Origin of the sequence: Acidisoma cellulosilyticum (assembly GCF_020621385.1) — a bacterium.
Taxonomy (GTDB): Bacteria; Pseudomonadota; Alphaproteobacteria; order Acetobacterales; family Acetobacteraceae; genus Acidisoma; species Acidisoma cellulosilyticum.
The window spans coordinates 1-113,381 of sequence record NZ_JAESVA010000012.1; the positions used below are offsets into that span (position 1 = coordinate 1).

Sequence of the window (113,381 nt, forward strand, 5' to 3'; positions counted from 1 at the left end):
CCGCGCCGCGGGCCGCCGCGTCCATGGCGTTGAGCACGACGAGGCGGGAATCCTCGACCCAGCAATCGGAATATTCGAAAGCATGGACGAAGTCGGGTTTCAGCGGCTGGCCGGTGACGTCGCGCCGCAGATTGACGCCGCGTGTGGCGGGCAGTTTCTTCCGGCCGCCAATGTAATCGTAAAGGAACAGGCCGAGGCGCAGCAGCCAGCGCGGCCGCAGCTTCTTGTGATAGGGCAGGACGAAGCGCAGCGGCCAGACGATATGCGGCGCGATGCCCCACAGCACCTCGCGCTCCATCAGCGCTTCGCGGACCAGCCGGAATTCGTAATATTCCAGGTAGCGCAACCCGCCATGGATCAGCTTGGTGGAGGCTGAGGACGTGCCGGAGGCAAGGTCGCTCTTCTCGCACAGAAACACCTGCCAGCCGCGCCCGACCGCGTCGCGCGCGATGCCGCAGCCATTGATGCCACCGCCGATCACGGCAAGGTCGTAGATCTCGGCGGGGACCTTAGGCGGGGTCTTTGAGGGCGCGTTTGTTTCCAAATTTAATTCGTTCCATCCCGCGCTCTTGATGGGCGCTTTGGTAACTGAACAGAAACACGAAATTTCCGAATGCGCAAGCGATCAAAATGCGCGCATAGCGAAAATCGCTGTCTATTCTTCCTCCAACTCGCCGCCGGTTTCGATAACCTCGGTACCAAGTCGTTGCAAAAGCTCGGACATTTTCGGCGGAACGCGATCCGTGACCAGCGTATGGATTTCATCCAGGCGCGCGATGCGTACCGGGGCGCGCCGGTTGAATTTGGTCTGGTCCGTCACCAGAACGACCTGGCGCGCGTTTTCGATAATCGCGCGCGAAACCTGCACTTCGCGCACATCGTAGTCCAGCAGCGTGCCGTCCTCGTCGATCGCCGAGGTGCCGATGATGGCGAGATCGACCTTGAACTGGCGAATGATATCGGCGGCCATCTGCCCCACCACGCCGCCATCGGTGGGCCGGATGGTGCCGCCCGCGATCACGACATTGATGGAACTGTTGCGATACAGAAAATTCGCGACATTGATATTGTTGGTGATGACCAGCAGGCCGGTATGGTTCACCAGCGCCTGCGCCACTTCCTCGGTCGTCGTGCCCAGATTGATAAACAGCGAGGAATGATCAGGGATCAGCCTCGCTGCCGCCTCGCCGATGCTGCGCTTGTTTGATTGCGCGACGAGTTTGCGTGCCTCGTAAGCGAGGTTTTCCACTCCGGACGCGACGACCGCGCCGCCATGGGTGCGGGTGATCAGCCGCGCCTCGCCCAGATCGTTCAGGTCACGACGGATCGTCTGCGGCGTGACGCCGAAACGGGCAACGAGATCTTCAACCGAAACCCGTCCTGTCTCGCGCACGAGGGTCACGATTTCCTGTTGGCGGCGCGAGGCCGGACGCAGAATGTCCATGATTCTCAGTCAGATGCGGTGGAGGATAAGCCGAGATTGAAGGCGATGGAGATGCGCAAGGCATCGCCGCGATAGGGCCGCACCTGATGAAACAGCCAGGACGGGAAGATGAACAAAAGCCCCGGTCTTGGCCGGATGGTCTCGCCGGACCCGACCGAAGCCCCGTCTTCCCCGGCGAATTTCAGCGCCGGCGCATACATGCCGGGGCCAGGCCCGCGCGGATCGATCATTTCGAATTCGCCGCCGAGCGACGGGTCATCGGCGCAGCCGCCGTCATCGACGTAATAGGTGCCGGACCAGAAACTGCCGGGATGGTAATGCGCGATATTGCCGTCGCCGGGACCGTTGACATTGGCCCAGGCCTGCACGGTCCAGTTGGGGCGCAGCGGTTGACCCTGGCGATCCGCCGTCATCTGGTTCGCAATGCCACGCGCCGCCGTGATGACCTCGCTCATGCGCGCACCACCCCAGTCGAGGATGTCGCGGTCCGAATGCCATCCGCCCGCGTTCGACGCCTGGACGGAGGGGTGAGACGCACGACGGTCCAGGATGATGCGGCGGAGTTCGGCATTGCGCGCGGGGGCGTCGGGCAGTTCGACGGCCGCGACGGGCGTCGCAAAAAGACCGCGAATGTTGATTTCGACGCGCGCCATTTTCGTTTCTCCCGCGTCAGCCTGTGCGCGCGCCCCTAGCCCCTGTCAAGAGCGAAAGGAACGCGCGTCCCCACACCCGTCCTTCCGGACTGAGCCTGCACCGGCCCAGACTATTCGAATAAGGAACTCAGCCGGCAGAGACGATCAGCCGGCGCGCGGCCTTTTCCCGTCCGATCAGCGGCAGCAGGTCCTTCAGATCTGGCCCGCTTTCCTCGCCCGTCAAAGCCAGTCGCAGCGGGTGATAAAGGCCGCGGCCCTTGCGGCCGGTGGCGGCGCCCAGCGCCTTGGTCCAAAGGCTGGCGGTCGATTTGTCCCAGGGCTCGGCCGGCAGTGCGTCAGCCGCCGCGCGCAGGAAATCGGCGTCCTCGGCCTGGATCGGGGGCGAGATCTCCTCGGCCAGAATTTCCCACCAGACGCGGGCTTCCGACAGCAGGTCCAGATTGCCGCGAATGGAGAGCCAGAAGTCCTCCGTCGCCCCCTGCGGCAGGCGGCTCGCCACATCGGCAAAGCTCTCGCGATGCATCATCTGGCGATTGATGCCGAGCAGCTGGCGCGGATCGAAGATGGCGGCCGAATGCGACATGCGGCCCAGATCGAAGCTTGCCGTCACTTCGTCGCGCGTCAGCGCCACCATGTCATCGGCCGAGCCGAGGCGGGCGAGATAGGCGATGATGGCGTCGGGCTCCAGCCCATCCTTGCGCAGGCTGCGGACGGAGAGGCTGTCGAAACGCTTGGACAGCTTGCCGCCCTCGGCATCCGTCAGCAGCGGCAGATGGGCAAAGCCGATCGTCTCAGGCTTGCCGCCCAGCCCGCGCATCAGGTCGATCTGAATGCCGGTATTGGTGACATGATCCTCGCCCCGGATGATGTGCGTCACGCCGAATTCCAGATCATCGACGACGGAGGTGAAGGTGTACAGAAAGCTGCCATCGGCGCGGATCAGCACCGGGTCGGACAAGCTCGGCAGTTTCACCCGGCGGTCCCCGAAAACGAGGTCCTTCCAGGTCACTTCACCGTTCGAGAGCTTGAAGCGCCAATAGGGGACCTTGCCGTTCGCCTCGGCCGTCGCGCGTTGCTCGGCGGTCAGCGACAGCATCTCACGGTCATAGACCGGCGGCAGGCGGCGCTTCAGGCGCATGGCACGCTTGGCGGCCAATTCCTCCTCGCTTTCGAAACAAGGATAGAGCAGGCCGGCGGCCTTCAGCCTGTCGGCCGCCGCCTCATATTGCGCCATGCGGTCGGACTGGCGCGCATAGTCGTCCCAATGAATGCCGAGCCAGCGCAGATCTTCCTGAATCCCGGCCTCATATTCCGGCTTCGACCGCGCGGTATCGGTATCGTCCATGCGCAGCATCAGCTGCCCGCCGTGACGGCGCGCGAAGAGGTAATTGGCGACGGCGGTGCGCAGATTGCCGACATGCAGGAAGCCCGTGGGGCTGGGCGCAAAGCGGAGGCGAGGGGTGCTGGCGTTCATCCCCACCCCATGCCCCAGCCTCCGGTCTTCGTCAAAGCCTCAGCCGGGTTTCAGACCTGCCGCAACTGCCGGTCTTGCGAATTGTACCGGCGACGACGGCAGCCGACCGCCCCGATCAGCCGCCGTTCTGGTTGCGCCGTTGCAGCAAAAATTCACGGCCGAGCTTCACCCGCGCTTCGCCGTCATAGGCGATGATATCGGCGGTCGCGTAAGTCTCATGCCAATGGTCGGGGATGAAACTGCCGGTGCCGACCACGTCGATCGGCGCATGGGCGTCGGCCATGACGCGGCATTTATCGACGCCGAAGCCGGAGGAGGCGACGATGCGCACGCGATCGAAGCCAGCCTCGTCCAGCGCCTCGCGCATCCGCCAGATGGCCGCCGCCGAGACCCCGGTGCCGACCAGATGGCGCAGCTCGGCGTCCGAACGATAGCGGCGGATGGCGCCGGGGCTGCGACGCTCCAGCACCGCGTAGCTCTCGGCTGGATCGAGACCTTCGAGGAAACGGCCGCCATGGGTATCGAGGCGGAGGGACATCTTGCCGGCCGCCGCAAGGCCCGAGAAACGGTGGCAGACGGCCAGCCCGTCGGTGATCTCGCGGCCGAAATAATCGACCAGCACCGTCAGGTTATCGTCCGGGAATGTCTCGTGATACATCTCGGCCGCCCGCACGGTAGAGCCCGCGTAGCCGATCAGGGCATGGGGCATGGTGCCCAGGCCACGCGCCGCGCCGAAGAAATGCGCCGTCGCGTCATTGGCATTGCCGACGAAGCCCTTCGCCCCCTCGCGCTGCGCCGCGCGGCTGCCGACGGAGGCGCCGTAAGCCATCATCGACTGCATTTCGGTCCCCGCGCAATGTCGCGCTTCCATGGCCAGGAAGGTGACATGGGGCAGGCCGATACACATCTGATAGGCGTGATGCGCGGCGACGCAGACCGAGCCCAGCTTCTGCAGCAGCAGCGTCTCCAGATCGGACAGATGCACGTAGCTGCCGGTGATATACAGCAGCGGCTCGCCGGCCCCGACCCATTCGCCTTCCTCATGCAGGATCTCGAACTGGAAGGTGGTGCTGCGGGCGGCCGCCACCTCCTCCAGCCAGTCCAGCATCAGCTTCGGGGCCGAGATCACCGGCCGCCGAAGAAAGACCGCATAAGTGACGGTCTTATCGCCGAAGCGGCTGACGATCGCCTTGGTCTTGTTGAAATAGGCATCGGTATAGGCGGCAATCGTTTCCGTCTGCACCAGATCCTGCGCCGAGAGCGTATCCATCCCGCCTTGCCTTTTCTTATCGTTATTCGGCGGCGACGGCAGCGGCGGAAGGCAGACGTCTTGCCTTCAATTCCTCTGCCACCAGGAAGGCGAGTTCCAGCGACTGTTCGGCATTCAACCGCGGGTCGCAGAAGGATTCGTAACGGCGGCCCAGGTCCGCCTCGGTCAGGCGATGGGCACCGCCCACGCATTCCGTCACGTCCTGTCCGGTCATCTCGACATGAATGCCGCCCGGCCAGGTCCCTTCCGCCGCATGCGCCTCGAAGAAGCCGCGCACCTCGCCCAGAATGGAATCGAAGCGGCGGGTCTTGCGGCCATGGCTGGTCGAGATCGTGTTGCCATGCATCGGATCGCAGAGCCAAACGACATTGGCCCCGGCCTGATGCACGGCGCGCAGCAGGCGGGGGAATTTGCTTTCCAGCTTCTCCACCCCCATGCGGCTGATCAGGGTCAGACGCCCGGCCTCGTTGGTCGGGTTCAGCGTCTCGATCAGGCGCAGCAGATCCTCAGGCTCGGTCGAGGGCCCGACCTTAAGGCCGATCGGGTTCTTGATGCCGCGCATGAATTCGACATGCGCGCCGTCCAGCTGCCGGGTGCGGTCGCCGATCCACAGGAAATGCGCGGAACAGGCATAGGTATCGCCGGTCGTGGAATCGACCCGCGCCAGCGCTTCCTCGTAAGGCAGCAGCAGCGCCTCATGGCTCGTGTAGAATTCCGTCTCCCGGATCTGGGGCGCGGTTTCCGCCGTCATGCCGCAAGCGCGCATGAAGTTGAGCGTCTCGTCGATACGCGCCGCCAGATCCTGGTAGCGGGCGCCGAGCGGGCTGCGCTCGACGAAGCCGAGATTCCAGCGATGGACGCTGTGCAGATCGGCATAGCCGCCGGTCGCGAAAGCGCGCAGCAGGTTCAGCGTGCCGGCCGACTGGAAATAGCCCGTCTCCATGCGGCCCGGATCGGGGATGCGGGATTCCGGCGTGAAGGCCGGCCCGTTGATGATATCGCCGCGATAGCTCGGCAGCGTCTCATCGCCGACCGTCTCCATCTCAGCACTGCGCGGCTTGGCGTATTGGCCCGCCATGCGACCCATCTTCACCACCGGCACGCTGCTGCCGAAGGTCAGCACAACCGCCATCTGCAGCAGCACCCGGAAGGTGTCGCGGATCACATTGGCGGTGAAATCGTCGTAGCTCTCGGCGCAGTCGCCGCCCTGCAGCACGAAGGAGCGTCCAGCCGCCACTTCTGCCAGCGACGCCTTCAGACGCCGGGCCTCGCCCGCAAAGACCAGAGGAGGGTATCGCCGCAGGCGGCCTTCGACGGCGGCCAGGCGCTCGACATCCGGATAGGCAGGGATCTGCCGCACCGGCTTGTTGCGCCAGCTCGCCGGGGTCCACAGGTCTGCGGCCCGGTTTTCGAGAGGACGGTTATTTCCCGTCTGGCTCATCGGTCTCTTCCTCGTCTTGGCGGCGCCGGATTTCCTTGGCTTAGCGCCGCGCTCTGGTCTTGTGCAGTGCAGTCAAATTCACGGCACGGCCGGCGGTTATCGGCCGAAATGGCGTGAAAAGCTACTCGGCTCTATCTGCGGCGCCCGCAACGCGGGTCCGCGTGCGCATCGTCACGAATTCCTCAGCCGCCGTCGGATGAATGCCGATGGTGCGGTCGAAATCCTGCTTGGTGGCCCCCATGCGCACGGCGATGCCAAGCCCCTGCATGATCTCGGCCGCGTCCTCGCCCAGCATATGGGCGCCGAGCACCTTCTGGGTCTTCTGGTCCACCACCAGCTTCAGCAGCGCCTTTCGGCCGGCCCGTTTCGTCAGCGTATGGCGCATCGGCGTGAAGCGGCTGACATAGATATCCATCGCACCCAGTTGGGCGGCGTCTTCCTCGCTCAATCCCACAGTCGCGAGCGGCGGGTCCGAGAAGACGGCCGTCGGCACATTCTCCAGGCTCGCTTCCCGTGGGTTGCCGCCGAACAGCGTATCGGCCAAGGCATGGCCCTCGGCGATGGCGACGGGGGTGAGGTTGAGCCGATCCGTGACGTCGCCGATCGCATAGATATGCGCGACGTTGGTGCGGCTGCCGTTATCGACCGCGACCGCGCCATACTCGTTCAAGGCTACGCCGGAGGCAGCCAGGTTGAGCCCGGTCAGGTTCGGCACACGCCCCGTGGTCAGCACCACGAAATCTGTCTCGATCTCGGTGCCGTCGGACAAGGTGACGCAGCGGCCCTGGCCCTCGGCGCCCGTCGCCCGGATATGCGTCGGCGAGACGCTCGGGTGCAGATGGATGGCGCCCGCCGCCATCGCTTCCGCCAAGGCTTCGCGCAGATCCTGGTCGAAGCCGCGCAAGGGCAGCGGCTGGCGATAGACCAGATGCACATCGGACCCCAGGCCCGCGAAGATTCCGGCGAATTCCACGGCGCTATAGCCGCCGCCGACGATCACCAGCCTTTTGGGCCGCGTCGGGAGATAGAACAGGTCATCGGTAATACCCGCGAGGTCAGCGCCGGGGATATCGGCCTTATGCGGCGTGCTTCCGGTGGCGATGACGATATTCGCGGCCGTCACGCGTTCCCCGCCGACATCCAAGGTATGAGGGTCGATAAAACTCACATGGGCGTCGAAGGTCTTGGCACCGGCTTTGCCCAGCATCGTCGCGTAGATGCCCTGCAGCCGGTCGATCTCGCGGTCTTTGGCGGCGATGAAAGCCTGCCAGTCGTGCTCGCCCTTGGTGATATCCCAGCCAAAGCCGAGAGCATCCTCGGCCCAGTTGCCGTATTCGGCGGCCTGGACCATCAGTTTCTTGGGCACGCAACCGACATTGACGCAGGTGCCGCCCCAGAAACGTTCCTCGGCGACGCCGACCCGCGCCCCGTGGCTGGCCGAAATGCGGGAGAGGCGCGTGCCACCCGAACCGCCGCCGATGACAAATAGGTCGAAATCATAGGTCAAAGCAGGGCTCCCGCTCGCGTGAGGTTGCCTCTCACATAGGCCGGCGGCAGGGTGCAATCAAACACGGGCTGTCATGCATGACGAAGGCAAGCGGCCGCCCGGCAATGCCTGCCCTTGAACAGGCGCTCTGTAGAAAATTAAACTATCGATCGCGAGTAATTGACAGGGTTGGGGGAGAATTTTACTCTCGTTCTATGGTTCAATTCAGGCCTTACGCATGAGCGGGCAGGGGGCTGCTGCGGGCGAGCGCTGGACGCGGCTCGGCCTCGGCACGCTGTCCGTCGCGATCGGACTGGGCGTGTGGCAGGCGCTCGGCAGCCTGCATCTCATTCCCTCCGGGCTGCTCGCCAGTCCGGCCGAGGTCTGGGCCGCCTTCATCGACATATCCCGCCATGGCTATCGTGGCACCAGTCTGGGCCAGGACGTCATCGCGACACTGCTGCGCGCGGTCGCTGGTTTTGCCGTGGGCACGCTCGTCGGTGTGCCGCTCGGCCTCTGGATGGGGATGAGCCGGCTGACGGCGGCGGCGGCCGATTGGATGGTGCAATTCCTGCGGCCGCTGCCGCCGCTCTCTTTTCTCGTGCTGCTGTCGCTCTGGCTCGGTACCGGCGATACCGCGAAAATCGGCCTGCTGGCGCTGACCGCTTTCCCGATCATCACCAGCGCCACCTATGCCGCCGTCGGCTCGGTGTCGCGGCAGAAGATCCAGGCGGCGCAGTCGCTCGGTGCCAGTTCGGGTCAAATCTTCTGCCATGTCCTGTTGCCGGCGGCCTTGCCCACGATTTCCACGGGCCTGCGCATCGCGCTCGCCGCCGCCTTCTCGACGGTCGTCGCGGCGGAACTCATGGCCGGCAGCGACGGGCTCGGCTGGATGATCTTTTCCGCCAGCCAATATCTGCGCAATGATATCATCCTGCTCGGCATCATTCTGCTGGGCTTGCTCGGCATGGGGCTGAACAGCCTGCTGCTCGGGCTTGATCGCGGTTTGATCCATTGGCGAGGGCGGGAGTGATCGCTTTTCTGAACCGCCGTCCCTGGGTGGTAACGCTCGCGAGCATTGTCCTGGTGCTCGCGGCCTGGGCCGTCGCTACTTATACCGGCGCGGTCTCGGACCTGCTGCTGCCGACGCCGGATGAGCTGTGGGATGGCGCCGCCGATCTCGTGCTCAATGGCTATAAGGGCTACAGCCTCGGCGGCCATATCGGTCTCAGCCTGATGCGCGTGGGGCTTGGCTTCGGTCTCGGCACCATCATCGGCACGCTGCTCGGGCTTGGCATGGGCGTGTCGTCCAAGCTCGATGCGCTGGCTGCGCCCTATATCGAATTCCTGCGTCCGCTGCCGCAACTGGCCTATCTTGTGCTGCTCATCATCTGGTTCGGTATCGGTGAGACACCGAAGATCGTTCTGCTGTTTCTGGCGGCCCTGCCGGTCTCGGCCGTCGCCGCGCGGGACGGGGTGCGCAATGTCTCGCCCCAGCGCGTGCTGGCCGCCCGCTCGCTGGGCGCGAACCGCTGGCAGATCTTCTGCCATGTCGTGCTGCCGTCGGCGCTGGGCGATATCTTCATCGGCGCCCGGCTCTCCATCGGAATTGTCTACGCAACATTGATCGCGGCGGAGATGATTGCGGGCGCCAGCGGCATCGGCTGGCTTATTCTCGATGCCGGGCGCTTCTTGCGCAGCGACTATGTCATTGCCGGCATTCTCATCATCGCGGCCATGGGCATTGCTCTTGACCGTGGGCTTATTTTTGCCCAGCGCCGCATCGTCCATTGGGCAGGAAAATGAAACGCGTGACCCATCATCAGCAGGAGAGACGCATGAGTGACATTTCCGGCATTGGCCGCCGCAAACTCCTCGCCGGCGCGGCAGGTTTGGGGCTCGCCGCCAGCCTGCCCATCGGCCGCGCAAGCGCGGCGGACGCCACCACCATCAATATCGCCTATTTCGTGGAAACGAAGCCGACCGCCATCGCCAAGGCCAAGGGCTGGTTCGAGCAGGAGGCGAATGCCAAGATCAATTGGATCGAGGTCGGCAGCGGCGCGCAGATCAATGCCGGCGTCGTCGGCGGCGGCATCGATATCGGCATCGGCATCGGGTCCTCGCCCTCCGCGTCAGGCATCAGCCAGGGCATTCCGTATAAGGTCATCGGCATGCTGGACAATATCGGACCGGCCGAGGAAATGACGGTCCGCGCCGCCGCCAATATCAAGACCCCGGCCGATTTCAAGGGTAAGAAAATCGCAACCCCCTTCGGCTCGACCTCGCATTTCCGCCTCATCGGTTTTCTCAAGACCAATAACCTCTCGCTCAGCGACGTCACCGTGCTCGATCTGCCGCCCGATCAGATCGTCGCCGCCTGGAAGCGCGGCGATATCGACGGGGCTTATGTCTGGAGCCCGGCCAAGGCTGAGATTCTCGCCGACGGCGGCGAAGTTTACGAGACCTATAAGGAACTCGACGATAAGGGCTATGTGATCGCCGACCTTATCATCGCTCGCAACGGTTTCGCCGCCGCGCATCCCGATGCCGTCACCGGCATCCTGCGCGCCTATGGCAAGGCGCTGTCCTATTGGCAGACCAATCCGGATGATGCGGCGGCGATCGTGGGGCAAGCGACCGGCGTTTCGGCAGCCGTCGCGGCGGCGAATATGAAAGAGTATGATTTCGTGCCGCAAAAGGAACAGCTGACCGCCGCATGGCTCGGCACGCCCGGCAATCCCGGCGCTTTCGCCGCCGAGTTGCAACATACCGCCGAATTCCTGGTCGGACAGAAAAGCATTCGCCGCGCGCTGAAGCTTCCCGCCTATCAGAAGGGCATCGACACCAGCTATCTGGAAAAGGCCGTTGCCTGATCACTTGGGCGTGCCGGCGGCCGGGGGTGATGCGGTTCCCGACACGGGGGCAGCGTCCGGGTTCGTGCGGTTCGATCAGGTCTCCGTCACCTATGGTGCCGGGACCGCTCAGGCGGTGCCGGCGCTAAGCCCGACCGATCTCGGCTTCGCGCAGGGGGACTTCATCTGCATCGTGGGTCCCTCCGGCTGCGGCAAGACGACATTGATGCAGACCCTGGCAGGGTTCCTGAAGCCGACATCCGGCACGGTCAGCGTGGCGGGCGTGGCGGTCACCGGCCCCGGGCCGGATCGCGGCGTCGTCTTCCAGCATGCGGCTTTGTTTCCCTGGAAAACAGTTGCGGCCAATGCCGGATTCGGTCCCGCCATGCGCGGCCTGCCGAAGGCCGAGCGTCAGGCCCGCGTTGAATATTGGCTCAATTCCGTGGGGCTGTGGGAGTTCCGCAACCGCTATCCTTATCAGCTGTCGGGCGGCATGCAGCAGCGCTTGGCGATCGCCCGTGCGCTCGCCAACGAGCCCGACATTCTGTTGATGGATGAGCCGTTCGGCGCACTCGACGCGCTGACGCGCGAAAAGATGCAGGAGGAGCTTCACGCCGTCTGGAAGCGCCGCGGCATGACGGTGCTGTTCATTACCCATAGCGTCGATGAGGCCGTTTATCTCGGCACCGATGTCGTTGTTATGTCGCAACGTCCTGGCCGGATTCTGCAGCGCATCGCGGCACCTTTCGCGCGCCTGGCGGGGGAGCGTGATATTCGCCGTATCAAGGCCGGTGCGGATTTTGTGACGTTACGCGAACAGGTCCTCGCATTGATTTGGGGGGAGGGCGGCGGCTAACCGCCTCGCCCTCTGTTCGCATCAGAAACAAGGAAAGGTTTCATCGATTTACTTTCCTTATCCGTCGCCGGGAGTTGTTATTATGTCTCACAATCCAGATTTGAGCAGCATCGAATCGAAATAGAAACGAAAATCAAAATCGATCGCGATCAAGAAATACAGGGTCTGATCGCAGTGGTTGATGCAATACGTTAAAAAATCATTGACGTGTCGATAGAGATGCGGAAGAAGCCTTGAGCCTTCCAGCGCTGGCTTGCGATTCGTCTTATCTCGATTGATAGAGTCCTGAGTCGTATTTCTGACACCCAAGAGGTTTTGATGTCGAAAGCGTTTATTGCCCAAGTCATACAGGAATCTGCCGACACCACGGGCGTCGCCGCGAACCGCGCCGCGACCGATGTGATGCAGGCGATTATTCGCGAATTGAAGAAAAACGGCCGCTTCACCTTGCCGAGCTTCGGCACCTTCATCGTCCGCAAGACCAAGGCGCGTAAGGGTTTGAACCCCCGCACCGGTGAGGCCATCAAGGTCAAGGCCGGCAAGACCGTGCGCTTCAAGGCTTCCCCTTCGCTCAAAAAGCTCGTCTAATCCGGCCTCCTTGGGGGCTACGGGTTAGAGCTTGTGACGACGAGACCGGCGTTCGATCTTATTTGGACTGGCGGCCGCTTGGCCAGCATGGCGGCTGACCGGCCGGGTCTCGGTGTCATCGAAGACGGCATCATCGCCAGCCGCGATGGCCGGATCGCCTTCGTCGGTTCGGCCGCCGATCTGCCGGCCGGGGCGGAGGCGCGGGAAACCATCGACCTTGACGGGCGATGGGTCACCCCCGGCCTCGTCGATTGCCATACTCATATCGTCTATGCGGATAACCGCGCCGCCGAGTGGGAGATGCGTCTTGCGGGTGCTGCCTATGAGGATATCGCGCGGGCCGGCGGCGGCATCGTCTCCTCCGTCCGGTCCGTGCGGGCGACCACCGAGGCGGCTTTGGTCGATCAGGCCCTTGGCCGGGTCGACCGGCTGATCGCCGAAGGCGTCACGACGCTCGAGTCGAAATCCGGCTATGGTCTCGATCTCGCGCAGGAGATGAAGCTGCTGCGCGCCGGCCGCACCATCGCCGAACGGCGCCGCTTGCGCGTGCTCACCAGTTTTCTCGGCGCCCATGCCTTGCCGCCGGAAGCCAATGGCGACCGCGAGGCCTATATCGACCTTATCTGCACGACCATGCTGCCGGCGATCGCGGCGGCAGGTTTGGCGGATGCCGTCGATGCCTTCTGCGAAAGCATCGCCTTCTCGCCCGATCAGGTCGCGCGGCTGTTCACGCTGGCCCAATCGCTGGGCCTGCCCGTCAAACTCCATGCCGATCAGCTCACCAATGGCGGCGGCGCGGCGCTCGCCGCCCGCTTCGGCGCGCTGTCGGCCGATCACCTGGAATATACGGATGACGCCGGCGCCGCCGCGATGGCGGCTGCGGGCACCGTCGCCGTGCTGCTGCCCGGCGCCTATTACGTGCTGCGGGAGAAGAAAGCGCCGGACGTCGCGGCCTTCCGTCGCCACGGCGTGCCCATGGCCGTTTCGACCGATTGCAACCCCGGCACCTCGCCGCTCGCCTCGCTGCTGCTTACCATGCATATGGCCGCGACCTTGTTCGGCCTGACGGTGCATGAGGCGCTGCTGGGTGCGACGCGGGAAGCAGCGAAGGCCCTGGGCAAATTCGGGGAGATCGGCTCGCTGGAACCAGGCAAGGCCTGTGACCTGGCTATTTGGTCGGTCGGCCATCCGGCCGAGATTTTCCATAATCTCGGCTCCAATCCCCTCTATTCCCGCGTTTTTGCCGGAGAGCCGGGCTGACGGGCTTTGCCTTTTCGTCCGAAACCCGCACATGGGCGCGCGCCATACCGGTGAAAAGACGAGCAGGCTATTGCGGCGATGCGGTTTTCGTCTCAGGGATGTTCCGCTTGCGGATGACAATCTGGTAAGACAAGCTGAGTTCGATTGGGAGCGGCAGTAGGGCAGGCATGGACAACGAACACGAAATTGCCTGGATCGGCTCCGCCCGCGCGATTGTGGAACCGCAGGATGGCAGTCAGCCGGTCCTGGATCTGATCAACGAGGCCCATAAGACGATCTGCCTGAAGATGTTCACCTTCACGGCGGACGATATTGCGGAAGCGCTGATTGCGGCGCAGCAACGCGGTGTGCTGGTTCGCGTCATGCTGAACCCGGCGCGCTCGTCCGGTAGCCGCGCCAATGACGATATGAAAATGCGCCTGCAAAAGGGCGGCGTAACCGTCGCCTGGAGCAGCCCGGCCTTCGCGGTGACGCATGAAAAATCGATGGTCGTCGACAGTCGCGTCGCCATGATCGCGACCTATAATTTTGGCGTCAAGTATTTCACCACGACGCGCGACTACGGCATTGTGACCAAGGATGCGGATGTCATCGCGGAGATGGAGGGCTGTTTCGAGGCCGACTGGTCTCGCAAGCAATTTGTCCAGCAGGACAGAAGCGCGCTGATCTGGAGCAATCGCGGCTCGCGCGCGCTCATGTGCCATTTTATCGATATGGCTGAGCATACGCTGGACGTGCAGCATCCGAAATTCGTCGATGCCGTGGTGCTGGACCGGATCATCCAGGCGAATGAGCGTGGCGTGCGCGTGCGCGTGCTCTGCGGTGGCAAGCACGGCATCAGCACCTGGGATGTTCTGGACACTTTCGCCTCGCTGCGTCTCATGAAGCTGCATGGCGTCAAGATCCGCAAGCAGAAGGGCCTGCGCCTGCATGCGAAGCTGCTGCTGGCGGACGGCAAACACGCCGTCGTCGGCTCGATGAATATCGATCGCAGCGCTTTCGATCTGCGCCGCGAGTTGGGGTGTTTCGTCAACGATCCGCTGGCGGTCGAGGCGCTGGCCCAGGTCTTCATCGATGATTGGCATGAGGCCAAGCACTACGATCCGCCGGACCCGCTGACGGTCGAGCTGATCGACGAGGATGACCATCCGCATGACGCCGAACTCGTCCACGAATGACGTGGCGGAGACGGAGCCGAACAATCCGGTGAGCGACGAGACCTCGGGCGCGGCGCCCGCCGCGCCAGACGAGGCCTCGCCCATCCGCGCCACCGCCTGGGAGATCGTGCGCACCTTCAATGAGATTTCGCTGTCCAGTTTCGGCGGCGGTCTGTCCGCCTGGTCGCGGGAAATGGTCGTCGCGCGGCGGAAATGGATGAATGACGCCGAATTTCTGAGTGCGATGACGATCTGCCGCATCCTGCCCGGCGCCAATCAGGTCAATCTGGCGGTCTTCGTCGGCACCAAGTTGAACGGGTTGCGCGGGGCAGGGGCGGCGCTCGCCGGTCTCATCGCCATGCCGACGCTGTTGCTGGTCGGCATCGCGGCCCTTTATGCGGCCTTCCAGCACTCCCACGCCGTGCAGCATGTGCTCGGCGGTTTCGCGGCGGCGGCCGTCGCCATGACCTTGCAGATGGTCTGGAAGACCGGGCGCACGACGCTCACCTCCATCGTGCCCATCCTGCTATTCGCCTTGACCTTCGTGCTCAACGGCATCCTGCGCTGGCCCTTGTGGTGGACCCTGGCGGTGACGGCCCCGCTCGGCATCGGCTGGGCCTGGCGGCGAGCCCATCGCAAGGCGCAGGCGCGCCCTCCCGGAGCGGCATCATGACCCTGACCCTGGCCCTTCAACTCTGCTCGGTCTTCGGCATTACCTCTCTGCTCGCCTTCGGCGGCGGCAACGCGGTCATTCCGCAATTCGAGCAGCAGACCGTCTCGGTCCATCACTGGCTGACGGCCCAGCAATTCACGGATTCCTTCGCCATCGCGCAGGCCGCGCCGGGTCCGAGCACATTGATCGTCAGCCTGCTCGGCTATCGCGCGGGCGGGGTCTGGGGCGCGCTGATCGCGACGGCCGCCATGGTCGTGCCGACCGGGCTCATCGTCTACGGCCTTGCCAAGGTCTGGGACCGCGGCCATGGCGACAAGCCCTTCCGCCACGCGCTGCAGGACGGGCTGGCGCCGATCACGGTCGGGCTGATCCTGGCCGGCGGCATGGTCGTCGCGCGTCAGGCCGAGAGCCATTGGGTTCAGCTGGCCATGACGGTCGTGGCGACGGTCGTGCTCTGTGCGACCAAGATCAACCCGCTCATCGTCGCCGTCTGCTGCGGCTTCGCGGGGTATGTCTTCAGCGCTTGACCCAGGTCGTCCGCGCAATTGCACTAGTCGTCCCCGGACTCGTTCCGGGGATCTACCCTTGCGTGTAGGCAAGCGGCCGTCTGGGCGCTGCGGCGGGTAGGTGCCCGGCATGAAGCCGGGCATGACGGGGTGGAAACCTCCTCAGCTTTTCACCACCACATGAATATCGCCCTGGCGTTCGCGCACATTGATCGCCACTTCATCGCCCATCCGCTGAATCCGGACCGTCACGCGCGCCTCGCCGATGCGGATATTGTGCAGGATCATCTCGTCTAAAAAGCTCGGCAGTTTCGGCGTGCTGAAGATGACAGAGCGCGCGGCGGGATCGATCGACAGACCGAGCGACGCCTGCAGCAGGGCGGGCAGTGCTGCCGCCGCCCAGGCTTGCGGCGAACAGGCGACCGGATAGAAGGTCGGCCCCTGGTTGCGCCGCCGCGCGAAGCCACAGAACAACTCCGGCAACCGCCGCATGTCGATGTAAAGGGCCGCGTCGAACTGGCCCTCGAAAATCTTCGCGACCGCGTCGGTATGGCCGTAGCGGGCCAGGCCCATGGCGATCAGCGCGTTGTCATGCGGCCAGACCGAGCCATTGTGATAGCCCATCGGGTTGTAGCGCGCTTCCGTGCTGGCCACGGTGCGGATGCCCCAGCCCGAGAAGAAATCGTGGCTCATGAAGCCCTCGGCCATCCGGGCCGCGCGCTCGGGCAGGATCATGCCGGTCATCATCAGATGACCGGGGTTGGATGTGCGGATGCGGCAAGGTTTTTTCGCGCCGTCCAGGGCGATGGCATAGGTGCCGATCTCCTCGCACCAGAAGGCTTCCTCAAAAGCGGCGCGCAGCGTCTCCGCCTGTTTGTCGTGGAAGGTCGCGACCTGCTCATGGCCCAGCCGGCGCCCGATCTCCGCCATCGCGCGATGGGCCGCATAGACATAGCCCTGCACTTCGCAGAGCGCGATCGGCCCTTCGGCAAGGCTGCCGTCGGCATGGAAGACGCTGTCGAAACTGTCCTTCCAGCCCTGGTTCTGCAGCCCGGATCCGGTCGCGCGATAATATTCGACGAAGCCGTCGCCGTCGCGGTCGCCATATTTGGCGATCCATTCCATGGCCGCTTCCAGATGCGGCCAAAGCTGTTGCAGCATGTGCCCGTCATGCGTGCGTTCGAAATAGGCGCCGGCCAGCATGACGAAAAGCGGTGTGCTGTCGACGCTGCCGTAATAGCGGCGGAAGGGCACTTCGCCCAATTCCGCCATCTCGCCGTTGCGCATTTCATGCACGATCTTGCCGGGCTCCGAATCCGCCGCCGCATCGGTCTCGGTCGCCTGCACCTCGGCCAGGAATTTCAGCACGCCGCGCGCAATGGCGGGGTCCAGCCACAGTGCCTGATAGGCGGTGATCAGCGCATCGCGGCCGAAGACGGCGGTGAACCAGGGAATGCCGGCATAGGGGTAAAGCCCGGTCGGCTTTTCGGTGATGAGCATATAAAGGTCGGAAATCGCCCGGCGGATCGCTTCATTGAACAGTTCGTTCGAGCTTTCCATCGCCGCCGCGCGGGCCGAGCGCGTGCGCATCCAGCGCCGTACTTCGACGAAACTGATCAGGTAGTTGGCGCGCACGTCCCGCGCCGCGACGACAGGCTGATCGTTGCAGTCGATTTCGACATAAAGAAGCGTCTGCTGGCCGGGCTGCACCTCCACGTCGAAACTGGCGCGGCCGCCGTCCAGCGTCGTCGGCTGGGGGGAGAAGCGCAGCCGCGTCGTGCGGCGCTTCTCGTCCAGCCCGACATAGCCGAGCGTGACGCTGGCCTCATCCACGTCCGGCGCCTGCCGCGTGCCACGGCGCACGCGGGGCGTGCCGCGCACCTCGAACAGATCCGCGAAGTCGGAATCGAAGGTGAATTCCAGCCGGATCAGTTGCGGCTCATGCGCGAAGCTGCGGATCTGGATGCGTTCGAACAGCGTCGCGTTGATCATGAAACGCACCCGCCGGACATGGACCATGCTGTGATCCAGCACGACGGTCCCGTCACGGGTAAGGTCCGGGTTGGCGAGGTCGCAGATCAGCGCAGTATTGTCCTCGCGCAGCGTGGAGCTCAACAAAACCGGCCGGCCGCCGCCGATGGTTAGGTCAAAGACCGACAGATGGCGGGTATCGCGGTTGTAGAGTCCCTCCGTCCCGCCGTCATAGGGCAGGATATTGCCGGACAGGTCGAAGATGCCGAACATGTCGCCGTTCTTCAGCGTCCGATATTGCCGCTCCTGCAGCGACAGCGTCGCTCCCACGGCATAGGGCGGCTCGACCTGGTCGGCTTTGGGAAGAACAGCGCTCATCATCACTCCATCTCAGTCACGGCCCGACCCGTCGTCCGCACGACGGCCCTGTCGCCCGCGGGCTCGTCCCGCGGGTCTACCCGTCGCGGCGCCATCATGGGTAGGTGCGCGGCATGAAGCCGCGCATGACGTAGTGGGTTCGGGCGAGCTTGCTACCCCTTGAACGAAGACACCTCACGCCAGAGGTCGATGCCGCCCTCCTGCGCATGCACGTCGATCGCCGTCAGTTCCTCGGCCGAGAAGGCAAGATTCTTCACCGCATCCAGCGCATTGTCCAGCTGAGCGACATTGCGCGCGCCGATCAGCGCGGTCGTCACGGCCGGGCTGCGCAGCACCCAGGCAATCGCCATCTGCGCCAGGGACTGGCCGCGCGCCTCGGCAATCGCGTGCAGCGCCCGGACCCGGGTGAGATTCTCCTCGGTGATGAGATCCTTGGAGAATGACCCGCCGGCCGCCGCGCGCGTGCCTTCCTTGACGCCGCCCAGATATTTGTCGGTCAGCAGACCCTGGGCGAGGGGGGAGAAGGCGATGCAGCCGGTGCCGATCTCCTCCAGCGTGTCCAGCAGCCCGTCTTCCACCCAGCGGTTGAGCATGGAGTAGGACGGCTGATGGATCAGCAGCGGCACGCCGCGTTCGCGCAGCAGGGCCTCGGCCTTGCGGGTCAGTTCAGGCCCATAGGACGAAATACCGACGTACAGCGCCTTGCCCTGACGGACCAGCTGGGCCAGCGCGTCCATCGTCTCTTCCAGCGGCGTCTCGAAATCGGGGCGGTGGGAATAGAAGATATCGACGTAGTCCAGCCCCATGCGCTTCAGGCTCTGGTCGCAGCTGGCGACGATATATTTGCGGCTGCCGCCCATGCCGTAAGGGCCGGGCCACATGTCCCAGCCGGCCTTGGAGGAGATGATCAGCTCGTCGCGATAGGGCAGGAAGTCCTTCTTGAGCAGGGTGCCGAAATTCTCCTCCGCCGAACCGTAGGGGGGGCCGTAATTATTGGCGAGGTCGAAATGCGTCACGCCACGGTCGAAGGCGCGGCGCAGGATGGCGCGGCCGTTTTCCAGCACATCCTTGCCGCCGAAATGGTGCCAAAGGCCGAGCGAGATCAGCGGCAGCTGAAGGCCGGACCGGCCGCAACGGCGATAGGGGATGGCCTCATAGCGGCCCGGATCGGCGATATAGGTCATGGCTTTCCTGTCTCTCTCGTCTTGTTGGTCTTGGCCCGAAACCTAGCCCGCACGGGCGGCGCGGCGCTAGGTCGCCCGGTTCATCACTGAGCTGACGGGCGCTCAGCATGATCAAGGGTTCTGCTCCGCCCTCCGGGGCGTGAAACAGGCGACGGCCAACGCGGCCAAGGCGAGGACGGCAGCCAGCACGAAGACGCCGTGCAACGCCTGGTCAAGCCGGGTCGTCGCGGCCGCCAGATGGGCCGGCGACAGCGCGGCGCGCAGTCTCGGATTGACCAATGCCTGCATCAGGTCATGGCCATGCGTGTCGGCCAGGCCGGCATTCAGCACGCCGCCGAAGGCCGCGGCCCCCAGCGCTTGTCCCATCAGCCGGCTGAAGAAGAACAGCGCGATGGACCGCCCCCGCTCATGGGCCGGCACGCTGCCCTGCACGGCAAGGGTAAAGACGATACTGGTCAGGCCCATGCCGATGCCGATGGGAATGACGATCAAGGTCAGCCAGCCCAGGCTGCGGCCATCCGCGATCGGCACCAGGACCGCCATGCCGATCGTCATGGCAATGCCGGCCCCGACCGCGAGGACGCGGTTCGGAACACGGCCCACCACCCGGCCGATCGTCATGCTGGCAATGGTCCAGGACACGCTCAGCACGCCGATGACGATGCCGGCGTCCAGCGCGTCGCGCCCCATCACGCCCTGGATCAGCGGCGGCAGGAAGGCCGTCATGCCGATCAGCAGGGTGCCGGCGAGGAGGGAGGAGAGATTGGCCGTTATCAGCAGCGGCCGGAACATCAGGTGCAGCGGCAGCAGGGGATGGCGCACCTGCCGCTCCCGCAGGCCGAAACCGGCCAGCGCGACAAAGGCGACCGCCAGCAGCAGGACCAGCTGCGCGGTCGGCAAAGCCTCGCACTGGATCAAAGCCGCCATCATCAGGCCCAGTCCGGCGACGAGCAGAACACAGCCCGCCAGATCGATCGGCGCCCGGCTGCGCGTCTGGGCGCTGTCGCGCAGAAAGCGCCAGACCATGGTCATGGTCACAAGTCCGACCGGCAGATTGACCCAGAAGCAGAATTGCCAGCCCAGCGTATGGACGAAAAACGCGCCGAGCATTGGCCCGGCAATGGCCGCGATGCCCCAGACGCCCGAGACATAGCCCATGATGCGCGGCCGATCCTCCGGCGCGCAGACATCGCCGATGATGGTGGTGCCGAGCGGCGCCAGACCACCGCCGCCGATCCCCTGGATCGCTCGGAAGACGATCAGCGTGACCATGCTATGGGCGCAGCCGCATAGCAGCGAACCGACCAGAAACAGACTCGTACTGGCCAGATAGACCGGCTTGCGGCCGAAACTATCGGCGATCCGCCCATACAGCGGCGTCATCACGGCCTGGGCCAGCAGATAGATTCCGAAGGCCCAGGCGAACAGATGAAAGCCGCCCAGCTTGCTGACGATTACCGGCATGGCGGTGCTGATGACGGTGACTTCCACGGCCGCCATGAAGGTCGAGATCAGCATGGCGGCGATGATCAGCCGGGCGTGACGCGGCCGCGCGGCCCTTGGCGCAGCCGGCATCGCCAAAGTCGCGTCACTCATGGCGTTACTCTTGTCCCTGCGGCCCCAAAAATTCGCGGGTCGTGGCGGCGGCCTCCGCAAGTCCGACCCGTTCGACCGCCACACCGGGCGGAAAGGCCGAGAGCAGCCGGGTTGGCGTGCGCCGGTCAAGCAGCACGAAGACACCCCTGTCATCCACCCGGCGGATCAGCCGGCCGAAAGCCTGGCGCAGCCGCAGGCGCGCAATGCGGTCGTCGAATTCCTTGGGCGCGCCGCCCGACAGGTGAATGCGCCGCTCGCGGTGCAGAATATCCGGGCGCGGCCAAGGCACGCGCTCGAACACCACCAGCCGCAGCGCATTGCCCGGCACGTCGACGCCGTCCCGCATGGCGTCCGTGCCGAGCAGGCAGGAATTTTCTTCCGCCCGGAAAATATCGACGAGCGTGGAATTATTCATGGCGTCGATATGCTGGGCATAGAGCGGCAATCCGGCCTGTTCCAAAGCGGGCGCGATGCGCCGATGCACCGAACGCAACCGCCCGATAGCCGTGAACAGGCCCAAGCCGCCGCCGCCGGACGACAGGAACAGCGTGCGATAGGCAGCCGCCAGCGAAGCCGGGTCGCCGGTATCGACGTCGTTGATGACGAAGGCACGCGTGCGCGCGGCATAGTCGAAGGGGCTGGGCAGGCTGGCGCGGATGGCGGGCAGCGCCAGGTGATTGGCACCGACGCGGGCCTCGGCCTCGGTCCAGGCGCGCTCGGGGTCGTCCTCGCCGCCGTCGCGCAGCGTGGCCGAGGTGATGAGCAGCCCATGGGCGGGGGCCGCGAGGGTGGTCGCGAAGGGCAAAGTCGGGTCCAGCCAATGCCGCAGCAATGCCACGTCGCGGACATGCCCCTCAGACCGGTCGAGACGTAAAAACTGGACATGGCCGCGAAAGGTGTCGGAGACCGCTGGCGGCTCGATCAGTTCCGCCAGCATGGCGATCCAGGCTTTCAGCGGTTCCAGCGCGCGGCGGGCGATGGTGCGGCCCATGCCTTCGATGCGCGCGCGGGTCGCCTGGTCCAGCTCATCGGCCTCCTCGTCCAGCCGCGCCAGCAGCCTTGCGCGCAGATTGGTGAGCGGTTCGGCGATGCGCATCAGCGCGCGTTTCAGCGTCTCGGCGGCGCCGACGACGTCTTCGGAGGTCGGGTGCAGATCGCATTCGGCGGCGAAGCCGGCGCGGGCCTCATCCTCCCCGCCGCGACCCGAAAGCCGCGCCAGCACCTGGGTGCGCAGAGCGACGAGGAAGGTTTCGGATGGATTAGCCGCAACCGGCTCGGCGGGCGTTTCGTCGGGCGATGGCGTATCATGGGTGAGTCGAGATCCCCAGCCGGGCGCGGGCAGGCTGCGCGCTGCCATCAGCGCGGCATCCAGTGGCGCCATCAGATCGGCGCGCTCCCCCACCAGATCGCCGATGCGCGACGTCAGACCCTTGCCCCGGCTGCGCATGCCCTCCGCGCCCAGCAGCCAGCGGCGCAGCTCCGCCGCCTCCCGCCCCGAGAGTTCGGCCGAGAAAGCCGCGTCGGCGGCATCGAAGATGTGATGGCCTTCGTCGAAGACGTAGCGGGTCGGCACGTAATTATCGTCCAACCCGCCCCAGGCGGCTTGCGTCAGCACCAGCGCGTGATTGGCGACGACCAGATCGGCCTCCCGCGCCCGGCGGATGCCGTGCTCCACGAAGCAGCGCTTCCAATGGCTGCACGCGGCATACAGACATTCGCCACGGCGGTCGGCGAGGGAGCCCAGCAGCGGGGCGCCGAAGATCTCGATGAACCAGCCGGGCAGATCGCCGCCCAGAATATCGCCGTCGCTGGTCACACTCGCCCAGCGCGCGATCAGGCCGAGCGGAACGGTCAGCGCCGGATTGCTGCCGACCAGAACCGCCGTGACCGCATCCTCCATATTGAGCAGGCAGAGGTAATTCTCGCGGCCCTTGCGCAGCACGACGCGGCGGTGACGCTCCTTCGGGTCAGGGAAAAGCCGTTCGAGTTCGCTCTCCACCTGCCGCTGTAGATGCCGGGTATAGGTGCTGATCCAGACCGGCGCATGGTTGCGCTCGGCCCAAAGGCTGGCTGGGGCGACATAGCCCAGCGTCTTGCCGGTGCCCGTGCCGGCCTCGGCCAGCACGATATTCGGGGCGCCCGCCACCTCGCGCGGTGTGAAAGCGGCCGCGGCGGCCGAGGCGTAATCCGCCTGGCCCTGACGGGTCTCTGCGTCCTCGCCGACCAGGCGCGCCAAGCGCGTGCGGGCCTCGACCGGGGAGACGGGCAGGGAGGAGGGTTCGGGCGGCGGTGCGCCTTCCTCCCATTCCGGCAGGCGGCGCCAGACGCGGAAGGCATTGCCGTCCTTGGCCGGCGGCGGTATGGCGCCGCCCCGGTCGAGCGCCGCCAATACCAGGGGCGCCCACAGCCACCCGGCCTCGCCCATGCGGCGGGCGAGCGCGGGCAGATCGCGTGACGCCGGCAGGCCGGCGTCGCGGGTCAATTCCTCCAACAGCGCGAGGGCGAGATTGGGCAGGCTCGACGCGGCGTTTTCCAGCCCTTGCCCAACCAGGGGAAGGTCAAGCGTCTGGGCCAGGCCGCGCGCCGTCGGCACGGCGGGTTTCGCCGGGCGGACGAAGGCGAAAAGCTCCAGCAGATCATAGGCCGGCATGGCGCGCAGGCCGAGGCGCCGCCAGATGGCGGGCGCATGGATCAGCAGCGGCGGCTCGGAACTGTCCAGCAGCTTGGCCGCCTCCCGACTGTCCAGCTGCAGCACTTCACCATCGGCCGTCAGCACGACCGCGAGGCCGGTGCCGGCAGCAAGCGCAGGCCATTCCGGAAAGGAGACGGAACCCGGTCCGTGGGACACACTCATACCGCAAGCTTCATTGACCGGATACCGCGCCTTTCCTAGTGAGGAACCATCATGAACCAAGTCGTACGCACCGCACCTGCCCCGAAAACCTGGCCCTTCGAGGAAGCGGCCAAAGTCGTCGCTCGCCTGGAAAAATCGGGCAAGGGTGTGGCCCTGTTCGAGACCGGTTACGGCCCCTCCGGCCTGCCCCATATCGGCACCTTCGGCGAAGTCGCCCGCACCAGCTGGGTCCGCCAGGCTTTTACCGCGCTGACGGGCCTGCCGTCGCGCCTGATCGCCTTTTCGGACGATATGGATGGCATGCGCAAGGTGCCCGACAATGTGCCGAACCGGGATATGCTGCGCGCATTCATCGGCAAGCCGCTGACGGATGTGCCCGACCCCTTCGGCACGCATGAGAGCTTCGGCCACCACAATAACGCCCGTCTGCGCGCCTTTCTGGATGGTTTCGGCTTCGAGTACGAGTTCATTTCCGCGACCGAGTCCTATCGCTCCGGCGCTTTCGACCAGGCGCTGCGCGAGGCTTTGCGCAAGCACGAGGAGATCAAGCAGGTCGTGCTGCCGACCCTCGGGCCGGACCGTCGCGCGACCTATTCGCCTATCCTGCCCGTCCATCCCAAGACCGGCATCGTCATGCAGGTGCTGATCGAAAAGGTCGACCCGGATGCCGGCACCGTCGCCTGGCGCGACCCCGAGGACGGCACGTTCTATGAGACGCCGGTGACCGGTGGTGGCGCGAAGATGCAGTGGAAGGCCGATTGGGCCATGCGCTGGGCCGCCCTCGGCGTCGATTACGAGATGGCCGGCAAGGATCATATCGAGGGCATCAAGCTCTCGGGCGAGATCTGCCGAATCCTGGGTGCGGAACCCCCGGCCGGCTTCAATTACGAGCTGTTCCTGGACGACAAGGGCCAGAAGATTTCGAAGTCGAAGGGCAATGGCCTTTCGATCGACGAATGGCTGAAATACGCGCCGGAGGAGAGCCTGGCGCTGTTCATGTTCAACCAGCCGCAGCGCGCCAAGCGCCTGTTCTTCGATGTCATTCCGCGTGCGGTCGATGACTATCTCGCCCATGTCGCCAAGGCCCAGCGGGACGAGGTGGTGGACGAGAGCAACCCGGCCTGGTTCATCGAAGGCGGCGCGGTGCCGGCCTCTGCCGGCAGCCCGATCAGCTTCGGCATGCTGCTGAACCTGGCGAGTGTCGCGAATGCCGAGAACCCGGATATCCTCTGGGGTTTTATTCGTCGCTACGCCCCGGATTTGACGCCCGAGACCTCGCCTTTCCTGGCGAAGCTCGTGGGCTATGCGGTCGCCTATTACCAGGATTTCGTGAAGCCCAAGAAGGCCTTCCGGGAGCCGACCGAGGTCGAGCGCGCGGCGCTTGGGGATCTGGCGGACGTGCTGCGCGGGACGGCGCCCGGCACTTCGGCCGAGGATATCCAGACCCAGGTCTATGAGGTCGGCAAGCGTCATCCCTTCGCTAGCCTGAAGGACTGGTTCGGCTGCCTGTACCAGGTGCTGCTGGGCCAGAGCGAAGGCCCGCGCTTCGGCGGTTTCGTCGCACTTTATGGCGTCGCCGAGACGGTCGCGCTCATCGAAGGCGCGCTCGCGCGCTCCTAACGCATCGCCCGCGCTTCCTGTCGCAGTCGTCCGCGCATCCTGTAACTACTGTCGCCCGCGGCTTCATGCCGCGGGTCTACCCGCTTCGGCGCCACCAGGGCGTCAGGGCGCCACGAGGTGTAGGTCCGCGCAACGCGTGCGCGGATGACGAAAAAGGCGGCAAGACTACTCTTCCCCCGCCAGCTTGCCGAACAGATCGCTCCATCCGGGGTTCAATCCCTCGATCAGATTGATCTTCCAGGCCCGAGGCCAGTGTTTCATGGTCTTTTCGCGCTGGATCGCCCGCAGCATCTCCCCATGGCGCTCGGCATAGACGAGGCGGGTCAAGGCGTAACGGGCCGTGAAACCTGGTGCGGCGGCGACCCTATGCTGTTGCACGCGCTCGGTCAGAAAAGCGGTCACGCCAATATAGAGCGTGCCGTTCGGCCGATTGCTCATGATGTAGACCCAGGCGGTCATGCAAATATGATGCGATGAAGCAACAAAATATACCAGGGCTTCTGGCCATCTCCGTATAAAATCGGTCGTCCGCCCTCTCTCATCGTCATCCGCGCGCTCTTAGGGTCGCCCGCCACTCCTTCAACCGTCATCCGCGTGCTTGTCACGCGGACCTACCCGGTTGGGCGCCCTGACGGCGTTTGGGCGCCTGAGCGGGTAGACCCGCGGCATGAAGCCGCGGGCGACTGTGAGGAAAGCGCGCGGGCGACAATAGGAGGGTCGGGCAACGAGCAGGAGAATGCGCGGATGCCGATCAAACAAGTTGTTTTCGTTCAATCCCCTAGGCTTCTCTTTTACGATTTTGCTAAAAGTCCTAAATCGGTCCTAATTTCTTGCGAATTACTCGCAACTAGACCTTATAAGGGGTGACATGCAGGCAAAATAGGTCAGCATTGCTGTTTGTATTCCCAAAACTCCTTCGCAGAAGCAGAAAATCACGCTAGAGAGGCATCATTCCGCGGTCGCGTTCTTTGCGCCCGCTCTCTGCAGGAGGACAATTCCATGGCCGAGCGCATGCTGAAATTCGTGCACACGCCCCAGAAAATCCCGCAGAAGCGCACAGTCGAGATGCGCGTCCAGGATTTCGACGAAATCTACAACCGCTTCGAGACGAGCCGCGCGGCCGAACAGGCCAGCCGCTGCAGCCAATGCGGCGTGCCCTTCTGCTCCGTCCATTGCCCGCTTGGGAACAATATCCCCGACTGGCTGCGCCTGACGGCGGAAGGCCGCCTGCAGGAAGCCTATGAGGTTTCGGCCGCAACCAACAGCTTCCCCGAGATCTGCGGCCGCATCTGCCCGCAGGATCGGCTCTGCGAAGGCAATTGCGTCATCGAGAAGGGCTTCGAAAGCGTCACCATCGGCGCGGTCGAACGCTATATTACGGATACCGCCTTCGAGAACGGCTGGGTGCAGCCCATCAAGCCGGTCTTCGAACGCACGGAATCGGTCGGCATCGTAGGCGCCGGCCCCGGTGGCCTGGCCGCCGCCGAGAAGCTGCGCCGCCAGGGCTATCAGGTCCATGTCTATGACCGCTACGACCGGCCGGGCGGGCTGATGATCTACGGCATTCCGGGCTTCAAGCTGGAGAAGGAGGTCGTCCTCCGTCGCTGGACTTATCTGGAGGATTGCGGCGTCCAGTTCCATCTCAACTGCGCCATCGGCGACGGCGAGAATGACACGATGTCCTTCGCGGACCTGCGTCAGAAACACGCTGCCGTCATCATCGCGACCGGCGTCTACAAGGCGCGTGATATCGGCGGTCCCGGCGCGGGTCTGGCCGGCATCGTGCCGGCGTTGGACTACCTCACGGCATCCAACAAGCGCGGCCTGGGCGAAGCGGTCGCGGATTTCGACAGCGGCTTGCTCAATGCCGAAGGCAAGCGTGTCGTCGTCATCGGCGGCGGCGACACCGCCATGGACTGCGTGCGCACCGCCGTGCGCCAGGGTGCGACCTCGGTTCAGTGCCTCTATCGCCGCGACCGCGCCAATATGCCGGGCTCGCTGCGCGAGGTGAAGAATGCCGAGGAGGAGGGCGTGGAATTCGTCTGGCTCTCGGCCCCGGAAGCCTTCCTGGGTGACGACCATGTCTCCGGCGTCCGCGCCGTGCGCATGCATCTCGGCCTGCCCGATACCTCCGGCCGTCAGTCGGTCGAGCCGCTGCCCGGCAGCCATTTCAATCTCGACGCCGATCTGGTCATCAAGGCGCTGGGCTTCGACCCCGAGGATATGCCCAAGATGTTCGCGGAAAAGGGGCTGGAGATCAGCCGCTGGGGCACGCTGAAGGTCAATCACCGGACCTTCATGACCTCGGTTCCGGGTGTCTTCGCGGCCGGCGATATCGTGCGTGGCGCCAGCCTCGTCGTCTGGGCGATCAAGGACGGGCATGACGTGGCCGCCCAGGTGCATGAGTTCATCAGCCAGCCTGCGCCCGTCGCGGTCGCGGCCGAATGAGGGGCGATTTTACCGTCATCCGCGCACTCGTTGCGCGGACCTACCCGCGGCGGCGCCCGAACGCCGTTGTGGCGCCCGGACGGGTAGACCCGCGGGACAAGCCCGCGGGCGACAAAAGCAAAAGGACCTGGTCGTTTGCGGCCGTCGCCTTGGCCGGTATCGTCCTGCTCGGCGGAACGCCCGCCCTTGCCGATACCGCCCAGCCGGCGCTGACCACCGAGCAGATGCAACTTGCCATGCAGGTCGTGCAGGCGATCGGCATTCAGCAGGTGGCGGATGCGGCGGTCGGCGGGTTGAAGATCGTGCTGGTGCAAAGCCTGGCGGCCAATAGCAAGCAGCCGCCGGAAAAGGTCGGGCCGATCGTGGATCAGGTGCTGATGCCGGATATCCTGGCGTCGGAACCGCAATTCGTCGCCAGCGTCGCGACGCTCTACGGCCAGGCCTTTACGGTGCCGGAGATGCAGCAGATCCTGGCCTTCTATCAGACGTCGGTCGGGCAGAAGCTGGAAAGCGTGACGCCGGGCCTGACGCAGCAGATGGTCGAAGCCGGCCACGCCTGGATCGGCCAGATCGGCGAACAGGTGCTGAAGCTGGATGCCGATAAGCTCGCAGCCCAAGGGCTGAAAGTCGATTGAGATTGATGCCGCCCTCACGGGGCGGCGCCCGGCCTGCCATCCAGGCCGCTGACGAGGAGAGTGCCATGACCGACGGGATCGAGAGCCAGGCCCAGCCCAGCGAAATGCTGGAGACGGGCGCCGACTTCCTGAACGACTGGGCCCGCAACACGGAAGCCCTGGCGGGGTCCTATGACTTCAGCCAGGAGCATGACGCCTGCGGCGTGGGCATGATCGCGGCACTGGACGGCAAGCGCCGCCGTGACGTGGTGCAGGCGGGTATCGACGCGCTGAAAGCGGTCTGGCATCGCGGCGCGGTCGACGCCGACGGCAAGACCGGTGACGGTGCCGGCATCCATATCGAAATCCCCCAGGATTTCTTCGCCGCCGCGGTGGAACGCAGCGGTGCGCTGCTGCGCCCCGGCCCCATCGCGGTCGGTCAGGTCTTCATGCCGAAGACCGATCTCGGCGCGCAGGAACGCTGCCGCCAGATCGTCGAGACCGAAATCCTCGCCCTCGGGTACGAAATCTATGGCTGGCGCCAGGTGCCCATCAACGTCGCCTGCATCGGTGAGAAGGCGAACGCGACGCGGCCTGAGATCGAGCAGATCATGCTCTGGAACGCCCGTGGCGTGTCCGAGGAGGAGTTCGAGCGCGACCTGTATGTGATCCGCCGCAAGATCGAGAAGCACACGATCGCGGCGCAGATCCCGGACCTGTATTTCTGTTCCTTGTCCTGCCGCTCGATCGTCTACAAGGGCATGTTCCTGGCCGAGAGCCTGACGGAATTTTATCCCGATCTGCTCGACCCGCGCTTCGTGTCCCGCTTCGCGATCTATCATCAGCGCTATTCGACCAATACCTTCCCGACCTGGAAACTGGCCCAGCCCTTCCGGTCGATCGCGCATAATGGCGAGATCAACACGATCAACGGCAATATCAATTGGATGAAGAGCCATGAGACGCGGCTCTCCTCCGATCTGCTCGACGCCTATATGGAAGACATCAAGCCCGTCGTGCAGGCGCAGGGCTCCGACACGGCGTCGATGGACAATGTCTTCGAACTGCTGATCCGCTCGGGCCGCGATGCCGCCATGGTCAAGGCGATGATGATCCCGCCCTCGATCGGCGCGACCGCCTTCATGCCCGAAGCCCATCGCAGCATGATCGAATACTGCAACGCGGTGATGGAGCCCTGGGACGGCCCGGCGGCGGTGACGGCGACGGACGGTCGCTGGCTCATCGCGGGTCTGGACCGCAACGGGTTGCGCCCGCTGCGCTATACGGTGACGAGCCATAACATGCTCGTCGTCGGCTCCGAGACCGGCATGGTGAAATTCGACGAATCGATGATCGTCGAGAAGGGCCGGGTCGGCCCCGGCCAGATGATCGCGGTCGATCTGGAGGAGCCGCGTTTCTACGACAATACCGCCATCATGGACGTGCTGTCCGCGCGTCACCCTTACGGTGACTGGGCGCAGCGCATCGTCAAGATCGACGAGGTGGTCAAGGCCGATGCGATCGAGCCTTGCACGCTCGGCACCGAGGAATTGCGCCGCCGCCAGCTTGCCATCGGCATGACGCTGGAAGAGATGGAAGCGATCCTGCAGCCGATGGTGGAGGACGCGAACGAGGCCACGGGCAGCATGGGTGATGACACACCTATCGCCGTGCTGTCGGACCGCTATCGCGGCCTGCATCATTACTTCCGTCAGAACTTCAGCCAGGTCACCAACCCGCCCATCGACAGCCTGCGCGAAACGCGCGTCATGTCGATCAAGACGCGCCTCGGCAATCTCGGCAATGTGCTGGAGGAGGGCGAGCATCAGTTCGACATCCTGCAGCTCAACAGCCCCATTCTGTCGACCGGCGAATTCACCGCCATGCGGGAGAAGATGGGCTCGGCCGTCGTCGATATCGACGCGACCTTCCCGCTCGCCGATGGTGAGGTCGGGCTGCGCCGTGGTCTGGACCGTATCCGTCAGGAGGCGGAAGACGCCGTCCGCGCGGGTGCCACGCATCTCGTCATCAGCGATGAGGCGATGGGTCCGGGGCGCGTGCCGATCCCGATGATCCTGGCGACGGGGGCGGTGCATACGCATCTCGTTCGCACCAGCTTGCGCACCTTCGCCAGCGTCAATGTGCGCACGGCGGAATGCCTGGACGTGCATTACGCGGCCGTGCTGGTCGGGGTCGGTGCCACCACCGTCAACCCTTACCTTGCGCAGGAATCAATCGCGGACCGTCAGCGTCGCGGGTTGTTCGGCGATATGAGCGTCAAGGTCGCCGTCGGCCGCTACAAGAAGGCGCTCGACAAGGGCCTGCTCAAGATCATGGCGAAGATGGGCATCGGTGTCCTGTCATCCTATCGCGGCGGCTATAATTTTGAGGCCATCGGCCTGTCGCGCGCGCTGGTGGGGGAATTCTTCCCCGGCATGCAGTCGCGCATCTCCGGCATCGGCCTGTCCGGCATCGCGCGGAAGGTGCTGGAACTGCATAAGGTCGCCTGGGCGGAAGGCGTGCTGACCTTGCCTGTCGGCGGCACCTATAAGATGCGCCGTGGCGGGGAGACGCATGCCTTCGACGGCAGCCTCATCCATGTGCTGCAGACCGCCGTCAGCACCGACAGCTACACGATGTTCCGCAAGTACTCGGAAGCCGTCCGTCGCCTGCCCCCCGTCGCTTTGCGCGATCTGCTCGATTTCCGCACCGACGGGCTGACGCCCATTCCGGTGGAAGACGTCGAGAGCATCACGGAAATCCGCAAGCGGCTGATCGCGCCGGGCATCTCGCTCGGGGCCTTGGGGCCGGAGGCGCATGAGACGCTCTCCATCGCCATGAACCGCATCGGCGCGCGGTCGGACAGCGGCGAGGGTGGGGAAGACCCCGAGCGCTCGAAGCCGCGCCCGAATGGTGACAACGCATCCTCGGCCATCAAGCAGATCGCCTCGGGCCGGTTCGGCGTCACCGCGGACTATCTGAACAATTGCCGTGAGATCGAGATCAAGGTCGCCCAGGGCGCCAAGCCCGGCGAAGGCGGCCAGCTGCCCGGTTTCAAGGTGACCGGGCTGATCGCGAAGCTGCGTCATTCGACGCCGGGGGTGATGCTCATCAGCCCGCCGCCGCATCACGATATCTATTCGATCGAGGATCTGGCCCAGCTCATCTACGATCTGAAGCAGATCAACCCGGAAGCCAGCGTCTGCGTGAAGCTGGTCTCGCGCTCAGGCATCGGCACCATCGCTGCCGGCGTCGCCAAGGCCAAGGCGGATGCGATCCTGATCTCGGGTCATTCCGGCGGCACCGGCGCCTCGGCGCTGACCTCGGTGAAATATGCCGGCCTGCCGTGGGAAATGGGCCTGTCGGAAGCGCATCAGGTGCTGATGCTCAACCGTCTGCGTCACCGCGTGAAGCTGCGCACCGATGGCGGGTTGAAGACCGGCCGTGACGTCGTGATGGCCGCCATGCTGGGTGCGGAGGAATTCGGCATTGGCACGGCCAGCCTGGTTGCCATGGGCTGCATCATGGTCCGCCAGTGCCACAGCAATACCTGCCCCGTGGGTGTCTGCACGCAGGATGAGAGCTTGCGCGCCAAGTTCGAAGGCACGCCCGAGAAGGTCATCAACCTCTTCTCCTTCATCGCGGAGGAGGTGCGTGAAATCCTGGCCGGTCTCGGCTTCCGCAAGCTGACCGAGATCATCGGTCGCACCGATCTGCTGCAGCAGGTCAGCCGCGGCAGTTCGCTGCTCGATGATCTGGATCTCAACCCGATCCTGGCCCAGGCCGATCCCGGCCCCTATCCGCGCTATTGCACGCTGGAAGGCCGCAATGAGGTGCCGGAAACGCTGGACGCGCAGATGATCGCCGATGCGGCGCCCTTCTTCGACCGGCGCGAAAAGATGCAACTGCAATACAATATCCGGAACACGCATCGCGCCATCGGCACGAAGTTCTCGGGCGCCATCGTCCGTGCCTTCGGCCAGACCGGCGTGCCGGCCGCCCATGTCAATGTCCGTCTGCGCGGTTCGGCTGGACAGTCGCTGGGCGCCTTCGCGGTGCAGGGGCTGAAGCTTGAAGTCATCGGCGATGCCAATGACTATGTCGGCAAGGGCCTGTCGGGCGGCACCATCGTGGTGCGCACGGCGCCGTCCACCAAGATGCGCAGCAATGCCAATACGATCATCGGCAATACCTGCCTTTACGGGGCGACGGCCGGTCAGCTGTTCGCGGCCGGTCAGGCGGGCGAGCGTTTCGCGGTGCGCAACTCGGGCGCCACGGCCGTGGTCGAAGGCTGCGGCTCGAACGGATGCGAATACATGACCGGCGGCACGGTCGCGATCCTGGGTGATTTCGGCGACAATTTCGGCGCCGGCTTCACCGGGGGCATGGCCTTCATCTATGACCCCGAGACTGCGCTGGAGAGCCGGATCAATCCGGAGACGCTGACATGGCAACGCATCGCCTCCGCCTATTGGGAAAGCCAGCTGCGCGGCTTGATCGAACGTCATGTGGAGGAGACCAGCAGCCGCTACGCCGCCATGCTGCTCCATAACTGGGACCAGACGCTGGCGAGCTTCTGGCAGCTTGTGCCGAAGGATTACGTCAAATACCTGCCGCACGGCCTGACCGACGAGAAGGCGCAGGCCCGCGCCTGATCGGCCGGGTCCGGTTGGCATGACGGTCCTCTCCCCGCCGCCGCCGGGGCCGTCGCGTCAGGCGGCGGTGCCTGCCAAGGGGCAAGCGCATGCGCCTTTGCATGCGGGGCGGGCCGATCCCACCCGGCTGATGATGATGCTTTTCTTCATCGGCGGGATGACGCTTTGCTCCATCTGGGTCATGCGGCCCTTCCTGCCCGCGACCATCTGGGCTGCGACCATCGTGGTCGCGGTCTGGCCGCTCGTGCTCAAGCTGCAGAAGCTGCTCGGCGGCAGCCGGGTGCTGGCCGTCACCATCATGACGATCATCGTCGTCGTGCTCTTCGTGGTGCCCTTCTGGCTCGCCGTGACGACGATCCTCAACCATATCGACGCCCTGGTGGGTCTGGCCCATGCGGCCGTCGCCTTCCGCCTGCCGGCCCCGCCGCACTGGGCGGGCGATATCCCCGTTATCGGCGACAAGGTCCGGGAGGTCTGGGAGAAATTCCAGGGCGAGGGGCTGAGCACGGTTCTGCCCTCGACCACGCCCTATATCGGTTCGGCCGCGCAGTGGATTTTGGGGTCCATCGGCAGTTTCGGCCGGCTGCTGCTGCAATTCATCCTGACCACCGTCATCGTCGCCATCATGAGCACGCATGGCGAGGCCGGGGCCAATCTCGCGACCCAGTTCGGCTATCGTCTGGGCGGCGACCGCGGCGAGCAGATGGTCGTGCTGGCGGGCCGCGCCATCCGCGCCGTGGCGCTGGGCGTCATGCTGACCTCGCTGGCGGATGCCGTGATCGGCGGTATCGGGCTGATGATTGCCGGGGTGCCGCTGGCGACCCTGCTCACCGCCGTCATGTTCATCTTTTGCGTGGCCCAGGTCGGGCCCGGCATTGTCCTGATCCCGGCCGATATCTGGATGTTCGTCTCCGGCCAATATGTGATGGGCGCCGTGCTGCTGGTGGTGACGATCGTCGCCATCGCGGTCGACAATCTGATGCGGCCGCTGCTGATCCGTAAGGAGGCCAATCTGCCGATGCTGCTGGTCCTGGTCGGCGTGCTCGGCGGGCTGGCCGCCTTCGGGCTCATCGGCCTCTTCATCGGTCCGGCGGTGCTCGCCGTCAGCTATACTATGCTGCGCGCCTGGATCGCGGAGGAGGCGCGGCCCGGCGCCCCGGCGCTGCCGCCCGATCCGCTGGCCGTCGCGCCGGACCCGGCGATCGATCCTTAATCTGCGGTGTTGCCGGCGGGCCAATGAAACTGTCGCCCGCGCACGCCTTTAACCGTCGTCCGCGCCCGCCCTTAGCTGTCGTCCGCGCACTTCTTGCGCGGATCAACCCTTTCGGGCGCCCAGACGCCGTGATGGCGCCGGAACGGGTAGACCCGCGGCATGAAGCCGCGGGCGACACTGAGAAGAGAAACCGCGGGCGACAGTGAGACAAAGAAGCTGCGGATAACGAGAAGAGAAACTGCGGGCGACAGTCGGAAAAGATGCGCGGACAGTCAGAAAAGATGCGCGGCTGACGCGGACCGTCAGTCCCCCGCCTTCTTCTCCCGCATCTCGTCGATCGCCTCGGCGCGGCCGGTATTGTCCCAGGCGATATCGGCATCGTCCAGCGCCGGTCCCTGACGTTCGGCCATCAGCAGCTTTTCCAGCGTCATGGCACTCTGGCGCGAGGCGAGCACGAACCCTTCCTCATCGCCGTAGAGCGGCCGCAGCTTGTGGAAGAAGCGCTTGTCCTGGCGCCGGAAGATGGACGCGGCGCGATGGGCCTGATGCGGATGCACGCCAAGCTTGATCAGCGCGGTGCGGCCGAGGGCCAGCGAGCCCTCGAAGGTCTCGCGCTCCACGTCGTCCGCGCCCTGGTCCAGCAGCTCGTACGCCGCGCGACGATCCCAGGCGCGCGCCAGGATGCGCAGCTCCGGAAAGGCATGGCGCGCGCCGGCCACCAGCTCCAGCGCCTTCTCGCGGTCGTCGATGGCGACGATCAGCAGCTTCGCCTTCTCCGCGCCGGCCGCCTGCAATAGATCGATGCGGGAGGCGTCGCCGTATTGCACGCGCTGGCCGAAGCGGCGCAGCAGCTCGATCTGGGTCGTGCTGACGTCGAGCACCGAGGTCTTGAAGCCGTTGCCGCGGATCAGGCGGCCGGCAATCTGCCCGAAACGGCCGTAGCCCGCGATGATGACATCCGGATCGGCATCGAAACTCGGCGCCTCCGGCGTCGGGCCGTCCGTCTTCTCAGGCCGGATCATCAGCCGCTCATGCGCGATGAAGGCCAGCGGCGTGAAGACCATGGACATGGCGACGACCGCGTTGAGCAGCGCGCCGATGTGATGCGGCAGCACATGGGCGGTGACGACGAAGCCGGTCAGCACGAAGGCGAATTCGCCACCCTGGCTCAGCGAGACGCCGACCATCCGCGCGTCCGCCCGTGGCATATGGAACAGCTGCGCCAGCCGCGTCATGGCCTCCGCCTTGATCGCCATCAGCCCGACCGTCAGCCCCAGCACGAGGAGGGGGTGATGGGCGACGAGGCCGAAATCGAGGCTGGCACCGACGGTGATGAAGAACAGGCCAAGCAGAATGCCGCGGAAAGGCTCGATATCGGCTTCCAGCTCGCGCCGGAATTCGTTCTCGGCCAGCATCACGCCCGCCAGAAAGGCGCCGAGGGCGGGGGAGACGCCGACTGCCTGCATCAGGGCCGTGACCGCAAAGACCAGCAGCAGGGCGGTCGCCGTGAAGGTTTCGCGCAGCCGGGTTTTGGCGATGAAGCGGAACAGGGGGCCGACCAGATAGCGCCCGGTGGCGATGATGATGGCGACCGCGCCCAGCACGGCCAGCCCATGCACCCAGCCGTGCAGGCCGCTGGTCTCCTCGACCGCGCCATGGGCATTGCCCAGCAGCGGCAGCAGGACCAGCAGGGGGATGACGGCCAGATCCTGGAACAGCAGCACGCCGAAGGCGGCGGTGCCGACCGCGCCCCGGCGCAGACCCTTTTCGTCCAAGGTTTGCAGCACGATGGCGGTGGAGGACATGGCCAGCACGGCACCGCAGGCGACCGCCTGCTGCCAGGGCAGACCGAGGATCATCGCGGCGACGGCAAGACAGGCGCCGATGCCGATCAGCTGAGCGAAGCCGAGGCCGAAGATCGCCGCGCGCATCGTCCATAGCAGCGCCGGCCGCACCTCCAGCCCGATCAGGAACAGCAGGATGACGACGCCGAATTCGGCGAAGCCCATGACATCGGCCTGATCGCCGACCAGATGCAGGGCAAAGGGGCCGATGACGGCGCCCGCGATGAGATAACCGAGGACGGAGCCAAGCCCCGCGCGCTTCGCGATGGGCACGGCGATGACGCTCGCCGCCAGATAGACCAGCGCCTGGATCAGAACGGTATTGGTATTCATCGGTTGGCGGCCTCGATCAAAGCGGAAAGCCGCGCGTCATAGGCGACCGCTGCCTGGGTGCGCCCCTCGGCATTGAGGTGGATGGCGTCATGGACGATGAAGGGCTCGGCCCAGGCAAGACCGCAGAGATGGGCAGTCGCCTCCAGCGGGCGCAGCAGCTCCGTCATGGTGAAGCGGTTCATGCCTTCCGGCTGATAGGCGTCCGGGTCGCCGCCGGTGCTGGCCGCGACCATCAGCGTCTTGCCATGCAGCTGGGTGCCGCCACGGCCGAAGGCGAAGCCGTGCAGCAGCACGGTATCCATCCATTCCTTCAGCAGAGCGGGCGTCGCATACCAATACATGGGGAATTGCAGCACGATCAGACGATGGGCGATGAGCTTTTTCTGCTCGGTCTCCACGTCGATCAGAAAATCCGGATAATGCCTGTAGAGGTCGTGCACCGTGACGTCCGGCCGCTCGCGCGCCACACCCAGAAGGGCGGCATTGACGCGGGACCGATGCATGGCCGGATGCGACAGCAGAACCAGGGCCGCGCGGCCGGCCGCCGCCTGGGCCGGGATGGAGCCCGTATTCTCGACCACGGCAAGCCGGCGCGGCCCTGCTTTCGCGGGGCTTTTCGTGCGGGTCAGGGTCTTGATGAAGCCAAGCGCCACGGGCAGCCGCCTTATTCTCTGGAATGGTCCATGTAACAATCCGTCACAGTGACGGCGATAGAGGATTGAGGGAAAGCTTTACGAGCCGTCAGACGTAGAGAAGGATCAGAAATCCGCCGATGACGCCGACGGCCAGCAGGCTGGTCACCAGCATCAGCCGCTTTTCGATGAAATCGCGGGCGGCCTCGCCAAAAATCCGCATGATCGCACCGACCAGGAAGAAGCGGCCGCCCCGGGTGATCAGGCTGGCGCCCATGAACTCCCAGAAATTAAACTTCGCGGCACCCGCCGCGATGGTCACGATCTTGTAGGGGATCGGTGTCAGACCCTTGATCAGGATCACATACAGGCCGTAGCGGGCGAACTTGTCCTGAAAGGTCTGGAAGGCGTGCTCCATGTGATAAAGATGAATGATCGGCTGCGCCAGCCGATCGAACAGGGCGAAGCCGATCAGATAGCCCAGGGCGCCGCCGGCGACGCTCGCGGTGGTGCAGATGAGGGCGTAAAGCCAAACCCGGCGCGGCCTTGCCAGGCCCATGGCGATCAGCAGCGGATCGGGCGGGATTGGAAAAAAGCTCGCCTCGGCGAAGGCGACGGCTGCCAGGAACCAGGCCGCGTGGCGGTGGCCCGCCAGGGCGATCACCCGGTCATACAGGCGCTTGAGCATTGAAGCACATTCCATCCTCGGTGAGTTTGGGGACTTGCCATGGTCGCGGCGGCCCTTCAATGGATCCCTTTGATTGTGGTTTGTCGCGAGAAACGTCTGTGAGGATTGCAATGCCGCTGAAGTCCCTGCGCCCTGTCCTGACCGCCCTGGTGGCGGGCGTTCTTCTGGCGCAAGCCGTCCCTGTCCGCCCGGCCGCCGCACAAGGCGCGCCGCCGCATGCCTGGCTTTTCGGCATGTGGGCTGGCGGCATCTTTCCGGCCTCCGCCAAGATGAGTCCGGCGGAATGCGAAAAACAGGCAACCTTCGTGGTGACCCAGGATGAGGTCATCCACAGCACGCTGACCCACCAGACCGCGATCGAGAATCTGATCGCGAGCGTCCGTGGCACGCCGAACGGCACCGTTTTCCTGCTCGCGCCGAGCAATACCAAGCCGGACGACATCGGCGGCGTGGCGGATGATATCGGTTTCGGCTGCCCGGAGGACAATGTGCTCCGCGTCGTGCGCGTCGGGCCGAACCAGATCGCTTTCCCGGACTGCAAAGGCTTCCCGAGCCCGCTCGTGCGCTGCCCGCAACCCGGCTGATCCGGCGATGCGCCGGGCGAGGAAAGGCAGACCATGCCCCGACAGACCCTGCCCAGAAAGACCCTGCCCGGAAAGACCTTGGCTGATGCGCCTGTCGTCATCATCACCGGCGGCTCCTCCGGCATCGGTCGCTGCACGGCCGGCGTTTTCGCGCGCGGCGGCTGGCGCGTCGGGCTGATCGCGCGCGGGCCAGCGGGTCTGGCGGCGGCGGCCGAGGATGTGCGGGCGGTGGGCGGCATGGTCGTGGTCGCGGTCGCGGATGTCACCGATAGCGCGGCCCTGACCAAGGCGGCTGGCCAGATCGAAGCCACACTGGGCCCCGTCACGGCCTGGGTCAACGCCGCCGGCAACGGCGTCTACGGCCGTTTCAGCGACGTGCCGGAGGCGGAGTTCCGTCAGGTGACGGAGGTGACCTATCTCGGCACCGTCAACGGCACCCGCGCGGCGCTGTCGCTCATGCGCCCGCGCAACCGCGGCAATATCGTCAATGTCTGTTCCGGCGTCGTCTTTCACGGCCTGCCGCTGATGACCTCCTATTCCGGCGCCAAGGCCGCCGTGCGGGCCTTCGGCCAGGCGCTGCGGATCGAGCTTTTGTTCGAGAAAAGCCGCATCCGCGTTTCGACGGTTTTTCCGCCTGCGGTGAACACGCCCTTCTTTGCCCATGCCATCAGTCATATGGGCTGGTCGGCAAGGCCGGTCCCGCCGGTCTATCAGCCCGATGTCATTGCGCGGGGCATCTATCTTGCGGCCCGCACGGGACAGCCGGAGATGACGATCAGCGGCACGGTCGCCTGTTTCGCGCTGCTCAGCCGCCTCGCGCCCGTCTGGACCGGCGCCGTCATCCGGCGTCTGGGTGTCGACGGGCAGCGCGCGGCGGACGCGGCCGGCGATGACGCGGTCCCCACGGTGTTCAAGCCCTCGGACCGGCCGTCCCGAGTCCATGGCGTCTTCGGCGCGCATGCCCGGCGCTGGAGCCTGCAGATGACACTGCGACGGCTGTTTGGGTAGTCGTCGGTTTCGTCGTCATCCGCGTGCTTGTCACGCGGACCTACCCTATTCCGCCCGCGAAACCCTAAAGCAACCGGCCCACAGCCGCCTCGACCCGCGCCACAAGCGCAGGGTCGCGCACGCGCGCATTTGGCCTCGCCGCCCGTCGCCGCTTCAGATAAAGGCCGGTTTGTCCGGCAAGTTCGGGTGAGAGGCAGGCATAAAGCGGCGTATCCGCGCCCTGTTCTGCCGTCAGCGCGAAACGCCCCAGCAGCCGCCAGGCGAATTCGTCGATCCCGCCATGGCGAACGATATTCGTCGCGACCAGACCGGGATGCACGACATTGACCGTGATGCCGGCGGGCTTCAGCCGCTCGGCCAGCAAACCGCTCATCATCAGCAGCGCCAGCTTGGACCGCGCATAGGCACGGGTCATCCGCCAGCCTTGCCGCAACTCCAGATCATCCGGGTCGATCCGCGCGCGGTCCGCGGAGGACGACCCCACCATGACGATGCGTGCCGGTGCCACCATCGCCGGCAGCAGCGCCTCGGTCAGTGCGAGGGGCGACAGAAGATTCGTCGCCAGCGTCTTCTCGCGCCCTTCCGGCGTCACCTGCCGGTCATGGCTCAGAAGCCCCGCATTATTCACCAGAAGATCGATCTTCGGGTGCCGCGACAGAATGGATGCCGCCGCCGCCCGGGTGTCCTTCAGCGAAGACAGATCGGCGCGGACGATGTCGATCGCGGCACCGGGCACGGCCGCCGCGATCCAGCGATGCGTTTTGTCCGCCCGCATCTCGTCCCGCGCGATCAGCGTCAGGCCGTAGCCGGCCTGGGCCAGGCCACGTGCGATCCAGCGCCCGATCCCGCTGGTGGCCCCGGTGACGACGGCATGCGGCTGCGTCGTCGTCACCGGGCTCATTCCCTTATTGCCCGTCGGTCTCGAAAACCCAGGCGAGCACGCCCTTCTGGGCATGAAGGCGGTTTTCCGCCTCCTGAAACACGACCGATTGCGGCCCGTCGATGACCGCCGCCTCCACCTCCTCGCCGCGATGGGCGGGCAGGCAATGCATGAACAGCGCGTCGGGCGCGGCTTCGGCCATCAGCTTGGTCGTCACCTGATAGGGGGCGAGCATATTGTGGCGGCTCTCGCCCTCGGGGTCGGACATGCTGACCCAGGTATCGGTAATGACGCAGCGCGTGCCGCGCACAGCCTCACGCGGATCGCGCAGGACCTCGACTTTCGCTCCCTCGGCCTTCGCCCAGGCCAGGATCGCGGCCGGCGGCTGCAATTCGGCCGGGCAGGCCAGGCGCAGCGTGAAATCGAAGCGCGCCGCCGCTTCGATCCAGCTGCGCGCAACATTATTGCCGTCACCGACCCAGGCGATGGTCTGCCCGGTGATCGGCCCGCGCAACTCCTCGAAGGTCAGGATATCGGCCATGATCTGGCAAGGGTGAGATGCCTCGGTCAGCCCGTTGATCACCGGCACGGTCGCATATTGCGCCAGTTCATGCAGGTTCGCGGCCCGGTCCGTGCGCAGCATGATGGCATCGACATAGCGGGAGAGGACGCGCGCCGTGTCGGCGATGCTCTCGCCACGGCCGAGCTGCATTTCCTGCGCCGACAGCACCACCGGGTTGCCGCCCATTTCGCGGATCCCGACTTCGAAGCTGACGCGCGTGCGCGTGCTCGGCTTGCTGAAGATCAGCGCGACCGACTTGCCGGTCAACGGGCGGGCATGGTCGCGGCGATGCGCCTTGCAGACCTCGGCGGTGGTCAGGATATCGCGCAGCACCGCCGCGTCCAGATCGCGGATATCCAGGAAATGGCGCGGGCTCTTTGCGTCAGCGGCCACAGACACCTCGTTCAAATCCCCACTCACGTCCTTCACTGCGCGGCAACCTTCGCCTCGGTCATGTCCTGCACGGCCAGCCGCAGCAGGCGGACCGCTTCTTGGCAATCCTCGGGGGTGATCACCAGCGGCGGCACCATGCGCAGCACATTGTCGCCGGCCGCGACCACCATCAAGCCGCGCGCCAGGCAGGCGGCCTGCAAAGCGCCGTTCGGCACGCCGAGCTTGAGGCCGATCAGCAACCCGCGTCCACGAATATCCTGGATCACATGCGGGAATGCCTCGGCCAGTTTCGCCAATTCGCCGCGCAACAGGTCGCTGCGGGCGGTCACCTGGTCCAGAAAGCCGGGCGCGAGCAGCACATCCAGCACTGCATTGCCGGCAGCGGCGGCCAGCGGATTGCCGCCGAAGGTCGTGCCATGGGTGCCGGGTTTCATGTTCTGCGCCACCGCCGCCGTCGCCACCACGGCGCCGATGGGGAAGCCGCCGCCCAGACCCTTGGCCAGGGACATGACGTCCGGCACCACGTCCGACCATTCATAGGCGAACAGCTTGCCGGTGCGGCCCATGCCGGTCTGGATTTCGTCCAGGCCGAGCAGCAGGCCGAATTCGTCGCAGGCCGCGCGCAGACCCGGCAGGAAGTCGTCATTGGCCGAGCGGATGCCGCCCTCGCCCTGGATCGGCTCCATCATGATGCCGGCGGTCTCACCGGTAATGGCAGCGCGTAGCGCGTTCAGATTGTTGAACGGGACATGGTCGAACCCGTCCACCGCCGGGCCGAAACCCTTGATGTAATTCGGGTTTCCGGTGGCCGAGATCATCGCCAGCGTGCGGCCATGAAAGGCGCCGTCGAAGCAGATGATGCGCCAGCGCTCGGGATGGCCGTTCTCCGCATGGTATTTGCGGATCATCTTGACCATGCCCTCATTCGCTTCCGCACCGGAATTGCAGAAGAAGGCGCTGTCGCCGAAGCTGTTCTCGACCAGACGCTCCGCCAGCTTTTCCGCCTGCGGCACGCGATACAGGTTGGAGACGTGCATGACCTTTGCCGCTTGCTCGGCGATCGCCTGCGTCAGATGCGGATGGCCGTGGCCCAGGGAGGAACTGGCAATGCCGCCCCCGAAATCCAGGAATCGTCGGCCGTCCGTCGAATACAGCCATGCGCCTTCGCCCCGTTCAAAAGCGAGGTCGGCGCGGTTGTAGTTCGGCATAAGGGCGGAGATCATGCTGGCCTTCCAGTCAAGGAAAGCAGAGATGTATGAAAACTCTGGCCGGTCGCGTCAATGAATGAGGACAAAGCATCACACAGATGACGCAGGTAAAAACAGCAAACCTCGATGCGGCCAGCCTGCGTGAGGCTGCCTTGGCCTATACCGCCCGGTACGGCGGCACGGCCGCAGCGCTGGCCCGCGCGCTCGATCGGCGTATCCGCCGCTGGGCTGACGCGCGGCTTTCCGTCGAAAATGCCGACCGCGAGGGGATCAACGCCCAGGCCGCCATTCTCCGTCAGCAGGCGGCCAAGCTGGTCGCTGGACTGGCCGCGTCGGGGGCTGTCAACGATCAGGCTTTCGCGGAAGGCCGCGCCCGGCGGCTGCGCCGGGCCGGGCGGTCGCGCCGCGCCGTGCTGGCGCATCTGGCGGCCAAGGGTGTGGATGCTGCGCAGGCCGGGGCTGCGGTGCCCGAGGATGACGCGGCCGAACTTGCGGCGGCACTCGCTTTCGCGCGTCGCCGCCGCATCGGGCCATTTTCGGCGACGGACGAGGATCTGCCGCCGGATGAACAGAATCGCGTGCTGGCTGCCTTCGGCCGCGCCGGGTTCAGCGGCGCCACTGCCCGCCGCATCTTGAGCTATGAGCGGGACGAGGCGGAAGACCTGCTGCTCGCGCAGCGGCAGGCAAGCGGTGGGTGAAGCATAACAACCGTCACGCGGCTGCCAGTGTCGTCGCGGGCATGGCGTTGTTTGGTCATGGAACCGGCTGTCGCCGGTATCGGCTTCGCGGCATCCTGTCGCGAATGGAGTATTGATCAGGGGTCGCGTATTTTCGCGGCTTGATTCTGCAATGATCGGGGCCCCCGAGTGGTATTATTGTTAAAAATAAAAAGTCTTTTTTTATTGATGTGACAAAATTATCAACAAAAATACCTTTATAAAAATTTAACCGCCATGGGGTGGTTTCGAAAATAGGGTCTTCTTGTTAACGAAATATTTGTCTGTGCGGGTAAGAAAATTCGAGAATTAGTTGTTTAGGCAACGGGCGCCTGATCGCGGATGCCGCGCCTGGATGCCGCCGCCCTATGAGACGCTGGCGGAAGACCCCGGCACCGCCATGGGCGCTGTCTTTGATGTCCGCAGGCTGCCGCCGGACCTGTGCCGAAACCCTGAACGCTGGGCAGGCTCGATGCGAATTTCCGAATCAAATTGACCGCACTAGGCGCGGCCTATCCCCTTTGCTAAAGCATGGGCTATGGGCTCCTTCCAGACGCCGATATCTGAGCCGTTATGTCCGCCAGGCACCCAGCCTGCCGGGACGCTGGCCGTTTATTCCGCCGATGTGGTGCCGCAGCCGAGCCGCCAGAAATACTGGCTCGGCGCCGTCTTCCGCCGCGTCGCGAGTGCGGCGGAGCCGGATGACGCCGCACCCTTCCATGCCAGGTTGACGCGGGTGGGCGGGGAAAGCGCCGAACTGCTGGACCATACCGGCAGCAGCTTGCTGGCGCGGCGCGACGCCGCGCATTGCCGGGCCGACCAATGCGATGACCTCATCGTCGATTTCATGGTTCAGGCATCGCGCGCCTGCGTCGATCATGGGTTTGGCTGCCGTCGGCCCACAGCGGGCGATATGCTGATCTTGGATCTCGGCCGACCGCTGGAACTGACCCATGCCAGGCATCGCATCATCAGCCTCTTTCTGCCCCGCGCAAAGGTCCGCAGCGTCTTTGCCGATCCGTCGCTTCTCGCGGGGCGCCTTTTGCAGCGGCGCGGCATCGCGGCGCTGCTGCGGTCGCATATGCAGATGACGATCGACCAGGCTGACTGTCTGACGCCGGCCGAACGTGTCGCGGCGGTGGCGGCGGCGGTCGATATGGCGCTTCTGGCGATTCAGAGGGAGGCCGGCCAGCCGATCGAGGCGGAGCAGCTTTCCCCCGGCCTCTATACGGCCGCGACGACGCTCATCGGCCGCGATTTCAGGAACCCCGATTTCAACGCCGATACGGTGGTTCAAAATCTCGGCTGTGCCCGCGCGACGCTCTATCGTGTCTTCGCCGCGCAAGACCAGAGCATTGCCAAGTCGATCTGGACCAGGCGCCTGCATGAGGCGCGTCGGATGCTGGCTTCAGGGGAGAATCGGCATCTTTTGATCGAGGAGGTCGCCTTTCGCTGCGGTTTCACTGATATTCCGACCTTCAACCGGATGTTCAAAAGGCAATATCAAAGCAAGCCGGGCGATATCCGCGGACAGATGAGCTGATCGGGCAGCGCCGCGCGTCTCGATCCGGCTCAGGACAATCGCATCGTCCCGGCGTTTTATCCGCAAGCCCTGGTGCTATCCGATACAATCACCAAATGATCCGGTAGATCATCTTGAGGACGTATCGCGGCCGATGACTTTCCGCCCTGTTACCGAACCCCTGGACGTCGGCATCGCGCGGCAGCGCGGCGTGTTCGAGGCGCTGGCGCTGCTCACCCCGCATGATTTGCCGCAGGAAAAGAAGATCCGCATCGGCGGGGCAGGGGACGGCGGCTATGTTCTGGTAGACCGGCTAAGGCCCGGCCAGCCGGTGATGAGTTTCGGCATCGGCCCTTCGGTCAGTTTCGACCTCGACCTTGCCCAGCGCGGCCATCCGGTTCTGCTCTTCGATCACACCATTGCCCGTCTGCCGGAGGAGCATGCCGGCTTTATTTGGTTCGCCGAGGGCGTCGCGGGTGCGGCCGATCCGGCGCAGAAACTCCATACCCTTGCCGACCATATGGCGAAGCTGCCGCCGGGCGCGGACGCGCCGATCCTGAAGATGGATATCGAAGGGGCGGAATGGGACGTGCTGACCGAAACCTCTATCCTTCTCATGCGCCGGTTCGAGCAGATCGTGCTGGAACTGCATAACCTGACGATGCTGGATGATACGCGCTTCCGTGGCCTCGCCTGGCGCGCGCTCGCCTCGCTCTCCTCGGCCTTCACGCTTTGCCATGTCCACGCCAATAATTTCGGCAAAATCGAGAATGTCAGCGGCTTCCCGGTGCCCGAGACCTTGGAGGTCACCTATATCCGCAGCGATCTGGTGCAGGCCGCACCGTCCTTCACCTATTACCCGACGCCGCTCGATACCGGTAATTGCCTGGACTGGCCGGACCTGCCGCTGTGGTTCTATCCCTTCATGCCGACATCGGTGAAGCCAAGCTTCCCCTGGTGACCGGCCTCACTCCGCCGCTTCCACCGTCGCATTGGACCGCGCGAAGGTAATGGTGACGCGCATGCCTTCGCCGGGGTGGTTTGTCACCTCTACCTTCGCTTTCGCGTTCTCTTTCAGAGACTGCATGATGGCGTAGCTGAGCTTGCCGGGCTGCGGCCAGACGCTGCCTTCGGACAGGCCGATGCCGTCATCGGCGACGGTGATGCGGCAACCATGCTCGTCGACCAGACTATGCAGCGTGATGGTTCCGCCCTCGCGGTCGCGGAAGGCGTGTTTCAGGGAATTCGTCAGCAATTCATTGATCACCAGTCCGGTCGGCATCGCGACATTGACCGAGACCGGGAAGATATCGACCTTCATGTCGAGGCGGATGCCGGCGCTGGCCTGAGCCTGCAACACGGCGGCGGCGACCTGACTGATATAGATGCCAAGATCGATCTCCTGCTCCGTCATATTATCCGACAGCAGGCGGTAGAGAAGATGAATGGCCTCGATCCGTCCGGCCAGACGCTCGAAAGCGTCCGAATGCGGCTCCTTCCGGGCGTTCCGCGCCTCGATGCGGATCAGGGCCGTGATCATCTGCAGGTTGTTCTTCACGCGATGCTGCACCTCGCGCAGCAGCGTGTCCTTCTCCCGCAACTGCTGGGTGAGCTTGTCCGGCTCGTTGTCCTGATGCGCGGTGACGTCCACCAGGGCAGCGAGGCGAAAGGCGGGCTTGCCGTCCTCATCCTCGATAACATTGGAATAGGCGTCGATCACAACGGCCTCTTCCCCGCGCACGATGCGGAATGTGCCGATGAAGTCCTGGCCGCGCAGGATCGCCTGCCCAAGCCCGTGATCATTGTCCGGCGCCTGGCCCAATTCGCCGATGACCGACCAAGGCCGGTCCACCAGAGCCTTGGCGGCCCGGCCGGTCAGTTTTTCGAAATCGGGATTGGCATAGACGATCCGCTCCGGCCCTTGCATCTCACCGACCGCGATCGCGATCGGAACCTGATCCAGAAAGCGGCGGAAATGCTCGCTTTCCAGGGCATGGGCCAGGTCGGGGGTCGAGAGCAGCGTCTCAACCTTATCGGCGTCGGGTTCGGCGAAGGACATCGGTCGGGGACTTTATCAGGGTGGATGAAGGCCAGTCCCCCAGCTTAGCAGAAAGTTTTCGGAAAGATCAGCGTGCTATCGGCGATCCGCCCTAGCGGCGGGCGGCGGCGATGGTCAGGCCCAGGACAAGGCCGGCCAGCCCCGCGACGACCAGCGTCTTGACCGGCTTTTCCCGCACTTCCGCGCGCAGATCCTCAAGCAGCACCTCAGCCTTTTCGCTCGCGCAGGTCAGGCAGGGCTTCACATGCTCATCGACGAAGCGCTTTGCGCCCGCGCAGGTCAGGCCGTGCTCGTTCATCCAGGGGCAGCAAGTCATGGGCCGGCTCCGCGTCTTCGTGTTGTTTGACCTTATAATTGGCCCTCTCATCCGGCGCCGCAAGCGCCGCCCGCTTGCAGCCCATGCTTGATGATCGCCCTGCGCGATGGCTCAATGCGCGCGGATGGACGAGGGCGGCGAGTGACGAAGGTTTTCGGCTTTGCGGGATGGAGCGGGGCGGGCAAGACGACGCTGATCCGCCAGGTCATCGCGCATCTGGTGGCGCAGGGCCGCCGCGTTTCGACCATCAAGCATGCGCATCATGATTTCGATATCGACCAGCCCGGCAAGGATTCCTGGGAGCATCGGCAGGCCGGCGCCGCCGAGGTCCTGGTCGTCTCCGACCGCCGCTGGGCGCTGATGCATGAGCTGCGCGGCGCGGCGGAGCCCAGCCTGCCCGCGCTGATCGCCAAGCTGGCGCCGGCCGATCTCGTGCTGGTCGAAGGCTTCAAACGGTCTGTTTTTCCAAAGATCGAGGTCTACCGGGCGGTGAACGGCAAGCCGGCGCTGCACCCCGAGGATGGCAGCATCATCGCCATCGCCAGCGACACGCCATTTCCGGATAGCGGCCTGCCTGTCCTGCCGTTGACGGATATCGCTGACATCGCGGATTTTGCGGAACGCCATGCCCGGCCCCTCTGACACGGCGGCCGTGATCCTTGCCGGGGGCAGGGGGCGGCGGATGGGGGGCGCGCTGAAAGCGCTGCTACCCTTGGCGGGTCAGCCTTTGCTGGCGCATGGGCTCGCCCGTCTTGCGCCGCAGATCGGCAGCATCGCCGTCAGCGCGAATGATCCGGCGGTCGGGCAGGCAGCGCCAGGACGTCCGCTGTTGGCGGATCGCCATGACGATCGGCGCGGACCACTGGCCGGGATCCTTGCCGGTCTCGCTTGGGCAGGGCATCGGGACTATCGCTGGCTGGTCAGCCTGCCGGTCGATTGTCCTTTCCTCCCGGCCGATCTGGTTGCGCGCCTTCGCGAACAAGCGGTCGGCGTCCGCGTCGTCATCGCCCGTTCTGCCGGGCAGGCCCATCCGACGGCGGCGCTATGGGATATATCGCTGCATGACGATCTGGCGCGGGTCCTGGCGGCGGGAACAGACCTGTCCGTCCGCCGCTTTTATGAAGCCTATCCGCACGCCTTCTGCGATTTTCCGGGGGGAAAGACAGACCCGTTCTTCAACATAAACAGGCCGGAAGACCTCGCTTCAGCCGAGGATGCGTTGGCCGCCGGTAAAAACCTCGAACCCATCGTCGCGGGCGACGCCGATCAGCACCATGCCGATGGAATCGGCCTCCCGCACGGCGAGAAGCGTGGGCGCTGAGACGGCGACAAGGACGGAAACCCCCATCACGGCCGCCTTCTGAATCAGTTCGATGGAGACGCGGCTGGTCATCACCAGCACGCCGTCGCTCGGGGCCTCGCCCATCTGCCGCAGTCCGCCCGCCAGCTTGTCGAGCGCATTGTGACGGCCGACATCCTCGCGGATGGCGACAAGCCCGGCGCCCTTCCGCCAGAAGCCAGCGGCATGCAAGGCACGCGTCTTCTGTGCCATTGTCTGCGCCGGATAAAGGCTCGCCATCGCGGCCATGATGTCCTCGGCGGAGAGGGTGAGGGTCGACCCGACCATCGGCAGCGGTCGCATCGCCTCCTCCAGACTGTCCAGCCCGCATAAGCCGCAGCCCATCGCGCCGGTCAGATGGCGGCGGCGATGGTCCAAGGCTTCCATCCGCTCGGGCGCAATCCATAGCCGCAACTCCACCGCGCCGCGTGGTGCGGGCGCAATCTCGATCTCCTCGATCTCGGCGGGTGTGGCGACGATCCGCTCGTTCAAGGTGAAGCCGAGCGCGAAATCCTGCAGGTCCGCCGGGGTCGCCATCATCACGGCATGGGACACCCGATTATAGGTGATGGCGACCGGCGTTTCCTCCGGCAAGGCGCGGTCGCGGGGCGCAAACCCAGCCCCTCGCCATAGGGATGTCTGTACGTCACCAAAAGGTGCCGCTAAATCATGCGCTTCGGGGCTTTCGGCGCTGGCCCGCGGCGGTGGAATGGGATAATCGGCAGACATGCGACTGTTATACCACCTCCCGCACTCGCCTTTCTCGCGCAAAGTCCGTCTGGTACTGGCTGAAAAGCGCCTGCCGTTTGAACTGAGGGTCGAAAAGACCTGGGAGCGGCGGGAGGAGTTCCTGGAACTCAACCCGGCGGGCACCGTGCCGGTGCTGGCGGATGAGAATGGCCTCATCATCTCCGAATCCGCGGCGATCTGCGAATATCTGGACGAAGCCTATCCGGACGTCCCGCTGATCGGCCGCACGCTGGCGGAGCGTGTCGAGGTCAGACGGCTGGTCTCCTGGTTCGACCTCAAATTCAACCATGACGTCACCCGCCATTTGCTCGGCGAGAAGATCATGAAGCGCGTCGCCGGGCGTGGCCAGCCTGATACCGGGGCGCTGCGCGTGGGCTATGCCAATCTCAAGGGCCATCTGGAATATCTCGGCTATCTGGCCGAGAGCCGGAAATGGCTTGCGGGCGGCACGCTGTCGCTCGCGGATTTCGCGGCCGCTGCTCATCTCTCGGCGCTCGATTTCGCGGGGGAAGTGGATTGGTCGATCTCGGCCCCGGCCAAGGAATGGTATGCGCGCATCAAGTCGCGCCCCAGCTTCCGGCCGATCCTGGCGGATCGCATGGGCGGCGTCACGCCCCCGGCGCATTACGCCGATCTCGACTTCTGACCCTTGGCTGACCCTCGGCATCTATTGATCTTCGGCCTGGGCTATAGCGGTGCCGCGATCGGTGAAGCTGCCGCCGCTGCCGGGTTCCGGGTGACAGGCACCAGCCGCCAGTCAAACCTCTGCCCGCCGCCCGGCGTCACGCTCATTCCCTTCGATGCGGCGGAAGCAGCCATCGCTTCCGCCACCCATATCGTGCCGACCGCCGCGCCGGCGGAGAGCGGTGACCCGGCCCTCGCGCGCTATGCGGCGGAAATTGCGGCCGCGCCCGCGCTGCGCTGGATCGGCTTCCTGTCCTCGACCGGTGTCTACGGCGATCGCGGTGGGGATTGGGTGGATGAGGGGAGTGCGGCCAGGCCGACCTCCCTCCGTGCCCGCGCCCGCCGTGCGGCCGAGGAAGACTGGGCGGCGCTGGGCGCGGCGCGGGGCATCCCGGTCGATCTCATCCGCCTTGCCGGCATCTACGGGCCGGGGCGTTCGGCTTTCGACGATCTGCGCGCGGGGCGCGCCCGGCGGATCGACAAGCCCGGCCATGCTTTCGGCCGCATCCATCGCCAGGACATTGCCGAAGGCGTGCTCGCGGCCATGTTGCAGGCCGATCGGCTGACAGGTTTGCGCGTGCTTAATTTCAACGATGATCTGCCGACCGAACCCGCCGAGGTCGTGGCGGAGGCGGCAAGGCTGCTGGGTGTCGCGCCGCCGCCGCTGATCCCCTTCGCGGATGCGGAAGCCGGCATGAGCGCGATGGGCCGCAGCTTCTGGGCGGAAAGCCGCCGCGTCTCCAGCGCCGGCACGCAGGCAGTCCTCGGCCGGACCTGGCGCTATGCGACCTATCGCGAAGGTTTGGCCGCCATCCGCGCGGCAGAGACAGGGCAGCCCTGACCCGCTCGTCCGATCTGACGCGAAACCTTCCTGATGACAGAATGATCGGCCATGCCTAAGTTTTTTGACGCTGAGAGTCGGCGATCGGAAGGGTTCAGGACGATGTGGACAGCGATAACGCGGATAGCGGGCCTTACCTTTCTGGGGATCGGTCTCGCCTCTGCTCCGGCAGCTTTCGCGCAGAGCAGCAGCAACAATCCGGCGGCGACCGTCAACGGCACCGTGCCCACGTCTGAGGGCAATGTCTGGGGTGGCGCGGATCATCAGCCGACGGAAGCCGACGTGCCGCAAGGCACGATGCAGCAGCAGGACAAGATCAACAGGAAGTTGCAGAAGCTGGACAAGCAACTGCTGAACGATCCGCTGCCTAAAGTGCCCAACGGTGCGCCGCAGGTCAGCGGCACTAATTGACTGTTACGCAGCCGATCTCGTTTCGGATGCAGCGATATGCCGAAATTTTCTCTTTAAATTCAACACGTTAAAGTGACGCGCCTGAGGCGCGTCTTTCATGCGCGGACGGCGTCCGCCGCGCATCTGCCCCGGCCCCTGCGCACGAAGATGGGAGCGGTCGGCGAGACCGCTTCATGCGGAGGAAATACAATGTCCCAGTCTTCGAAAGTGACGTCCCTTAAAGTCGCGCTCGTCGCGGCCGCTCTCGGCGCTCTCCCGATGTCCATGGCCTTCGCTCAGTCGAGCACCGTCATGGTCGGCGGCATGGCCATGTATCCGTCCAAAAGCATCGTGGCGAATGCGGTCAATTCAGCCGATCACACGACGCTCGTCGCCGCCGTCAAGGCCGCCGGCCTGGTGGGTGCGCTGAGCGGACCCGGCCCCTTCACCGTCTTCGCGCCGACCAATGAAGCCTTCGGCGCCCTGCCGGCCGGCACCGTCGCCACGCTGGTGAAGCCTGAGAACAAGGCGATGCTGACCTCGATCCTGACCTATCACGTCGTCGCCGGCGACTATAACACCACGAAGCTGCGCGCCCTGATCCTGGCGGGCGGTGGCAAGGCCGAGCTGAAGACCCTGGAAGGTGGCATGCTGACCTTCACCATGAACGGCTCCAGCAACATCATGGTCGATGATGCGAAGGGTAATATGGCGGATATCACCATCGCCGACGTGACACAGTCGAACGGCGTCATCCAGGTCATCGACAAGGTGCTGATGCCGGCCAGCTAAGTTCGGCCAATTTTCTGAGACTCTGTAAGGTTCGATCGGAAGCGCCCAAAACCCGTCGTCCCCGCGCTCGTCGCGGGGATCTACCCTTGCGGGCAGGCAAACGGCCGTCCGGGCGCCTCGGCGGGTAGGTGCGGCCCGGCTCCCGCGCAACGCATGCGCGGGTGACGAAAGGGAAGCAAGCGGCTTCCCTGTGCAATGCTCATCCTTAAATCGTCAAATCGTCGTCCCCGGACTTGTTCCGGGGATCTACCCTTGCGAGCAGGCAACAGGCCGTCTGGGCGCCGGGAGGGGTAGGTGCGGCCGGCCAGACCCGCGCAACACCTGCGCGCGCGACCGCCAAGGTCTGCGGACCTATCAACCCCGAACAAATTTTATGAAGATAACGGATCCGGTCTAGAACTTCATCAGATCGAACCGTCGTCTTGAAAACGACGGGAGACGGAGGTGGTGGGCGCAGTAGGATTCGAACCTACGACCCGCTGATTAAGAGTCAGCTGCTCTACCAACTGAGCTATGCGCCCTCCGTGGGTGCGGCGTATACCGACCCCTGGACGGTCTGTGAAGCCCCTGATGACAGATTTTAGACGGGAAAGGGGCTCGACAGAGGAGGTCTGCACCTGGCGCTGCCCCGGGGGGAGGCATTGCCTCCTCCCCAAGCACAAAGGCAGGCGGTCTTCAGAAATCAGCCAGCCGCGCGGCGGCTGCTGCCTGCTTCGACCAGCTTGCCGGCACCGGCTTCCGCCATGATCGAACGCAGTTCACGCAGGAAGGCGGAGCCCTTCAGGGTGCGCTGAACCAGAACGCTGCGGCGATCCGCGGGATCGACCTTACGGCGAACCAGTTCGAATTCGGACAAGCGATCAAGGGCGCGGGTGATGGCGGGCTTGGAGACTTCCAGGTCTGCGGCAAGGCCACGAACGGTATGGGCCTTCTCAGTCAGGTAGCAGGTCAGGAAAACGCCGAGCTGGCGGGCGGAGAGATCGGGACCATCCCGGCGGACGAGAGCGACGATAGTGTCACGCAATACGCCCACAAGTTGATCGGTAGCAGCTGAGTTCGCCATATGGCTTTCTCCTTTCACATTAGAAATCTTGGTCAGGATAGGGACGGCACGAAAGAATTACTACTAAAGGATTAGTGATTCCTGGTCGAACCGTATCGGGCAGACAGACCAGGATCAATCAGATCCCAAAGCAACGATAACGATCATTACTGCCGTGATGGCGCTAAATATACACGATTTCTGGTAACAAAACGTCACGAAAGCGGGTCAAAACGCCTGTAACGCAAAATTGTACCGCTTACGCAACGCTTGAAACAGCCCACGCGCAGCTTGTACTTCGCCACCCTCGGGTGAAGCAAGACGCGTACGCTCGTTCCAGGCGTAAAGATCGATATGCACCCAATTTTGCGACAGAGTAACAAATCGTTGCAGAAAGAGCGCGGCCGTGATCGCGCCAGCAAACCCGTTGCTTGATACGTTATTCAGATCAGCCACCGGACTATCCAGCCAATGGTCGTATCCGGCCCAAAGCGGCAGCGCCCAAACCGGATCATGAACAACCGTGCCGGCCTCAACGACGGCCCGCGACCAGTCGTCATTGTTTGAGAACAGCGCTGGAAGATCTGGGCCCAATGCGACGCGCGCAGCCCCTGTCAGCGTCGCCGCGTCGATGATGATATCCGGCAGCTCGGCCCCGGCCTCGTCCAGAAGATCGCACAACACCAAACGACCTTCCGCATCCGTATTGCCGATCTCGACGGTGCGGCCGCTGCGCGTGCGGATGACGTCGAGCGGCCGCATGGCGTCGCCCGAGACGCTGTTCTCGACACAGCCGACGCGCAGCACCAGCCGCACCGGCAGGTCGGCCGCCATGACCAGCGCTGCCAGCGCCATCATGGCGGCGGCACCGCCCATATCCTTCTTCATACGTAACATACCAGCCGAAGGCTTCAGGTCGTAGCCGCCCGAATCGAAACAGACGCCCTTGCCGCAGAGCGAGACCAGCGGCGCGTCGTCGCTTGCCTTGCTTCCAGTCCAGCGCAGGATCGCCACGCGCGGGCCGCGCACGGAGCCGCGACCGACCGCCGCGATCGTCGGATAGTTTTCCGTCAGGACGGGGCCTGAGATGACATCGCACACAGCGGCAAACCGTTGCGCCAAAGTCACGACCTCTTGAGCCAACTCATCCGGTCCCAAAAGATTGGCCGGCAAATTGATAAGATCGCGGCCCATGCAGATCGCCCAGGCCTGGTCCATCCCGTCCTGCGCCGCGTCGATCCGTGCCAGTCGCGCTGGTTTGGTAGCGCTACCTTTCAACGCATTGAAACGATAGGCGCCGAGGCAGAAACCCAAAGTCGAGAGGGCGGGGTCGATACCGGGTGAAACGATTTTCCACAGGGTCTCAGCCGGTAGGGCAAAAGGCAGGGCGCCGAAGGGGGCATGGCTCTGATCCTGACCCAGGCCCAGAACCGCGTCCATCGAGCCATCACCGGCCGCCGGCAGCAGAACAGTGGTGCCGGTCTTGGCCGCGAAGCCGGTGAAAGACAGAAAATCGCGCTGGCCCGGCGGCAAGCCGGCCAGAAACGCTGCCAGGTCGTCAGCCGAGACGGCGTGGATACGGTGGACGGTCTGGCCGCTGTCAGCGGCGGCCAGAGGATCGAACAGACAGTCCAGCTCACGCATTAGCGCGTCGTCCGGCCAGCCGTGATTGCGCCGACAACACGTCGGATGAAGGCTGAGGGGTCGACCGGCCCTTCGCCCTCCTGAACGCGGGCAAGGTCGAGCAGCAGTCGGGCTTCGTCTTCAACCGGTTCACCCTTCGCAGCAAGCGCCGCCAAAGCCTCAATCCACGGATGGCGTGGATTGATCGTCAAATGCGGTTTGCCGCCCCAGGCCGGACGGCCGGCGCGGCGAAGAAGCTTCTGCATATGCAGATCCGCGCCTTCTGTGCCTGAGACGAGCATGACCGGGCTTTCGCTGAGATGAGCCGCAGGTTGCACTTCTGCAATCTCGTCAGCCAGCGCGGCCGTCATGGCGTCGATCAGCGGCTTCAGCGCCTCCGGCACCTCGGCCGCATCGCCCAGATCGGCCAGTGCCTGGCGGGCGTTGCGCAGCGGCTTGTCCTCGAAACTGCCCATGCGTTCCGGCCAGAAGGCATCGATCGAATCGGTCATCAGCAGGACCTCGAAGCCACGCGCGCGATAGCCTTCCAGCACCGGGGCATGGCGCAGCTGCTCGATGGTTTCGCCGGCCAGGAAATAGATCGCGGTCTGGTCAGGTTTCATCCGCGCGACATAATCGGCGAGCGAGGTCCAGCCGTCCTCGGTCGAGGAGTGGAAGCGCAGCAGCGGCGCGATATCGGCGCGCGCGCCGGCATCCTCCCACAGCCCTTCCTTCAGGATGGTGCCGAAACTCTCCCAGAAGCGGATATAGCCGTCGGTCACCGGGTCGGCGGCGGGCGCATCCTCATCCTCGGCGGCGATCGGGGCGGTTTCGGCCTTGGCTTCCGCCTTCGCCTTCGATTTCAGCTCGGTCAGAACGCGATTCTGCACGGCCTTGCGAATGCGCGCCATGACGGGCGTCGTCTGCAGCATTTCGCGGGACACGTTCAGCGGCAGGTCCTCGGTATCGACCACCCCCTGCACGAAGCGCAGCCAGGGCGGCAGCAGCTCGGCCTCGTCGGTGATGAACATGCGCCGGACATGCAGGCGCACTTTGGATGTGCGTTCCCCTTCCACCGGGTCGAAAGGCGGCTGCTCGGGCACAAAAAGAAGGGCTGAATATTCCAGCGCGCCTTCGGCCCGCCAATGCAAGGTCGCCCAGGGCTTGTCGAAGAAATGGCCCAGATGGCGATAGAAATCCTCGTATTCGGCTGGCGTCACCTCGGCCTTCGGCTTGCGCCACAGGGCCGTGCCCTCATTCGCCGCCTCGGCCTTGCCGTCCCGCACCAGCTTGATCGGCACGCTGATATGATCGGCCCATTTGCGGATGATGGTCTGTAGCCGCATGGGCTCCAGGAATTCGTCCGCGTCGGCCTTGATATGAAGGATGATATCGGTTCCGGGCGTCGCGCGCTCGGCCGGTGACACGTCGAAACTGCCGCGCCCGGCGGACCTCCAGCTCCAGGCCTCGTCGCTGCCGGCCCGGCGGGAAATGACCTCGACCCGCTCGGATACCATGAAGGCCGAATAGAAGCCGACGCCGAACTGGCCGATCAGGCTCGGCCGCTCTTCCGGCTTTGCGTCCTGAACGGTCTCGCCAAAGGCCCGCGTGCCGGAGCGTGCGATCGTGCCCAGATTGGCGACCAGCTCGTCCCGCGTCATGCCCAGCCCATCGTCGCTGATGGTGATCTGGCGGGCGTTTTTGTCGGGGGTGATGATGACGCCGGCATCCGCCGGCAAAGCGAGGGCAGGGTCGGTCAGACCCAGGAAGCGGCGGCGGTCGACCGCGTCGGCCGCATTGGCCACCAATTCGCGCAGGAATATCTCGCGCTCAGAATAAAGGGCATTGACCACCAGATCGAGGAGCCGGCCGACCTCGGCGCTGAACTCTTTGGTTTCCGTGGTGGCGGGTGCGCCGGTCGGCGCCGTTTGATCCTGTTCCATGTCCATATTCCCGTCGGTCACGATATCCGGTGCCCCCAAATGGGCGGCGAGCCGTTGCGATCCCGTATGTGTCCCGGAGCGTCGCAAATGCAATGCAGCAAAAAAAGCCATGCCCCGGCCAAATGCGCAATGCCTCTTGCAATTGTTCGACTGACCGCTGACATTTCCCGCATGCAGGGATTCGCCCCGCGCGTGAAGGCGGTCTTGGGACCTACCAACACGGGCAAGACGCATCTGGCCTTGGAACGGATGCTGGCGCATGCGTCAGGGATCATCGGTTTCCCGTTGCGACTCCTCGCCAGAGAAAATTATGATCGGATGGTCGCCCAAAAAGGGGCGCGTCTGGTCGGTTTGATCACTGGCGAAGAGAAAATTATTCCACCTGATGCAAGATGGTTCGCCTGCACGGTGGAAGCCATGCCGCTCGACCGGCATGTCGAATTCGTCGCCGTCGATGAGATCCAGCTTTGTGCCGATCCCGACCGTGGCCATATCTTTACCGATAGGCTCCTCCGCGCGCGCGGCATGGTTGAAACCATGTTCATGGGCGCGGAGACGATCCGGCCGCTGATCGCGCAATTGGTGCCCGATGCGGTGATCGAGACGCGGCCGCGCCTGTCGCGACTCCATCACGCGGGTCCCGCCAAGCTCACCCGCCTGCCGCCGCGCAGTGCCGTCGTCGCCTTCTCGGCGGCTGAAGTCTATGCCATCGCTGAAATGATCCGCAGACGTCGCGGCGGCTGCGCGGTCGTCATGGGTCGCCTCTCGCCGCGCACGCGCAACGCCCAGGTCGCGCTCTATCAGGAAAAGGAGGTCGATTTCCTTGTGGCGACGGATGCCATCGGCATGGGGCTGAACATGGACGTCGATCATGTCGGTTTCGCCGGCATTTCGAAATTCGACGGCCATAAGCTGCGGCGGCTGACGGCGCCGGAAGCCGCCCAGATCGCCGGCCGCGCCGGGCGTGGCATGCGTGACGGCACCTTCGGCAGCACGGGGGATTGTCCGCCCCTGCCGGAGGAGATGGTCCGCGCCGTCGAGACGCATGATTTCGAGGCGATCAGCCAGATCTGCTGGCGCAATAGCGAGCTGGACTTCACCTCCATCGACGATCTGCTGGCCAGCCTGCTCGCGGCCCCGCCCCGGCGCGGGCTGGTGCGCGGCAATGACGCGTCGGACCTGGAAACGCTGATGGCTTTGGCCCGCGATATGGAGGTGCGCAATCGCGCGACCGGCCGCAGGCGTGTCCGCCAGCTGTGGGATGCCTGCCAGATTCCGGATTTCCGCAAGATCGCGGATGACAGCCACGCGGCCCTCTGCGCGCGGGTGTTCCGCCATGTCGTGGAACACGGCCATCTGCCGGCCGATTGGATCGGCGGGCAGATCGACCGGCTCGCCAAGATCGAGGGCGATATCGATACGCTGATGCAGCGCCTCTCCGGCGTGCGTATCTGGTCCTATATCGTGGCGCGGGACGATTGGGTGCGCGACGCCCCGCATTGGCAGGGGCGTGCGCGGGCGGTCGAGGACATGATCTCCGACAGCCTGCATGAGAAGCTGATGCAGCGCTTCGTCGATCGTCGCGCGGCCCTCCTCATGCGCCGGCTGGAGGAGAAGGAAGGCCAGGATCTGCTCTCGGCCGTCACCGGCCGGGGCGAGGTCGTGGTCGAAGGCCATTCCGTCGGTCATGTCGCGGCCTTTTCGTTTCATCCCGATCCGGCCGCCGTGGGCGACGAAAAGCGCATGGTCATGCGCGCCGCGCGCCGGGCGCTGGGGGAGGAGATGCCCCGCCGCGTCGGCCAGTTCGAGGCCGCACCGGATAGCGAGATCACCCGCACTGGCCAGCACCGGCTGCTGTGGCAGGACGAGCCGGTGGCCAAGCTCCGCCCCGGCCATTCGGTGCTGCGGCCGCAGGTCGAGGTGATCGGCAGCGACTATCTGGACGGGCCGTTGCGTGAACGTGTGCGGCGCCGCTGTCAGGCTTTCGTGGATGCCGAGATCGCGTCCGGATTCGCGCCGCTACTGACGGCGCTGGAAGTCGGGCGCAACGCGCCGGAGGGTCGCGGCTTGCTGCATCGCCTGGGCGAGGGGATGGGCATCGCGCGCGCCGAGCCCGACGATCGCCCACAGGCCGGGGCGGTGCGGCTGGAAGGCGGCGGCACGGCCTGGTTCCTGCCCGCGCTGCTGAAACCGCAACCGACCGCGCTGCGGGCGGCACTGCTCGCTTTGTCTTTCGGCGTGCCGGTGCCACGTCTGCCGACCCCCAGCCTCACGGCCATTCCGGCCGAGCAGCCCTGGCCACGCGGCTTCGCGCAGGCGCTGGGCTGGGTTGAAGCCGGCCCGGTCATGCTGCGTCTGGATGTGGCTGAAAAACTTGCCCAGGACCTGCGCCGTGGCGCCCGCGCGGCCGGTGGTCGCATGCTGCTGCCGCGCGGCCTCTCCTCCCGCCTCTCGGTCAAGGCTGAGGCTTTGCCCGCGGTGCTGCGCAGCCTCGGCTTCCGGCTGATCCCGAGCCCTGGCCTGGACCCCGGTGAATATGGGCCGCCGGTGCCGCCCATGCTGACGCCGCTCAGCCCTGGTCGGGCCCGCGCCCGGGCGGAGGCCGAGCCACGTCCGCCCGAACCGCGTCCGGACAGTCCCTTCGCCTCCCTCGCGCAGTTCCGCTTGGCCAAGGCCAAGGCCGGCGGGCGCCGTCCGTGAACGGTAAGGCGCCCAAAAGCGGGGGCGAGGTGGAAGGCATTGCCTTCCAGCGGCTCGATATGTGGCTGTGGTGCGCGCGGGTGGCCAAGGCGCGGTCCGACTGCGCGCAGCTGGTGGAGGAGGGGGCGCTGCGCCTCAACCGCCAGCCGACGCTCAAACCCCATGCCAAGCTGCGCGTCGGCGATGTGCTGACCATGGCGCTGCGCGGGGAGGTTCGCGTCTGGCGCGTGCGCGCCCTCGCTGAACGCCGGGGGCCGGCGCCGGAAGCACGTCTTCTTTATGAGGAGGTGCCGGAGAACGCTTCTACAGATAGCGAGACAGACGCGGGCGGGCCTTGCGCGAAAGACAGCGCGACGGCATAGGAAGGCCCTTATGAGGCGCCGGACTCCGGCCATTTCCAGGACAAGCCGAAAGATCAGCCAGGCTTTGACCGGCGGGCTGGGATCGCGGCCTGTCCTCTCGACCGCCACCAGGAGTGTTGAATGACCTACGTGGTCACTGAAAACTGTATCCGCTGCAAATACATGGATTGCGTCGAAGTTTGTCCCGTCGATTGCTTCTATGTCGGCGAGAACATGTTGGTGATTAATCCCGACGAATGCATCGATTGCGGTGTCTGCGAGCCGGAATGTCCGGCGGAAGCGATCTTCCCCGACAGCGACGACCGCGCCGCCGCCTGGTCCGAGCGCAACCGCAGCTTCTCCACCTCCTGGCCGAATATCAGCCGCAAGGGGACGGCCCCGGCCGATGCCGATGAGTGGAAGGACAAGCCCGGCAAGGAAGCCTTGTTCTCCCCCGAGCCAGGAACACCCTGATGAGCAAGATCGACGACCGCCTCGCCGCGCTGGGCATCGTATTGCCGGAACCGGCCATGCCGGTGGCCAATTACGTGCCCTTCACGGTCCATGCCGGGCTTGTCACCATCTCGGGCCAGCTGCCCTTGCAGGACGGCAAGCTTTTCGCGACCGGCAAGCTGGGCGCGGACATCGATGCCGATACCGGCCGCTATGCCGCGCGCCTCTGCTTCATCAATCTGCTGGCGCAGCTGCGCGCGGCCACCGGCGGCAATCTGGATCGCGTCACGGCCGTGCTGCGTCTCGGCGGTTTCATTGCCTCCACGCCTGACTTTACCGCCCATGCCGGTGTCATGAACGGCGCGTCCGATCTGGCCGTCGAGGTCTTCGGCGATGTCGGCCGCCATGCCCGCTCCACCGTCGGCGTCGCCGGCCTGCCGCTGGGCGCGGCGGTCGAGGTCGAGGGTCTTTTCGCGATCGCTTAAGCGATACCGGCCTAGCCGAAAGGATAGGGCGCCCTCGCCGGGGGCGCCTTTTTCTTTGGTGAAATCCTCACCATCTCTCAGGCATACTGGTCCGTGGAGGCCAAAATGCCTGAGGATAGAGATGCAATGGTCCTAGACCTGTTGCGGAAAATCGCTGCGGACCTCGCTACCCTCCAGACCATGCTGTCGGAGCAAGGTGATGGTCTGAAACGGATCGAACTCATCATCGCTGGTATTCAGCATGACCGTCTCAGCCGCCGCCCTCGTCTTATCGAAGCATAGAGGAGAGAGTGGATGCCCGACGAGCCCGACAACATTCTTCTCGCTTATATGCGCCGCTTCGATGAGAAGCTCGACCGGGTGATCCAGACGCAGGGCGATCATAGCGCGCGCTTGAGCCAGCTTGACCTTGGCCAAGCTGGTATGCGTCGCGACTTCGCAGTTCAGGCGGAATCGATCGCCTTGCTCGGTATGCGTCTGGACCGGCTGGGTGAGCGTCTGGAGCGGATCGAACGGCGGCTCGGCCTGATCGAGGCCTGATCCGCGAGGCCGGCATCGCATTTCGCGTTGCAGTGCGGTATTCTACCTCCATGCCGGACGGTGACAGCTTCTCCCTCAGCCTCCACAGCTCAATCCATGAAATCGACGCGCGGGAATGGAATGCCTGCGCGGGCGCGGACAACCCGTTTGTCTGTCATGAATTCCTGAGCGCGGTGGAAGACAGCGGCTCGGCCGGGTCCCGCACCGGCTGGCTGCCGCAGCATGCCGTGCTGCGGGACGAGGCGAACGTCATCCAGGGCATCGTGCCGCTCTACGCCAAGTCGCATTCCTACGGCGAATATGTCTTCGACCACGGCTGGGCCAATGCTTTCGAGCGAGCGGGCGGCAGCTACTACCCGAAGCTGCAGGCGGCCGTGCCCTTCAGCCCCGTGCCTGGGCCGCGCCTGCTGCGCCGTCCTGGCTCCACGGTGCCGGCGGGCGCGCTGGCGCAGGCATTGGTCCAGGCGTGCGAGGAACTCGACCTGTCCTCCGTCCATGTCACCTTCTGCGAGCAGGAGGAGTGGGCGCAACTGGGCGCGGCCGGTTGGCTGCAGCGCATCGGCACGCAATTCCATTGGACCAATGCCGGCTACGGCACATTCGATGATTTTCTCGGCGCCATGTCGTCCCGGAAACGAAAATCGATCCGGCGGGAAAGGCGGGACGCGCAGAATGCCGGCCTCACCTTCCGCACGCTGCGGGGGGCCGAGATCACAAAGCCGCTTTGGGACGCCTTCTTCGGCTTCTACCAGTCGACCGTCGACCGCAAATGGGGCAGCGCCTATCTGACGCGGCGCTTCTTCTCCATGCTGGCGGAGCGGCTGGGTGACCGCGTGGTGCTGATGATGGCCTTCAACGGCGACAAGCCGGTCGCTGCCGCCCTCAACCTTGTCGGCGCGGATGCGCTCTATGGCCGCAATTGGGGCTGCAACGGCGACTGGCCCTTCCTGCATTTCGAGCTTTGCTACTATCAGGCGATCGATTTCGCGATCGCCCACGGCATTGCGCGCGTCGAGGCCGGCGCCCAGGGCGAGCACAAGATCCAGCGTGGCTATCTGCCGGTGCCGACCTTCTCCGCCCATTGGATCACCCATTCCGGCCTGCGGCAGGCCATCGCCTCCTTCCTGGAGGAGGAACGCCCTTCCATGCTGCGCCATATGGAAGAGCTGGCCGAACTGTCGCCCTTCAAGGATGAAGGCTGATGCCCGAATTCCGCGATCAAGCGTCGGAATAGATTTCCCACAGATAGTTGTCGGGGTCGCTGAAATAGCAGCAGCGCGCGCCCCAGGGGTAATCGGCGGGCGGCCGTTTGAAGGGAATGCCGCGCGCGGCAAGGCCTTCATACAGCGCATCGACAGCCGCGCCAGAGTGCAGCTTCACCGAAAGACAGGCCCGGTGCTCCTCGCGGGTCGTGGGCGGCAGGCTCGGTGTCCGCGGCTCATCCGGCACATGGGTCGATTCCCAGACCACCAGATTGATGCTTTGGCTGTTGAAGGCCGCGAAGCCTTCCGTCCGTCGGGTCACGGTGAAGCCCAGCTTTTCGGTATAGAAAACGATCGAACGGTCCAGGTTTTGGACCAGCAGGCAGATATCGCTGATCGACTGGAGCTGGCTGAAATCCATCTTAGCCTCCGGTGGCGGTTCGGGCCGGTATTCCGGCCTCGGTCTTCTGGTAGTGGGCAAGTCTGTGCAGCTGTGAGGCTGCGGGGGCTCGGTCGGGCATGGAGCCCCTTTCAATCGCTTTGTCTCGTGCGCATGGCACGCGCCGGAGGTTGCGAAAATATTGGTCCGCAAGCAAGCGGCATCGGCCCGGCGCGGCGGGGCACAGATCTGAGGAGGGGACAGGCATGGCAAGACTGACCGGTCTGCCGGTTTTCGAAACGGCCCGGTTGCGCCTTACGCCGCGGTCAATCGCGGAGACGGAAGCCTGCCTGGCGATGGACCGGGCACCGGGCGTGACCCTTCATGTGGCAGGCCCCTGGGATGATCCGGACGCGCATCGATTATTCGTGGAGCGGCGCACAAGCGGGCCTTATCCGGCCGGTCTGGGCTATTGGACGATCCGCCTGCGCGGCCAACCGCAAGGCTTCCTCGGCTGGGTGCTGCTGATCCCGGAAGATGCGCGAGGGCCGGAGACGGAAATCGGCTGGCGCCTGCGGCCGGAATACTGGGGGCAGGGGATCGCGACGGAGGCTGCTCAGCCGATCCTGGCCCATGCCTTCCGCACCCTCCGCTGTCCCCGTCTGGTTGCCGATATCATGGACGCGAATGCCGGGTCCCTGCGCGTGGCGGCGAAGCTGGGCTTCGCGCCCGCCGACGGGGGAAGCGCCCTCTACCGCCGTCTGTCCTTGGCGCGCGAGGATTATGTCGCGCGGCTTGCGTGACGCGGCCGTCGGCTGGCGGTCCGTCAGGTTTAGAGTTTGTCTGATTTTAACTGAAGCTTGTCCCTAATATCGTCATGCCCGGCCCCAGAGCCGGGCATCCATTCGTTGGGGCGCCCAAGGACTGGATGACCGGGTCAAGCCCGGCCATGACGGAACAAGGGGTCGTTTCCACCTAAACCTGACGGACTCTAGCCGGAAACGCCCCAAATCTGTCGCCCGCGGACTTGTTCCGCGGGTCTACCCATGCGTGCAGGCAAGCGGCCGTCCGGGCGCCGCGGCGGGTAGCCCGCGCAACACGCGCGCGGATGACGAATATCTATTAAAACCCGGCTGAATCTAAGTCTTTGAGGCCAATCCTGAATTACTCTCCGCCATCCGCGCGGAGCTTCGCCCAGTCTTGCGAACTCAGAAGCTGGGCGATGCTCTGGTTCAGCGCCGGCAATAACGGGCTTCGCTTCACGACCATGAAGGCATGCGGATGGCTGCCGAAGCTGTCGCCGACGATCTCCAGATCGGCATGGGTGTTCAATACCCGCCGCAGCGGCAATTCGTCGGACACGACGCCTGACACCTGGCCATGCTCCAAGGCCGTGACGCTCTCGTCGACGGAGCGATAGGTGCGCAGGTTGATGAGGTTCTGCTGCAGCCAGGTCTTGGCGTAGGAGTCCCGGACGGTCGCCACCAGGCGGGATTCGACATCGCCGATACTGGTGATGGGGGCTGTCGCGCGGAACGAGGCCGCAAGGCTGGTTGTCAGAACGGCAGTGATCTCCGCCGTGAAGACCGTGCCGCCCAGCATCAGAAGCATCGCGACATAGCGTCCGCGCTCGGAACTCGGCAGCTTGCTGCCGCAATTATGGGCGACGAGCGTTTGCGCGGCCCACCAGGCATTATGCCGAAACTCGCGCGGGAACATGTCCGGATCGCGGCGCCGTTCGATCAGGCGGATGACATATCCGCCGATCAGGACGGCAACCAGGCCCACAAGGATGAGCAACAGCATCTCGCTGCTGACGAACAGATGCGTCATGCTCTGGATGGTCTCCAGCCGCCTTGACCAGACACCTTCCTTTTTCACCAGCAGATCAAGCGGCACGATTTGGTTGGCATCGCTGAAATCAACGACGAGGGCCAGTTCGGGCGTCGGCGTTATGCCGCCGATCCCGATATCGGCCTGATGGCTGATGATCGCATTCGTCAGGTCGTTCAGCGTTCGCTGCGGAAGATATTCGACCGCCCAGCCGTTTTTCGCCGCGATGGCATTGAAGACCGCGATGCTGATGCCGTGCGGCCCGTTCCGACCCGGTGAGGCATAAGGCGGATTGTCCAAGGTAGCGACGCGAACGACCAGGGGTTTGGCCGTGCCGCTGCGCGCACTGTCAGGCTCGGCGGCGCCCGCGCTGGCTTGGCCCATGGCCCAAAGCAGCATGCAAAGGGCCAGCAGCCAAGGCAGTGTCGCGAACCGACGAGATGTCACGGCAGGGCTTCCGGCGACAGGATGTTGACGAGGCAGTGTTACCTTGACGCTATCGCAGCGCAACATCCCACTGATCGAGAGAAGAATCGATGACGGAGCCAGTTGCGAGACGGAGCCAGTTGGGAGACGGGGCCGCGCGGACGCCGGCCGTCGGTCAGCGCAGGTCTTCGCAGAAGCGGATGATGCGGTTGCAGGCCTCTTCCAGCGAGGCATCATCGGTCGCGTAGCTGATGCGGACATGCGGGCTCATGCCGAAGGCAGCGCCATGGACCAGCGCCACATGCTGCTCTTCCAGCAGCGCCACGGCGAAGTCGCGATCTGTTTCGATCGGACGGCCGCCGGCCGTGGTGCGCCCGATACAGCCGGCGATGGAGGGGAACACGTAGAAGGCGCCTTCGGGCACGGCGCAGGTCATGCCGGGGGCACGGCGCAGCATGGCGACCACCATGTCGCGGCGGCGATGATAGGCCGCGACCATCTCGGCCACCATCGCCTGCGGCGCGTCCAGCACGGCGGCGGCGGCGGCTTGTCCCACGGTCGAGATGCCGGCCGTCGCATGGCTTTGCACCACTGTCATGGCGCGGATCAGCGCTGCCGGACCGCCCGAGAAACCGATGCGCCAGCCGGTCATGGCATAGGTCTTGGACACGCCCGACATCACCAGGGTGCGGTCGCGGAGTTGAGGGGCGACCGCCGCGATGCTGATCGACCCGAGGCCGTCATACCGCAGATGTTCGTAGATTTCGTCGGAGAAGATCCAGACATGCGGATGCCGTTCCAGGACCGCCGCCAGGTCCTGCAACTGCTCGGCCGAATAGGCGGCGCCGGTCGGGTTGTTCGGCGCGTTCAGCACCACCCATTTCGTGCGCGGGGTGATGGCCGCGTCCAGATCCTCGGGCCGCAGCCGGAAGCCGTTATTCTCCGGGCAGGAGACGGGTACCGCGACGCCGCCGAGGAATTGCGCGGTCAAGGCATAGCTCGACCAATAGGGCGAAGGGATGACGATCTCATCACCCTCATCCAAGGTCGCGGCGAAGGCATTGAAGATCGCCTGCTTGCCGCCGTTGGAGACCATGATCTCGTTCAAGGCGAAATCGATCTTCTGGTCGCGGGCGAATTTCCGTTGAATGGCCGTCTTCAGGACGGGCAATCCGTCGACAGGCGGATATTTGGTGAGCCCGTCGCGCGCGGATTTGGCGGCCGCTGCGATCGCGACCTCGGGCGTCGCGAAATCCGGCTCGCCGATCGCGAGCGAAATGACGTTGTGACCGGCCGCACGCATTTCCCGCGCGCGGGTGGACATCACGACGGCAGCGGCGGTCTCGGCGCGGCCGAGCCTTTGCGACAAAGCGGGCATCGAACAGTTCTCACCAAACAGTAGTCGCCCGCGCACTTGATGCGCGGGTCTACCCTTGGCGGAGCCCAAACGCCGTCGAGGCGCCGGGGCGGGTAGACCCGCCGGTCAAGCCGGCGGGCGACGATTTAACGCAGTCTTACTTCAAACCAGCGCAGAAATTCTGGATGCGCTCGCAAGCCTTGGTCAGCGATTCGGTATCGGTCGCGTAGGAGATGCGGAAATAGCCGGGGAACATGAAGGCCGTGCCGTGCACGGTGGCCACACCTTCCTCGTCCAACAGCGCCGTCACGAAAGCCTCGTCATCCGTGATCACCGCGCCGGAACGGCTGGTCTTGCCGATGCAACCGGCGATGGAGGGGAAGACGTAGAAGGCGCCTTCCGGCGTCAGGCAATGGATGCCCTCGGCCTTGTTCAGCATCTCTACCACCAGATCGCGGCGCGCCTTGTAGGTCGCAACCCAATCCTTCAGGAAATCCTGCGGACCGTTCAGCGCTTCGACCGCCGCCGCCTGGCTGATGCTGGAGGTATTGGAGGTCGACTGGCTCTGCAGCTTGTCCAGCGCCTTGATCAGCGTGGCCGGGCCGCCGCAGAAGCCGATGCGCCAGCCGGTCATGGCATAGGCTTTGGAGCAGCCGTTCATGGTCAGCGTGCGGTCCTTCAGAGCCGGCTCGACCTGCGCGATGGTTGCAAACTCAAAATCGTCGTAGACGAGCTTTTCGTAGATGTCGTCGGTCATCACCCAGACATTGGGGTGGCGCAGCAGCACCTCCGACAACGCCTTCAACTCGGCCGCCGAATAGGCCGCACCGGTCGGGTTGCTCGGGCTGTTCAGGATCAGCCACTTGGTCTTGGGCGTGATGGCGGCTTCCAGATCGGCCGGCGTCAGCTTGAAGCCGCTGTTCTGGCCGCAGGGCACGATGACGGGCTTGCCGTCGGCCAGCGCCACGATATCCGGATAGCTCACCCAGCACGGCGCGGGGATGACGACCTCGTCACCGGCATTCAGCGTCGCCAGCATGGCGTTGAAGATGACCTGCTTGCCACCGGTCGAGACCATCACCTCGTTCGGTGCATAGTCCAGGTTGCTGTCGCGCTTGAACTTGGCGATCACGGCCTGCCGCAGCGCGGCGGTGCCGGAGACGTCGGTATATTTGGTGTCGCCGGCCTGAATGGCTTTGATCGCGGCGGCTTTGACATTGTCGGGCGTATCGAAATCCGGCTCGCCGGCGGACAGGCTAATGATATCCCGGCCCGCCGCCTTCAAGGCGCGCGCCTTGGAAGAGATGGCGATGGTCTGGCTGGGGCTCACGCGGTCCAGTCGCTCAGCAGTCAGGCTCACGGCTCAATACACCTTTGTGGAAACGGCACCGAACCCTAAGCCGCGCTCCGGTCGGCTGCAAACGCAGGCCATGCAGACCAGAAGCCCGCCCATCGGCCGCGGGCTCCCGAACCTTTCCGGGAGTTAATGCGATAACTCTTTGAAAAGACCGAGTTGACCACTGTCAACTCGGACTCATTTCGGACCTATCTCTCGACGCACATGGCGACGCCCATGCCGCCGCCGATGCACAGCGTAGCGAGGCCCTTATGGGCGTCGCGCTTGACCATTTCATGCAGCAGCGTCGTCAGCACGCGGGCACCGGAGGCACCGATCGGGTGGCCGATGGCAATGGCGCCCCCGTTCACATTCACCTTTGCGGAATCCCAGCCCATTTCCAGGTTCACCGCGCAGGCCTGGGCGGCGAAGGCTTCGTTCGCTTCGATCAGATCCAGATCAGCCGCTTTCCAGCCGGCGCGGGCCAGCGCCTTGGTGGAGGAGGGGATAGGGCCGGTGCCCATCACCTTCGGATCGACGCCGGCGGTGGCGAAAGACGCGATGCGGGCCAGCGGCGTCAGCCCGCGGCGCGCGGCTTCGCGGGCGGACATGACGATCAGCGCAGCCGCGCCGTCATTGAGGCCGGAGGCGTTGCCGGCGGTCACCGTGCCTTCCTTGGTGAAGGCCGGGCGCAGCTTCGCCATGGTCTCGACCGTCGAATCATGGCGGATATATTCGTCGTCCGAGACGATGACGTCGCCCTTGCGACCCTTCACCGTGACGGGCGCGATCTCGTCCGCGAAGCGGCCGGACTTTTGCGCGGCGCTGGCCTTCTGCTGCGAGCCGGCGGCAAAGGCATCCTGCTGCTCGCGCGTGATCTGGAATTCGCGGGCGACGTTCTCGGCCGTCATGCCCATGTGATAGCCGTTGAAGGCATCCCACAGCCCGTCCTTGATCATGGTATCGACCAGGCCGAGATCGCCCATCTTGGTGCCGGCGCGCAGATAGGCGCAATGCGTCGAGAGCGTCATGCTTTCCTGGCCGCCGGCAAGGACGATGTCGCTCTGCCCGGTCAGGACCTGCTGGGCGGCCAGCGCCACGGCGCGGAGGCCCGAACCGCAGACCTGATTGATGCCGAAGGCGGTGCGGCTTTCCGGAATGCCGGCGAGGATGGCAGCCTGACGGGCCGGGTTCTGGCCCTGGCCGGCAGTCAGGACCTGCCCGAGGATGACCTCGTCGATCTCGTCCGGCGAAAGTCCGGCGCGCGCCAGCGCGGCTTTGATGGCGACCTCACCCAGCTGATGCGCCGTGACGGTCGCGAAGGCGCCGTTGAAGCTGCCGACGGGCGTGCGGGCTGCGGAGACGATGACGATGTCATCCATGGCGATGCTCCCTGGGACCTTTGCCGGTCCCTTTTCTCGATGTCCTGCGCTTAGTCCAACTGAGCGTAATCTAGGCTCCTCCGGCGGATTGGCACCATAGGCAAGCGCAATGACAGTCCCGCGTCAGAGTGAGGCGCACCAGTCACGCAGCGGCCGCCACAGCTCGGTCTCCGCCCGCCGTCCGGCCGCCATGCCGATATGGCCCGCCGCCGGCCGATGGGTTTTGGCGCCCGGCAGACGGTCCGCCAGGGCCATCGCGGAGGCCGGCGGGACGATCCGGTCACGGTTCGGAATGGCGACGAAACTCGGCACCTTCAAGGTCTCGGGCAGAACCGGCGCGCCGGCGACCATCCACAGACCGGCCGCCGTTCTGTTCTCGCCATACCATTCGCCGAGGCAGCTTCGCGCCACCGGGGCCGCGAGGGGAGTCCCGTCATTCAGCCAGTCTTCGAGGGCGACGAAAAGCTCGGCTGAAGCGCCTGTCTGATCGAGCGTCCCGAAATGCCGATATTTCGCTGGGGTCTCGAACGGTGCGAGGCAGGCAAACAGCATTTGCAACAGATCGGTCGGCAGCGTGCCGGTCAGCGCCATGGCCGGTTCCAAGGCCGGCAGCAGGCCAGCCAATGTGCGGGCGTGGGTCGCGTCTTCGGCATGGAAGTCCCACGGGGTTGCGAGCAAGGCGAGACCGCGCACCGCGTCGGTCCGGCGCAGGGCAGCACCAAGCGCCAGCAACCCGCCCATGCAATAGCCGATCAGGATGACGGGCTTGCCGATGGCCTGGATCGCCCGCTCCAGCCGACCGGCGATGTAATCCGTGAGAGTGAAGCTCGTTTCGATCCGTCCCGGCGCGCCCCAATCGAGCAGCAAGGGCCGCAGGCCCGAACCGGCCAGGAAGCGCATGAGGGACGCCTGCGGCCTGAGGTCGAGGACATAGGCGCGATTGATCAGGCTGGGCACCACCAGCACGACGGGGTCTATGCTGCCCGGCGCATAGTCCAGCAGATGGCTATTACCCTCCTGCCAGACGGCCAGCGGCTCCGCGACGCGGCGCTGATAGGGATGGCGGCGATAGGCGGCGATCCCGGCCAGGAAGGCACGATCCTCCCCCCAGACCTGATGCAGCAGGGTCTGGGCAAACTTTGCCTCAGCCGCGGGCCCGCCCGCCGCGACGCGGGCTGCGATTTGCGTCAGCCGGGCCGCGGCTGCGGCTTGCATCGGGACGCCCGGCATCGCCGTCGCGGCTGCCAAGCCGGCGTTCCAGCTCGGCCACGCGCTGCTCAAGGCGGCGGACTTCATCATCGCGAGGCTCAGATGCATCAGCAGCGGGCGCGGCCCGCGCCGCAGCATCAGCCCGGGCAGGTTGCGCCGCGCTGTGTTCGGATGGGTGCTTGCGGTCATGCGCGGGCGCGAAACCGGGAGCAGGGGGCACGGCACGCATCATCGCCTGGGCGGCCTCGCCCCACAGCGCCACCATGGCGGACCATTGCGCCTGGGTCTCCGGGTCGTTCAGATAGGCCGTTATCTCGCTTTGCCATATGGCAATCCAATCCTCGGCCAGGGCACGAAAATCCGCATCCGCGGCATTGTCCTTCCCGGTCGCAGTCTCGTCCGGTCGTTTGTCGTCACACTGATCCATGCCGTCCTCTTACCCCAGAGGCGCGGACAAATCCTGTTCTTCAGCGCAGATCAGCCCTATAGTCATATGGAATCGGCGGCTACCGTGGGGCATGGTTCATCATGCTACCGTCCAATGACAAGCCGGTGCTGGAGTGAATGATGTCGCAAGGTGAAAAGCCTGCCGGGGCGCCAGACGCACCCGTGAAGCCTCCCGTCGTGGTTAAGAAATACGCGAATAGACGACTCTATAATACCGAGAGTTCCAGTTATATCACGCTCGACAACCTTGCCATGATGGTCAGGGAAGGGCGTGATTTCATCGTCTACGATGCGAAGTCGGGCGAGGATATCACGCGTAGCGTTCTGACGCAGATCATCGTGGAAGAGGAAAGCAAGGGCAGTGCCTTGCTGCCCACGGCTTTCCTGCGCAATCTCATCGGCTTCTACGGCGACAGCATGCAAGGTGTGCTGCCGCGATATCTTGAGCAGTCGATGGCCAATTTCACCCAGCAGCAGCAGCAGGTCCGCGCGGCCATGCAGCAGACGGTGGGTACTCTCTTTCCCTTCGATCTGGAGCAGGTCAGCCGCCAGAACATCGCGATGATGGAACGCGCGATGACCATGTTCACGCCGTTCTACCGCGAGCCCGAGGCGACGTCCGAGCCTTCGGCCGAAGCGCAGCCCAAGCACCCGAATGTCGAGCATGAGCTGACCTTGCTGCGCGGCGAGCTGGCTCGTTTGCAAAAGGAATTGGGTGAAACCCGGGCGCAGCTTGCGGATCAACCTGTGGCCAAGACCAAGCTCGACGGACGAACGGCCGCCGATTGACGAGATTGGTGACCGGGCTGGCGCCAGGATCTGGTGACGGATCGAATTGAAAAAGGGGCGGCCCATGCAGGCCGCCCCTTTTTTTGTCTCCGCGAAGGCCGCGATCAGGCCGCCGTCTGCGCCAATGCCCGCAAATAATCCGCGCGCCGCAGGAAGGTGGCATTCTCCGGCGCAAGCTTGAGAGCCTGTTCCACGGATAGAAGGGCATTCGCCGTGTCGCCACTGGCCTGCAGGACATTGGCGAGCTGGTAGTGATTCAGCGAATCGGCCGAATTGGCCGCGACCGCACGGCGCGCGAATTCCAGCGCCTGCCCGGTTTCGCCCCGGCGCAGCGCAATATCGCTCAGCCGTCGCAGCGCGCCGGCATCGGCGGGCGCGAGATCCACGGCGGTCTGGCCAGCGGTCATGGCTGCCGGCAGGTTGCCGGCATTGAGGTGAAGATTGGCAAGATGGCCATGGGCCGAGGCTTCCCCCGGCGCTTCCTCGGTCGCCTTGATCGCCCAGGTGAGAGCCGCGCCAATGTCTTGTCGGCGCATCGCGATATCGCTCAGACGCTGCAAGGGTAGGACCACCTGAGCGGGCGTCGCGGCAATGGCATGCGCCTGCAGGAACGCAGCCTCCGCCTCGTCCAGCCGGTTGGCCTGGAGGTGAAGCGTGCCGATCTGCTGAAAGCCGGCAGGATCCGCGGGGAAATCCTGAACCATGCGCTGGCCCCAATACAAGGCCCCCGCCTCGTCGCCACGCCGGTTGAGACTATGGCTCAGCCGGCTATGGAAGGCCGGGTTATCACCCGCGACGGCGGTTGCCTGCGTGAGAGCCCCTTCCGCCGCAGCGTGATCGCCACGCGTGAATTCCAGCGACGCCAATTGGTTGAAGCTGGCGGGGTCGTTCGGATCCGTTTCGATGGCGAGGTGCAACCATGTCGCAGCCTCGGCTTCGTCACCCCGCCGCAGCGCCACATCGGCCAGCCGGCGCAGAAGCGGCACATTCGTCGGCGCAACTTCCAGGGCGCGGTTCAACGCCACTTCCGCCGCGGCCGGATCACCTTGCCGCAAATGCAAGCCGGCAAGGTGGTTGTAGCCTGCGAGATCGCCCGGCTGCGCGGCGATCGCCTGCTCAGACAAGGCGAAGGCCTCGCCCGGTTTCCCGATGCGCATTTTAAGATCGCTGAGCCGCTGCAGAAGGGCGATGTCGGACGGCGCCAGTTCGATCGCACGGGCGAGCGATGCCTCGGCACCCTCGGCCTGATTCCGACGCATCAGAAGCATCGCCTGATGGGTGTGGTTCGCCACATCGGTCGGATGGACCACAATGGCCCTGGCAGCCCAGTCCATCGCTTCGCCTTGCTCGCCGGCGCGCCAGGCGAGATCGCTCAGCCGCCGCAGATGGATGGGATTGCCGGGGGCGAGTTGGGCAGCGCGGTCCGCGGCCTGACGGGCTTCGGCCAGCTTCTCCTGCTGCAGATAAAGACCGGCGATATAGGCATGGTTGTCGGCATCGAAGCGATTGGCGGCGACGGCGCGTTCCGCCCAGGCCAGTGCATCGGCCTGAGCCGTTTTCTGCTGCGCCATCTGGCTCAGCCGGCGCATCAGAAAGGCGGCATCGCTCGGCTTGCCGGCTTGCGCTACTGCCGCTTCCAGCGTGGCATAGGCGTCGTCATGCCTACCTTGCGAGCCGCGGATCTGCGCCAGATGATTATGGTTCATAAGGTCTGCGGGATGATCGGCGATGGCGCGCTCGGCCCAGGCAAAGGCGCCGTCCCAGTCGCCGCGTCGCATCAAAGTATCGCTGAGGCGACGCTTATGGTGGGCTACCGCCGAATCCAGCGAAACGGCCAGGAGCAGCGCGGCTTCCGCGGCCGTATGATCGCCGGCGGAGGCAGCCAGACGGGCTTCGAGATCGTAGTTGGCCGGGCCATCGGGCTCGGTCTCGCGCGCGCGCCGTGCCCAGACAAGGGCGGTGTCGAGATCGCCACGGGTGGCTTGGAATTCGGCCATGCGCCGCAGCGCTGGGGCATTCTCCGCCGCCGCATCGATCGCGGTCAGGATAGAGGCTTCCGCCCCGTCGAAATCCCCGTAGCGTTGCTGCAGGTTGGCCAGGAAAAGATGGCCCTGAGCCTCCTGCGGCCGTAGCTGTGCCGCGCGCTCCGCCAGGGCGAGCGCGTCGTCGCGGCGGCCGAGATGAACCATGATATCCGCCAGCCGGCGCAGATATCCGGTATTGTCAGGCTTGATCTCGACGGCACGGACAAGAAGCTCGGCCGCGTCGGCATAGCGTCCGTCGCGGATGCAGAGCTGACCGAGATGGGCGTAACTCTCGGGGTCCGCAGGGTCTGCCGTCACGGCCTGTTCCGCCCATTGCCGCGCTTCCTCGGGCTTGCCTTCCTCCCAGCGCATGTCGCTGAGGCGACGCAGAAGCCCCGGATGCTCCGGATTGAAATCCAAAGCCCAGCTCAGTAGTTGCTCAGCTGTCGCGAAATCGCCGTTGCGGATCAGTTCGGCAGTCACCCGCAGCGTCATGCCGGGATTGGTCGGGTCGACGCTTGGGCCGGTGTAATCGCTCATCGGTCAATCAGTTCCATGGTCTGGATCGGGTGGGCGTTGTCGATCATCCTATGACGAAAGACGGTCCGGCGCATCAGGCCGCGGCTGAGTGTGGCATAGCATTGGGAATTTCGGCTGCCACGCGATCCTGGAATCTTGTCCGCGCCATTTCCAGGGCGCCCGCCCAATCATCCGCGACGAGGCTGAGACTCTCTGTGGACTGACTGCGCGAAACCTCCTCCGGCCGCCATCCCAGACCTTTCTTGGACATGCTGTAGACGACGGCGCGGGTGATGCGTTTGGTCAGGGCCCATTCGGCCGTCTCGGTCGCGATACGGCGGCCTTCCTCTTCCTGCGGGCTGGCCTGCAGCATGCTTTCCGAGAGCAGGGTCGCGGCCATGTCCGTGACCGCAGGGTAGGACAGGTTGATGAAAATCTGGTGCGACTGGGGATAAAATTTCGCGGCCCGCCCTTCCAAGGCCCGTTCCTTGATCTGCTCGGGCGTTCGCAAGCCGATGATCTCGGGCGGGCGCTCGAAGCTCGGCGGTGCCGGGGGTTTGGGTGGCGCCGGCGGCGGCTTGGGCTTGTCGTCCGCGACCGGCGGCAGCGGGGCCGGCGGCTTGGCGGCTTCGGGCGGCTTGGGCGGAACGGGCGCACCCGGCACCGGCGCCTGCGGCGTCAGCGGCACCTTCAGGTCGGCCAGCAGGGCCTTCAGCTCGTCGCTGATATCGTCCAGGTAATTGGCTTGGCCGGGACCGAAACTGCGGATGATCTCGGCAAGCCAGGCCGGCATATAGCTCCGCACCAGCGCGCTGAAATCGGCAATATGGACCTGGCGCTGGTCGTTGCCGCGGAAGCGCAGAAACTGGCGATAGGCTTCCGGCCAGACCAGATAGTCATGCGGCAGTTCGACGAAGACCGAGACGTATTTGGCGCCGAAAGGCACGCCGAAATTCGGCGCATCCTGCAGCCAGCCATCGCCCGCGCGGACGTCGTACATCTCGTCGCGGAAGACGACGGCGCCGCGCGAGGAACTGGTTGCGATCGCGCCCTTGGCCGATTGCGTGCTCTCGCCCTCCGGCGGATCATAGAAATAATGAATCTTCACGCCGCTCGGCGTGGTGCGGGTTTCGGTACGGCCGAATTCGCCCTGCCGGTCGTCGAGCCCGACCATCGCGCGCGGTGCGGCCCCGCCCCAGATCGCCGGCATCAGGGTCAGACTGACGTCATGCGGCAGGCGGAAGAAGCGGTTTTCCAGATAGGCGCCCATCCAGTCCGGCGCGGACTTCAGCGACGGGCCGTAGGGTGACGCGACCGTATCCTGATCGGCACTATTGCCGCCGAGCAGAACCTCGGTCCAATCGATCGACAGGTCATAGTCGCCCTCGGCGAGACAGGCCTGCGTCGCATCGATGACCTCGGCCCGGTCGGGACCCACCCGCAGGCGTCCGTAGGTGCCGTCGCGGTAGCCCATCACAACTTCGCTGACCCGGCCGTCGACGCAGGAGCGGTAACGCAACCCGTGCCGGTTCGACGGCAGCGAGGCGACCTTCGCGCCCATCCCGAAATTCTGGTCCAGGCTGTTCTGCTTGCGCAGCGAGGAGGCGAGATCCGTGATCTGCAGCAGCTCCGCGGCATTGAGGCCGGGACCCGTGTTCCAGATGCGGAGCTTGCGGGCGCCTTCATGCTGTCTGGGACCGATGACGACCTGACGCTGGCCGGGCGCCGCGCCGGCGGCGGCTTCCAGCCCGTTCACCACCAACTCCCGGATCATCATGGTCTTGGGGCAGCGCTCGATCATGCTGGAGACAAGGAAGGCTTCGTTAGCCACCTTGAGGGGCGCGATCATGGAACTGTCGGACATTCTCACTCCGGGTCTGTCGATAGGAGTAATCCTAACGAAAGGTTAGCATCTGCCGCAAACTAACGTTTTGCGGCGCAACATTTACTTAATTTGAAGTAAGGCGGACGCTTGTTGAGGCGCAACCGTAAAACGCGCGACACGATCGGTTGTCTTGCCGGCTGGTCTCGCCAAATCACTATGTCCGGTCTGAAAAGGGAAGCACGCCATGGCTTCGTCTCAACCCGTCGTCCTCATCACCGGCGGCGCCCGTGGCATAGGGCGCGGCATCGCTGAACGTCTGGTAGGCGATGGATGGCGCGCTGTCATCGCCGATCGACAGAAACCGGTCGGTCTTTTGCCTTTGCCGCATCGCTTCGTTGAGGGTGATGTGTCCGACGAGGCGGACGTGGCGGGGCTGGTGGCAGGCATCGCGACCGGGGAAGGGCGGCTGGACGCCCTGATCTGCAATGCCGGTTTTATGATCCGCAAACCGCTGGAGGCGCTGAGCCTGGCGGAATGGCAATCGGTCCTCGGCACCAACCTTACCAGCACCTTCCTGCTGGCCCGTGCGGCGGCGCCGTTGCTGCGACAGGCCAAGGGCGCCATCGTCACCATCGCGTCCACCCGCGCGCATCAATCCGAGCCCAATACCGAAAGCTACGCGGCGTCCAAGGGCGGCATCCTGGCGCTGACCCATGCTTTGGCGGTCAGCCTGGGGCCCGACATCAGGGTCAATGCCGTCAGCCCGGGCTGGATCGACACGCATGGCGGCGCGCTGTCAGAGGAAGACCACGCCCAGCACCCTGCCGGCCGCGTGGGACGCGTGGAGGATATCGCGAGCCTGGTCGCCTGGCTGGTGGGGCCGGACAGCGGTTTCGTCACCGGCTCCGAATTCGTCGTCGACGGCGGCATGACGCGGAAGATGATTTACGCGGAATAGGTACGGTGCCGGCCGCCTCAGATCTTGACCACCGGCTCGGCCGATAGATCGGGCCCGGTGAGGGATGTGACGAGGGCGAGGGCCTGCGGCGTGCTCCAATCCGTCGCACCCAATAGCTTGGCACGGGGATGACCGTTGCGGTCGAAGATGACGGTCAGCGGAATGCCCGGCACGTGCCAGGATTGCAGGATAGCCCCACCGGGATCGAGCAGGATGGGCAGGCTGTCGATACCGTGGCTGTCATAGAAACTCTGCACCGGCGCGGCGCCGCCGGCATCGGAGGAGACCGGCAGCACGACGATGTTCTGGGACGCCAAAGCCCCCGCCATCCGGTCCAGCGTCGGCAATTCCGCGACGCAGGGGCCGCACCACGTGGCCCAGAGGTTGAGTACAACACCCTTGCCGCGGTAATGGGCGAGCGTCAGCTTCTGGTTGTCCGGCGTGAAGAACTGGATCGTCGGCAGGGTCGCGCCGGAGGGCAGGCGGGTGAGCGCATCCAGACTGCCAAGGGATTGCGCTTCTGCCCGGCGGGTCATCACCCCGGCGGCCAAGACCGCGGTCGTGATCAGCGCATGGCGGCGCGAAACTTTCTTGCTCATTAGGATAGCTCCTTGACCGATATCAGCCAGCCGCATCCGGCCCCTGCGACCCCGTCGGGTGAGACAAGCCCCTCCGGCGCCAATGCGCAATGGGGTGGCCGCTTTGCCGCCGGTCCCGCTCAAATCATGAGCGATATCAACGCTTCGATCGGTTTCGACAAAAGGATGTGGCGCCAGGACATCCGGGGGTCCCGCGCCCATGCCGCCATGCTGGTCCAGGCCGGCGTGCTGACGCCGGAGGACGAGCAGGCGATCGCGGCCGGGCTGACCGAGATCGGCGCGCAGATCGAGGCCGGGCAATTCCCCTTCGATATCGCGCTGGAAGATATCCATATGAATATCGAGGCGCGGCTGACCGATCGCATCGGCGATGCCGGCCGCCGCCTTCATACCGGGCGCAGCCGCAACGATCAGGTGGCGACCGATTTCAAACTCTGGGTGCGGGACGCGATCGACGGGCTTTACCGTCAGATGACCGCCGCCATGCAGGCGCTGGTTTTGCGCGCGGCCGAGCATGCCGGCGACCCGATGCCGGGCTTCACCCATCTGCAGACCGCCCAGCCCGTCACCTTCGGGCATCACCTGATGGCCTATGTCGAGATGCTGGCGCGGGACCGGGGGCGCCTGGCCGATTGCCGCAAGCGCTTGAACGAAAGCCCGCTGGGCGCGGCCGCACTGGCCGGCACGTCCTTCCCCATCGACCGGCACGCCACGGCGGCGGCGCTGGGCTTCGACCGGCCGACCGCCAATTCCCTCGACTCGGTCTCTGACCGCGATTTCGCGCTGGAATTTCTGTCCGCCGCCGCGATCTGTGCCACGCATCTGTCCCGTCTGGCGGAAGAGATCGTGATCTGGTGCAGCGGACCTTTCCGCTTCATCCGCCTGTCGGACGCTTTCACCACCGGCAGTTCCATCATGCCGCAGAAGCGCAATCCGGATGCGGCCGAGCTAGTCCGCGCCAAGACCGGGCGCATCACGGGTTCCATGGTCGCTCTGCTGACGGTGATGAAGGGCCTGCCGCTCGCCTATTGCAAGGATATGCAGGAAGACAAGGAGCCGGTCTTCGAGGCCGCCGACGCGCTCGCTTTGTCCCTCGCGGCCACCGAAGGCATGGTGCGCGACCTGATGCCCGAACTCAGCCGCATGGCCTTGGCTGCCGGGCAGAGCTTCGCGACCGCGACGGATCTGGCCGATTGGCTGGTGCGGACGCTGAAACTGCCCTTCCGCCAGGCCCATCACGTCACCGGCCGCCTTGTGGCGCTGGCCGAGTCGCGCGACATCGATCTGGCCGAGCTTGATCTCGCGGCCATGCAATCGGTCGAGCCCGGCATCACCGAAGATGTCTATAACGTGCTGACGGTCGCGGCCTCGGTCGCGTCGCGCACCAGCCATGGTGGCACGGCCCCCGCCAATGTGGCGCGGGAAGCCGCACGCTGGCAGGAAATTCTGGACCAGGAAGACGCCGCATGATCCGCCTTCTCATCCTCGCCGGCGTGCTCGTCTCCCTGGCCGCCTGCGGCAAGGTCGGCCCCAATGCACCGCCGGGCCCGGCGTCCGACGTCATCTATCCGCGCCTTACCTATCCGGCGCAGTAACCATGGCAGATTTTTCTGGCCCCCTGCCGGGGGCTGAGCCCGATTCCGCCGCGCTGATCGCGGCGCGCCCGCATCTGACGATGGACGCCGAAAAGGGTTTGATGCTGGAAGGCGTTGCCCTTGCCGAGATTGCCGCCGACCTCGGCTCGCCCGTCTGGGTCTATGGCGCCGATACCATCCGCACGCGGCTCGCGGCCCTGCGCGCCGCTTTGACCAAGGCTGGTCTGGGCGGCACCGACATCCATTACGCGGTGAAGGCGAATGACCATCTCGCCATTCTCGCTGTCTTGGCGGCGGCAGGCGCGGGGGCGGATGTGGTGAGCGGCGGTGAGTTGGCGCGCGCGCGCCATGCCGGCATCCCGGCCGCCCATATCGTCTATTCCGGCGTCGGCAAGTCTTTTCGCGACCTGACCCTCGCCGTCTCAGAGGGGATCGGTCAGGTCAATGTCGAGAGCCGCGAAGAACTCGCCATGCTTTCGGCCGTCGCCGTGGCGGCCGGGCGCCAGGTCGATCTGGTGCTGCGCGTCAATCCGGACGTGGATGCCAAGACCCATGCCAAGATCACCACGGGCCTGGCCGAGAACAAGTTCGGCATCGCCTGGGCTGAGGTCGAGAGCGTTTATGCCTATGCCGGCAGCCTGCCGGGGCTGAACCCGGTGGGGCTCGCCATGCATATCGGCAGCCAGATCGTCTCGACCGAGCCTTTCGATACCGCCTTCGCCCGCATGGCCGGGATGGTTGCCCGGCTGCGTGCGGCGGGCCACACGATCAGCCGTCTCGATTGCGGCGGCGGCATCGGTATCTCGTACGAGGCCGGGACCGGTGTCTCGCTGGACGACTATGCGGGGGTGATGGCCAAGCATCTGGGCGGTCTTGGACTGCATCTGATGATGGAGCCCGGCCGCTGGCTGGTGGGGCCGGCGGGCGTGCTGCTGTCATCCGTCATCATCGCCAAAAAGACCGGCAACCGGGATTTCGTCGTGCTGGACGCGGCGATGAACGACCTTGTGCGCCCCGCGATGTATGACGCCTGGCACGGCATTGTGCCGGTTGCAGCGGCGGTCGCGGCAGGCCCGCAGGCGCCCGTCGATATCGTGGGTCCGGTCTGCGAGACCGGGGATACATTCGCGAAAGACCGGCTGATGCCGGCGTTGGGGCCGGATGCGCTGGTGGCGATACTGGATGCCGGGGCTTACGGCGCGGTGATGAGCTCCACCTATAACGCGCGGCCCTTCGCGGCGGCGGCTTTGGTCGACGGCGACCGCTGGACCACCATCACGCCAAGACAGCAGGTGACGGAACTCTGGTCGCGTGAGACAGTGCCGGCATGGCTGACCGAGACGGCAGGCGAGACAGGCTGACCCGCGCGACCCATCTGCCGCGCCGGCTGATCCGCTGGGCGCGGGTGGCCCGCGCGGTTCTGGTCTTCGAGGCGGTGTGGCCGGTGATCTGGCCACCGCTCGGCCTATGGGCCGTCTATCTCTGCGTGGCGTTGCTGGGTCTGCCGCAGCGCCTGGGGATCGCGGTCAATTCCATTCTGGTGTTCGTCGATGTCCTGGCGGGGCTCGTCGCGCTGGGCATCGGTATCGCCCGCATCCGCTGGCCGGATGAGCGCGATGCCCAGGCCCGGCTGACCCGCGCCTCCGGCCTTAAGCATGACCCGATCGCAGCCCTGCTCGACAGTCCGGCGCAGACGGATGCCGATAGCGATCTGCTGTGGCGGGCCCATCGGGCGCGCGTCCTGGCGAGCACGCGGCGCCTGCGGGTGGGAATGCCTTGGCCCTGGCGGACGACGCCCGGCCGCTTCGCTTTTCGCGGCGGCATCCTTGCCGCCTTGATCCTGTGCCTCTGGCTCGCGGGTCCGATGGCGCAGCCACGCCTGACCAATGCCTTCACCTTCAATCCGCTGTTGCTGCTGGGACCCCCGGCCCCTCCGCCCGGCATCACCGCCTGGGTGACGCCGCCGCCCTATACCGGACGACCGCCGGTCCTATTGCCCGCGCATGCCGATAGTGTGACCCTGCCGAAAGGCTCGCGCCTGACCGTGACCGTCTCGGGCGTCACGCGCGCGCCGCAGCTGGACGGGCTGGCCGCCCGCTTCCATGCGCTGGACGCTGACAGCTTTCAGATGGAAAGCACGCTGGACCAGAGCGGGCTGTTCGTGCTGCGGGGGCGTGGCGAGAGCCTGGCCCGTTGGCAGATCATAATCCAGCCAGATGTCCCCCCCATCATCGGTTTCGCCGGTCTGCCCGGGCCGGACAGCGACGGCTATAGTCTGCGCCTGCCCTGGCACGCGGTCGATGATTACGCGGTCGTCTCGGCCCATATGACGGCGCATCTGATCGGCCATCTGACGGCGCCGGGCCTGTCGCTGACGCTCGCCATGCCGGACGGTCCGGCGCCCAAGGTCGACGGCGTGCAGGTGACGGATCTTTCAGCCAATCCTTGGGCCGGCCTGCCGGTTTCCATGCAGCTGGATGCCGAGGACGCGGCCGGACAGACCGGTCGTTCGACGGCAGAAACGGTCGTGCTGCCCGAGCGGCGCTTCATCGATCCCTATGCCCGCCGTGTCATCGCGATCCGCAAGGGGCTGGTGCAGATGACGGGTCTGCGCGACCGCGACCAGCGCGTCGCCGTTGTGCGGTCCATTCTGGATACCGCCGCTACGGCGAGCTTGGCTGGCAAGAAGGCGAGTGCGACTTTGCCACTGTTCGGCGCCGGCTGGCAGTTGTTGCGCGACAGGCAGGCGCAAGTGCCGGCCGATATCATCGACACGCTATGGCAGGTGGCGCTGCATTTCGAACAGGGCGACGCCGCCGATACCGCGCAATCCCTGAACCAGGCCGAGAAGGCCTTGCAGAATGCGCTGCAGGGCAATGGCGCATCCGCGGCCGAGTTGACGAAGCTGATGCAGCAGATGCAGTCCGCGATCCTGCAGCATCTGTCGACGCTGATGCAGATGGCGCAGCACCAGGGCGGTCAGATCCAGGTCGGCAGCGCCGGCAAGCCTTTCGATCTCGGCCAGCTTGCCCAGCAGTTGCAGGCGATGCAGGCGGCCGCCAAGGCGGGCGATATCAATGCCATGCGTCAGGCCATGGCGCAGTTGCAGCAAAGCCTGGCCCAGCTCGCCCAGGCCAGGATCGCGCAGCCGGACCCGAAGCAGATGGCGGCCAGAGCGCAGGCCGAGAAGGACCTCGGCAGTCTGCAGCAGATGATGAAGACGCAGGCGCAGTTGCTTGACCGTTCAACAAGCCGCGCGGAGTCGGGCTCGCCTGACCCGGCCGGTCAGCAAAAGGATGCGGCGGCGCAGGCCGCCTTGCAGCGCGCCGCGAAGGCCATGGCGGGACGCGTCGGCCCCGGCATGACGGCCGCAGGCCAGTCCATGGGTCAGGCCGCGCAGCAGCTTGGGCAAGGGCAGGACGCGCCGGCGGGGCAGGCACAAAGCCAGGCGCTGCAGGCTTTGCAACAGGCGGCCAACGCGCTGGGCCGGCAGCTTTCGTCCCAGCCGGGCCAGGGCGGCGGTTTCGAGATCGGTGCCGGCAATGGCCAGGGCCAAGGCGGCGAGATGCCGCTGGACGGTTTCTCCTCCGGCAATGGCCTGACCGATCCGCTGGGCCGGCCGCTGGCCAATGGCCAGGGGGTGAGTTACGGCGCGGATATCCGCCTGCCGGACGGTCTGCAACAGGCGCGGCTGCGGGCCATTCTGCAGGAACTGCGCAGCAAGGCGGGCGACCTTAGCCTGTCGCCGGGCGAGCTCGACTATATCGAGCGGTTGTTGCAACCCTTCTGATCGTGCTGGTCGCGTTTATGTCGCGGGATCGAAATAATTTTACGGTTCAGTCATGACCGAATGCGCGCCGCTTACGAGCCGCGTGCAAAATAACCCTGGCTAAATACAAGAATGTAACGTTCGCGACCACGGGCAGTCATGCCATCCTGCGGCGCTGTCGCTGCGCCATCATGTCGGGACCCAATAAGAATGAGCGGGACAACGCTGGACGTGACCCTGACGGGGAGCTTGCAGGCGGAGCTGGATCAATCCGGCGTCTATGCCTATGCGGTTCTTTTCGACAGCAACGGCTTCGTGTCGGAGACGACGCTCGTCAATGACGGGGCGATTTCCAGCGACGGCAGTTACGACATTACCCTGACCGACGGTTCCGACACGCTCGATGGCGGCAAACTCTATGTCGTGGTGCAAAGCGTCGACCCCGGCACGCCGTCGACCCTCGCCACCGATATCGAGAGCCAGGCCTATATCAACCCGACGAATGCGGCGGCCGATGATTTCGGATATGATAGTTTCGAGGTCACGCTGCTCGACAACGGGTCGGACGCGGGTAACCTGACTTCGGTCAACGGCTTCGGCCTGCCGATGGCGGTGTCGGACGTCAACGGCAGCGTCGGCTATGGGGTCAGCGGCGACACCATCGCCGCCGACATCGGCAGCATCAGCAGCGATGCGGTATCGACCTATAGCGAGGGCGCGCTTGCGGGTGATTTCCGCATGTCGACCTCACCCACGGAATCCAATCAGGCGGATACGCCAGCCGATGTCGGGGCCTTTCCGCAGACCGCCTGGAACGCCTATATCGCGGCGCTGGAAAATACGGCGACCGCGTCGGACATCCTGATCTCCGGTCAGTTCAATGGTGCGCCGGATGCGCAAGGCGTCTGGCATAATGGCGGCTATTATGCCTATCAGCTGCAATGGGACGCGGCCGAAAAGATTTTCTGGCTGGTGCCGCTCGCGGATAGCCAGATCCAAGGCTATATCGCGCTGACGCCGGCGGAGATTGCGCAGAACGCCTATTCGCAGATCGGCTCGGTCAGCATCTATAGCAGCGACAGTCTTGATTCGACGCTCATCACCACCATGCTGGTCGGCGCGAACAATCAATGGGGCGCGGTTCTGGCCCAGTTCCTGACCGGTTTCACGGGCGGGTATTACGGCGAAGTCGGGACACCGCAGAACCCGCAGATTGCGACGCCGATCGACCTGAACCAGAACGACAATTGGCTGCCCGACTATGCGTTCGGCAATCACGGAACTTCGACGCTGGATCTGCCCGCCGGCACGCAGGTCTATGACCCTTATTCCCAGATATTCTTCGACAATTCGAATTCCTACGGCTCGCCCTATTCCGATGCCTTGATGAGCCAATACACGACAGGCGGCCCGCTGCTATCGATGGAAGATCCGAATGGCGGTGATGTATCAACTATAGATTTGACGGTCTATGCGGATGGCGAGACGCCGGGGGGCTATACGCCGCCGACGAGCGATACCTATATCGCGCCGCCCGCCGGCGGCTATGCGGTGCCCACCGAGCAGGTCCCCGGCAATAGTCTTCTTCTCAATTTCTATTCGGCGGTTGCCGATAACCAGGGTGTCGAACTCGACCCCGATGCGACCATCGTCCTCAGCATTCTGACCAGCGATACCGGCGACGTTCCGCAATGGACGACGGTGACTTTCGACGGCGCCAGTAGCGGTGGCCTGTTCCAGAGCTGGACGCTGACGCCTGACGGCAGTGGCGGCTATAGCGCGAGCGCCGGTGGGTCGAGCGGCGCGCCGGGCTATATGGTGATCGCGGGCCTGCCGACGGCGGCCAGCGGTGTCTCCTGGTATCAGCTGACGGTCGCGGGCGCGGACGGGAGCGACGGCAAGACGTTCAATCTTTATGCGACGACGGGCAGTTCCGGCCAGATCGAGAACCTGGACTATGCCGGGCAGAGCGGGGCGGTGGTGGTGGACGGCCTGGCCTCCGTCTCGCCCACCGGGCAGACCACGCAATATGTCAATAATATCAAGCTGAATTTCTCGACCGGCAGCACGGTCGCCTTCAATCCCAATCTGGCGGTGCCCGTCACGGGAACGATGAACAATCTGCCGACGCCGGCAGCACCCGTGGTCGGCACGCTGTCGGATGGCAGCCTGACGGCGCTGGCCGGTCAGACCGCGGAAGCCACGAATACCATCACCACGACCAGCGATGCCTTCGGCTTCGGCTGGACCGGCTATAACCCGGCCGCCGCGACCATCACCGATGGCGCCGGCGGCCCCGTTACCGGCTATGGCTGGACGGGAACGGCACCGGTCAGCGGCTCCATCACCGGCAGCGGCGTGATAACCGGCTGGGTCAATGCTTATACCAACAAGACCAATGGCGATGACACGGCATTGCTGACGGTGATGAACGGCGGGTCGGTCGTCGGCACCATCACGGCATTGGCGGACGCCGACGGCGACTGGCTGACGGGACAGGCCGATTTCGGCAATGGCACCTATACGGTCACCATGGCCGATACGCTCGACGTGGGTGGCGCGCTGACACCGGTGTCAGCGCAAAGCGGTGATCTGGTCCTGACCGTCGACGCGGCGGATAATCCAACCGCCGACAATAGCCTGGTCGTCGCCTGTTTCGCCGCCGGCACGCGCCTTGCGACGCCCGCCGGGCTGATCGCGGTCGAGGATCTGCGGCCGGGCATTCTTGTCGTCACGGCCGATGATCGTGTCGAGAGCGTGCAATGGATCGGTCATCGTGACGTCGATTGCGCGCGCCATCCCAATCCGCGTGCCGTCTGGCCGGTGCGCATTTTGGCCGGGGCATTCGGGGCCGGGATGCCGGTGCGTGATCTGTATCTGTCGCCCGATCACGCGATCTTCGCCGAGGGCGCGCTGATCCCCGTGAAGCATCTCATCGACGGCCACAGCATCGCGCAGATGCCGGTTGAGACCGTTACCTATTTCCATGTCGAGTTGACCGGTCATGACGTGCTGCTGGCGGAAGGTCTGCCGGTGGAAAGCTATCTGGACAAGGGCGATCGCAGCTCTTTCGCCAATACGGTGGGCGCCGTGAGGCTGCATCCGGCCTGGGGGGCCGACGCGCGGGACCTCACGCTATTTCAGGACGCCGCCGGCTATGCGCCGCTGGTCGTGACGGGACCGGTGGTGGAGCGTCTTCGCGCCCGTTTGGCGGCGGGCGCTCAAGTGGCGGCCTGACTAGGGCTGAGGTTGCCCGGCGCTGCCGATGCGGCCATGCTGCCCCCTCTGGACCAGCCGGAGGGGATATGTCGATCCAAGAAGAACTCGCCGCCATTGTGGGTGCAGCCCATGTTCTGACGACCGAGGACAGCGTCTCCCGCTATGTGACCGACTGGAAGGGCTGGTGGACGGGTAAGGCGCGCGCCGTGGTGCGGCCGGCCGATACGGCGGAGGTCGCGGCCATTATGCGGCTTTGCCATGAACGCGGGCAGCCTGTCGTGCCGATGGGCGGCAATACCGGCCTGGTGGAGGCAGCACCGCCCAGCCGCGACGGGGATGAGGTCGTGCTCAGCCTGGAACGGCTGAACCGCATCCGCAGCCTGGACGCGGTGGGCTTCACCATGGTGGTCGAGGCCGGCGCCATTCTGCAAAGCGTGAGCGACGCCGCGCTGGACGCCGATTGCTTCTTCCCGCTGTCGCTCGGCGCGCGGGGCAGCTGCCAGATCGGCGGCAATGTCTCGACCAATGCCGGCGGCGTCAATGTGCTGCGCTGGGGGATGATGCGCGAGCTGGTTCTGGGCCTGGAAGTGGTGCTGCCGGACGGGCGCATCTGGGATGGGATCAGCCTGCTGCGCAAGGACAATACCGGCTATGACCTGAAGCAGCTTTTCATCGGTGCGGAGGGCACGCTCGGGATCGTCACGGCGGCGTCCCTGAAACTGTTCCCGCGTCCGACGCAGCTGGAAACGGCCTTTCTGGGCCTGCCCTCGGCCGAGGCCGCGCTGACGCTGTTCGGCCGCGCGCGGCGCGATCTGTGCGATCTGCTCGGCGCCTATGAGCTGATCACGCAGCCGGCCATGGATCTGACCATCGGTACCTTCCCCGAGAACCGCCATCCGCTATCGACGCCGGCCGCCTGCTACGTGCTGCTGCAGACCTCGGTCAGCGGCGGGTTGGATTTGCGGCCGCGCCTGGAACGCTTTCTGGAAACGGCGATGGAGGACGGGCTGGTGCTGGACGGTGCTTTGGCCGAAAGCGAAGGCCAGCGCGCGGCCTTCTGGCGCATCCGCGAAGACCTGGTCGACGCGCAGTATCGCGTCGCGCCCATCCATCTGCGCACCGATGTGTCCGTGCCCCAGGTCAAGCTGGCGGAGTTCATCGCGGCGGCGGATGCCGAGATGGCGGCGCGTTTCCCCGACCTGCGGCCGATCGCCTACGGCCATGTCGGCGACGGCAATGTGCATTACAACGTGCTGCCGCAACCGGATTTGACCGAGCCGGTGACCGAGCATCGCTATGAGGCATGCGAGACGATGCTGTTTGAGCTGACCGCCCGCTTTCAGGGCTCCATCAGCGCGGAACATGGCATCGGCCGTACCAAGCGCCATGCGTTTCTGGACGTGACGCCTGAGGTTGAGCTGTCCCTTATGCGGGGGTTGAAGCAGTTGCTGGACCCCAAGGGGCTGCTGTCGCCGGGTCGGGTGCTTTAGAGTTTGTCTGATTTTAACTGAAGCTTGTCCCTAATATCGTCATGCCCGGCCCCAGAGCCGGGCATCCATTCGTTGGGGCGCCCAAGGACTGGATGACCGGGTCAAGCCCGGTCATGACGGGGCAAGGGGTCGTTTCCACCTCAACCTGACGGACTCTAATGTCCGTCCGGTGAGGTGGAAACGCCCCTAACTCTGTCAAAATAGGACCTAACCTTTCGATCAGCCGAGCAGCACAGCAACCCAGGCGGAAACCTCATCGCCGCTGCTCATGCCCGGCTGGATCAGCCCATCGACCATGAAGGTGGGGGAGACATGGATGCCGTTCTGGCGGGCGTATTTGCTATGCCATTTGATCTCGCGATCCAGATCGCGGATTGCGAAGGCATCGCGCAGCTGAAGGCCGGTATAGGCCTCGATCCGCGCGATGATGTCATGGGGTGTGGCGTCCAGATTGGGACCCCCGGCGTGATGCGCGAACTCGAACTCCATGCGATGGTCGCCGACCGCCTGCATCACCGCTTTCGCTGAGGCTTTCCCGCCGGGCAGGGTGGAGGCGGCCAGAATGCAGCGCGTGATGACGCCCGAGAACATATGCCAGGGCTGGGATTGCAGGCGGATCTTGATGGTGATGCGGTCAGGCCCCGCTTGTTCAAGCAAAGCATCGAGCTTGTTGAAGGTCTTGACCGAAAAAGGGCAGGTGGGTTCAAGGAAAACCTCGAAAACCCTGGGACCCTGACCCCAGGTGAGGGGATCGGCGCGCCAATGGGTCTCTGTCATGTCCACATCCTTTATCAGCCAACCGCGTGAGTATCACTCGGCCGGGACGGCAGGTCCAACCCCCTGGCGGCCCGGCCGGGTTTCCGGCAGGGCCGCCAGGATGATCAGCAACCCCAGCATACCGGGCAAGGCGAGTGCCATAAAGGCCCAGTCCAGCCCCGCCTTGTCCGCGATCCAGCCGGCGATCGTGGTGCTGAAGGTCGCGCCCAGACTGCCGGCGAGGCCGAAAGCGCCGATCGCGAGGTTGAGATAGCCGGTCCGCTGCGTCAGGTCCGCCGCGATCAGCGGAATCATAACGCCCATGATGGCGGCGGCCAGACCGTCCAGCAGCTCGATCGCGATGAGCGGAACGGCGTCCGGCCCCGTGGTCAGCAGCAGCGCGCGGATGGGCAGGGCCGCGAAGGCGATCATCAGCAGCGGACGGCGGCCGAAGCGCTCTGCGGCCTTGCCCAGACGGGGCGCGAACAGCACCACGACGCATTGCAGCGCGATGACCGAGCCGGTGGTGGCCAGCGCGATATCGCCGGTGTCGTGGTTCGCCGCGAGGTGATTGAGGGCGAGGGGCAGCATCGCCGCATTGCCGAGCGTGAACAGCGTCACGCAGATCGCGAACGTATGCATATGCAGCTCGAAAAAGACCTGCCACAGCCGGCTTTGCCGATGTTTCGGGTGGAGCATGGCGGGGTGTGGCGCGACCACTTTCGGGGCAGCGGTCAAGGGATGGATCAGCGCCAGGCTGAGCACCGCCGGCACCGTCATGAAGGCCGCGAACAGGAACACGGCGCGGACGGATAGATGATAGGCGATGAGGCCCAGAATGGCTGCCGTCAGCGCATTGCCGAGCGAGGCGTAACGGGAATTATTGCCGACATGCTCCCCGAACCGATCCCGGCCACCGAGATTGAGGGTGATGGCGGCAATGGACGGCGCCAGGATCGCGGTCGCCATGCCGTGCAGTACGAGGACGCCGAAAACCGGCGTAATGCCGGGCCAGAAGGCGAGCAGCAGGGCGCCGAGGCCGAGCACGCCGAGGCTGACCGCACACAGGAACCGCCGCTGATGGATCTGATCGACCAGCAGCCCGCCGGGCAGCTGGCTGACGGTGCTGGCGATGGCACCGGTGCTGAGCGCCAGGCCGATCTGCCCTTGGCTCCAACCCGATTGCGTCAGGAAGACCGGCAGGAAAGGGCCATAGCCCGTCTGCGTGGCAGCCGCGAAGAAATTGAAGACCCTCAGTCCGGTCCAGCTGGACCTCGGGGATGCGGCATCAGTCACGCGGTCGCCTCCGGAAGCGGTCTTGCGCATGCCGCCATCCCAAGCCCTTTACAGAATCTTCCTATCCTTGTCTTGAGGTGGCAGGGGGCGGATGCCGATGATGGAACGTCAGGACGCATGGTGGCAGCACGCGCCGGTCTTCGACCCGCGCGATTTCGGTGCCGTCGGCGACGGCGTGGCGCTGGACAGCCCCGCCATCAATCGCGCCATCGCAAAGGCGGTCGATGCCGGTGGCGGCACAATTCGGCTCTCGGCCGGCACCTACCGTGCTTTCTCCGTGCGGCTCGCCAGCCGCATCCGCCTGCATCTGGAAGCGGGCGCCGTGCTGCGGGCCGCAGACCCGCCGCATGAGCCGACAGCGACCGGCGGCTATGACCTGCCGGAGCCGAGCCCTGCGGAAGACTTTCCCTATCAGGATTTCGGCCATAGCCATTTCCGCAACTCCCTTCTCTCCGGCCTGGGCCTGACGGATGTCGTGATCGACGGGCCCGGGCTGATCTGGGGCGCGGGCCTGGTCAACGGCGATTACGAGCCAGGGCATCTGCCGGCCATGCAAGCGGGCGTCGGCAATAAGGCGCTGGCGCTGTTCGACTGTCAGCGCGTGCTGATCCGGGACGTCACCATTCTGGAAGCAGGGCATTTCGCTATCCTCGCCACAGGCTGCGCGGATATGGTGGTGGAGCGCGTGCGGATCGACACCAATCGCGACGGCATCAATCTCGATTGCTGCCGCAATGTGCGGGTCGAGAACTGCCGCATCAATTCGCCGAACGATGACGGCATCTGCCTCAAAAGCACCTATGCGCTGGGGCGGCTGGCCATGGCCGAGGATATTCTGATCCGGGGCAATTGGGTCAGCGGGCGCTATCAACTTGGCAGCACGCTCGACGGCACATATCGGTTCATCGATGAGGGGCCGGAGAAGACAGCCAATGTCACGCATCGCACCGGACGCATCAAATTCGGCACCGAATCCAATGGCGGTTTCCGCCGCGTGCGCATCATCGACAATCACCTGCAGGGGTCACGCGGTCTGGCGCTGGAGACGGTCGACGGCGCGGTGCTGGAAGACGTCACCATTCGCGGGCTGACGATGCGCGATCTGCGTCATGCGCCGATCTATATCCGCCTCGGCGCGCGGCTGCGCGGCCCGGCGGGGACCAGGCCGGGCATTCTAAGGGGCATCACCATCGCGGATGTGGAGGCACATCAAAGCTTCTCCTCCATGCCCATCATCATCGCAGGGATACCAGGCGCGCGGATCGAGGATATCACCCTGCGGCATATCCATCTGCAGCAGCCGGGCGGGCAAAGCGCGCGGATCGCGCGGCAGCGGGTGCCGGAGGCGATCGCGTCCTACCCCGATCCCGAGTGTTTCGGGGTCGATCTGCCGGGTTCAGGCCTGTTCGCGCGGCATGTGAAGGGGCTGACGCTGCATCGCTTCACGGTGAATTGCGCGGAGCCGGACGCACGGCCGGTCGCCTGGTTGCAGGATGTGATTGGCGGCAGTGTGGAGACCCGCCATCTGCATAATCTGACCGCTTCCCCGGCGATCCATGCCGAGGCGGCGGTCGCGATCCGGGTCCGGCAAAACGGCAGAAGACCGTTCAAGCTGACACAAGGCCCGCGCTATCTGCCTGTTCTGCCGGAGGATGCCCATGGCTGATGTTTCACGCGTCGATCGGCTCAGGGCCTATGGCCAGGACGGTTGGCATCGCGGCCAGCTGCTCGGCTTTTCCGGCGTCGAATCCGCTTATCCGGCGGATCATGAGGGCGCGATCATCCTGCGCACGATGACGGAGCCGGCGGGCTTGGCTGTCGTCTTCCCTGGCGCGGCGCGGCTGGTATTTGCCGCCGTGCCGGTCAAGGCTGTTGTCAGCAACGATTTTTTGCTGGCCGACGGGGTGATGGGCGTCCTGGCCGATCCCTATCACCTGCTGATCGAAGGCGATGTGCGGGTTGAGAGCGTCAGCGACCTATTGCGCGTCGCGACGGGCAATGGGCGAACCCTGATCGGTACAGCAGCGCGTTTCGACCCTGAGCTTTTGACCTCCGATCTGCCGGCGCATCTTGCGAAGCGTGCCGCATGGATCGAACAACAACCGCTTCTGGCTGCGGCCAGTGACGAACGGAAAGGAATAATCTTTCGGGCGCTGGCGGTGATGAAGGGGCAGGTCTCCGGCCCGGAAGCAGCGCTCACCCAGGCCTGGACGACGCCGGACCGCTTTCCGCATAAGGATATGTGGCTGTGGGATTCGGTCTTTCATGCCATCGGCTGGCGGCATCTCGATCTGCCGCTGGCGCGCGCGATGATCGAAGCGGTCTTCGACGGGCAGCGGCCGAACGGGTTCGTGCCGCATCAGATGTCGCCCACACGCCGGCCCTCCGGCTATACGCAGCCGCCGGTGCTGGCGCTGGGCGTGAAGCTGGTGAATGACATCGCGCCTGACCCGGATTGGATCGCGCGCCTTTATCCCAAACTCGCGGCGGCGGTGGAATGGGATCTTAACAACCGCGACCATGACGGCGACGGGCTGATGGAATGGTTCATCGAGGGTGACCCGACATCGCGCAGCGGCGAAAGCGGGATGGATAATTCCCCGCGCTTCGACTTCAACTATCCGACCGCGCTCGCGGTCACCGATTTCAACGCCTATATCGCGCATGAATGCGAAATCCTGGCCGGCTTCGCGCAAGACCTGGGGCATGCGGCGGAGTCCATGCTGTGGGGTGGCCGGCATGCGTCGCTCTGCCATCGCATCAATACCAGTCTTTGGTCGGATGCTTATGGATTCTACTGCGATTACGACAGTGCGGCGGCCGAACGATCCCCGGTACTGGCGAGTGCGGGCTTTCTGCCGCTGCTGTGCGGCGCGCCGAGCATCGACCGGGCGAAGACCCTGCTGACGCATCTGAAAAATCCCGAGAGTTTCGGCACGGCCTTTCCGGTACCCTCCATCGCTGCCTCCGATCATGCGCATTATTCGAAGGATATGTGGCGCGGCCCGACCTGGATCAATATCAACTGGCTGATCGCCAGGGGGCTTGAGCGCTACGCGCCCTATGACGGCGCCTTCGGCGACGCGGCGGCGGAGATTGACCGGGCAACGATTGCCGAGATCGAGCGCTGCGCGGCCGAATTCGGCACCTTCTTCGAATATTACGACGACCGGCGCGCGGTCGAGCCGCCGCTTCTGCTGCGCAAGGGCATCTGCGATCCGAACAACCCTTTTCGTCAGGTCATTCATGACTATGGCTGGACGACGACACTGTATCTGGACCTGATCGCGCGGGCGCATCCCTGAACCGCGTTCCGAAAAACCCCTGGACAGCGGCGCCCCGATTGCACAAAGGGGGGCATGGCGACATCCGACCTCCCCGAGGATATGCTCTGCGCGGCCTTGCCCTACCGGCTTGGACGGCATGGGCTTGAGATCCTGCTCATCAGCAGCCGCGAGACGCGGGGCTGGGGCATTCCGATGGAATGGGCAACGGCGGAACGCCACCCGGACCGGACGGCCGAGATCGAAGCCTTTCGCGCGGCCGGTGTGAAGGGGGCGATCTCACGCAAGCCGATCGGGGACTATCCGTCCAGCCGGCGGCTGGCCGAGGGTGAGGAGCGGCCTTGCCTGGTGGAGGTCTATCCGCTTCTGGTCTCCAACGAGGCGGCCACCTGGCCCGAGAAAAACCAACGCAGACGGATCTGGTTCCCAGGGAACGAGGCAGCCGAGAAGGTTGCCGAAAGCGGATTGGCGCTGATCATCCGGGAATGGCAGGAGACGCGGGTCAGTTCCGGACGCGGCACAGCCAAGATGGCAAGGGGCCGTGGCGGAAGCCGTCACGGCTGACAGGCATAAGCGCAAGCCATCCTGCGCTGGCCGATTTTATTCCGCCGGAAAGGGCACCATGCGGCCGCGCTTTTCGTCCCAAAGCGCGAAGCTGGGCGTTTTCAGCGCCTCCGCGAGGGTCAGCGTGGTCACGACCGCCATCGTCTCCCGACAGGCTTCATGACAATCATGCAGCCGGTAATTCGGGATGGATGGGCGCAGATGATGCAGATGATGCGTGCCGATATCGGCGCTGAACCACCGCAATAGCCGGGGCAATTTCAGATAGGACGAGCCGTGCAGGGCGGCGCCGGTCTGCGTCCAATCCGCCTGAGAGAACCATTGCGATTCCTCGAACCGATGCTGCACCGAGAAGAGCCAGATGCCGATGATCGAGGCGATCGTCAAAGCCGGCAGATGCACCAAAAGGACCGTTTTTATACCGAAAAGGTAAATCAGAGGGCCAAAGATGAGCAACAGCGCGAGATTCAATCCATAGACGCTGCGCCGCTCCGCCGCGAAGGACAAGGGCGTATCGAATGGCAGGCGTTGCAGGACCAAGAAGACCAGGAGCGGCTGCAGCAGATGGATCAGAGCCGGGTTATGGCTGATCCGGTACAGGCGGCGCTTCAGCGGGCTCAAGGCCTCATATTCGGCGAGCGTCAGACAATCGGTATAAAAATCGGCCGGATAACCGCGCAGATCCAGATTGTTCTGGCTGACATGGTGCCGCGCATGCACCCGCCGCCACCAGGCAAAAGGCGTCAGCGTGACTAGGCTGCAGGCGCGGCCGAGAATCCGGTTATGCAGGGGCGCGGAAAAAAACGAGTTATGTCCGCAATCATGCTGGAAAATAAAGATACGGATCATCAGCCCGCTATAGGGAATCGCCAGCAACAAGGTCAGCCATACCGACACTTTCGCCAAAGCATACATAGCCACCGACAGCGCCAGATAAGGCCCGAAGGTCGAAACCACCTGCCACACCGCGCGCATCTGCTGTGGCGCCTGAAAGGTGCGTATGCGGGCTTGTTCGGCGGCATCCATGGCCGTGGGTATTGTCGTCGAGACAAGCGACACGAGGAAAATCCTTACTACGGGCCCGGATCAGAGGCGCCCGACCGCAGGATAGCATAAATGTGAGAAAGTCGATTTTGCGCGTTTTCAGCATCGCGGCCGTCAGAGATGTCGTTCCGGTTCCAGGGGGCGCGACACAGGGATTCGTCAATGCAAGTCATGGAAGCATTGCGCCCGCTACAATGCGCCGTTGAGCGTCTGGATCAGGTTGCGCAGCAGCGCGGGTTCGCGTCCCGTACGGGTGGCCAGGGCCAGACGCGCGACGGGCACGAAATCCGTAATGCGCCGATAGGCGATGCCGCGCATGGCAATCTGCGCGATCGATTGCGGCACGATGGCGATGCCGAGTTCGGCGGCGACGAGGCTCAACCCCGAGGCGATCTGCGGCGCGATCTGGCTGGTAATGGGCTCGAAACCCGCTTCGCGGCAGGCCGACAGCACTTCGTGATAAAGGCTCAGCCCGATCGCGGGCGGAAACAGGATCAGCGGCTCCTGCGCTAAGGCCGCGAGCGCGATGCTGCGCGACGTCGCGAGCGGATGGGCTTTGGGGATGGCCGCGACCATCGACTCATCCGGCAGGCGATGCAGGTGCAGGCCGTCCAATTCCTGCAATCCTGGCCGCAGGAAGATCGCGTCCAGCTCCTCCCGCCGCAACTGGTCGAGCAGGCCCATCGTGTTCAGCTCCTCCAGCTTGATCTGCACCGTGGGGTAACGCCTGCGGAAATTGCGAATGGTCCGCGTGACGATAGGGTGGAAGGCGGCTGACCCGGTCAGGCCGATCGCGAGCAGCCCGGCCTCGCCCCTGGCAGCCCGCTGGGCCGCCAGTTTTGCGCGTTCGGCGGCGGCGACCACGCTTTCGGCCTCCACCAGAAAGGCCCGGCCGGATTCCGTCAGCGCCGCGCCATGCGGCAGACGGTGAAACAGCGGTGCGCCGAGTTCACGTTCCAGATCGCGGATCTGCTGGCTGAGCGGCGGCTGACCGATGCCGAGGCGGGCCGCCGCACGAGTGAAATTGCGTTCCTCGGCGACCGCCAGGAAGTAGCGGATATGGCGCAGCTCCACCGGTATCTCCAAAACATATCAAGAATGACAGTGCCATATATTGGACAAATGGAGCGAGGCTGACCAGTTTCACGGGCGAAGGAATTGCCCATGTTCAAGACCCAGACCTTTGCTCACCAGACCTTGGCCCTTAAGCGCAGACAGACGGATATTCGCCCGGCTATCGCACCCGTGAAAGTGCGGCGCGGTACGCCGGACTATCAGCGTATCTCGCTGGCGCTATTCCTGGCCGGCTTCGCGACCTTTTCGCTGCTTTATACGGTGCAGCCGCTGCTGCCGCTATTTGCCCAGCATTTTCATGTGACGCCGGCCGCGAGTTCCCTTGCCTTGTCGCTATCCACCGGCGCGCTGGCCTGCGCCATCATGCTTGCCGCCATGCTGTCGGAAACGGCTGGCCGGCGCGGGCTGATGTTCATCTCGATGAGTGCCGCCGCGATCATGAATATCGTCGCGGGCCTCGCGCCGAATTGGACGACCCTGCTGATCGCCCGTGCGCTGGAGGGTTTCGTGCTCGGCGGCGTGCCGGCGGTCGCCATGGCCTATCTGGCGGAGGAGATCGACGGCGGCAGCCTGGGCCTCGCCATGGGGCGCTATGTCGGCGGGACGGCGTTCGGCGGCATGATGGGGCGCGTCGGCGCCGGATTGTTCGCCGAGGCATTCGGCTGGCGGGCGGCCCTCTGCATCATGGGGGCGCTGGGTGTGGCGGCGGCGATCGCCTTCGTGCTTCTGCTGCCCGCGTCACGCTATTTCGACCGCAAACGGGGCTTCGACCTGCGCTTTCATGTCCGCGCCTGGGGCGGCCATCTGACGGACCGGGGCTTGCCGCTGCTTTTCGCGATCGGCTTCCTGGTCATGGGCGCATTCGTCACCGTCTATAACTATGCCGGTTTCCGGCTGATGGCCGCGCCCTATCATTTCAGCCAGACCGTCATCGGGCTGATCTTTACCGTCTATGTCTTCGGCATTGTCGCGTCCTCGACCGCGGGCAGTGCTGCCGACAAGCTGGGCCGTGGCCGCGTATTGCCTATGGGCCTGGGGACGGCGCTGATCGGCGCGCTGCTGACGCTGAGCGCTGCCGTTCCCGTCATCATCCTCGGCATCATTCTGTTGACGGTCGGCTTCTTCATCTCCCATGCCGTCGCCAGCGGTTGGGTCGGGCGGTTGGCGGCGGGGTCCAAGGGCCATGCATCCTCGCTCTATCTGCTCGCCTATTATCTCGGCTCCAGCGTCGCGGGCACGGCCGGCGGCTGGTTCTGGTCGCATGGCGGTTGGCCGGGGGTGATCAGCTTCGCGGGCGTCTGCCTGGTGCTGGCGCTATTCTGCGGCCTCGGCGTCGGCCGGATCAGCCGGCCGCAAAGGGCAGAGCCCCGCTGAACACAGGCGCTTTCGGCTGACGCCGGCCGCGCTCTCTGCTAAGGGCTGCCGCCATGTCCCTTCCGGTGGCCCTCGCGATCGTTTTGGCTGCAGCCATGCTGGCCGGCGTCGTCAGCCTGTTCGTGCATCATCACGTGCATGTGGAACTGCGCCGCCGGCACAATGAAATCGGCACCGCGGTCTTCCTGCAGCTTGGCGTGATCTTCGCCGTGCTGCTGGCCTTCGTCTTCAGCGAGGTCTGGAGCGACTACAATAACGCGGCCAATGCCGTGCAACTGGAATGTAGCGCCCTGCAGGGTGCGGCCGTCCTGGCCAGCGCCCTGCCGAAGGCCGAAGGCCTGCCGATCCTGCAAACGGAGCGCAGCTATATCGACGGTGTCGTCCATCACGAATGGGCGGCGATGAGCCTGACGCGGGACGAGGATTCGGCCATCGCCGACCGGCTGGCGAAACTCATTCAGTCCACGGCCCAGATGAGGCCGACCGACATGGCTGATCTTGGTACGCGGCAACAGCTTCTGACCTTTCTGGAACAGGCCAATACCGAAAGATCGACGCGATTGTTTCAGACCAGCAGCGGCGTGCCGGCGCTGCTTTGGTGTCTGCTCATCGGTTTCGGCGGCGTGCTGGCGGTCTTCGTCACTTTGGCGGGCGTCGATCATCGTGGTGCCCTGATCAGTTTTTCGGTCACCTTTGCGACCGCCGTCGCTGCTATTCTCGTTCTCATCCATCTGCTGGACTATCCTTTCGAGGGCGCGCTGGCGCTCGGGTCCCAGCCCTTCGTGGCCGCGGGCGTGAAGGTGAGTGCCATGATCCAGATGGTGCGTTAGAGGTCTTCGATGCTGCGCGTCACGGAAATCAAACTTCCTCTCGATCATGACCCGGCGGCGCTGGCTGCCGCCATTGCCGGCCGTCTGCACCTGTCGCCCGAGCAATTGGGCGGGCATGAGGTGGTGCGGCGCGGCTATGACGCTCGGCGGCGCTCGGCCATCACGCTGGTCTATACCGTCGATGTCGCGGTGCCGGACGAGGCTGGCGTGCTGGCGCGCGTGCAGGACGACAAGCATGTCGGGCAGGCGCCGGATATGGGCTATCGGCTGGTGGCCCGCGCCCCGGCCCATCTCGCGCAGCGGCCGGTCGTCATCGGGGCCGGGCCCTGCGGCTTGCTGGCGGCGCTGACGCTGGCGCAGATGGGCTTTCGGCCGATCATGCTGGAACGCGGCAAGGTGGTGCGCGAACGTACCAAGGACACCTGGGCGCTATGGCGTCGCGGCGTGTTGACGCCGGAATCGAATGTGCAATTCGGCGAGGGTGGGGCAGGCACTTTCTCGGACGGCAAGCTCTATTCCGGTATCAAGGACCCGCTGCATCTCGGCCGCCGGGTATTGTCGGAATTCGTCGCCGCCGGTGCCCCGCCAGAGATCATGTATGTCAGCAAGCCGCATATCGGCACCTTCCGGCTGGTGACGGTGGTGGAAAGCCTGCGGCAGCAGATCGAGGCGCTGGGCGGCACCTATCGGTTCGAGAGCCGCGCCGACGATATCGAGATCGCGGAAGGCGCGGACGGCAGCCGGCAGGTGACGGCGGTCGTTCTGGCCAATGGCGAGCGTCTGGCGACCAACCATGTCGTGCTGGCGGTGGGCCATAGCGCGCGCGATACCTTTCCCATGCTGGAGGCGCGCGGCGTTGCGATGGTCGCGAAACCCTTCTCGCTGGGCTTTCGCATCGAGCATCCGCAGGCGCTGATCGACAGCTGCCGCTTCGGTGCCCATGCCGGCAATCCGATCCTGGGGGCGGCCGACTACAAGATCGTCCATCACGCGCAGAACGGCCGCTCGGTTTATAGTTTCTGCATGTGCCCGGGCGGGCAGGTGGTGGCGGCGACCTCGGAACCCGGCCTGGTCGTGACCAATGGCATGAGCCAGTATTCCCGCGCCGAGCTTAATGCCAATGCCGGTATCGTCGTCGGCATCACGCCCGAGGATTATCCGGGCGGACCGCTGGCCGGCATCGCCTTTCAACGCCATTGGGAGGCCCAGGCCTTCACGGCCGGCGGCGGAGACTATCGCGCGCCGGTGCAGTTGGTGGGGGACTTTCTGGCCGGCCGGGCGTCCACCAAACTCGGCAGCGTCGTCCCGTCCTACAAGCCGGGCGTCCTGCCCACCGATCTTTCGACCTGCCTGCCGGATTACGCGATCGCGGCCATCCGTGAGGCGATCCCGGCCTTCGACCGCCAAATTCGGGGTTTCTCAATGGCCGACGCGGTGCTGACGGGGGTAGAGACGCGCACGTCCTCGCCCTTGCGCATCAGCCGGGCGGGCGATTTTCAGAGCGTCAATACGCAGGGGCTTTACCCGGCCGGCGAGGGCGCGGGTTTCGCGGGCGGGATTCTGTCGGCCGGCGTGGACGGCATTCGCGTCGCCGAAGCGGTCGCGCTGGCGATGACGGCGCCTGCGGGCGCTAAGCTGGACTCGTAATCAGCTTCCACAGCCAGACGAGCAGGCGCCACCAGGCCCAAAGCACGGATCGGCGGGAAGGGTCATCGGACGGGTTGGCCATGGCAGCTTCTCAGTCAATCGCCCGCGCAAGCATCAAGTGTCGTCCGCGGCATGAAGCCGCGGATGACTGTTACTGAGAGCGGCCCTTGTGCGCGGGTGCGAGGCGGTGAAAATCAGCTGCGATAATCGGGCTGTTCGCGGTCCATCTTGCGCTGAAAGGCCTGCCAGACCAGCCAGCCGTGATCGGTGCCGCGCGTGAACTGCTTCTTGGTGCGCTGCTGCGTCTCGGCCGAGGGGATCGCCAAGGGCGCGCCGGTCGATTGGGCGGAGACCTGAATGCGGCAGGCCATCTCCAAGTAATACATGAAGTAGAAGGCCTCCGCGATGGTGCGGCCGACCGTCAGCAGACCGTGATTGCGCAACAGCAGGCAGGGCTTGTCGCCTAGATCACGCACCAGCCGCTCACGCTCGCTGAGATTGTCGTCATCGGCCACGCCTTCGTATTCATGGATCGCGACTTCGTCGATGAATTCCATGCCGATCTGGTTCAGCGGCAGCAATCCACCCGTCTGGGCCGCGACGGTCATACCCGCCAGCGTATGCGTATGCATGACGCAATGGGCATCATGACGCTTCATATGGATGGCGGAGTGGATGACGAAACCGGCCGGATTGACCGGAAAGCTGGTGGCCTGGGCGGGCGCGCCGTCGGCATCGACCTTGACCAGGGAGCTTGCCGTGATCTCATCGAACATCAGCCCGTACGGATTGACGAGGAAGAAATTGCCCGGCCCAGGCACGCGAACCGAGAGATGCGTATAGACCGTGTCGGTCATGCCCAGATGGGCGATCAACCGATAGGCACAAGCCAGATCCTGGCGAACCTGCTCCTCGGTTTCCTCGACATGAGCCGGCGGCGGCTCGGGGATCTGCAAGATCAGACTGTCCATGGGCAAGGTCTCCTTTCTGCCTATCCTATCATCATCTTCTGGCACCTCTACCCCTTTGGCACGCAAAAATGCTTCAAAAAACGGCGTTCAGGCCGTGACGTCCAGCACCATCATGCCGTCATGCCGGCGGCCGTATTCGTCGATGCCCTGCGTCCGGATCGCGTACGTGCCGGGGCTGAGCTGCGCCGGCAGGGTCGCCTGCCAGATATGGCTGGATTTGCCGGGTTTCACCCAGGGTTTGATGGCAAGCGGGTTGCGGGCATAGACATCCTGCACGAAGGGGTCCAGCCGTTCGACGCGCTGCATGGGCCGCCAGTCGCCGCCCTCACCAATGCTGTAGCGCAGGGTCGATTTCGGGCCGCCGTCATAGAGATTGACGACGAGGCGGGTGGAACCGGTGGCGGCCGTGCTGATCGGTCCGCCGAGCAATTGTCCGGGCAAGGTCTCGGCCAGCACCTCCGGCGTCGTGTCATGCGGGCCGTTGTCGAGCATCAGCCGCATCTGGCCCCGCTGAGGGTCATGCGCCGGTATCAGCCTTGTCTCGTAACTTGCGCCGTCGATGGAGAGGAGATGAAAGCCGTTCGGCGCGCCGTCGGTCGCGAGGGCCACCGGGATGCCGCGCACGTCGAAAGGACCGCTCCACCAGCTGCCGGAGACCGCCGTCATGACGTGATGATGATGGCCGGTCGTGCCGTCCGTCTCACCAGCGGTCGTCAGGTAATGATGCTCATTGGTATGGGTATGGCCGCTGAAGCTGACGGCGGCGGGGCGGTCGCGGATGACGTCCAGAAAATCCTTCCAGTCGGTATCGGCGAAATTCGCGGTGTCGCCAGCCAGCGTCCGCAGCGGAATATGCATGCAGAAGACGACAAGCTGCTCGGCCGGCACATGGGCCAAGACGTTGCGGATGAAACCGAGCTGATCCCGGCCGAAATAGCCCTGATATTTGTGGCCGCCGAGGTAATCGACATTGTCGAGCATGAAAAAGGTCGTGCCGCCGTATTGGAAGGCGTAGTAGCGCGCGCCGAAAATCCCCTTGAAGGTCTCGCGCGAGAAGCGGTTGTCTGGTGCTTCGTAGTTCATGTCGTGGTTGCCGGGGCAATTGTACCAGGGCAGGCCGAGGGTGCCGACGATCCGATTGCTGCGCTCATAGGCCGAGAGATCGTCGAACATGAGATCGCCGGTGGTGATGCCGAAGGCCGCCGGAATGCCGGTGACCTGTGCCACCACGTCATCCCGGACATAGCCGAGTTCAGCGAGGCTTTCCGGCTGCGGGTCGGTGAACAGGATAGCATTGAAGCGCGTGGGCTCCGTCTGCCGGCGCAGCGGAAAATCGATGCTGGCCGGCAGCGGGCCGGTGGGGGCGATGCCGGGATAGCGCAGGCCGAGTGCGGCCGGCGTGCCCTGCGGTTGATGGATCGTGCTGAAGCGCGGCAATTGCGTCGCGGGATCGACGGGCGTCATCCAGCCGGTCGGCTTGATGACGAAGACCGAATCGCCCGCCTGCACGGGCAGGCTCCAGCCGCCTTGGGCGTCCGTCAGCACAACGTCGCGACCGTTGGAGACCATGACATCGGGAATGCCCTGCGCGTCCGCGGTGCGATGACCGGAGCCGTCCTTGTCCTCGAAAACTATGCCTTGCGCCGTCTCGGCGGCGGGATGATCCGCAGGTTTGGTGCCGGTTGCCGCTGGCAGGCTGTCGGCCTGCGCGACCTGACCGACCACGGAGGCTGCCATGCCGGCCAGCGCCAGGCGGCGGGGCAAAGGGGTGGTCCAATCCATCGGCGCTCTCCTTGGGCTATCGGGCCGAAAGGCTAGCCAATGCGGGGCGCGCGCTTTGTGAAGCTCTGATGGCGTTCGGCCAGGCGGCCGTCAGGCTGCGGCGAACCGGTCCAGTCCGGCGAGCAGGGCGGCCCGCGTGCCCGGCTCCAACGCCGAATGCCCGGCATCCGGTATCACGGTCAGTCGCGCCGCCGGCCAATGGGAGGCGAGTTCGAAGGCGCTGACCGGCGGGCAGACCATGTCGTAACGGCCTTGCACGATCTCGGCCGGAATATGCCGGATGCGGTCCATATGGCCGAGCAGCCCTTCCGGCGGCAGGAAAAGGCGATGGGCGAAGTAATGCGCTTCGATCCGCGCGAGGCCGAGGGCCGCGCGGTCACGCGAGAAGGTGGAGACCATGTCGGGATGCGGCAGCAGCGTGCTGCAGGAGCCTTCGTAGACGGACCAGGCGCGGGCCGCCGGGCCATGGATGCGCGGGTCCGGGTCATCCAGCCGGCGGCGATAGGCGTTCAGGATATCGCCGCGCTCGGCCTCCGGCAGGAAACCCACGAACTGGGCATGCGCGTCAGGGAAGACGCCGCGGATGCCGTGCAGGAACCAGTCCACCTCGCTGTCGCGGCCGAGAAAAATGCCGCGCAGCACGCAGCCGATGACACGATCGGGATGGGCTTGCGCATAGGCCAAGGCGAGGGTCGACCCCCAGGAGCCGCCGAACAGCAGCCAGCGCTCGATACCCAGATGCTGGCGCAGCGCCTCGATATCCGCGATCAGATGCGGTGTGGAATTCTCCTCCAGCCGGCCCAGCGGGCGGGAGCGGCCGGCGCCGCGCTGGTCGAACAGTACCGCACGCCAGATGCGCGGATCGAAGAAGCGGCGATGGACGGAGCCGGCACCGGCACCCGGGCCGCCGTGCAGAAAGAGCGCCGGCTGGCCGGTGGGATTGCCCGCCTGTTCCCAATAGACCGAATGCCCGTCACCGACGGACAGATAGCCTGAGCCATAGGGCGCGATCTCGGGGAAGAGTTCGCGCCGCGACCCTGACGTGTCTCGGGAAAAGGCCATGTGGCGGCGGACCCCTAGGCCGTCATCGCCTGGGCGAGCGCCCGGGTCACGGTGTTGCAGACATGGTCCAGCTGGGCTTCGGTGAGGTCAGGATGGATCGGCAGGGCCATGATGCGGGTCGCGACGTCTTCCGCCACCGGCAGCGCGCCCCCTTCATGATGCGCGGCATAGGCCGGCTGGTGGTGCAAGGGCTTCGGGTAATAGACCGCCGTCGCCACGCCCTCGGCCTTGCAGGCCTCCTGCACCGCGGCGCGCACATCGCTATTCGGCAGGACCACGGCATAGACCGCCCAGGCGGCCGTGCTGTCCGCCACGCGCGCCGGTGTCGTCAGCAGATTGCCGAGGCGCTGGTCATAGAATTTCGCCACACGCTCCCGCGCGACCAGTTCTTCGTCAAAGACGGAAAGCTTGGCGAGCAATACGGCGGCCTGCAGCGTATCCAGACGGCCGTTGATGCCGATGCGTTGCACGTCATAGCGCAGCTTGCCCTCGCCATGGGTCCGCAGGCTGCGATAGAGCGCAGCGCGTTCGGCCGATTCCGTGAACAAGGCCCCGCCGTCGCCATAGCCGCCGAGGGGTTTGGACGGGAAGAAGCTGATCGCCGTGCAATCCGCCTGGGTGCCGAGCGGCTGTCCGTGCAGCTTGGCGCCGAAAGCCTGGGCGCAATCGTCGATCGTCACCAGATCATGCCGCTTCGCGATCTCGACCAGGGCATCCCAATCGGCCGGCTGGCCGAACAGGTCGACGCCGACGATGGCGCGGGGGCGAAGCTTCCCCCCCTGGCGCACGGCGTCGATGCGACGTTCAAGGTCAGCCGGGTCCATCTGGTAGGTGCGCGGGTCGATATCGACGAAAACCGGGGTGGCGCGGAGGAGAAGCGGGACTTCGGCGGTCGCCGTATAGGTGAAGGCCGGCAGGAAGACCGCGTCGCCGGGGCCGATATCCTCGGCCATCATGGCGATCAGCAGCGCGTCCGTGCCGGAGCTGACGGAGACGCAATGCGCCGCACCGGCGCGGCGGGCGAGTTCGGCCTCAAGCTCAGCCACTTCCGGCCCGAGCACGAATTGGCAATGGGCCATCACGGTATCGACGCGCCGGCGCATTTCAGCACCGATGCGGGCCTGCTGGGCCTTGAGATCAAGAAAGGGCACCCGGCCGGCGGCTGAGGGTGCGGGGACAGGGTCAGGCTTCTGGATCACGCTCATGCCCACTTTGTACGGGCTTGGCGGCCGTTTAGGAAGGTTCGACCTGCGAAGGGCAGGGTCGTCAGCCGGGCGTTGTCGCGGCGTGGGCGATGAAATTTTTGGGAGTTAGGGTCCGTCGGGTTTTAGGAGATCATTGGTCGTCCCCGTGCTTGTCACGGGGATCTACCCGGTTAGGCGCCACATCGGCGTCTGGGCGCCGGAACGGGTAGACCCGCGGCACGAGGCTCGGCCGGACAGGCCGCGGGCGACAGATTTGGGGGGGCGTTTCCACCTAAACCTGACGGGACCCTAGGACCGCTCAGCGCGCCAGGCCTCCAATTCCGCGTCGATATCCTCGTCCGTCAGTCCGGTGGCCTGAGCATCATGCTTCGCTGCGGCGATCGCCTTAGTTTTCCGGCCAAGCCGAGGCGAGCCCGGCCGTTTCGATCAGCCGCTGGCGGAGGTCGTCCGGGATCGGGGTCGACAGGCCCGTCGCGGTTTCGACCATCACGATGACCTCCCGCCCCATGGCGACGCAGCGGTCGCCATGGAATATGCCCTGAATGATGGTAGCGGAGCTGCGGCCGAGCTTCACCACGGCCGAGCCGAGGTCGAGCGTCGCGGGCCAATGCACTTCCGCACGGTAGTCGATCTCGACGCGGGCAAGAACCGTATGCATCCCGTTATGCAAGCCGATCGGCAGGCCGCAGGTCTGGGCGAGCGTCGTGCGGCCAGTCTCCAGATAGGCGAAATAGGCGACGTTGTTGACATGTCCCTGCGCGTCCGTGTCGGAATAGCGGACGCGTTCCTGAGCCCAGACGCGGTAGGTTTCACGCAGCGTCGGGTCGTATTCGGGGTCCATATCAGGCGGCCGGGTCATTGGCACCGACAAGACCGGCGGCGAATTCGGCGGCGACGAAGGGACGCAGGTCACCGACCTTCTCGCCCACGCCGACCGCATGAACCGGCATGCCGAATTCCTCGGCGAGTGCGACGACGATGCCGCCGCGCGCCGAGCCGTCCAGCTTGGTCACGATCAAGCCATCGACTTTGACGAGATCGCGAAAGACCTGGACCTGGTTGATGGCGTTCTGCCCGGTCGTGGCGTCCAGCGTCAGCACCGTCGCATGCGGGGCCGTCGGGTCCAGCTTGCGGATGACGCGGATGATCTTCGCCAACTCATCCATCAGCGCCGTCTTGTTATGCAGGCGCCCGGCGGTATCGACCAGAAGAACGTCGATCCCTTCGCGTTTCGCGCGTTCCAGCGCGCCATAGGCGAGGCCGGCGGCGTCACCGTCCTGCTTGCCGGAGACGACCGGCGCGCCCGTGCGGTCGCCCCAGATCTGCAATTGCTCGACCGCCGCCGCGCGGAAGGTGTCGCCCGCCACCAGCATCGGGCGCAGCCCCTGGTCGCGGTAGAATTGCGACAGCTTGCCGATGGTCGTGGTCTTGCCGGTGCCGTTGACGCCGACCATCAGCACGACATGCGGGGCATGGGCCGGGTCGATTACCAGCGGCTGCGCGACAGGCGCGAGGATCTTGGTGATCTCCTCCGCCAGCGTCGATTTGATTTCCTCGTCCGTCACTTCCTTGCCGAAGCGGGTGCGGCGGAAGCTGGCGATGACTTTCGCGGCCGCGCGCGGGCCGAGATCGGCCGCGATCAGCAGCTCCTCCAATTCCTCCAGCGCTTCGTCATCCAGCTTGCGCTTGGTGAAGACAGCGGTGATGCTGGTGGACAGCTTTTGGGTGGAGCGTGACAGCCCCTCCTTCAGCCGGGAGAAAAATCCGGAAAGCGCCATGTCAGATGCTCATAGACTGAGAGAGGTGACCGCTCACGCGGCCAGAAGCCCGTCGGCGTCGCAGCCTGTCACGGTCGCGGTCACGATCTGGCCGGGCACCGCTGCCACGGTCAGGCGCACAGGCCGGAAATGCTCGGAATGGCCGCGCGTCTCGGTCTCGGCCAGCACCCGCACGGTTTGCCCCAGATGCAGGGCGTCGAAGCGCGCTTCGGCGGCCGAGCCTGCCGCACGCAGCCGCGCCGCACGTTCCTTCCGCACCGCCTTGGGCACGGAGGGCATGCGCGCGGCCGGCGTGCCGCTGCGCTCGGAATAGGGAAACACATGCAGCATGGTGAGGTCGGCTTCCGCGACCAGCGCCAGGGTCTCGGCAAAGCTTTCCTCGGTCTCGGTCGGGAAGCCGGCGATGAGATCGGCGCCGAAGGCGATGCCCGGCCGCAGTTTCCGCGCGCGTTCCGTCACCGCGAGGACGTCGGCACGGAGATGGCGGCGCTTCATGCGCTTGAGGATAAGGTCCGACCCCGCCTGGATGGACAGATGCAGATGCGGCAGCAGGCGCGGCTCATCCGCGATCAGCTTCCACAGATCCTCGTCGATCTCGCAGGGGTCGAGGGAGGACAGGCGCAGGCGCGGCAATTCCGGCAGCAAAGCCAGCAGCCGGCGCACCATCTGGCCGAGCGGCGGCTGGCCCGGCAGGTCATGCCCATAGCTGGTGATATCGACGCCGGTCAGGACGATTTCCTGATAGCCCGAGCCGATCAGGCTGCGGCACTGGTCCAGGATCGCGCCCAAGGGCACGCTGCGGCTGGGGCCACGGCCGAAGGGGATGATGCAGAAGGTGCAGCGATGGTCGCAGCCCTGCTGGACCTGCACGAAGGCGCGGGCCCGGCCCGCGAATTCCGTCACCAGATGGGCGGCGGTTTCCTTGGCTGTCATGATGTCCGAAACGGCGGAGGGCGAGTCGGGCTGCCAGTGGGCCGCGTCCAGCTTCTCGGCATTGCCCAGCACGCGGGAAACGCCGGGGAGTGTCCCCCAGGCCTCGGGCGCGATTTGCGCGGCGCAGCCGGTGACGACGATCTTCGCCTCGGGCCGTTCCCGCGCCAGACGGCGGATGGCCTGGCGCGCCTGACGCTCGGCTTCCGCCGTGACTGCGCAGGTATTGACGATGATGGTATCCGCGAGCCCGGCGTCACGCGCGTGGCCGCGCATGACCTCACCCTCATAAGTGTTCAGCCGGCAGCCGAAGCTCAGCACATCAACGGTCATGCCGCGATCTCCGCGCGCTCGACGGCGGCCAGGGCGATGCTGCCGGTGAAGCTGGTCTCAGCCGGGCCGGTCATCAGCACATGACCGTCGCTGTCGCGCCATTCGATGGTGAGACGCCCGCCGTCGAGGATCATCTCCGCCCGGCGGCCCGTCAGGCCGCGGCGGACGGCGTTCACCAGCGTGGCGCAGGCGCCGGAACCGCAGGCGAGGGTCAGGCCCGCGCCGCGTTCCCAGACCCGAAGCCTGATCCGTTCGGGTGAGACAATCTCCGCAAAACCGATATTGGCGCGGTCGGGGAACAGGCCGTCCGTCTCGAAGCGCGGACCGAGCGTCTCGACAGGCGTGGCAGCGACGCTGCCCACAAAGAAGGTCGCATGCGGATTGCCCATGGAGCAGGCGGCCGGATCCGCGACGCTGCCCTGAGCCAGCGGCAGATGCAGCGTGTCCATCGCGGAGGCCAGCGGCACCTGCGTCCAGTCCAGGCGCGGCTTGCCGAGATCGACGGTGACGGTGCCATCGGCATGCAGCACCGAGGGCAGATCGCCCGAAATGGTGCGGATGGTGACACAGTCGCGGCCGAGTTCCGGCCCGATCAGGCTGGCCACGCAGCGCGTGGCATTGCCGCAGGCCCCGGCCTCGCTGCCGTCAGGGTTATGGATGCGCATGAAGACATCCGCGCCTTGGCCGGCCGGTTCCAGGCTGATGAGCTGGTCGCAGCCGATCCCAAGCCGGCGATCCGCCAGATGGCGGATGCGCGCAGGTGTCAGGTCCAGAGCCCGGGTCCGTCCGTCGAGAATGACGAAATCGTTCCCCGCTCCATGCATCTTCATGAAAGGGGCAAGCATGCTCGGCTTATAGGTGCCGCAGGCCAGCATCGGAAGAGCAATTGCCGGAGGCTCTGGGTTGCCTGTGATGGAGGAATGGATGCGCCGCCGCCGCACGCGCCTCGGCGAAAAAAATCCTGGAACCATCGATTTGCCTCTAGACGACCGGTCTAATCAACGCTATCCAGAATGCCATGAGCAGTTCAGTCGCACATGAAACTTCCGATGTTCGCGAGAGCATTCTGGAGATTGGCCAGCGGATCATGGCGGGGAAGGGGTTTTCCGCCGTCGGTCTGAACGAGATTTTGGTATCCGCTGGTGTGCCGAAGGGGTCCTTTTATCATTACTTCGCCTCGAAGGATGCTTTCGGAGAAGCTTTGCTTGAACGTTACTTCGAGGACTATCTGGCTGATCTTGATGAGACGCTGCGTCAGCCTGGCCTGACCATGGCCCAGCGTCTGATGAATTACTGGACGCAATGGCAGGAAACCCAATCCTTCTATGATTGTCAGGGCAAATGCCTTGCCGTGAAGCTGGGTGCGGAAGTCGCGGACCTGTCGGAAGCGATGCGCCTTGTTCTGAAACGCGGAACCAGCGGGATCACCAACCGGCTGGCGCAAGCCATCAGAACGGGCTTGGCGGAAGGATCGCTGTCGTTCACCGGCGATCCCGATGATGTCGCGCAAAGCCTGTATCAGCTTTGGCTGGGGGCCAGCCTGATGGTGAAGATTACGCGAACGATGCAACCCTTCGACAAGGCCATGGCGACCACACGTCAAGTGCTTAACCTTCCCATCTAGTCAGGGGAGGGTGCTGCAATTCCTTGGCCTAACGTGTTTTCGACTTATAAATTATAGACGACCGGTCTAATTCACAACGCGCCCATCCATGGGCAATATAGGAAAAAGACGATGAAGATTTTGATGGTTCTGACCTCGCATGACGAGCTGGGCAATACCGGGCGCAAGACGGGTTTCTGGCTGGAAGAACTCGCGGCCCCTTATTATGCCTTCAAGGACGCGGGCGTGGAGGTTGTGCTGGCCTCGCCCAAAGGGGGCCAGCCGCCGCTTGACCCCAAGAGCAACGAGCCGTCCTTCCAGACCGAGATGACGCACCGGTTCGAGGCTGACGCAGCGGCGAAAGCGCAGCTTGCCGCCACGGTCAAGCTGGACAGCGTCTCTCAGGCCGATTTCGACACGGTCTTTTATCCGGGCGGCCATGGTCCGCTTTGGGATCTGGCAGAAGACCAGAACTCGATCGCGTTGATCGAGGCTTTCATCGCGGCCGGCAAGCCCGTCGCCCTTGTCTGTCACGCGCCGGGCGTTCTGCGCCACATCAAGACAGCGGACGGCCAGCCGCTGGTCGCAGGCAAGAAGGTGACGGGCTTCGCCAATACCGAGGAAGAGGCCGTCGGCCTGACCAAGGTGGTGCCCTTCCTGGTGGAAGACGTGCTCAAAGAGAACGGCGGTATCTATTCCAAAGGCGATGACTGGGCATCCTACGTGGTGACGGACGGTCTTCTGATCACCGGCCAGAACCCGGCTTCCTCGGCAGCGGCCGCCCTGGTCCTGCTCGACGCCGTGAATAAGGCCGCCGCCTGACATTGCCTGCGCGTGGGGGCGGCACCGCCCCCACGACCGTCACCGTTGCGAGGAGGAAGCAATCATGACCCGCTATACGCTTGAACAGATCAAAGCGGCCGGTTGGCTGAAGGAAGCCAATTACATCGACGGCCGATGGGTCGCGGCCGATGACGGGCGCGTCTACGGCGTCGACGATCCCGCGACCGAGAAGCGGATCGGCGAAATCCCCTGGGTCGGTGCCGCCGAAACACATCGGGCCATTGATGCCGCGCAAACCGCTTTCACGTCCTGGTCGATGACGACGGCGGGCGAACGCGCTGGGCTTCTGGGCCGCATGGCGCAGCTTGTGCGCGACAATCTCGATATCCTGGCCAGCATGCTGACCTTTGAGCAGGGCAAGCCCGTGGCCGAAGCCCGCAACGAAATGAAGCTCGGCGCCGATTACATTCAATGGTTCGCCGAAGAAGCAAGACGCATCAATGGTGAGATTGTGCCGTCACCCTGGAAGGATCGCCAGATTCTGGTGACGCGTGAACCCGTGGGCGTGGTCGGCGCCATCTCCCCCTGGAATTTCCCCTTCTCCATGCTGTCGCGCAAGATCGCGCCGGCGCTGGCCGCCGGATGCACGATCGTCATCAAGCCTTCGGAATTCACTCCGTTCTGCGGTCTGCTTTATGCGGTTCTGGCCGAGAAGGTCGGCATTCCTGCCGGCGTGGTCAATGTCCTGACCGGTGACGGCGCGGCGGTCGGCGCCGAACTGACGGCGAACCCGCTTGTCCGCAAGATCACCTTCACGGGCTCCACCCGCGTCGGCAAGCTGCTGTATAAGCAATCCGCCGATACGATGAAGAAACTCTCGATGGAACTGGGCGGCAATGCGCCGACCATCGTCTTCGATGATGCCGATCTGGATCTGGCCGTCGAGAACGCGATTGCCGGCAAGTTCCGCAATAGCGGGCAGACTTGCGTCTGCACCAATCGCTTCTACGTCCAGGACGGCATCTATGACGCCTTCGCCGAGCGCCTGACCGAGCGGGTGCAGCAGATGAAGGTCGGCAACGGGTTCGATGACGGCACTGAGCAAGGTCCGCTGATCAATCAGGCCGCCGTGAAGAAGGTCGAAGCCCATATTCAGGACGCCCAGTCCAAGGGCGGCCGCATTCTGGCGGGTGGCAAACGCCATGCGCTCGGCGCTACATTCTTCGAGCCGACCGTCATTGCCGATGCAACGCCGGATATGGTGATCGCGCATGAGGAGACCTTCGGTCCGGTCGCCGCGCTGTTTCGCTTCAAGACGGAGCGGGAAGGGATCGATGCCGCCAATTCGACCGAGTTCGGGCTTGCCGCCTATTTCTTCACGCGCGATCTGGCGCGGACCTTTCGCGTCGCGCGCGCCATCCAAAGCGGCATGATCGGCATCAATGCGGGTGTGATCACCACGCCGGAAGCGCCCTTCGGCGGTGTCAAGGACAGCGGCATCGGCCGTGAGGGATCAACCCACGGGATCGAAGACTACCTCAACCTCAAATACCTCAGCCTCGGCGGTCTGTAACACGCGTCATTCGGAAGGAAGTGCGTCATGAGCAATGGTATCGAAAACAAGGTCGTTCTGATCACAGGCGGCGGCACGGGGATTGGCGCGGAAGCGGCCCGTCTGCTGGCCGCGCGGGGTGCCAAGGTGGCGGTCGCCGCCCGCCGGCGCGAAAAGCTGGATGAGGTCGTGGCCGAAATCGCATCCCAGGGCGGGCAGGCGCGCGCCTATGCGCTGGACGTCACCGACAAGACGCAGGTGGAAGCCGTGGTCCCGGCCGTCGTCGCCGATTTCGGGAAGCTTGATGTCCTGATCAACAATGCCGGTCTGATGCCGATCCGCCCGATGAGCGAAGTCAATACGGATGAGTGGGATGCGATGATCGACGTCAATCTGAAAGGCACGCTTTACGGCATTGCCGCGGCGCTGCCGCGCTTCATGGCGCAGGAGAGCGGTCATATCATCAATGTGAGTTCAGTTGCCGGGATCAAGGTCTTTGCGCCCGGCGGCACTGTCTATTCGGGCACCAAGTTCGCGGTCAGCGCGATTTCCGAGGGGCTGAGGCAGGAGGTCGGCCACAAGATCCGCGTCACCTCGATCGAACCCGGCGCCGTGGACAGCGACCTTAAGCACAGCACATCCGGGACAGCGCAGGAGACCGTGCTGGATTTCTACAAACAGGCCATTCCGGCGGCTTCCGTTGCGCGGGCCATCGCCTTCGCGATCGAGCAGCCCGAGGATGTCGATATCAACGAGATCGTCATCCGCCCGACCAGGCAGGTGTTTTGATCGCCCGCCAGTCTATAGTCGGTCGGGTTTAGTCCGAAACGCCCCCAAACCTGTCGCCCGCGGACTTGTTCCGCGGGTCTACCCCTGCGTGCAGGCAAGCGGCCGCGCGACGCGTGCGCGGATGACGGATCATCTATCAAAACCTGACAGACTCTCATCGGCTTGCGGTGAGCGGATCTTGCGTTGATCAGGCGGCGTGCTGCGCGATATGGGCAAGCGCCATGTCGAATGCGACTTCCAGCGGCTGTGAGTTGCTTGCCGTCTTTGACAGCAGGATGCCGCCCTGAATGGCGGCCAGGACGGCCAGCGCGATGGTCTTTGTGTCCGCGGATGGTCGAAGATGCCCGCGCGCTTTCATACGCGACAGGCCGCTTTCGATCACCGCTGTCCAGGACAGGAAGCTTTGATCGAGCGTGCGGCGTGCGTCTTCGGATTGCGACGACAATTCACTCGCCAGCGATCCGATCGGGCAACCGCCAGAGACACCCAAACGGTTAGCCTGGATCAAGGCATCGCGCCATGCGCGCAATCCTTCGAACGAATCGAGAGGACCTAGAAACTTGCTGTTCGCCTGCAGGATGCGATCCGTCTGGATGTCGATCACCGCCCGCACCAGCGCGTCCTTGTCGGAAAAGTAGTGGTACAGCTGTGATTTGCTGGTGCCGCTTGCCTCCATGATCTCATCCAGGCTGACGCGTTCCGCGCTGGCTGCGTAAATCAAGTCGGCAGCGGCCGCGACGATGCGCTGCCTGGTGGCGAGCCCGCGCGCCGTCAAAACCCGCTTCTCTGGCTTGGCATTTCTGGCCAATGGCATTCACCTGAATTGGACTTGACAGTCCAGTTTTGTCTCTCGAAGTTGGACTAATTAGTCCATATTGGAAATTGCATCAATGTCTCAGCATCTTCAGAACGGCCAGACCTTCCCGCGCTTGGACATCCCGGCGGTGGGCGGCGGCGTCCTTCATCTTCCGGAGGATTTCGCAGGGTCTTACGCTGTCCTGCTCATCTATCGCGGCCATTGGTGCCCCTTCTGCAACGAACAGATGGCGGCCTTTGTGGACGCCTTCGATACTTTGTCCCAACAGGGCATCAAACTGGCCGCGTTTTCGGTTGATGACGAAGCTTCGACCCAGGAGTTTATCGCGAAGCATCATATTCGCTTTCCGATGGGTCACTCAGCGGACATCGACGCCGTGGTCGATGCGACCGGCGCCTATGTGACCAGCTTTCCGACCCGGGGGCGTTTTCTGGAGACGACCGGCTTCGTGATCGCGCCCGACGGCAGCATCGTCAACGCGGTCTATTCAAGCCGCGCGATCGGCCGTCTTGTGCCGAGCGACGTCATCCGCCTGGTTGCGTTCATGCGGTCCTTGGCGACGTAAACCGCTGCGCGGACAGTTCACCGCGCCAGGGCCGAAAACCTTGCGCGATAGGCCGAGGGGCTGGTGCCGAGGCTCAGGCTGACATGATGCCGCAGATTGGCCGCGGTGCCGAAGCCGCTGGCG

At 64.9% G+C, this 113,381-nt stretch carries 99 protein-coding genes and 1 tRNA gene (1 of these 100 running past the window's edge); 51 read left to right on the forward strand and 49 right to left on the reverse strand.

Annotated features, from left to right (window positions below; all coding sequences use genetic code 11):
* The 7 genes from ACELLULO517_RS23480 to gorA form a co-directional block, all read right to left on the reverse strand.
* Positions 1–544, reverse strand: a 544-nt coding sequence (locus ACELLULO517_RS23480; protein WP_227309879.1) for an FAD-dependent oxidoreductase, incomplete at its 3' end; no start/stop codon positions are given.
* A gap of 111 nt (positions 545–655) precedes the next feature.
* Entirely contained in the window at positions 656–1,444 is a 789-nt protein-coding gene (locus tag ACELLULO517_RS23485) for a DeoR/GlpR family DNA-binding transcription regulator (protein WP_227309880.1), read from the reverse strand.
* Positions 1,445–1,449: 5 nt separating this feature from the next.
* Positions 1,450–2,097: a 2OG-Fe(II) oxygenase family protein gene (locus tag ACELLULO517_RS23490; protein WP_227309881.1), complete on the reverse strand. Its 648-nt coding sequence runs from the start codon at positions 2,095–2,097 to the stop codon at positions 1,450–1,452.
* Between the two features lie 127 nt (positions 2,098–2,224).
* Positions 2,225–3,571 carry a glutamate--tRNA ligase gene (gene gltX, locus ACELLULO517_RS23495; RefSeq protein WP_227309882.1) on the reverse strand — a complete coding sequence of 449 codons (1,347 nt, stop codon included), beginning with the start codon at positions 3,569–3,571 and terminating at the stop codon, positions 2,225–2,227.
* Positions 3,572–3,686: 115 nt separating this feature from the next.
* On the reverse strand, positions 3,687–4,841 hold the full coding sequence (locus tag ACELLULO517_RS23500) for a nicotinate phosphoribosyltransferase (protein ID WP_227309883.1): 1,155 nt from the start codon (positions 4,839–4,841) through the stop codon (positions 3,687–3,689).
* Positions 4,842–4,863: 22 nt separating this feature from the next.
* On the reverse strand, positions 4,864–6,282 hold the full coding sequence (locus tag ACELLULO517_RS23505) for a class II 3-deoxy-7-phosphoheptulonate synthase (RefSeq protein WP_227309884.1): 1,419 nt from the start codon (positions 6,280–6,282) through the stop codon (positions 4,864–4,866).
* A gap of 121 nt (positions 6,283–6,403) precedes the next feature.
* Positions 6,404–7,789: a glutathione-disulfide reductase gene (gorA, locus tag ACELLULO517_RS23510; RefSeq protein ID WP_227309885.1), complete on the reverse strand. Its 1,386-nt coding sequence runs from the start codon at positions 7,787–7,789 to the stop codon at positions 6,404–6,406.
* A gap of 217 nt (positions 7,790–8,006) precedes the next feature.
* On the opposite strand from gorA, the gene ACELLULO517_RS23515 reads away from it, so the two are divergent.
* The 9 genes from ACELLULO517_RS23515 to ACELLULO517_RS23555 all read left to right on the forward strand — a co-directional run bounded on the left by ACELLULO517_RS23515 (position 8,007) and on the right by ACELLULO517_RS23555 (position 15,681).
* A complete protein-coding gene (locus tag ACELLULO517_RS23515; RefSeq protein WP_227309886.1) occupies positions 8,007–8,801 on the forward strand; it encodes an ABC transporter permease in 795 nt (264 codons plus the stop codon).
* Positions 8,798–9,574, forward strand: a complete 777-nt coding sequence (locus ACELLULO517_RS23520) for an ABC transporter permease (protein ID WP_227309887.1) — start codon at positions 8,798–8,800, stop codon at positions 9,572–9,574. The genes ACELLULO517_RS23515 and ACELLULO517_RS23520 overlap by 4 nt, the downstream gene beginning before the upstream one ends.
* A gap of 32 nt (positions 9,575–9,606) precedes the next feature.
* Positions 9,607–10,641, forward strand: a complete 1,035-nt coding sequence (locus ACELLULO517_RS23525; protein ID WP_227309888.1) for a taurine ABC transporter substrate-binding protein — start codon at positions 9,607–9,609, stop codon at positions 10,639–10,641.
* Positions 10,634–11,476 carry an ABC transporter ATP-binding protein gene (locus ACELLULO517_RS23530; RefSeq protein WP_227309889.1) on the forward strand — a complete coding sequence of 281 codons (843 nt, stop codon included), beginning with the start codon at positions 10,634–10,636 and terminating at the stop codon, positions 11,474–11,476. The genes ACELLULO517_RS23525 and ACELLULO517_RS23530 overlap by 8 nt, the downstream gene beginning before the upstream one ends.
* 318 nt (positions 11,477–11,794) lie before the next feature.
* Positions 11,795–12,064 carry an HU family DNA-binding protein gene (locus ACELLULO517_RS23535; protein WP_227310007.1) on the forward strand — a complete coding sequence of 90 codons (270 nt, stop codon included), beginning with the start codon at positions 11,795–11,797 and terminating at the stop codon, positions 12,062–12,064.
* Between the two features lie 33 nt (positions 12,065–12,097).
* On the forward strand, positions 12,098–13,324 hold the full coding sequence (gene hutI / locus ACELLULO517_RS23540) for an imidazolonepropionase (RefSeq protein ID WP_456304403.1): 1,227 nt from the start codon (positions 12,098–12,100) through the stop codon (positions 13,322–13,324).
* Positions 13,325–13,491: 167 nt separating this feature from the next.
* Positions 13,492–14,502 (forward strand): phospholipase D-like domain-containing protein, encoded by a 1,011-nt coding sequence (locus ACELLULO517_RS23545; RefSeq protein ID WP_227309890.1) that lies wholly within the window; start codon positions 13,492–13,494, stop codon positions 14,500–14,502.
* Positions 14,477–15,154, forward strand: coding sequence for a chromate transporter (locus ACELLULO517_RS23550; protein WP_227309891.1), 678 nt, complete (start codon positions 14,477–14,479; stop codon positions 15,152–15,154). The genes ACELLULO517_RS23545 and ACELLULO517_RS23550 overlap by 26 nt, the downstream gene beginning before the upstream one ends.
* Positions 15,151–15,681 carry a chromate transporter gene (locus ACELLULO517_RS23555; protein ID WP_227309892.1) on the forward strand — a complete coding sequence of 177 codons (531 nt, stop codon included), beginning with the start codon at positions 15,151–15,153 and terminating at the stop codon, positions 15,679–15,681. The genes ACELLULO517_RS23550 and ACELLULO517_RS23555 overlap by 4 nt, the downstream gene beginning before the upstream one ends.
* Before the next feature lie 141 nt (positions 15,682–15,822).
* Here the strand turns inward: ACELLULO517_RS23555 and ACELLULO517_RS23560 are convergent, their stop codons facing one another.
* From ACELLULO517_RS23560 to ACELLULO517_RS23575, 4 genes are all read right to left on the reverse strand, one after another.
* Positions 15,823–18,009: an amylo-alpha-1,6-glucosidase gene (locus ACELLULO517_RS23560; protein WP_227309893.1), complete on the reverse strand. Its 2,187-nt coding sequence runs from the start codon at positions 18,007–18,009 to the stop codon at positions 15,823–15,825.
* Positions 18,010–18,161: 152 nt separating this feature from the next.
* Positions 18,162–19,193: an L-glyceraldehyde 3-phosphate reductase gene (gene mgrA, locus ACELLULO517_RS23565; protein WP_227309894.1), complete on the reverse strand. Its 1,032-nt coding sequence runs from the start codon at positions 19,191–19,193 to the stop codon at positions 18,162–18,164.
* Between the two features lie 111 nt (positions 19,194–19,304).
* On the reverse strand, positions 19,305–20,789 hold the full coding sequence (locus ACELLULO517_RS23570; protein WP_227309895.1) for an MFS transporter: 1,485 nt from the start codon (positions 20,787–20,789) through the stop codon (positions 19,305–19,307).
* Positions 20,790–20,793: 4 nt separating this feature from the next.
* Positions 20,794–23,643: an ATP-dependent DNA helicase gene (locus ACELLULO517_RS23575; protein ID WP_227309896.1), complete on the reverse strand. Its 2,850-nt coding sequence runs from the start codon at positions 23,641–23,643 to the stop codon at positions 20,794–20,796.
* A gap of 51 nt (positions 23,644–23,694) precedes the next feature.
* Between ACELLULO517_RS23575 and ACELLULO517_RS23580 the strand changes: the two genes are divergently transcribed.
* Entirely contained in the window at positions 23,695–25,263 is a 1,569-nt protein-coding gene (locus ACELLULO517_RS23580) for a lysine--tRNA ligase (RefSeq protein ID WP_227309897.1), read from the forward strand.
* Between the two features lie 165 nt (positions 25,264–25,428).
* Here ACELLULO517_RS23580 and ACELLULO517_RS23585 read toward each other — a convergent pair whose 3' ends face one another.
* On the reverse strand, positions 25,429–25,722 hold the full coding sequence (locus ACELLULO517_RS23585; protein WP_227309898.1) for a GIY-YIG nuclease family protein: 294 nt from the start codon (positions 25,720–25,722) through the stop codon (positions 25,429–25,431).
* Positions 25,723–26,262: 540 nt separating this feature from the next.
* On the opposite strand from ACELLULO517_RS23585, the gene ACELLULO517_RS23590 reads away from it, so the two are divergent.
* From ACELLULO517_RS23590 to ydiK, 4 genes are all read left to right on the forward strand, one after another.
* Complete coding sequence (locus tag ACELLULO517_RS23590; RefSeq protein WP_227309899.1) at positions 26,263–27,711, forward strand: NAD(P)-dependent oxidoreductase; 1,449 nt, start codon at positions 26,263–26,265, stop codon at positions 27,709–27,711.
* The gene (locus tag ACELLULO517_RS23595) at positions 27,708–28,346 is read left to right on the forward strand and encodes a DUF2059 domain-containing protein (protein ID WP_227309900.1); all 639 of its coding nucleotides are present in this window, start codon (positions 27,708–27,710) and stop codon (positions 28,344–28,346) included. Before ACELLULO517_RS23590 ends, ACELLULO517_RS23595 begins: the two co-directional genes overlap by 4 nt.
* Before the next feature lie 104 nt (positions 28,347–28,450).
* Positions 28,451–32,980, forward strand: a complete 4,530-nt coding sequence (gene gltB / locus ACELLULO517_RS23600) for a glutamate synthase large subunit (RefSeq protein ID WP_406566292.1) — start codon at positions 28,451–28,453, stop codon at positions 32,978–32,980.
* Between the two features lie 19 nt (positions 32,981–32,999).
* A complete protein-coding gene (gene ydiK / locus ACELLULO517_RS23605; RefSeq protein ID WP_227309902.1) occupies positions 33,000–34,193 on the forward strand; it encodes an AI-2E family transporter YdiK in 1,194 nt (397 codons plus the stop codon).
* A gap of 302 nt (positions 34,194–34,495) precedes the next feature.
* On the opposite strand, the gene ACELLULO517_RS23610 is transcribed toward ydiK, so the two are convergent.
* From ACELLULO517_RS23610 to ACELLULO517_RS23620, 3 genes are all read right to left on the reverse strand, one after another.
* On the reverse strand, positions 34,496–36,370 hold the full coding sequence (locus tag ACELLULO517_RS23610; protein WP_227309903.1) for a monovalent cation:proton antiporter-2 (CPA2) family protein: 1,875 nt from the start codon (positions 36,368–36,370) through the stop codon (positions 34,496–34,498).
* Positions 36,367–37,023, reverse strand: a complete 657-nt coding sequence (locus tag ACELLULO517_RS23615) for an NAD(P)H-dependent oxidoreductase (RefSeq protein ID WP_227309904.1) — start codon at positions 37,021–37,023, stop codon at positions 36,367–36,369. The genes ACELLULO517_RS23610 and ACELLULO517_RS23615 overlap by 4 nt, the downstream gene beginning before the upstream one ends.
* Before the next feature lie 88 nt (positions 37,024–37,111).
* On the reverse strand, positions 37,112–37,690 hold the full coding sequence (locus tag ACELLULO517_RS23620) for a YqaA family protein (RefSeq protein ID WP_227309905.1): 579 nt from the start codon (positions 37,688–37,690) through the stop codon (positions 37,112–37,114).
* 110 nt (positions 37,691–37,800) lie between these two features.
* On the opposite strand from ACELLULO517_RS23620, the gene ACELLULO517_RS23625 reads away from it, so the two are divergent.
* Both ACELLULO517_RS23625 and ACELLULO517_RS23630 read left to right on the forward strand, forming a co-directional pair.
* Positions 37,801–38,274: a hypothetical protein gene (locus ACELLULO517_RS23625; RefSeq protein ID WP_227309906.1), complete on the forward strand. Its 474-nt coding sequence runs from the start codon at positions 37,801–37,803 to the stop codon at positions 38,272–38,274.
* Between the two features lie 33 nt (positions 38,275–38,307).
* Entirely contained in the window at positions 38,308–39,282 is a 975-nt protein-coding gene (locus ACELLULO517_RS23630; protein ID WP_227309907.1) for an SDR family oxidoreductase, read from the forward strand.
* Between the two features lie 64 nt (positions 39,283–39,346).
* Here ACELLULO517_RS23630 and ACELLULO517_RS23635 read toward each other — a convergent pair whose 3' ends face one another.
* From ACELLULO517_RS23635 to ACELLULO517_RS23645, 3 genes are read right to left on the reverse strand one after another with little or no spacing between them, the layout of a single operon-like run.
* Positions 39,347–40,174, reverse strand: a complete 828-nt coding sequence (locus tag ACELLULO517_RS23635; RefSeq protein ID WP_227309908.1) for an SDR family NAD(P)-dependent oxidoreductase — start codon at positions 40,172–40,174, stop codon at positions 39,347–39,349.
* A 13-nt stretch (positions 40,175–40,187) separates the two neighbouring features.
* On the reverse strand, positions 40,188–41,123 hold the full coding sequence (gene argF, locus ACELLULO517_RS23640; RefSeq protein WP_406566293.1) for an ornithine carbamoyltransferase: 936 nt from the start codon (positions 41,121–41,123) through the stop codon (positions 40,188–40,190).
* 26 nt (positions 41,124–41,149) lie between these two features.
* Positions 41,150–42,340, reverse strand: coding sequence for an aspartate aminotransferase family protein (locus ACELLULO517_RS23645; RefSeq protein ID WP_227309910.1), 1,191 nt, complete (start codon positions 42,338–42,340; stop codon positions 41,150–41,152).
* 83 nt (positions 42,341–42,423) lie between these two features.
* Here ACELLULO517_RS23645 and ACELLULO517_RS23650 point away from each other — a divergent pair, with 83 nt between their 5' ends.
* From ACELLULO517_RS23650 to ACELLULO517_RS23660, 3 genes are all read left to right on the forward strand, one after another.
* Complete coding sequence (locus ACELLULO517_RS23650) at positions 42,424–43,023, forward strand: RecX family transcriptional regulator (protein ID WP_227309911.1); 600 nt, start codon at positions 42,424–42,426, stop codon at positions 43,021–43,023.
* A gap of 556 nt (positions 43,024–43,579) precedes the next feature.
* Positions 43,580–44,584: a helix-turn-helix domain-containing protein gene (locus ACELLULO517_RS23655; RefSeq protein WP_227309912.1), complete on the forward strand. Its 1,005-nt coding sequence runs from the start codon at positions 43,580–43,582 to the stop codon at positions 44,582–44,584.
* A 133-nt stretch (positions 44,585–44,717) separates the two neighbouring features.
* Positions 44,718–45,524 (forward strand): class I SAM-dependent methyltransferase, encoded by an 807-nt coding sequence (locus tag ACELLULO517_RS23660; protein WP_227309913.1) that lies wholly within the window; start codon positions 44,718–44,720, stop codon positions 45,522–45,524.
* 6 nt (positions 45,525–45,530) lie between these two features.
* Here the strand turns inward: ACELLULO517_RS23660 and ACELLULO517_RS23665 are convergent, their stop codons facing one another.
* Complete coding sequence (locus ACELLULO517_RS23665; RefSeq protein ID WP_227309914.1) at positions 45,531–46,622, reverse strand: sensor histidine kinase; 1,092 nt, start codon at positions 46,620–46,622, stop codon at positions 45,531–45,533.
* Between the two features lie 91 nt (positions 46,623–46,713).
* On the reverse strand, positions 46,714–46,938 hold the full coding sequence (locus ACELLULO517_RS23670; RefSeq protein WP_227309915.1) for a hypothetical protein: 225 nt from the start codon (positions 46,936–46,938) through the stop codon (positions 46,714–46,716).
* A 114-nt stretch (positions 46,939–47,052) separates the two neighbouring features.
* Between ACELLULO517_RS23670 and mobB the strand changes: the two genes are divergently transcribed.
* Both mobB and mobA read left to right on the forward strand, forming a co-directional pair.
* Complete coding sequence (mobB, locus tag ACELLULO517_RS23675; RefSeq protein ID WP_456304406.1) at positions 47,053–47,580, forward strand: molybdopterin-guanine dinucleotide biosynthesis protein B; 528 nt, start codon at positions 47,053–47,055, stop codon at positions 47,578–47,580.
* The gene (gene mobA / locus ACELLULO517_RS23680) at positions 47,564–48,259 is read left to right on the forward strand and encodes a molybdenum cofactor guanylyltransferase MobA (RefSeq protein ID WP_227309917.1); all 696 of its coding nucleotides are present in this window, start codon (positions 47,564–47,566) and stop codon (positions 48,257–48,259) included. The genes mobB and mobA overlap by 17 nt, the downstream gene beginning before the upstream one ends.
* Here mobA and fdhD read toward each other — a convergent pair.
* Entirely contained in the window at positions 48,143–49,006 is an 864-nt protein-coding gene (gene fdhD / locus ACELLULO517_RS23685; protein ID WP_227309918.1) for a formate dehydrogenase accessory sulfurtransferase FdhD, read from the reverse strand. The two genes, mobA and fdhD, sit on opposite strands and share 117 nt — an antisense overlap.
* Between fdhD and fzlA the strand changes: the two genes are divergently transcribed.
* The 4 genes from fzlA (at position 49,005) to ACELLULO517_RS23705 (ending at position 51,734) form a co-directional block, all read left to right on the forward strand.
* On the forward strand, positions 49,005–49,673 hold the full coding sequence (gene fzlA / locus ACELLULO517_RS23690) for an FtsZ-binding protein FzlA (protein WP_227309919.1): 669 nt from the start codon (positions 49,005–49,007) through the stop codon (positions 49,671–49,673). The two genes, fdhD and fzlA, sit on opposite strands and share 2 nt — an antisense overlap.
* Positions 49,674–49,676: 3 nt before the next feature.
* Complete coding sequence (locus ACELLULO517_RS23695; RefSeq protein ID WP_227309920.1) at positions 49,677–50,552, forward strand: Rossmann-fold NAD(P)-binding domain-containing protein; 876 nt, start codon at positions 49,677–49,679, stop codon at positions 50,550–50,552.
* A 102-nt stretch (positions 50,553–50,654) separates the two neighbouring features.
* The gene (locus ACELLULO517_RS23700) at positions 50,655–50,963 is read left to right on the forward strand and encodes a hypothetical protein (RefSeq protein WP_227309921.1); all 309 of its coding nucleotides are present in this window, start codon (positions 50,655–50,657) and stop codon (positions 50,961–50,963) included.
* Positions 50,964–51,152: 189 nt separating this feature from the next.
* Positions 51,153–51,734, forward strand: coding sequence for a fasciclin domain-containing protein (locus tag ACELLULO517_RS23705; protein ID WP_227309922.1), 582 nt, complete (start codon positions 51,153–51,155; stop codon positions 51,732–51,734).
* 445 nt (positions 51,735–52,179) lie between these two features.
* Here ACELLULO517_RS23705 and ACELLULO517_RS23710 read toward each other — a convergent pair.
* The 4 genes from ACELLULO517_RS23710 to htpG all read right to left on the reverse strand — a co-directional run bounded on the left by ACELLULO517_RS23710 (position 52,180) and on the right by htpG (position 56,342).
* Positions 52,180–52,255: transfer RNA gene (locus tag ACELLULO517_RS23710), tRNA-Lys, on the reverse strand.
* Positions 52,256–52,416: 161 nt separating this feature from the next.
* Positions 52,417–52,797, reverse strand: coding sequence for a MarR family transcriptional regulator (locus ACELLULO517_RS23715; RefSeq protein WP_227309923.1), 381 nt, complete (start codon positions 52,795–52,797; stop codon positions 52,417–52,419).
* Between the two features lie 207 nt (positions 52,798–53,004).
* Positions 53,005–54,420 (reverse strand): leucyl aminopeptidase family protein, encoded by a 1,416-nt coding sequence (locus ACELLULO517_RS23720; protein WP_227309924.1) that lies wholly within the window; start codon positions 54,418–54,420, stop codon positions 53,005–53,007.
* On the reverse strand, positions 54,420–56,342 hold the full coding sequence (htpG, locus tag ACELLULO517_RS23725; RefSeq protein WP_227309925.1) for a molecular chaperone HtpG: 1,923 nt from the start codon (positions 56,340–56,342) through the stop codon (positions 54,420–54,422). Before htpG ends, ACELLULO517_RS23720 begins: the two co-directional genes overlap by 1 nt.
* 171 nt (positions 56,343–56,513) lie before the next feature.
* Between htpG and ACELLULO517_RS23730 the strand changes: the two genes are divergently transcribed.
* The 6 genes from ACELLULO517_RS23730 (at position 56,514) to ACELLULO517_RS23755 (ending at position 62,063) form a co-directional block, all read left to right on the forward strand.
* On the forward strand, positions 56,514–59,042 hold the full coding sequence (locus ACELLULO517_RS23730; RefSeq protein ID WP_227309926.1) for a helicase-related protein: 2,529 nt from the start codon (positions 56,514–56,516) through the stop codon (positions 59,040–59,042).
* The gene (locus tag ACELLULO517_RS23735) at positions 59,039–59,404 is read left to right on the forward strand and encodes an RNA-binding S4 domain-containing protein (RefSeq protein ID WP_406566288.1); all 366 of its coding nucleotides are present in this window, start codon (positions 59,039–59,041) and stop codon (positions 59,402–59,404) included. Before ACELLULO517_RS23730 ends, ACELLULO517_RS23735 begins: the two co-directional genes overlap by 4 nt.
* Positions 59,405–59,524: 120 nt before the next feature.
* A complete protein-coding gene (fdxA, locus tag ACELLULO517_RS23740) occupies positions 59,525–59,857 on the forward strand; it encodes a ferredoxin FdxA (RefSeq protein WP_227309927.1) in 333 nt (110 codons plus the stop codon).
* On the forward strand, positions 59,857–60,321 hold the full coding sequence (locus ACELLULO517_RS23745; RefSeq protein WP_406566289.1) for a RidA family protein: 465 nt from the start codon (positions 59,857–59,859) through the stop codon (positions 60,319–60,321). The genes fdxA and ACELLULO517_RS23745 overlap by 1 nt, the downstream gene beginning before the upstream one ends.
* 294 nt (positions 60,322–60,615) lie before the next feature.
* Positions 60,616–60,861: a hypothetical protein gene (locus ACELLULO517_RS23750; RefSeq protein ID WP_227309928.1), complete on the forward strand. Its 246-nt coding sequence runs from the start codon at positions 60,616–60,618 to the stop codon at positions 60,859–60,861.
* Between the two features lie 50 nt (positions 60,862–60,911).
* Positions 60,912–62,063 carry a GNAT family N-acetyltransferase gene (locus tag ACELLULO517_RS23755; protein WP_227309929.1) on the forward strand — a complete coding sequence of 384 codons (1,152 nt, stop codon included), beginning with the start codon at positions 60,912–60,914 and terminating at the stop codon, positions 62,061–62,063.
* 16 nt (positions 62,064–62,079) lie between these two features.
* Here ACELLULO517_RS23755 and ACELLULO517_RS23760 read toward each other — a convergent pair whose 3' ends face one another.
* Complete coding sequence (locus ACELLULO517_RS23760; RefSeq protein ID WP_227309930.1) at positions 62,080–62,484, reverse strand: VOC family protein; 405 nt, start codon at positions 62,482–62,484, stop codon at positions 62,080–62,082.
* Between the two features lie 224 nt (positions 62,485–62,708).
* Here ACELLULO517_RS23760 and ACELLULO517_RS23765 point away from each other — a divergent pair, with 224 nt between their 5' ends.
* On the forward strand, positions 62,709–63,245 hold the full coding sequence (locus ACELLULO517_RS23765; protein ID WP_227309931.1) for a GNAT family N-acetyltransferase: 537 nt from the start codon (positions 62,709–62,711) through the stop codon (positions 63,243–63,245).
* Between the two features lie 361 nt (positions 63,246–63,606).
* Here ACELLULO517_RS23765 and ACELLULO517_RS23770 read toward each other — a convergent pair whose 3' ends face one another.
* From ACELLULO517_RS23770 to ACELLULO517_RS23795, 6 genes are all read right to left on the reverse strand, one after another.
* Positions 63,607–64,722 (reverse strand): substrate-binding periplasmic protein, encoded by a 1,116-nt coding sequence (locus tag ACELLULO517_RS23770; RefSeq protein ID WP_227309932.1) that lies wholly within the window; start codon positions 64,720–64,722, stop codon positions 63,607–63,609.
* A 154-nt stretch (positions 64,723–64,876) separates the two neighbouring features.
* The gene (locus ACELLULO517_RS23775; protein WP_227309933.1) at positions 64,877–66,079 is read right to left on the reverse strand and encodes a pyridoxal phosphate-dependent aminotransferase; all 1,203 of its coding nucleotides are present in this window, start codon (positions 66,077–66,079) and stop codon (positions 64,877–64,879) included.
* A 136-nt stretch (positions 66,080–66,215) separates the two neighbouring features.
* Positions 66,216–67,418 (reverse strand): pyridoxal phosphate-dependent aminotransferase, encoded by a 1,203-nt coding sequence (locus tag ACELLULO517_RS23780; RefSeq protein ID WP_227309934.1) that lies wholly within the window; start codon positions 67,416–67,418, stop codon positions 66,216–66,218.
* A gap of 185 nt (positions 67,419–67,603) precedes the next feature.
* On the reverse strand, positions 67,604–68,776 hold the full coding sequence (locus ACELLULO517_RS23785) for an acetyl-CoA C-acetyltransferase (RefSeq protein ID WP_227309935.1): 1,173 nt from the start codon (positions 68,774–68,776) through the stop codon (positions 67,604–67,606).
* Between the two features lie 123 nt (positions 68,777–68,899).
* Entirely contained in the window at positions 68,900–69,991 is a 1,092-nt protein-coding gene (locus tag ACELLULO517_RS23790; protein WP_227309936.1) for an alpha/beta fold hydrolase, read from the reverse strand.
* Entirely contained in the window at positions 69,921–70,412 is a 492-nt protein-coding gene (locus tag ACELLULO517_RS23795; RefSeq protein WP_227309937.1) for a hypothetical protein, read from the reverse strand. The genes ACELLULO517_RS23790 and ACELLULO517_RS23795 overlap by 71 nt, the downstream gene beginning before the upstream one ends.
* A 140-nt stretch (positions 70,413–70,552) precedes the next feature.
* Between ACELLULO517_RS23795 and phaR the strand changes: the two genes are divergently transcribed.
* On the forward strand, positions 70,553–71,221 hold the full coding sequence (gene phaR / locus ACELLULO517_RS23800; protein WP_227309938.1) for a polyhydroxyalkanoate synthesis repressor PhaR: 669 nt from the start codon (positions 70,553–70,555) through the stop codon (positions 71,219–71,221).
* Between the two features lie 104 nt (positions 71,222–71,325).
* Here the strand turns inward: phaR and ACELLULO517_RS23805 are convergent, their stop codons facing one another.
* Both ACELLULO517_RS23805 and ACELLULO517_RS23810 read right to left on the reverse strand, forming a co-directional pair.
* Positions 71,326–73,785, reverse strand: a complete 2,460-nt coding sequence (locus ACELLULO517_RS23805) for a tetratricopeptide repeat protein (protein WP_227309939.1) — start codon at positions 73,783–73,785, stop codon at positions 71,326–71,328.
* A gap of 73 nt (positions 73,786–73,858) precedes the next feature.
* Positions 73,859–75,628 carry an ATP-binding protein gene (locus tag ACELLULO517_RS23810; RefSeq protein ID WP_227309940.1) on the reverse strand — a complete coding sequence of 590 codons (1,770 nt, stop codon included), beginning with the start codon at positions 75,626–75,628 and terminating at the stop codon, positions 73,859–73,861.
* A 205-nt stretch (positions 75,629–75,833) separates the two neighbouring features.
* Here ACELLULO517_RS23810 and ACELLULO517_RS23815 point away from each other — a divergent pair, with 205 nt between their 5' ends.
* Complete coding sequence (locus tag ACELLULO517_RS23815; protein ID WP_227309941.1) at positions 75,834–76,547, forward strand: SDR family oxidoreductase; 714 nt, start codon at positions 75,834–75,836, stop codon at positions 76,545–76,547.
* A 17-nt stretch (positions 76,548–76,564) separates the two neighbouring features.
* Here ACELLULO517_RS23815 and ACELLULO517_RS23820 read toward each other — a convergent pair whose 3' ends face one another.
* Entirely contained in the window at positions 76,565–77,146 is a 582-nt protein-coding gene (locus tag ACELLULO517_RS23820) for a TlpA disulfide reductase family protein (protein ID WP_227309942.1), read from the reverse strand.
* Positions 77,147–77,167: 21 nt separating this feature from the next.
* On the opposite strand from ACELLULO517_RS23820, the gene argH reads away from it, so the two are divergent.
* The 6 genes from argH (at position 77,168) to ACELLULO517_RS23845 (ending at position 87,219) form a co-directional block, all read left to right on the forward strand.
* Positions 77,168–78,616, forward strand: coding sequence for an argininosuccinate lyase (gene argH, locus ACELLULO517_RS23825; protein ID WP_227310011.1), 1,449 nt, complete (start codon positions 77,168–77,170; stop codon positions 78,614–78,616).
* On the forward strand, positions 78,613–78,741 hold the full coding sequence (locus ACELLULO517_RS28770) for a hypothetical protein (RefSeq protein ID WP_264481640.1): 129 nt from the start codon (positions 78,613–78,615) through the stop codon (positions 78,739–78,741). The genes argH and ACELLULO517_RS28770 overlap by 4 nt, the downstream gene beginning before the upstream one ends.
* A 2-nt stretch (positions 78,742–78,743) precedes the next feature.
* Positions 78,744–80,102, forward strand: coding sequence for a diaminopimelate decarboxylase (gene lysA / locus ACELLULO517_RS23830; RefSeq protein ID WP_227309943.1), 1,359 nt, complete (start codon positions 78,744–78,746; stop codon positions 80,100–80,102).
* Complete coding sequence (locus ACELLULO517_RS23835; RefSeq protein WP_227309944.1) at positions 80,069–82,531, forward strand: DUF4175 domain-containing protein; 2,463 nt, start codon at positions 80,069–80,071, stop codon at positions 82,529–82,531. The genes lysA and ACELLULO517_RS23835 overlap by 34 nt, the downstream gene beginning before the upstream one ends.
* 189 nt (positions 82,532–82,720) lie before the next feature.
* Positions 82,721–85,747 carry a Hint domain-containing protein gene (locus ACELLULO517_RS23840; protein ID WP_227309945.1) on the forward strand — a complete coding sequence of 1,009 codons (3,027 nt, stop codon included), beginning with the start codon at positions 82,721–82,723 and terminating at the stop codon, positions 85,745–85,747.
* 68 nt (positions 85,748–85,815) lie between these two features.
* Entirely contained in the window at positions 85,816–87,219 is a 1,404-nt protein-coding gene (locus tag ACELLULO517_RS23845) for an FAD-binding oxidoreductase (RefSeq protein ID WP_227309946.1), read from the forward strand.
* A 219-nt stretch (positions 87,220–87,438) separates the two neighbouring features.
* Here the strand turns inward: ACELLULO517_RS23845 and ACELLULO517_RS23850 are convergent, their stop codons facing one another.
* Entirely contained in the window at positions 87,439–87,996 is a 558-nt protein-coding gene (locus tag ACELLULO517_RS23850) for a DsbA family protein (RefSeq protein ID WP_227309947.1), read from the reverse strand.
* Between the two features lie 33 nt (positions 87,997–88,029).
* Positions 88,030–89,301: an MFS transporter gene (locus ACELLULO517_RS23855; protein WP_227309948.1), complete on the reverse strand. Its 1,272-nt coding sequence runs from the start codon at positions 89,299–89,301 to the stop codon at positions 88,030–88,032.
* A gap of 67 nt (positions 89,302–89,368) precedes the next feature.
* Between ACELLULO517_RS23855 and ACELLULO517_RS23860 the strand changes: the two genes are divergently transcribed.
* The 3 genes from ACELLULO517_RS23860 to ACELLULO517_RS23870 are packed head-to-tail and all read left to right on the forward strand — an operon-like array spanning position 89,369 to position 93,119.
* On the forward strand, positions 89,369–90,937 hold the full coding sequence (locus ACELLULO517_RS23860; RefSeq protein WP_227309949.1) for a rhamnogalacturonidase: 1,569 nt from the start codon (positions 89,369–89,371) through the stop codon (positions 90,935–90,937).
* Positions 90,930–92,576 (forward strand): amylo-alpha-1,6-glucosidase, encoded by a 1,647-nt coding sequence (locus tag ACELLULO517_RS23865; RefSeq protein WP_227309950.1) that lies wholly within the window; start codon positions 90,930–90,932, stop codon positions 92,574–92,576. The genes ACELLULO517_RS23860 and ACELLULO517_RS23865 overlap by 8 nt, the downstream gene beginning before the upstream one ends.
* Before the next feature lie 54 nt (positions 92,577–92,630).
* A complete protein-coding gene (locus tag ACELLULO517_RS23870; protein WP_227309951.1) occupies positions 92,631–93,119 on the forward strand; it encodes an NUDIX hydrolase in 489 nt (162 codons plus the stop codon).
* 36 nt (positions 93,120–93,155) lie between these two features.
* On the opposite strand, the gene ACELLULO517_RS23875 is transcribed toward ACELLULO517_RS23870, so the two are convergent.
* The gene (locus tag ACELLULO517_RS23875; RefSeq protein WP_227309952.1) at positions 93,156–94,178 is read right to left on the reverse strand and encodes a fatty acid desaturase family protein; all 1,023 of its coding nucleotides are present in this window, start codon (positions 94,176–94,178) and stop codon (positions 93,156–93,158) included.
* A gap of 174 nt (positions 94,179–94,352) precedes the next feature.
* On the reverse strand, positions 94,353–95,237 hold the full coding sequence (locus tag ACELLULO517_RS23880) for a LysR family transcriptional regulator (RefSeq protein ID WP_227309953.1): 885 nt from the start codon (positions 95,235–95,237) through the stop codon (positions 94,353–94,355).
* A gap of 90 nt (positions 95,238–95,327) precedes the next feature.
* On the opposite strand from ACELLULO517_RS23880, the gene ACELLULO517_RS23885 reads away from it, so the two are divergent.
* The 3 genes from ACELLULO517_RS23885 to ACELLULO517_RS23895 are packed head-to-tail and all read left to right on the forward strand — an operon-like array spanning position 95,328 to position 99,088.
* The gene (locus tag ACELLULO517_RS23885; protein WP_227309954.1) at positions 95,328–96,611 is read left to right on the forward strand and encodes an MFS transporter; all 1,284 of its coding nucleotides are present in this window, start codon (positions 95,328–95,330) and stop codon (positions 96,609–96,611) included.
* Positions 96,612–96,664: 53 nt separating this feature from the next.
* The gene (locus ACELLULO517_RS23890; protein WP_227309955.1) at positions 96,665–97,441 is read left to right on the forward strand and encodes a bestrophin-like domain; all 777 of its coding nucleotides are present in this window, start codon (positions 96,665–96,667) and stop codon (positions 97,439–97,441) included.
* 9 nt (positions 97,442–97,450) lie between these two features.
* Positions 97,451–99,088: an NAD(P)/FAD-dependent oxidoreductase gene (locus ACELLULO517_RS23895; protein ID WP_227309956.1), complete on the forward strand. Its 1,638-nt coding sequence runs from the start codon at positions 97,451–97,453 to the stop codon at positions 99,086–99,088.
* A gap of 194 nt (positions 99,089–99,282) precedes the next feature.
* Here ACELLULO517_RS23895 and ACELLULO517_RS23900 read toward each other — a convergent pair whose 3' ends face one another.
* The 8 genes from ACELLULO517_RS23900 to dapF all read right to left on the reverse strand — a co-directional run bounded on the left by ACELLULO517_RS23900 (position 99,283) and on the right by dapF (position 107,994).
* Positions 99,283–100,059 carry a class II aldolase/adducin family protein gene (locus tag ACELLULO517_RS23900; RefSeq protein WP_227309957.1) on the reverse strand — a complete coding sequence of 259 codons (777 nt, stop codon included), beginning with the start codon at positions 100,057–100,059 and terminating at the stop codon, positions 99,283–99,285.
* Positions 100,060–100,146: 87 nt separating this feature from the next.
* On the reverse strand, positions 100,147–101,841 hold the full coding sequence (locus ACELLULO517_RS23905; RefSeq protein WP_227309958.1) for a calcineurin-like phosphoesterase C-terminal domain-containing protein: 1,695 nt from the start codon (positions 101,839–101,841) through the stop codon (positions 100,147–100,149).
* Between the two features lie 90 nt (positions 101,842–101,931).
* Complete coding sequence (gene pip / locus ACELLULO517_RS23910; RefSeq protein ID WP_227309959.1) at positions 101,932–102,903, reverse strand: prolyl aminopeptidase; 972 nt, start codon at positions 102,901–102,903, stop codon at positions 101,932–101,934.
* Between the two features lie 14 nt (positions 102,904–102,917).
* A complete protein-coding gene (locus tag ACELLULO517_RS23915; protein ID WP_227309960.1) occupies positions 102,918–104,108 on the reverse strand; it encodes a DegT/DnrJ/EryC1/StrS family aminotransferase in 1,191 nt (396 codons plus the stop codon).
* 385 nt (positions 104,109–104,493) lie between these two features.
* Positions 104,494–104,967: an acyl-CoA thioesterase gene (locus ACELLULO517_RS23920; RefSeq protein WP_227309961.1), complete on the reverse strand. Its 474-nt coding sequence runs from the start codon at positions 104,965–104,967 to the stop codon at positions 104,494–104,496.
* Positions 104,951–105,886 (reverse strand): signal recognition particle-docking protein FtsY, encoded by a 936-nt coding sequence (gene ftsY, locus ACELLULO517_RS23925; RefSeq protein ID WP_227309962.1) that lies wholly within the window; start codon positions 105,884–105,886, stop codon positions 104,951–104,953. The genes ACELLULO517_RS23920 and ftsY overlap by 17 nt, the downstream gene beginning before the upstream one ends.
* A 33-nt stretch (positions 105,887–105,919) precedes the next feature.
* Complete coding sequence (gene mtaB, locus ACELLULO517_RS23930) at positions 105,920–107,149, reverse strand: tRNA (N(6)-L-threonylcarbamoyladenosine(37)-C(2))-methylthiotransferase MtaB (protein WP_227309963.1); 1,230 nt, start codon at positions 107,147–107,149, stop codon at positions 105,920–105,922.
* A complete protein-coding gene (dapF, locus tag ACELLULO517_RS23935) occupies positions 107,146–107,994 on the reverse strand; it encodes a diaminopimelate epimerase (RefSeq protein WP_227309964.1) in 849 nt (282 codons plus the stop codon). The genes mtaB and dapF overlap by 4 nt, the downstream gene beginning before the upstream one ends.
* A gap of 173 nt (positions 107,995–108,167) precedes the next feature.
* Between dapF and ACELLULO517_RS23940 the strand changes: the two genes are divergently transcribed.
* The 4 genes from ACELLULO517_RS23940 to ACELLULO517_RS23955 all read left to right on the forward strand — a co-directional run bounded on the left by ACELLULO517_RS23940 (position 108,168) and on the right by ACELLULO517_RS23955 (position 111,876).
* A complete protein-coding gene (locus tag ACELLULO517_RS23940) occupies positions 108,168–108,773 on the forward strand; it encodes a TetR/AcrR family transcriptional regulator (protein WP_227309965.1) in 606 nt (201 codons plus the stop codon).
* Positions 108,774–108,884: 111 nt separating this feature from the next.
* A complete protein-coding gene (locus ACELLULO517_RS23945; protein WP_227309966.1) occupies positions 108,885–109,574 on the forward strand; it encodes a type 1 glutamine amidotransferase domain-containing protein in 690 nt (229 codons plus the stop codon).
* A 64-nt stretch (positions 109,575–109,638) separates the two neighbouring features.
* The gene (locus ACELLULO517_RS23950) at positions 109,639–111,108 is read left to right on the forward strand and encodes an NAD-dependent succinate-semialdehyde dehydrogenase (RefSeq protein ID WP_227309967.1); all 1,470 of its coding nucleotides are present in this window, start codon (positions 109,639–109,641) and stop codon (positions 111,106–111,108) included.
* Positions 111,109–111,135: 27 nt separating this feature from the next.
* The gene (locus ACELLULO517_RS23955) at positions 111,136–111,876 is read left to right on the forward strand and encodes an SDR family oxidoreductase (protein WP_227309968.1); all 741 of its coding nucleotides are present in this window, start codon (positions 111,136–111,138) and stop codon (positions 111,874–111,876) included.
* Positions 111,877–112,063: 187 nt separating this feature from the next.
* Here the strand turns inward: ACELLULO517_RS23955 and ACELLULO517_RS23960 are convergent, their stop codons facing one another.
* On the reverse strand, positions 112,064–112,690 hold the full coding sequence (locus tag ACELLULO517_RS23960; RefSeq protein WP_406566290.1) for a TetR/AcrR family transcriptional regulator: 627 nt from the start codon (positions 112,688–112,690) through the stop codon (positions 112,064–112,066).
* A 76-nt stretch (positions 112,691–112,766) separates the two neighbouring features.
* Here ACELLULO517_RS23960 and ACELLULO517_RS23965 point away from each other — a divergent pair, with 76 nt between their 5' ends.
* Positions 112,767–113,258 carry a redoxin domain-containing protein gene (locus ACELLULO517_RS23965; RefSeq protein ID WP_227309970.1) on the forward strand — a complete coding sequence of 164 codons (492 nt, stop codon included), beginning with the start codon at positions 112,767–112,769 and terminating at the stop codon, positions 113,256–113,258.
* A gap of 17 nt (positions 113,259–113,275) precedes the next feature.
* On the opposite strand, the gene ftrA is transcribed toward ACELLULO517_RS23965, so the two are convergent.
* Positions 113,276–113,381, reverse strand: partial view of a transcriptional regulator FtrA gene (gene ftrA / locus ACELLULO517_RS23970; protein WP_227309971.1) — the 3' portion only. It continues 860 nt past the right edge of the window; the window shows 106 of its 966 coding nt (coding positions 861–966); its start codon lies off the right edge, out of view — the gene reads right to left on this strand; the stop codon is at positions 113,276–113,278.

What these genes read in the sequence shown, in the direction of transcription:
- ACELLULO517_RS23755 (WP_227309929.1), top strand. Translation starts at nt 60,912, where the DNA reads ATGCCGGACGGTGACAGCTTCTCCCTCAGCCTCCACAGCTCAATCCAT.
- ACELLULO517_RS23535 (WP_227310007.1), top strand. Translation starts at nt 11,795, where the DNA reads ATGTCGAAAGCGTTTATTGCCCAAGTCATACAGGAATCTGCCGACACC.
- ACELLULO517_RS23955 (WP_227309968.1), top strand. Translation starts at nt 111,136, where the DNA reads ATGAGCAATGGTATCGAAAACAAGGTCGTTCTGATCACAGGCGGCGGC.
- fdxA (WP_227309927.1), top strand. Translation starts at nt 59,525, where the DNA reads ATGACCTACGTGGTCACTGAAAACTGTATCCGCTGCAAATACATGGAT.
- ACELLULO517_RS23835 (WP_227309944.1), top strand. Translation starts at nt 80,069, where the DNA reads ATGGCTGACCGAGACGGCAGGCGAGACAGGCTGACCCGCGCGACCCAT.
- ACELLULO517_RS23805 (WP_227309939.1), bottom strand. Translation starts at nt 73,785, where the DNA reads ATGAGCGATTACACCGGCCCAAGCGTCGACCCGACCAATCCCGGCATG.
- ACELLULO517_RS23965 (WP_227309970.1), top strand. Translation starts at nt 112,767, where the DNA reads ATGTCTCAGCATCTTCAGAACGGCCAGACCTTCCCGCGCTTGGACATC.
- ACELLULO517_RS23790 (WP_227309936.1), bottom strand. Translation starts at nt 69,991, where the DNA reads ATGCAAGCCGCAGCCGCGGCCCGGCTGACGCAAATCGCAGCCCGCGTC.
- ACELLULO517_RS23850 (WP_227309947.1), bottom strand. Translation starts at nt 87,996, where the DNA reads ATGACAGAGACCCATTGGCGCGCCGATCCCCTCACCTGGGGTCAGGGT.
- mobB (WP_456304406.1), top strand. Translation starts at nt 47,053, where the DNA reads ATGCGCGCGGATGGACGAGGGCGGCGAGTGACGAAGGTTTTCGGCTTT.
- ACELLULO517_RS23870 (WP_227309951.1), top strand. Translation starts at nt 92,631, where the DNA reads ATGGCGACATCCGACCTCCCCGAGGATATGCTCTGCGCGGCCTTGCCC.
- pip (WP_227309959.1), bottom strand. Translation starts at nt 102,903, where the DNA reads ATGGCCTTTTCCCGAGACACGTCAGGGTCGCGGCGCGAACTCTTCCCC.
- ACELLULO517_RS23920 (WP_227309961.1), bottom strand. Translation starts at nt 104,967, where the DNA reads ATGACCCGGCCGCCTGATATGGACCCCGAATACGACCCGACGCTGCGT.
- ACELLULO517_RS23960 (WP_406566290.1), bottom strand. Translation starts at nt 112,690, where the DNA reads ATGCCATTGGCCAGAAATGCCAAGCCAGAGAAGCGGGTTTTGACGGCG.
- ACELLULO517_RS23840 (WP_227309945.1), top strand. Translation starts at nt 82,721, where the DNA reads ATGAGCGGGACAACGCTGGACGTGACCCTGACGGGGAGCTTGCAGGCG.
- ACELLULO517_RS23620 (WP_227309905.1), bottom strand. Translation starts at nt 37,690, where the DNA reads ATGCTCAAGCGCCTGTATGACCGGGTGATCGCCCTGGCGGGCCACCGC.
- ACELLULO517_RS23645 (WP_227309910.1), bottom strand. Translation starts at nt 42,340, where the DNA reads ATGATCTCCGCCCTTATGCCGAACTACAACCGCGCCGACCTCGCTTTT.
- ACELLULO517_RS23630 (WP_227309907.1), top strand. Translation starts at nt 38,308, where the DNA reads ATGCCCCGACAGACCCTGCCCAGAAAGACCCTGCCCGGAAAGACCTTG.
- ACELLULO517_RS23845 (WP_227309946.1), top strand. Translation starts at nt 85,816, where the DNA reads ATGTCGATCCAAGAAGAACTCGCCGCCATTGTGGGTGCAGCCCATGTT.
- ACELLULO517_RS23665 (WP_227309914.1), bottom strand. Translation starts at nt 46,622, where the DNA reads ATGTCCTTCGCCGAACCCGACGCCGATAAGGTTGAGACGCTGCTCTCG.
- ACELLULO517_RS23580 (WP_227309897.1), top strand. Translation starts at nt 23,695, where the DNA reads ATGAACCAAGTCGTACGCACCGCACCTGCCCCGAAAACCTGGCCCTTC.
- lysA (WP_227309943.1), top strand. Translation starts at nt 78,744, where the DNA reads ATGGCAGATTTTTCTGGCCCCCTGCCGGGGGCTGAGCCCGATTCCGCC.
- ACELLULO517_RS23595 (WP_227309900.1), top strand. Translation starts at nt 27,708, where the DNA reads ATGAGGGGCGATTTTACCGTCATCCGCGCACTCGTTGCGCGGACCTAC.
- gltB (WP_406566292.1), top strand. Translation starts at nt 28,451, where the DNA reads ATGCTGGAGACGGGCGCCGACTTCCTGAACGACTGGGCCCGCAACACG.
- ACELLULO517_RS23625 (WP_227309906.1), top strand. Translation starts at nt 37,801, where the DNA reads ATGCCGCTGAAGTCCCTGCGCCCTGTCCTGACCGCCCTGGTGGCGGGC.
- ACELLULO517_RS23950 (WP_227309967.1), top strand. Translation starts at nt 109,639, where the DNA reads ATGACCCGCTATACGCTTGAACAGATCAAAGCGGCCGGTTGGCTGAAG.
- ACELLULO517_RS23515 (WP_227309886.1), top strand. Translation starts at nt 8,007, where the DNA reads ATGAGCGGGCAGGGGGCTGCTGCGGGCGAGCGCTGGACGCGGCTCGGC.
- ydiK (WP_227309902.1), top strand. Translation starts at nt 33,000, where the DNA reads ATGACGGTCCTCTCCCCGCCGCCGCCGGGGCCGTCGCGTCAGGCGGCG.
- mobA (WP_227309917.1), top strand. Translation starts at nt 47,564, where the DNA reads ATGCCCGGCCCCTCTGACACGGCGGCCGTGATCCTTGCCGGGGGCAGG.
- mgrA (WP_227309894.1), bottom strand. Translation starts at nt 19,193, where the DNA reads ATGACCTATATCGCCGATCCGGGCCGCTATGAGGCCATCCCCTATCGC.
- ACELLULO517_RS23775 (WP_227309933.1), bottom strand. Translation starts at nt 66,079, where the DNA reads ATGCCCGCTTTGTCGCAAAGGCTCGGCCGCGCCGAGACCGCCGCTGCC.
- ACELLULO517_RS23655 (WP_227309912.1), top strand. Translation starts at nt 43,580, where the DNA reads ATGGGCTCCTTCCAGACGCCGATATCTGAGCCGTTATGTCCGCCAGGC.
- ACELLULO517_RS23730 (WP_227309926.1), top strand. Translation starts at nt 56,514, where the DNA reads ATGCAGGGATTCGCCCCGCGCGTGAAGGCGGTCTTGGGACCTACCAAC.
- ftsY (WP_227309962.1), bottom strand. Translation starts at nt 105,886, where the DNA reads ATGGCGCTTTCCGGATTTTTCTCCCGGCTGAAGGAGGGGCTGTCACGC.
- fzlA (WP_227309919.1), top strand. Translation starts at nt 49,005, where the DNA reads ATGCGACTGTTATACCACCTCCCGCACTCGCCTTTCTCGCGCAAAGTC.
- ACELLULO517_RS23610 (WP_227309903.1), bottom strand. Translation starts at nt 36,370, where the DNA reads ATGAATACCAATACCGTTCTGATCCAGGCGCTGGTCTATCTGGCGGCG.
- ACELLULO517_RS23745 (WP_406566289.1), top strand. Translation starts at nt 59,857, where the DNA reads ATGAGCAAGATCGACGACCGCCTCGCCGCGCTGGGCATCGTATTGCCG.
- ACELLULO517_RS23855 (WP_227309948.1), bottom strand. Translation starts at nt 89,301, where the DNA reads ATGCGCAAGACCGCTTCCGGAGGCGACCGCGTGACTGATGCCGCATCC.
- ACELLULO517_RS23865 (WP_227309950.1), top strand. Translation starts at nt 90,930, where the DNA reads ATGGCTGATGTTTCACGCGTCGATCGGCTCAGGGCCTATGGCCAGGAC.
- ACELLULO517_RS23700 (WP_227309921.1), top strand. Translation starts at nt 50,655, where the DNA reads ATGTGGACAGCGATAACGCGGATAGCGGGCCTTACCTTTCTGGGGATC.
- ACELLULO517_RS23765 (WP_227309931.1), top strand. Translation starts at nt 62,709, where the DNA reads ATGGCAAGACTGACCGGTCTGCCGGTTTTCGAAACGGCCCGGTTGCGC.
- ACELLULO517_RS23490 (WP_227309881.1), bottom strand. Translation starts at nt 2,097, where the DNA reads ATGGCGCGCGTCGAAATCAACATTCGCGGTCTTTTTGCGACGCCCGTC.
- ACELLULO517_RS23905 (WP_227309958.1), bottom strand. Translation starts at nt 101,841, where the DNA reads ATGGATTGGACCACCCCTTTGCCCCGCCGCCTGGCGCTGGCCGGCATG.
- ACELLULO517_RS23900 (WP_227309957.1), bottom strand. Translation starts at nt 100,059, where the DNA reads ATGGACAGTCTGATCTTGCAGATCCCCGAGCCGCCGCCGGCTCATGTC.
- ACELLULO517_RS23820 (WP_227309942.1), bottom strand. Translation starts at nt 77,146, where the DNA reads ATGAGCAAGAAAGTTTCGCGCCGCCATGCGCTGATCACGACCGCGGTC.
- ACELLULO517_RS23660 (WP_227309913.1), top strand. Translation starts at nt 44,718, where the DNA reads ATGACTTTCCGCCCTGTTACCGAACCCCTGGACGTCGGCATCGCGCGG.
- ACELLULO517_RS23525 (WP_227309888.1), top strand. Translation starts at nt 9,607, where the DNA reads ATGAGTGACATTTCCGGCATTGGCCGCCGCAAACTCCTCGCCGGCGCG.
- phaR (WP_227309938.1), top strand. Translation starts at nt 70,553, where the DNA reads ATGTCGCAAGGTGAAAAGCCTGCCGGGGCGCCAGACGCACCCGTGAAG.
- ACELLULO517_RS23945 (WP_227309966.1), top strand. Translation starts at nt 108,885, where the DNA reads ATGAAGATTTTGATGGTTCTGACCTCGCATGACGAGCTGGGCAATACC.
- ACELLULO517_RS23705 (WP_227309922.1), top strand. Translation starts at nt 51,153, where the DNA reads ATGTCCCAGTCTTCGAAAGTGACGTCCCTTAAAGTCGCGCTCGTCGCG.
- ACELLULO517_RS23570 (WP_227309895.1), bottom strand. Translation starts at nt 20,789, where the DNA reads ATGAGTGACGCGACTTTGGCGATGCCGGCTGCGCCAAGGGCCGCGCGG.
- htpG (WP_227309925.1), bottom strand. Translation starts at nt 56,342, where the DNA reads ATGGAACAGGATCAAACGGCGCCGACCGGCGCACCCGCCACCACGGAA.
- ACELLULO517_RS23760 (WP_227309930.1), bottom strand. Translation starts at nt 62,484, where the DNA reads ATGGATTTCAGCCAGCTCCAGTCGATCAGCGATATCTGCCTGCTGGTC.
- ACELLULO517_RS23885 (WP_227309954.1), top strand. Translation starts at nt 95,328, where the DNA reads ATGTTCAAGACCCAGACCTTTGCTCACCAGACCTTGGCCCTTAAGCGC.
- ACELLULO517_RS23670 (WP_227309915.1), bottom strand. Translation starts at nt 46,938, where the DNA reads ATGACTTGCTGCCCCTGGATGAACGAGCACGGCCTGACCTGCGCGGGC.
- ACELLULO517_RS23485 (WP_227309880.1), bottom strand. Translation starts at nt 1,444, where the DNA reads ATGGACATTCTGCGTCCGGCCTCGCGCCGCCAACAGGAAATCGTGACC.
- ACELLULO517_RS23795 (WP_227309937.1), bottom strand. Translation starts at nt 70,412, where the DNA reads ATGGATCAGTGTGACGACAAACGACCGGACGAGACTGCGACCGGGAAG.
- ACELLULO517_RS23750 (WP_227309928.1), top strand. Translation starts at nt 60,616, where the DNA reads ATGCCCGACGAGCCCGACAACATTCTTCTCGCTTATATGCGCCGCTTC.
- gltX (WP_227309882.1), bottom strand. Translation starts at nt 3,571, where the DNA reads ATGAACGCCAGCACCCCTCGCCTCCGCTTTGCGCCCAGCCCCACGGGC.
- ACELLULO517_RS23590 (WP_227309899.1), top strand. Translation starts at nt 26,263, where the DNA reads ATGGCCGAGCGCATGCTGAAATTCGTGCACACGCCCCAGAAAATCCCG.
- ACELLULO517_RS23560 (WP_227309893.1), bottom strand. Translation starts at nt 18,009, where the DNA reads ATGAGCGCTGTTCTTCCCAAAGCCGACCAGGTCGAGCCGCCCTATGCC.
- ACELLULO517_RS23785 (WP_227309935.1), bottom strand. Translation starts at nt 68,776, where the DNA reads ATGGATGACATCGTCATCGTCTCCGCAGCCCGCACGCCCGTCGGCAGC.
- ACELLULO517_RS23890 (WP_227309955.1), top strand. Translation starts at nt 96,665, where the DNA reads ATGTCCCTTCCGGTGGCCCTCGCGATCGTTTTGGCTGCAGCCATGCTG.
- ACELLULO517_RS23575 (WP_227309896.1), bottom strand. Translation starts at nt 23,643, where the DNA reads ATGAGTGTGTCCCACGGACCGGGTTCCGTCTCCTTTCCGGAATGGCCT.
- ACELLULO517_RS23505 (WP_227309884.1), bottom strand. Translation starts at nt 6,282, where the DNA reads ATGAGCCAGACGGGAAATAACCGTCCTCTCGAAAACCGGGCCGCAGAC.
- ACELLULO517_RS28770 (WP_264481640.1), top strand. Translation starts at nt 78,613, where the DNA reads ATGATCCGCCTTCTCATCCTCGCCGGCGTGCTCGTCTCCCTGGCCGCC.
- ACELLULO517_RS23550 (WP_227309891.1), top strand. Translation starts at nt 14,477, where the DNA reads ATGACGCCGAACTCGTCCACGAATGACGTGGCGGAGACGGAGCCGAAC.
- ACELLULO517_RS23545 (WP_227309890.1), top strand. Translation starts at nt 13,492, where the DNA reads ATGGACAACGAACACGAAATTGCCTGGATCGGCTCCGCCCGCGCGATT.
- ACELLULO517_RS23500 (WP_227309883.1), bottom strand. Translation starts at nt 4,841, where the DNA reads ATGGATACGCTCTCGGCGCAGGATCTGGTGCAGACGGAAACGATTGCC.
- ACELLULO517_RS23720 (WP_227309924.1), bottom strand. Translation starts at nt 54,420, where the DNA reads ATGCGTGAGCTGGACTGTCTGTTCGATCCTCTGGCCGCCGCTGACAGC.
- ACELLULO517_RS23915 (WP_227309960.1), bottom strand. Translation starts at nt 104,108, where the DNA reads ATGAGCGTGATCCAGAAGCCTGACCCTGTCCCCGCACCCTCAGCCGCC.
- ACELLULO517_RS23815 (WP_227309941.1), top strand. Translation starts at nt 75,834, where the DNA reads ATGGCTTCGTCTCAACCCGTCGTCCTCATCACCGGCGGCGCCCGTGGC.
- ACELLULO517_RS23810 (WP_227309940.1), bottom strand. Translation starts at nt 75,628, where the DNA reads ATGTCCGACAGTTCCATGATCGCGCCCCTCAAGGTGGCTAACGAAGCC.
- ACELLULO517_RS23650 (WP_227309911.1), top strand. Translation starts at nt 42,424, where the DNA reads ATGACGCAGGTAAAAACAGCAAACCTCGATGCGGCCAGCCTGCGTGAG.
- ACELLULO517_RS23555 (WP_227309892.1), top strand. Translation starts at nt 15,151, where the DNA reads ATGACCCTGACCCTGGCCCTTCAACTCTGCTCGGTCTTCGGCATTACC.
- ACELLULO517_RS23940 (WP_227309965.1), top strand. Translation starts at nt 108,168, where the DNA reads ATGAGCAGTTCAGTCGCACATGAAACTTCCGATGTTCGCGAGAGCATT.
- ACELLULO517_RS23715 (WP_227309923.1), bottom strand. Translation starts at nt 52,797, where the DNA reads ATGGCGAACTCAGCTGCTACCGATCAACTTGTGGGCGTATTGCGTGAC.
- ACELLULO517_RS23895 (WP_227309956.1), top strand. Translation starts at nt 97,451, where the DNA reads ATGCTGCGCGTCACGGAAATCAAACTTCCTCTCGATCATGACCCGGCG.
- dapF (WP_227309964.1), bottom strand. Translation starts at nt 107,994, where the DNA reads ATGCTTGCCCCTTTCATGAAGATGCATGGAGCGGGGAACGATTTCGTC.
- ACELLULO517_RS23860 (WP_227309949.1), top strand. Translation starts at nt 89,369, where the DNA reads ATGATGGAACGTCAGGACGCATGGTGGCAGCACGCGCCGGTCTTCGAC.
- mtaB (WP_227309963.1), bottom strand. Translation starts at nt 107,149, where the DNA reads ATGACCGTTGATGTGCTGAGCTTCGGCTGCCGGCTGAACACTTATGAG.
- ACELLULO517_RS23585 (WP_227309898.1), bottom strand. Translation starts at nt 25,722, where the DNA reads ATGACCGCCTGGGTCTACATCATGAGCAATCGGCCGAACGGCACGCTC.
- fdhD (WP_227309918.1), bottom strand. Translation starts at nt 49,006, where the DNA reads ATGTCTGCCGATTATCCCATTCCACCGCCGCGGGCCAGCGCCGAAAGC.